Here is a 115343-nt window from a genome sequence, read left to right as displayed (position 1 = left end):
CTCACTTCCCGAATTATCATTGCTACTTGAAGAAGAACTTGCAAAATCTGCTAAAGGCAGATATGAAGTGATTTTTGTTGATGATGGTTCGACAGATGGCTCTTATGATATGATAAAGCAAATTAACCGTAGGAACAAAAGATTTAAGTGTATTAGATTTAGACGAAACTATGGGAAAAGTGCTGCTCTCTCTGTTGCTTTTCAAAAAGCAAAAGGTAAAGTTGTTATTACTATGGATGCCGACTTACAGGATGACCCTTCTGAAATTCCAAATCTTTTAAGCAAAATAAATGATGGCTATGATTTAGTTTCCGGCTGGAAAAAGAAACGATATGACCCGATTTCTAAAACTATGCCGAGTAAGCTTTTTAATTATGTTACTTCAGTTGCAAGCGGAATTAAGCTGCACGATTTTAACTGCGGGTTGAAAGCATATAAAAAATCAGTTGTTAAAACCGTAAAAATTTACGGTGAAATGCACCGTTATATTCCGGCGCTTGCTCATTGGGAAGGTTTTAAGGTTACAGAAATTCCCGTACAACATCATCCCAGAAGATATGGCAAAACAAAATTTGGTGTATCGAGATTTGTTTACGGTTTTTTAGATTTGCTTACAGTGCTTTTTACAACAAGATACTTCAAGCGTCCGCTTCATTTTTTTGGAGCCGGTGGGATGCTGCTAACTTTGCTTGGTTTGATAATCAATCTTTACCTCACTATTGAATGGTTTGCAGGAAATACATATTTAAGCAACAGACCTCTTGCTCTTTTGGGAATAGCTTTAATAATTGTTGGTGTTCAATTTATTTCGATGGGTTTAATTGGTGAAATGATGGTGAAAAATCACATGCTTTTAAATGAAAATAATTACAGTATAAAAGAAATTTTAGAGTAATTATCAAACATTTTACCAATTTATTTGTCTATAACAAAAAAAATATTACAAGTGGAATCATAATGGTAAACTATAAAAATTTCATACTCTTAATTAGCGTTGTATTTTTTGCTTTGTCAAAAAATACTTTTTCGCAATTAGGTGCTAAAGTTAATTTTGGTGCCGGAATTATTACAACAAATATTTTAGGAGAAAACAGAGCAAAAATGCCTATTGGTCCTACCGCAATTGAAGGTGATGCATTTATCGGAGGTAGTTTTAAAAATGCACAGCCGGGAATACAGGCAAAAGCAACATTTCTTTTTGATAGTAATCCTGATATAAGATTTGTTACAGCTTTAGATTATATGTTTTTCTCCGGTAAAGAGCGTTATGGTATCCCTCCAAATGTCAATATTGCTTATGAGCATAGCTTAAATATTGGAGCATTTGGATTAGGTGTGGAATACGTATGGGCAAATCTCGATTTTGCAAATGCCAAATTATATACAGGACTTGATTTAAAAGCATTTTATGTGCATAATATTTATGGCGTCGAAAAAATACGCTATTTGGATAGATTTAAAGAAGATGATATATATGAATTCCCTGTTAAAGATAATGCGTTGAGATTTGGCGGAAATGTAAAATTAGGTGTTGAAGGTAAACTTCGTGATAAATTTTTCGTTAATGCCGGTGTAAATATTGGTATTATGAATCTGATCGGAAGAGATAACGAAAGAGGCGAACTTCTCACCCCGCTGCCAATATTCGAATCTGAAGAAAATATGCTTTCTGTTCTTCAGGTATTTATTTTAATTCAATATAATTTATGATTATTTCGTAGAAAAGGAAATCTCAGTTTATAATGGATGAAACTTTGAAATTATACAAGTCCGATTGCAGACATTTTGTTGGCACTGTACCTTGTAAACCTCATAAACAGTTTGGCAAGCATTGTTACAATTGCGATGATTACACCCCAACCGACGGTATTATTTTAATAATAAAGCTCGGCGCTATTGGTGATGTAATTCGAACAACGCCTTTGATTCATAAAATAAAAAAAGAATATCCTGACAAAAAAATTTGGTGGCTTACTTATTCCCCTGATATTGTGCCTTCAGTTGTTGATTCGGTGTTCAGTTATAATGCAGAAAATATTGAAATATTGAAATCAACAGAGTTCGATATTGCAATTAATCTTGATAAGGATTTGCAGGCTGGTGCAATACTTAAGGCAGTAACAGCTCAGACAAAATACGGTTTTACTATACATAACGGTGTTCCGGCACCTGTAAACAAATTGGCTGATGATAAATTCATAACAGGACTCTTTGATGATGTCAATCAGGCGAACAAATTGTCATATTTACAAGAAATATTCAATATTTGCGGTTGGCAATTTGAAGGTGAAGAATACATTCTCGATTGCGACAATTCAATCAATTGGGAATTTTATAATAACGGGAAGAAAGTTGTTGGATTAAATACCGGTTGTGGTGCCCGCTGGATTTCAAGATTATGGTCAGATGATAATTGGATTGAGCTTATTGAAAGGCTTCAGGCTGAAGGGTATTTCCCGCTTTTATTGGGCGGTTCTCAGGAAGACGATAAGAATAAGTACTTTGCTGAAAAAACCGGAGCTTCTTATCTTGGTTATTTCTCATTAAGTGTGTTTATTTCGCTTATGAATAAATGCGATGCTGTTGTATCTGCTGTAACTATGGGTATGCATATTGCTGTTGGACTTAAAAAGCCACTCATTCTGATGAATAATATTTTTAATCCGTCAGAATTCGAACTCTACGGTCGCGGTGAAATTGTTCAGCCAGCAGTACCATGCAAATGTTTTTTCAGTCCAAAATGTAAAAATGATGATTATTTCTGCATGGATCATTTGAGCGTTGACTCCATTTTTAATGCAGTTGTTAAAAGTTTGTCTTAAGGTTATTAAAGATTAAAAAATGAGTAAATTTTATAATTCTCCTTCCGTTGAGCTGGATATTGAATCAGCAGGATTTGAAGGGGTATGCATTTCAAAATATAATGAAAAAGTAGTATTTACAAAATATACTGTCCCTGGAGATAAAGTACTTGCTGTAATACAAAAAAACAGAAGAAGATTTAACGAAGCGAAAGTTGAGAAGATTTTAGAAGAATCACCCCATAGAATTTCGCCACAATGCAAACACTTTGGTATGTGCGGTGGCTGTTCATGGCAGAATGTCAGTTACGATAAGCAGCTTGAGATTAAATCTCAAAATGTGATTGATTTATTCCAAAGAATTGGTGGTGTAGATGTCGGTGAATATTTGCCAATTGTCGGAGCTGAGAAAGACTTTTCCTACAGAAATAAGATGGAATTCTCTTTTGGTGCTTCCAGATGGCTTTCTGAAGATGAAATTAATTCAGGACTTCCAATTACCGATAAAGATTTTGCATTCGGTATGCACCTTCCGGGTAGATTTGATAAGATAATTGATATAAAATCTTGCGAAATCCAGCAACCTTACGCTAATGAAATATTAAATGCTGTCAGGTTATATTCACGTGATTACGGATTGAATGCATACAATGTCCGCACACATAATGGATTCCTTCGTGGGCTGATTATCAGACATTCTAAGCTTACTGATGAGTTTACAGTTATTTTGATGACAAAAACTGCTTATTCAGATGCCGAGAAAAAGTTTATAGATTGGTTCTCGAGTGATTTTGCCGGTCTTTTTACAAAGGTAGCAAATGTAGTACACGCTATTAATGAGTCTAAAAATCCTGTTGGTATATCATCTTTTGAAGTAATTAAAGGCGATGGTTTCTTGAGAGAAAATATTCTTGATGTTGAGTTTAAAATATCACCTTTTTCGTTCTTCCAGACGAATTCCCATCAATTGAATAAATTTATCAAAAATATTGTTGATTCTGCAAATATTAAAGAATCTGATACAGTATGGGATTTGTTCTGTGGTACCGGCTCTATTACTCTGCCTGCATCAAAATTTGCAAAAAAGGTTATCGGGATTGAATTGGTCGAATCCTCGATTAATGATGCTATTGAAAATGCTCTACTGAATAATTTAACTAATGTAGAATTTTATAGCGCAGACCTTAATAATAAAAAAATTCCGATGCTTCTGAATCAACTTGATAAACCCGATGTTGTAATATTTGACCCTCCTCGTGCAGGAATGAGCCCGAATTTAATTAATCATATTCTGGAAATTGAACCGCCAAGATTAGTTTATGTGAGTTGTAATCCTGCCACACAGGCACGTGATGTATCGCTTATGTCTGAAAAGTATTCTGTTGTTACAATTCAACCTTTTGATATGTTCCCTCAGACTTACCATATAGAATCTATTGTTGTACTTCAGTTAAAGGGGTAAATAATTTGCAGTTGCAGGAAATGAAATTCAGAGTCTCCGAAATTTTTTACTCAATTCAGGGTGAAGGCTCAAGAGCGGGTATGCCGTGTGTGTTTGTAAGGTTGCAAGGCTGCTCTCTCAGATGCTCTTGGTGCGATACTCCTTATGCACTTAGTGGCGATAAGGGTGTAATAATTATGAAAAGCGATGAAATCATCAGCCAAGTTATGTCATACAACTGCAACTTTATAGAATTTACAGGTGGTGAACCGCTCGAACAGCCTGATATTGTTCATCTTATGGAATATTTCATTAATCAGGGTAAGACTGTTGCCATTGAAACAGGGGGCTATTTAAGTGTAAAAGAAATCCCTTATGATGTTGTTAAAATAATTGATTTCAAAGCTCCCGGCTCCAAAATGGAAAACAGGAATAACCCGGATAATATTAAGTACCTCAACTATCACGATGAAGTAAAATTTGTGTTACTTGACAGAAATGATTATGACTGGGCTGTAAAATTTATTGCAGATAATAAACTCAGTAATAGAGTTGGGAATATCTTATTCTCGCCGGTATTTGGTAAGCTGGATTATTTGACACTTGCCCAATGGATACTTGAAGACCGATTAAATATAAGAATGCAGATCCAAATACACAAACATATCTGGCATCCAAATACACGAGGCGTTTAAGCTGAAACAGGTTCTTCTTTTGGTATTTTAAAAGGTATCAGAAGCTTAAACTCTGAGCCTTGACCAGGGCTGCTGACTACTTCGATTTTTCCTTCTAACAGTTTGATTAATTTAAAGCATATTGTCAATCCTATACCCATTCCGTCAAAATTTCGGTTAATTCCTTCGCTGCCTTGTCTGAATGGTTCAAATATGGATTCTATTTCAGATTCCATCATACCAATGCCGGTATCAATTACAGATAGCTGAATCCAAATACCGCCGATGGTTATAAACTCGCCTTTAAGAGTTATCTTTCCAGTGTTTGTGAATTTTACTGCATTGTCAATTAAATTAAAAAATATTTGGCTGAGAATGTTTATATCAGTATAAAATTTGAAATCATCTTTTACATCAATGTCAAAAGTAAGGTTTTTCATTTTTACAAATTTTGAATTTGAGTCATAGATCAATCTCAAAAAATCTTTGACTCCGGCTTCCTCGAAAAACAATTTTCTGTGACCAAGCTCGATTTCATTTAAAGTCAGAAGTGAATTTAAAGTAAGATTCAATCTATTTGCAGATTCTATTATCAAGCCTGTATATTCATTGATTTCATTGCCGGTTACAACATTCTTGTTGATTAAATTGGCAAATCCAAGAATACCATTAAGAGGCGTTCTTAGCTCGTGGTTAAGATTTGATAGTATTACATTCTTTACTTTCAGGCTTTGATTTATTTTTGTATGTGCCTGAACTAATTCATCCATAAGTAATTTTTTTTCTGTATAATCAGTTATGACTCCCTCTAACATTACATCATCAATGGAAGCTTGGATAGAAAATACTCTTTCCTGAAGCCATTTGATTTGTCCTCCGGAATCTTGAATTCTATAATTTATTTCATCAGGTTCAAATGTTTCAAATACTATTTTTCTGAAATTAAGATACTTTTGTTTGTCCTCCGGATAAATATGATTCAGAATAATATCGCTTGTCATATCATTTTTTGAAGGATTAAAACCAATTAGATTTTTGATTTGTGGCGAAATGTACTGAAATCCGTTCACTTGTGACATCAGATAGAAAACATCAGGTATATTTTCGACCAGTTTTTTATACTTTGCTTCACTTTCTCTAAGAGCTTTCTCAGCTTTAGATTTGATTGTTATATCATTAATAATAGTAAGTATGTTTAAATTCCCATTCAGAATAAGCGGACCGGAGAAAATTTCAACAATAATCAACTCTTCATTTTTTATTTGATGTGTTGTTTTAATATAATTTCTATTTTGAGAGGATTTGATAAATTGCTCAAGCTCTACATTGTGAGAATGTGATTTTACAAACAAATCTGAAATATGTAAATTTTTGAATTCATCAGTGGTGTATCCGTACAAATCTAAAGCGGCTTTATTAACTTCCTGTATTTTAAGAGTTTTATGATTTAGTAAAAGCGATGGTAAGTGATTATTCTCAAAAATTGAAACATAGTAGTTGTTTGTATCTTCAAGGTTTTTGTTGATAGACCTGATTTTATTCAAGTCGCTTCTGATAAGCAAGTGTATGATTATTGCAGCAGTTGTTACGTAAACTAATCCTTTGATTATAGAAATTGTTTTCTGGTTCGTTGAGTTTGTTAAATAGTCAAACAACAATGCATCGCTCAGCACAATCCAGAGAATACTCAGTATTAAAAAAATAAAAGGTGTCTTATATTCAACATCCTTCAAAAACTTCATCTTAGAACCTTTGACTGATTATGTTAATTATATTTGACTAAAATATGAAAAAAAAAGGAATTATAAAAATAAATAATCATTTCTGAGTAAAAAAATGTAACCCTATTTAACTCTCATAAGACCAACCCCAAAAAAAATAATTAATACAAAAGAGAATAATCAAGTATAATTGTGATATAATATTGCTTAACAAGGTATAATTACTTATTTTTGTAAAATTAAAATTATCTGATTAGGATTTCAACAATGCCAAGATTAAATATAAATATTGACCACATAGCCACCCTGAGACAGGCAAGATTAGGCACAGAGCCAGACCCCGTATTTGCAGCGCAGATTGCTATGCTCGCAGGTGCCGACGGAATAGTGGCACATTTGCGTGAAGACCGTCGCCACGTCAATGACCGCGATGTCAGACTTATTCGTGAAATAGTTGATACAAGATTTGATTTAGAAATGGCTGCCACTGAGGAAATTATCAAAATTGCCCTTGAGATCAAGCCTGATTTGGTAACAATTGTTCCGGAAAAGCGCACTGAACTTACAACAGAGGGTGGTCTTAATTTGGCTGAAAATATTGAAAAGTATACTGAACTCTGCGAAAGAATGCACGAGAAGAATATTATTGTCAGCTTCTTTATCGAACCTGATACAAAACAAATTGAAGCAGCTGAAGAGTGTGGCGCTGATATGGTAGAACTTCACACAGGAGTTTACGCCAATAATTACAGGAATATCGATTTAATGGTGCTTGAACTTGATAGAATTGCACATGCTGCTCAATATGCTAACGATAATATGCTTGAAGTTGCAGCAGGACACGGATTAAATTATTATAACATTAAAGATATGCTTGGGATTGGTGAGATTCAGGAGTACAGTATTGGTCACTCGATTATTTCCAGAGCTGCATATGTTGGTTTGGATAAAGCTGTACGTGAAATGATAGAAATAATAAATCGCGGTTTAGTCTGATGTGTGGCATTGCCGGCATTTTTGATTTAAGAGCAGAGAGCCGAATTGATAATTCTTTGCTTAAAAAAATGAGTGATGTGATTTATCACAGAGGTCCTGACTCTGATGGTCAGTGGATTTCTCCCGATAATGAATGTGGTCTTGCATTCAGAAGGCTTTCAATTATTGACTTGAGCGAATCTGGAAATCAGCCGATGCATACTGCTGACGGCAGATATCACATTGTGTTTAACGGCGAAATCTATAATCATAATAATTTTCGCACTGAATTTGAATACGATGGCAAAAAATACAATTCAAGAACTGATACTGAAACAATTCTTTACGGATACGAAAAATATGGCACAGGATTTCTTGAAAAGATGCTTGGAATGTGGGCTATTGCTATATGGGATAATTTTGAGAAAGAATTATTCTTGTCGAGAGACAGAATCGGAATCAAGCCGCTCTATTATTATTATAAAGATGAAATTTTAATTTTCGGCTCTGAAATAAAATCTATTCTGTGTCATCCGGATGTTCGAAAAGAGCCCGAATATCAACAAATACCAATTTACCTGAATTATACGATGAGTTCGGATACCCAAACTCTTTTCAAAAATATCAGAAAACTTCCTGCCGGCTCATTTATGAAATTTAAACGGGGATATGAACCGAGTGTTCATAAATACTGGTCACCCCTCAGGAACTTCAGTGGTTATACAGAACTTAACAAAAAAGAAATTGAAGAACATACGATTAATCTTCTGCGTGATTCGATTTCAGCCCGAATGATGAGTGATGTTCCATTTGGGGTATTCCTTAGTGGCGGAATTGATTCGAGTTTGAATGTTGCACTTATGAGTGAGCTGATGAGCAGACCTGTGGATACTTTCACAGTTGGTTTTAAGGAGCTCAGGAAATATAACGAGCTTGAATATGCAAACAAAATTGCAAAATTATTTAAAACTAATCATCATGAAATATTAATTGATGAGAAAGATGCCTTACCGATTCTTGAGAATCTGGCTTGGCATGAGGATGAACCAAATGGCGATCCCGTGTGTATTCCACTTTATTTTCTAAGTAAACTCACACGTGAGTCCGGTACTACTGTAATTCAGGTTGGCGAAGGGAGCGATGAGCAATTCATTGGCTATGACTGGATGAAGCGGGAGTATAATTTCAAAAATACATTCTGGAAAGCATTTAATTTACTGCCTGGATTTATCAAGAAATTCAAATCTTCAATCGCAATTAATACCGCAAAGTCAATCGGAAGATATGATTTGGGAGAATATTTCCGAAGGGCGGCAGCTGATGAAGAACTTTACTGGAGCGGCGTCTCAAAAATATCACCATTGATGCAGGAGGATTTGTTCGGTTCAGGTTATCAGCATTTAAAAAGCCAATCATGGCTCTTTGCTAAATATATGCATAATTTGGTTGATGTTGATTTTGCTGATGCTGATTATCTCCAAAGAATGATTTATCTTGAATTTCATCATCGCCTGGCTGAATTACTGCTGATGCGAGTGGATAAAATCACAATGGCTCACAGTCTTGAGGCACGTGTACCATTCCTTGACCATAGATTTGTGGAGTTTACTATGTCACTTCCACCACATATTCGTCTTCCTGAAAGTGGACTTACAAAGTCTGTTCTGAAAAAAGCAGTGGAAGGCATCCTTCCTGATGATATTATTTATCGCAAAAAGCAGGGTTTTGCTGCCCCTGTTAAGGAATGGTTCAGGACTAGCTGGTATGATTATGCAATAAATGAAGTGCTTGCATCTGAGCTTGTAAGGGGCGGGTTGTTAAATGCCGATTTTATCAAAAAACTATTTGAAATGCATAAATCCGGTAAACGAGACTATAAAAATGAACTTTTCCTGTTGCTTATGATTTCTGTTTGGTATCGTAAATTTTTCGGTTCTCAAAATTGAGGTTTAATATATGCTGATTGGATATTTCAAAAGTAGCATTTTCTCGAAATTTAGATTGAGCTTTTTTGTTTTAATATTATGCTCATTTGTTTTCAATTTTATAAAGATATATTCCCAATCTCAAACTCCAAATGAAATTCGACTGAAATATGCAGATAGTTTAATTGGTTCGATGGCTCCCGGAATTGAATTTCGTGAATTCTACGGAAATGTGCAGTTCGAGCACGGCGATGTAGATGTTCGTTCTGATTTCGCTAAACAATATGAAGCCTCTAACAAAGCCGACCTGATTGGCAATGTTGTGATTTTGCAAAGGACACTTACTCTAAAATCTCCCAAAATATTTTATAATGGAAATACTTCTGTTGCCCGCGCTGTTGACGGAGTTACAATCAAGGATAAAGAAACCTTTCTGAAAGCTGATTTGGGTAATTATAACACTCGCACCAGAATTGCCGAATTCCAGAAGAATGTCTTCATTGAAGATGATTCAGCTAAAATTATTTCGGATTTTATCATTCACAATCGCAATGACAGAAAAAGCGAGGCTTACGGAAATGTGTGGATTGTAGGACAATTCACAAATGCAATTTTGAAATGTGATACCTTGCTCAATGTGCCCTCAGAAAATTATTCATTTGCAATTGGAAATCCATTGCTTATGCAAATTGACTCATCTTTTTCACATATTGATACTACTTTTTACGGAGAAGATTCAATTCCCATCGAAAGAAGCGTTTATCTCTTTGATACTTTGTCAGTAAAGGCTGATACAATGCACGCTTACAGAGAACTATTCAACGAAAAGTATGTGTTCGTGGGTAATGTCGAAATCATACGTGGTGAAGTTAGGGCAACGGCTAAAGAATCAGTATTCTACAAGGATGAAGATTATATCACTTTGAGCGGAAAACCCGTGGTATGGTATGATTCGACTCAGCTTTACGGTGATTCTATTGTGATTCGTATGCCTGACAATGAATTAAAAGGTATTGAATCGTATAAAAATGCTATTGCCGTTTCGAGAAATGATACTGTTTCGCTGAAGAGATTAGACCAGATTATGGGAGATAAAATTATTATCGAGATTGATTCAGGTAAGGTTCAGGGAATTACAAGCATTGGTGATGCTAAAAGTTTGTATTTTTTCAGGGATGAAGAGGGCGAAAGCGGAGCAGACCGCAGAACAACTGATACAATTAAGGTACAGTTTGTCGAGGGTGAAGCTGAGGATATTATCTGGCTTGGTATGACTTATGCTGAATTTTTTCCTGAAACTTATGTATTCGGAAAAGAAGAATCTCACTACTTGCCTCTTTTTCAGTGGAATGATACCAAACCTCGAAGACCTGAAGTTATTTTCCCTTATCAAAGATTTGCAATTAATCCGAAAAATTTCTAATTGAATCAATATTATAAGATTATCTCTCAATACAAAATCCTGTAAATCAGACGAATATTACGACCTGCTTCCGGAATAATCTCCTTCAAGCGTGAAAGATGATTATAATATTCACTATTCAAAACATTGTCAAATGCTAAAGTAATATCATGAAATAAGCCACTATTTTGAAATTTGTACTCTGCAAATCCACCTAAAACTATGTATCCATCTGTTGTACTTTCGAATCTGTCAATTCTCGTCTGCTCAAGTGCAAAGCGTGTATTAACTCCTGCTCCAAATCCATTCAGGCGATATTTCAACCCAATATTTCCGAATGCCGGCGGAAAAAATGGTAGCGGTATATCGTCGCTTAAATTATGACCATAATTGATAGATAATCCTGAATTAAATTGAAATGTCCTAGTAATATCCAACTTAAAATTGGCTTCAATACCGGCTATCCTTGCTTTAATTTCACTACTTGAAAATATCGGAAGAAACTGAGCCCAGTTAGTATCGCCAGTGTTTCTAAAAGTTATGTAAGATGAGTATTCATTTAGATATGCTGTAATAAAGAAATTTCCACGTCTGATATTTTGGTCATAAGAGAGTTCTACTGAATATGAAGTCTCCGGTGATAAATTTGAATTACCAATTTCGTATGTATAAGAAGCAAGATGCGGACCACCTGAATAAAGCTCCTCAATTGAAGGCTGCCTGTTGTTGCGACCTAAATGCAATATTAAATGTGAATTATCGCTTGTTTTTAGAGCTCCGGAAACAGCTCCTGAAAGAAGTAGCATTTCACGGTTTCGAGGAGGCTCAGTTTTGGATTTTATTGCAAGCGGTTCATACTTTGAATAATGAATTCGCGAGCCATATTGCAGAGTAAATCTATCATAATCAAGTTTTTGAGTGTAGTAAGCTGCAAGACTTACTAATTCAGTATTTGGAGTGAATACAAAAGCACCGTAAGTGTGATTTCGCGAGTTGAAGCTAATACCAAAATCAATATTATTTGTCAAATCGTCTGATTTTTTTGAAAAGTCAACATTTCCGAAATAATCCACAAGTTTGAATTCTGCTCCTAAGATGCCGCTATACTCATATTCATAATGGTGATAATATGTTCGCGAAAAATTAATATCAATATTATCAAATAAATCACTGTGAATGTGAATTATTGAGCGTAAATTAATATTTCTGTAAACCATGTCAATATTAACACCATTTGGGTGGGCGCCAACGACACCTCCGGGAACTCCATAACTATTTGAAAGCGATGTAAAAGAACCACCACTAACGAAATTCTGCCCAATATAAGAGCTTCCAAATGCAAAACTTCCGGCTTCTCCGTTTGAATTTCCAAGTTTGCCAACTGGAGTAATCATATTGTCAAATTTACGATATGAGCCCTCACCGTGTAAACCGATATTTCCTAAAGTGTAATCACCTGAGCCGGATGCAGAAAACCCTTCATTGACGGATTCGCCAAGCAAAATAGTCTGAAAACTCGGTTTTTCGTGCTTTTCAACCGGTATCTGATTCCCTGTAATTTTGACAAGTCCGACAGCTGCATTAGTACTGCGTTTAAGTGCATCAACGCCACGAAGGATTTCGATTTTTGAAGCAGATGAAACTTCTGGAGATACTGCATGGTCAAGCGATGTTCCGGATAAATCGGCAATAATTGATTCATTCATTTGAAGTTCGACCCTATTCCCGCCGAAACCTCTTAGAATTGGTCTTGATGTAGCTACACCCATTGAGCTGATTGTAACTCCTGTAATATCAGCCATGCTCTCGCTGATTGTCTGCTTTAGATTACGCTTTAATGCGTTACCCTCAATAGCGTAATTTTCACCTGTGATTTTATCAATTTCATTCTTGTAATAATGCCCTGTAACAATAACATTTGGAGATTTTATTCCTTCAGGCTTTAAATAAATTCTTATAAAATCTTTACCTTGCTTGATTTCAATTTTCTCTTCAAGCTCTTTATAACCGGCACGCCTGAAAGTTAAATTATGACTTCCAGAGGATAAATTAAGATAAGCCAAACCGAGACTGTCAGTATATTTAATTAATTCATTATCAGAATAAATTTTGACTTTATCAACAGGAAGACCAGTTTCGATGTCTGATACTTTTAATCTTAGCTGAGTATTATCCGGGTATACTGAAGGTGAAAAAATAATCACTCCTGCAATAGCGTAAACCATCGCAGAAGTGAATGATAAAATTAATTTCAATTGAATCTCAAATGATATTTTAGTTCTCTTTTTGAGATTTCTTAATATTAATGAATCTTGCAACATAATATCCTGTAGCACCAAGACATGCTATGCTCATAGTGGAGAAGACTGCGATTCGGCGTTGACGCTTTTCGATATCTTCCACCTTGCCCGAATTAATTGCCATAGCACCGGTTGTTAACGCAAATACAAATGTAATTCCAACCAATATATGTGCAATCAAGCGGTTTCCTTTTTGCATAGCTGGAGCCATCGCTATAATAATTAATCCGACGATAGGACCTATCAATGCCGTTAGCGGTCTTTCAGGGTTGCTGAAAAACGAATAACTTCCGGCTATAAGCAAGATAATACCATTAATATATGCAACAATGTGTGGATTGTTCATCTCTTTATCCTTAAATTGATTTTAAAAAGTGTTGGTCATCTTTATCATCGGAATAACGTAATTGATAAACAAATCTTATTCTACAACTACTTTTATTTTGCCTGAGCGAACATCATTATGGTCGCCATGCATAACAAAGAACTCAATTTCTGTAATTCCAACTGCTTTACCTTCGAGGTGAAATTCCCATTCTTCACCATCATGTCTGTCAACTTCAAACAGGTTTTCATTTGTGATTGACCATGATAACTTATAGTCTGTATCGCTTGGAGGGTCAATTTCCTTTTGGTTTTTGTCAAAGAATTTAATATCGAAGTGGTCAGTCTTTTCTCCGGATTTGACTGTAAATTCCTGTTTCGAATCAGCCAAAAACTGACCACGGAAAATCTTGATAAATCTTGCAGAAGTGCCATCAATGAAGACCCAACCTTCCGGTTCAAAGTGGTCACTATGGTCGTGAGTGTGGTCTTCACAAGAAATAAATAAGAAAGCAAATATTGCAAATAAAGCTAAAATAATGTTTTTTTTCATTTTTCTAAATCCTAAATTTTGTTGATAAAAATTAAATGTCTAATGCGCAGTAATACAAATTTGTCAGTCTGAGCGAAGTCGAAGACTAAAATAGACATTTCTTCTACACCGAATGTGACAGAACTTTTTTTTACTTAACTATAAGAGATCAAATATTTTCAACAAAAAGGCGGGGATTTATTTCTGAGAGTATGTTTGGAATGATTGACATTAATTATTGAGTAAAAAATATTATCAATAATTAAATTTTCAAAATTTGGAGTTAAACTACATTCTAATAGAAAATTTCTATCGTAATTTTTTAAAACTTTACAAAGATTACATTCATCATAATTGAGCTTTTTGCCCTCTAAATCACGAAAAGTAATATCATTGTTTGATAAAAATTCAGATGCGCAACCTGAGCAACCACAAAAATGTGATTCATCCTGATTGTGATGATGAAAATATCCTGCATAATTAACAAACACAAAACTAACAGCAAGTATAACCGGAATTATCCTTGCTGATAAAATATTTGCAATATTTGAAAATTTGACTGGCATTATTGTCTTATGACAATAACTCTAAGAAATTATTTTTTATATCAATAAAATAATTATCTGCTACCATAAGGCTTTTGTAAATAAACATTAGCTTTAGTATGTGAATTATCAAAATTCTTCATATTGAGGACGGCATTGTAGTATTTTTTTGCTTCCTCCCTCATCCCTTTTAAATCATAGAGATTGCCTAAATAAATATTTACATTAACAGTAAAACCTGAATCTTCTGTATCAATTATTTTCCCCTCATTTGCTTTTAGGAAATACCGCAATGCAGATTCCCGATCACCTTTTCTCATTAGTGAAAGCCCGATATAATACATCGCTTCACGGGCTGTGAAATTATCATAACCAACATACTTGTCCATACAGCGAATCAGAACTTTTCTCCATTCGGCTTCATATTCCTCCTGACTGCCTTTTCTAACGAGTATTCGGGAATAATATCTGTGAAAATATGGATTATTGTTATAAGTTTCAAAAAGTTCTTTTGCAATTGAGCCAGCTAAATCATATTCTTTTTCAAATGTATTATAAATCTGGAGCAACACTACTCTTGCTTCGACAGCAGCGTATCTTGCTTTTCTGGAAGCGGCTCTGAGTTGATAAATTCCCAACTGTTTATCCCCTCTTGGGAAAAAGGTCATGAGTGGTTTAACCATTGGAAATTTTTCAGGTATAGCAATTGCAAAATAATTATAAATTCCGGTACCAAGCATTATATCATGATTTGCAGGTGCAAGTTTCTGGCATCTGACCATAAGATTATATGCAGCAGCACCGTCTGAAGCGGATTTTACCCAGCTTTCCCTTTGAGCAAAATGTCTGCCACGATAACCCATAGCTCCAGCCTTGAAGAATAAGGCTGTAAGGTCAAATTCATTCGTATCCAATATCTTGTCGCAAATATTAATAACCTTCTGAATTCTGTCTTCAAATGGTTGGTCAAATTTTTTTGTTTCGCGGTGAAGAGTAATCTTCCACCAGTAAACCATTGCATCTAAGAAATATCCTGCCGGATGTTCCGGATAGATATTAATGATTTTCTTGAAGCAAATCTCGGCTTTGTCAAATTCAACATTGTAAATATGATTTGTACCTTCGCGAACAAGGCTGTCAGCATCGTGACGCATAATAACCCATTGAGCATTTGACTCGAATGAAATTGAAACTAAAAATGCGACTAAAATTAATAAAACGTTTTGAATTTTCATATTTAAAATAACATTATAAACTATTTTTACTTATATATCCTTTTGACGTAAGATATGCATTTTTATAACAAATTAATATTTTTTGAAACTATAAATAATAATTAGCGTATGACATAATGAAAGGTTTAATTAATATTTATCGGAGATAATAAGATGAAATCCCAATTCAAGATTTCGTTGACTGCTTTTATTGCTATGATGCTTTTTACTGCATATAGTTCATATTCCAGTACACCTGAAACTATGTTTGTTAAAGCAAATATGACAAGTTCCAATAGTTTTGTCAAAGTCGCTGATAACCTGAATATGGAAAAAGGAGTCATTGATTCATATTTTAATGAATCAAACCAATTACTGACATTAATCTATGACGCTTCGCAAATTTCAAAAAATGACTTGATTGAAAAAATCAAAAAAGCCGGTTACAGGATTTCAATTGTTTCTACGTCAATTTCGGGCAAATCAGTTCAGGATTTGCCCGGAGATACAGCTCATAAAGTTGTTAAATAAATTTCCCGGTATTTAAGAAAAAAAATTATATTATTCGCCCTCGCATTTGCTTGATTTCCGAACGCCTCTTTTTGTGTTCAAGTCTTCTTTCTTTTGTTGCAGCACTTGGTCTGGTTCGCTTTCTTTTTTTTGGCTCGACTGAAGCAGATTTCAAATAATCAATCAGTTTTGTGATTGCCGTTTGTTTATTTGTTAGCTGACTTCTTGATTCGCGTGAATTTATTATCAGCTCACCTGCGCTATTAACTCGTTTGTCTCCGGAAAGCAATATCCTTTGTTTTATATAATCCGGTAGAGAACTATCTGTAAGATTAAATCGCAATGTAACAGCACTTTCGACTTTATTGACATTCTGACCTCCCGGTCCTGAGGAGCGGGAATATTCAAACTCGATATCAGATTCATTTATGATTATATCGTCTGTTACTCTTAGCGGCATATTGTAAAATTCTAATCAATCCATAAACAATAATTACAAAAATAAGGATTTCTTACAAAATATTATGTGTTTCAATATATTAAGTGTGTTATGAAACTCGAAATTCTTAGTTGAAAAGACAAATAAAAATTATTCTTCTGAAATTTCTTCATGACTGCTATCAATTATACTCCTCTCCCGAATCTTGCATACAGTCTGAAAGTCGCAATATTGACAAACCTGGTTATCAGCCGGCAATGCTTCAAATTCAGAGTTAGTGATTTTGATAATTATATCTTCTGCCGCACGTATTGATTCATCCAGCATTTCCTGTGGATTGATGTCAGCTTTAAGATTGGTTTTAAAAAATTCAGTACCTGCAAGTTCATTGTTTGTCATTAGTACTAACCTGGTATTTTTGTATTTCCCTTTTTCTACTTTAGGACGCAGGATATAATAAGCAGCACCTTTCATTTTGGTATTAATACCAAAATAGTTTGTGAGTATTTTGTTTATTGCCACTGAGTATAATGGCATCTGAAAGCTTCTGCCTGATTGGATTTTTTGATTAGTAAAATTACCATTATCCGTGCTTTTATAATCAACAGTAGTAAATTTCGTTTCCTGTGATTCAGGATTATAGCCTGAATCTCCGGCAAGCTCAATTCTGTCAATTTTGCCTCGAAGCCTGATGGAGTTTGGAAGTTCAATTTGTGGAATACCCGAACCCATACCAAATTCAAGCTCAAAAAGTACAGGGTAAGACAAAAACTGCTCTAATCGCTTATATTCAGACTCTATGAAAATCTCCGCCCATCCTTTAACTTTATCGGTACCTAATATTTCACGTTTAATTGATTGAATATAAGGATGATCAAGTCTGATGTCATCGAATTCTTTTTCGATAATTTCGTTGAGGAGCATCAGCAAGTCATTTGGAATATGTTTCGTTATATTCACAGGTTTCAATTCGGGTAAATTGTAATTTGGGTTTGTTTCGGGTCTAATCCAGTTTTCTGACGAAATGGATTGAAGCTTTAAATAGAACTTGTACAAAATGGAATGTAGAATATTCCCATAATCCATTGAACTAAAAATATTGTCATCATCTTCCTGAGATTTCAGACGCAATATTTTATTTGCAAAATATTTATAACTGCAGCCGGCAAATGTATCAAAATCTGTTGTCGAATAAACCCTGTCAATTGATTTTTCTAAATATTCTTTGGAAGCTTCGTTCAATGTATAGAAGCTATTGTCAGCCGTGAGGTTTTGTTTGGTTACTACTTTCTCAAAATAGTCAATTAAACCTGAAATATTTGCAAAATCGGAGTATCGAGACATATCCAACCTGACATGATTTAATCTTGCTTCCATAATAATTCTACTAATCATTGACGATGCTTCAAAGCGATTGGAGATTGATTTTAGCCAAGGATGCAAATTGATGTATCTTGAAAGATTCTCAGGACTTATTTGAAAAATATTTCTATCTTTCTCAAGTCCTGTAACTTTTATCAGTGAGTCAATAAAAGACGACCTTGCTGATTCAAATCCGGATATTTTGTTGCAATAAGTTAAATATACTTTTTTTTCTTTGCTTCCGAAATACTCTGCCCCATTAATAAGAAACTGATAAAATTGTATCTGTTCAGACTGTAAGTGCCTTTGCTCACTATCTTTAAGCTCTTTTCCAAGAAATTGTTCCGGTTTATAGGGAAGCGGAAAAACTCCGTCGTTAAGTCCGCAAAGAATAGTAACCTTGTAAGGTATGTGTCTTATTTGTTCAACTGCCGTAACACTAACTCCGTAATTTTGTCTTTCACGTGTTTGATATTTGGCTCCGGAAATTGCAGTTTTTAATTTACTTAGCAATTCACTCAAAGGATAAGTTTTGGATTTTCTGTCCTTCAAAATTGAGCAAAATTCATTTACGATTTGTAAAAGTACGCCTAAAGCTTTGGAGAATCTTTCGATACGCTCTATTGCAATATCATAATCATAGCCACGATTATCGCTGTATTTATTATTTACATCATGATATAATCCATTAATTTTTTCAATAAAGTTAAATCTTGCGATAATATCTTTTTCGATTAACAATTTAAATTCATCGGGCGAATATAAATTCTTAATTTTAGGCAGCATTCCGCTGAATAATTTGAAATCAGTAAGAGCTTTTTCATAAGATTCAATTTTTTCGGCAATTATGTTTCTATCCATTTCATAAATTTCATGTTCACCGGACTGCAATTTCGGTTTTAAAAATTCAATCATTGATGAAATTCTCTTAATCCAAAACTCAGCGTTAAGCGAGTAATTGCTTTTTGAAAGTCTTAATTCCGCAGCGATTTTAATTAAATTTGATTTGTCAATACTGCTTCCATTCTCATTCTTAATTTCAAGGAAACTGCTGTCCAGAGTCTTGAAAACGTCAATATATTTGAAACCGCCGGCGATAGTATCAAGAATAGATACAACTGAAATAACTAACGGAGATTGTGCAAGGTCATATCTGTCCGAGAAATCTGCCGGCACTCCTTCTATGCTGAAATAAGACCGCAAAAGAGTACTGTAAATGTCTGTATTGCGGCTTACAACGGCAATATCAGATGCTTTGTATTTGTGCTCTAAAATCAGATATTTGATTAACTTAGTAATATATTTGACTTCATCTTCCTGAGTATCAAATTCGAAAATGTTCAGATAATCGCTTAGACCTCTGTATTTTATATCTTTTTCTACATTAAAAAGCCATCTTTTGAGAAAATATTTAGGCTCAGAATTAAGCTCTGTTTCAGGGTTTATATGCTGATTTATGATCTCATCATCTGTATAGAAAAAGTTGTAACCCGCAGTTAATAAAGTGCTTTTCATTTCAGCAAGATTTCCAAAAAGCGGTCCGTTGATTTCAGAAAAATCAAGATGAACAGATACAGGAATTTCGCTTGTTGCAAATTTTGAAAGAAATTCAACTTCAGGCATCTTGAACTCGCTGAAACCATAAACTAAAATTTGCTTAATATTACCGTCAGCATTTATTAGGTCGTCAAAGTAAGATTTGTCAATATTAGGATTTTTTATAAAATATTCATCTGCATTTCTAAGCAAATATTTGATTATATATGGTGCATCAATGTACTTATCTGATAGCAGGTTTTCATATTCTACTAATATATGAGCTATGTCTTTGAACTTTTTGAAGTCTTTAATACCTGTCTCGTCTGTTTCGAGCTTACTCAGGTCATCAAACATTGATTTGCTGTTAATACCATCTTCGCGAAGTCCGTAAACAATGTTTGCAAGTCGCTCAATTACGTGATGATTTAGCTTACGGCTGCGGGATTTGTAAAATTCAAGTCGGCAGTTGTCAATGGCTTCTTCTGTGAGAGCTAATCTGTATGATTCAGAAATTTTTGTAAAACGGTTTGTTTTTGAGACCGCCTGAAAGCACAAACCGGAAAATTTTTCAAGATTATAGATATTGATTTTTCCACTGGGTTGATTGTTTATACGAAAATACTTTTCAATAATCTCATATTTTAAGAAACGATTAAGCCTTCCGGTTGGCAAAATTAATATGAAATCATCAGTTTTTTGATTATTTACAGCATCATTAATCAACTCTTCAGCTGACATGGGAAGTTTTTTGCCTTTAAAAGCCTTATTATGAATTATCAGTGCCATAAAATTTTTCCGGATTTTACATTTTCAGATAAGCAAAATAGTCATTTTTTTGATATTATCATTATTTTATTTTCAAACTATCAAAAAATGATAAATTCTTGTAATTTGAAATTGTTTGATTATTCAATTATAAGTAATAAAAATATCAGACATTTAATGACGTCATTTACTTTACTGTCAAAACATTTTCAAAATATCTCTAAAACAAGAAAATTTGATTTTAAATAATTACTCACAAACTAATTATAATTTTTTAAGTATTTTTGTACTTATGAATTTTCGCAAATTTAAAATTTATCCGATATGGAAATCAAAAAAGAAGAAGAATTCAATTCGATATTAGTATATGCAATGCTTTGGCGGCATAAAATTCTGATATTTTCAGTAACATTTGTAATTGCTCTAATTGCAGCAATTGTATCAGTTTTGTTTTTGGAAAATGAATACAAAGCAACAACTAATGTCGTTCCACCTCAATCCGGCTCAATGATGGACAATGCCCTTGGCTCAATTTCCGGAGCACTCAAAGACATCGGTCTAACCAAGCTTGGTGGTTCTGGCGGCGACAGCTATGATTTTATTGTCGTTCTTGAAAGCCGAACTGTCAAGGATTCCATAATTCATGAATTTAATCTTCCGAAAATTTACGATATTCCGGATACTATAATGTCACTTGTTCGCGAAAAATTTGAAGAAAATCTGGAAATCAATTACGAGCGTGAAGGCAATTACACTGTCTCAATTTGGGATACTGATAAAAATCGCGCCGCTGAGATGGCAAACCGCTACATAGAAATCGCAAACAATGTAGCAGTTAAGCTCTATCGCGAAGAAGTTGCCATGAACAAAAAAAATATGGAAGACAGAATGACAGATACTGATTCCACAATCAGAGCTATAAGTGATACTTTAGAGAAATTTTCACGCCGAACGATGATGTTTTATCCAACAGAGCAAGCTGCGGCTCTTAGTAAATCACTTGCAGAACTTAAAAGCGAAGAAATCAAATATGAAATGTTCGTTGATTATTATTCCAAACTTTATGGTGATGATGATTATGTCACTCAATCAATAAAAGGTCTCAAAGATAAAATGTCATCCAAGATTGCAGAAGTGAAAACTAAGCCCGGTTTTGCCGGAAATTTTTCGCTGGATGAGGCTGCAGGAGAAGGTATTGAGTTTATGAGATTATATACTGAGCTTGAAACTTATTCAAAAGTTAAAGCATTTATGCTACCAATGATTGAAAAAAACAAGCTCGACGAAACCAAGAAAATGAAGAATCTGATGGTGCTTGATTATGCAATACCTTCAGATAGAAAGGACAGACCTAAGCGTTCTCTAATTGTTGCCGGTTCTGCTTTCGGCGGTTTTGCACTTACTATATTCATAATACTTATTGTAAATTCTTTAAGAAATCTTAAGAGCAGAATAAGCCAAGTTGACCCAAAGAATGTATGATAAAAATAAAATAGCAACTTTTAATCAGCTCCTTGCCATAGACAGACCTATAGGCAAGATTGGAGTATTACTGATTGTAATAATTGCCGGTACTATAACCGGTTTAAGTATATATATTGAATTGTATTTATACGTTCTTCCCGCCCTGATTGCTATGCCACTTATTTACCTTTTGCTTGTGCGTCCAAGGATTTGGCTGTATGCAGTAGCTGCTTCGACTGCGATATTTTTTCACGCAGGTGATGAAGGTGTCGGAGCACTTGATGTTATGCTGGGAATGTTTTATATTGGTAGTATAGCTGTTTATTTTGTACGAAAGGGACTGATTCTGAAAGAAAAAATCATTCTCAACTGGGGCGATTGGGCTATTCTGACATTTTACACATTATTGCTTTTTAATTTTTTTATCGCATATTTCAATGATGTACCTCCAATGAATTGGGTTCGGGAATATCTTTTAGTCAGTATTTTACTTATATATTTTCCTGTGAGAGATGCACTCAAAAATGAAAACGATGTCAATGCGTTCTTGTTTTTTTTAGGTGTGATTATCATATTTGCAGGTATTTATCAAGTTATAGAATATTACAACAAAGTAAATACTGATCTTGTTTATGCATATCAACTGAAAAGTTCGATAACAATAAATCAAACGCTATACACAGCTGCATCAATTTATGGATTCATTCTGGCATTTTCACAGAGAAACAGAGTGCGTGAAATTATTGTAATTGCAATGACTTCGCTTTATGTGGTGTTTCTCGTTTCGACATTTTCAAGAACATTTTGGCTTGTTTTGGCACTTGCAATTCTGCTTATGTTTTTTCTTTTACCAGCAAAAATGAAAGTTCGTTTTTTGACATATTTGGGTGTGATAACAGTCGTGCTGCTGTTCGCCACTTTTCTTTTTATGCGTGATAAAGCTGATATAGCCCTCGAAGTAGCGTTTTCGAGGCTGGAGTCTTCATCTGCAGGAAGGAAAGACCCTTCGCTGATAGCGAGATTCAAAGAATGGGAAAAAGTCGAATATCACATCAGGCAAAATCCATTGGGAGGCAATGGACTTACAAAGACATTCTCATTCCATTTTCCAATAAATAGCCGAGCACGTCATACACATATTATTCATAATGGATACTATTGGTTGCTTTACAGGACAGGGATTCCTATGACATTGCTGTTTTTATTTTTCCTCGGATTTTATACAGTTAAATCAGGAAAATTATTAAAGTATTCAAAAGACCCGACCCACAGGGCGCTTCTTATAGCTGCATTATCCGTACTACTGTCACTGTATATAGTTAATACTACAAGTTCTCAGTATTTTTACCGGGATGGAATATTTGTCACGGCTCTTTCAATTGCATTCATTGGAGTAGCGGAAAGACTAATAAATAAGAAACAACTTGCTGACGAGGTAAAAAATGGCATATAGAAGTTCATTCGGGGATTCACCCGAATTTGCCTCAGGTGGAAGATACAAATTCTCGAAATATCTTGTATTTGCAATCATTTTAATCTTCTCGGCAAGACTTGCTCAACTTCAAATAATTGAAGGTGATAAATATAAGTCTGTTTCCGAGGCTCAGGCAATTAAGCGAGTCAGAATTGAACCATTTAGAGGAAATCTTTATGACAGAAATAACGACCTGGTTGTTCATAACGAAGCTTCATTTTCAGTAACTCTCACACCTGCAAATTTCAATCCTGCAGTAATGCCACTTCTTTCCTCAATACTTGAGATGGATTCTACAGAAATTCAAGCTGAAGTTAAGAAATATCAGACGTATTCAAAATTTAATCCAATCAAAATTTACAGGGATGCTGATTTCAGAATAATTTCTCTGATCGAAGAATACAGCGATGATTTGTTCGGAATTGATGTTGTTGTCGAGCCAAAAAGGCTCTATGAATTTTCCGGCAATATGGCGCATCTCTTGGGATATACCAGAGAAATATCACGTCAGCAGCTTGACAAACTTCCATATTATTTCCCGGGGGATTTGATTGGTCAGTCAGGCATTGAAAGAACTTATGAAAGTGATTTGCGTGGGCGTGAAGGCGTGCAGTATGTTGCTGTCAATAAATTCGGTCAGCGGGTTGCCGGATATAACGACGGCGCCAACGATATTCCCGCAAAGAATGGTTTTGATTTATATATTGGTATTGATATAAAGCTTCAGGAACTTGCTGAAAAACTACTTGACGGAAAACGCGGGAGTGTAGTGGCAATAAATCCGAAAGATGGCTCTGTCATCGCAATGGCAAGTAAGCCCGATTACGACCCGCGAAGTTTCTCAGGGAAAATCCCACCCGGGCTATTCAGGGATTTAAGCACTGACCCCGCTTCCCCACTGCTTCACAGAGCTATAATGTCTCAGTATCCACCCGGCTCAACTTGGAAAATGCTCATAGCACTTGCAGGACTTCAGGAAGGTTTAATTTCAGAAAACAGTTCTATATTCTGTGGCGGCGGACTGCAGTATGGAGGCAGATTCCGCAAGTGTCATGGTGCTCATGGTAATACTTCTGTAAGAAATGCTATTAAGACATCGTGCAATGTATTTTTCTATACTCTCGGTATGAGACTTGGATATGAAAAATTTGAAAAATATGGCAAAATGTTCGGTTTCGGAATGAAATCCGGAATTGACCTACCCCATGAGAATCAGGGCTTGCTCCCTACAAAATCATGGTTAGAATCCAGGCTCGGAAAAGGCGGAGCTTCTGAAGGAAGGCTTGTTAATTACGGAATCGGGCAGGGGGAAATTCTTACAACCCCTCTCCAAATTGCAGCCTACGTAGCAACTATTGCAAATGAAGGCACTTACAATCAACCTCATATTGTGACTCATATCCGAAATAATATCACTAATAAAAAAGAAGAAATTAATTACAGAAGTGAACAACTTCCGATTGATAATAAGTTTTTCAAAATTATCAAAAATGGTATGTTCGATGTCGTTAATGTCGCTGGTGGAACTGCATCAATTGCAAGGCTTGACGATGTGGATGTTTGCGGAAAAACAGGGACTGCCGAGAATCCACACGGTAGAGACCACTCATGGTTTGTTGCTTTTGCTCCGAAAGAAAACCCCGAAATTGCTATATGCGTATTTGTTGAAAATGCCGGATTCGGTAGTCAGGTAGCCGCTCCGATTGCTCACAAAATACTTGATACACATTTTCACCCTGATAAATATGACGAGTATATGGGATTTGTTAAGCGTCGTCCGAAAGTTGATTCTACAGCTATTATGATTGACTCTGTTTTAGCTGTTGAATAACAACAACTTCAAAATTAAAATTATTAGTATTTTGCAAAACTGAAATATTTATTTATGTTTGTATTGTTGATTTCGACAAAACAGGAAAAGTAGAATCAGAAGGTAAGTTATTTAAAATTTGACATATAAGTAAGCGTTGTAAAATACTGAATGATGGTGGAAAAGCAAAGAGTAAAATAAGTTTGCAATCATGACTTTTTAAAAGGTTTAAAATGTGGAAAGATAAAATTGTTGTAGAAGTCAGAAATACACGTGAGAAAATCTTAATTGAAGCAAATTATGACATTTCAGCTATCCTTAGGGATATTTTGAAACAACAAAATTTGAATCCGAATAAAGTTGTTTCATTTGCATCTAAATCAAAATTAGCTGAACTTGAGCTTTAATCAGCGTTCCATTGATAAGCAATATGAAAACAAGGACTGAATATATAAACAATCATAAAATTACTATAATTCAGGAGCCATCTCAGGATTTGAACGATGATATTCCTAATGAAATTGAATTTGATTTAAAAACAATTTAAAAAAATCCTTATATCAAAAGCATTTACCCGTCTATAGATCTTGAACCGGACATTGCAAAATATTTCAAAAACTCAAAGCAAGTTAATCACTTTCTTAAAAAACGCATACGAGAACTTGAGTTAGAAATGTCATGATGTTTTAATAGTTTATAGTATAACGCGCCAGATGTAAAAAAGACAGAATAATTATTATATTTGTAAATTAAGGTAAAATATGAAAGAGAATGAACAAATTTTCGCAATGATGGATAGGTTAAACAAACTTGAAAAGAAAAACAACTTTTTAAGAAGAATGAACTATATCTTAATATTTATAGTTGTACTTATTCCAATTCTTGGATTTCAGGTATCATCTCAATTTTTCAAAGTTATAGAAACAGAAAAGCTGATTCTTAAAGATAAGAAAGGTAAAGAAAGAGCCGTATTATTAATGGATGGTGATGTTGTTAAGTTCCGGCTGAAAAATTCTAAAGACAGTGTTATGTGTTTGATTGGAGCAACAGAAAGCCATGGTTATATAAATATTAAAAGTGAAAGTGGGAGAAATATAAATATTCAACCACGTGAATTAGAAATAAATGGTTCAGATGGTAATAGACTAGTTTTAGGTTATCATACTGAACATATGTGGGATTCTTTCGGAATGAGGATTGATAAAGATGCGGTTATTTGTCACTTAAATGTCGGTGAATTGTCTTTTAGGGATGGTAATTTCCCTCTTGCTAGGTTTGATTCAAAAAGAATAATTTTTTATAAAAGACATTCTACTAATTTTATAAATTATCAACCAAGGATAGAAATTGCAAATGACAAAGATGATGGAGCCTACATTAAAATTTATGATAATAAATACAATTTAAGAACTTCTATTGGAAACACAACCACAATTGACAATAAGGGACGGAAAATTAATAACCCTGAATCATCTATTATTCTTTTTGATGAAAACGGAAAAGGACTTTTTCAAGCACCACAATAAATAATATTAAGGAAAAAATGAATAATCAAGAAGAACAATTTAATATATTTTTAGAATCTCTTTTAAAAGCAACAGAGAAAATACCCGAAGGTTATTTTATGATACCAGTTGCATCTAAGGAGGAGGCTATTTATAGAGAAAGGTCATATTGTTATGAATTATATCATAACATTAAATTGGAATTACCCAATGATTTTAATTTCACTTTAAGTGGTGAATTAGATAAAAAAGGACATCCTATAATATCACAGAAATGCGGAGAAATAATACCGGACTTTTTAGTTCATAGACCAGGAAAAATGGGATTAGAAGATAATTTTGTAATCATAGAAGTTAAGTCAATTAAGAATACCGATGATAATGAAATTTCAAAAGATTTTCGTAAATTAAAATGTATGACAGAAATAGAAAATGGCTACTATAGAGGAATTCATTTGATTTATGGATATGATGATTCGGAATCAGGAATTAAAATTAAAGAAATATACAAAAAAAAATGTAATACTGAAAAGGTATTATTGATATTTCATAATAAACCTTGTACAAAAGCAGAAGTTTGTGCACCAAATATGCCAATTTAATTTATATTTATAAAACTTGATATAGACATGAAAAAAAATCATACTATTGCTCGTACTATTAGTTGTTTTCAGATATGGTTGTACATCGCAGACAACAGAAGATTCTAACTAAAGTGGGATTTCAAAATTCGATATTAAAGACTTAAAGGGTAATATCCAGTAGGGAACGGTTTTAAACCGTTCCCTACATTTTCATTTTTAATTGATATTATTTTCATCATCATTCCAATTTAAAGGATTATTCAAGATGTATTGTCGAATATTATACAATGAATTTTCATTTCGAATAATGTGGTCAAAAAAAGATTTTTGCCATTGAAATATTATTTCCCCATATTTTATATTTATGTTTTTTGATGAAAATGTTTTAAATCCACGAATTATTTCCGACAATCCATGATTTTTTTCCGTATGAAACGGTTTCAAACCGTTCCCTACATTTTCATTTTACATTTGAAACGGTTTCAAACCGTTCCATACATTATAATTTTCAATAATCACAATTCCATGAATATGATTTGGCATAATAATAAATTCATCCAATAAACAATTTTTATAATGATTAGGTAAATCAAACCAACATTTTTCAACTATGGCGCCATATTCATTTAAAATCATTTTTCCATTTTTAATTTTTCCAAAAAATTCTTCTCTGTTTTGTGTACAAATAGTGACAAAATAATACCCATCATTTGAATAGTCAAAATCCTTTAATCTATTTCGTTTACGATTAAACATTTTGTTATTATTTCCAAAAACATAAATTCTGTTGTTTTGCCTAAATTATAATTTGATTTGTTCTTGTTTTTATAGCTATTTGATTGCAAGTGTTTTCAAACTTTTCTTTTTTACTGATTCTACTTTTCTTTCAAATTTTGGGGTAGCATTTGGATTATAGGTAGTAAGAAGTTTACAGCGTTCTCAAGTTCTGCGAGCGATTTATTATTTTCGATAGTGAAATCAGCCAGTCCGATTTTTTGTTCCTGAGATATCTGCTCGCTCATCCGGCTTTCTATCTGATGACGGGTCAATCCTGAACGCTCTATTGTGCGTTCTATTCTGATTATTTCGTCTGCGGCTACACAAATTATATAATCAAATCCATCATCCAAACCGGCTTCATAGATTAAAGCGCTTTCTACAAAGACTGTATCAAATCCTGCAGAAACAGCATTTTCAATTTCTTGTACAATTCGGTCAATTACAGGTGGATGTACAATTGAGTTTAATTTTTCGATATTGGCGGATTGATGTTTATCACCTGAGAAGACAATTTCAGATAGGAATTTAACATTGGTTTTATTGTCCGAAGTGTAGGTATCACTGCCAAAAGTGTTTATGATTCTTTCTCTAACCTTCTCATCAGTTATCATTATATCTTTTGCCAGAATATCGGTAGAAATTACTTTATACCCTTTAGCAATTAGAATTTTTGCCACCTCAGACTTGCCGCTTCCAATGCCTCCGGTGATTGCAATTACTTTGGCTGTATCGAATTTGTCAGATTGGGATTTTGATTCATTCATTTGTAATCAATTTTTTCCCGGCATCATAGAATTTATCGAGTCTGGCATTATTAATTCTTGTCCGTTCAAAAAGTATGCTTCCGGCTGACTGTTTTGAGAAAAGTAAACTGATTGAATCAATATAATCGGAAATATTTCTTGCAAGGTCTGCTGATTCATATTCGTAAGAAGACAGTAGTGCAATTTTTCCATTGAGTTTGTTGTCCGGTGGAATTGCAACTTCCATAGAGTCAAGAGTAAATACCGGCTGAAATAAAGGCTCCATACGGTCAAGAAGATTTTTTAAATAGTTTGTGGAGCCATTTGAATTAATATGAGAGATAAAAACCCATGAGTCGTGATTTCTAAATTCGGGATAAAGTCTGTTCATATCATCATCACAACGGCATTTGTCGTCAAACTTAAATGAGGACTGAGTTGTGCAGCTAAAGCATGGCTTAATATCCAGGTCTTTAATATTGAGCAGACTGACCTGACCTCCTGCTGATTCAATTCCTTCGACAAATTTATCTAAAGCCGGCTTTAATTCAGGGCTGAAATCATTTTTTACACAATCAAGAATAAGTACTTTCATCGCAATATCCATTTTCAAATTTTATATCTGTAAAAACTGACTAATTATTAATTTATTGTAAAGAATATACTTAAATTGAAAAATTCAAAAGAAAATAACTTAAATAGTTTACTTAGAAAAATTTGCTTAAATATGTATAAATAATAATATCTTTGTTGAATTTCGTCATATTTTACTTATTAGATATTTTACAATTTGAATCATATTTAATCTGACTAATTCATATTTGTTAAGTTTTTTGTAAGTAATGAAAAGTAAAAAGATAATAAAAAGCAGAGATTTATACAGAAGTAAAATAAATTCTACCCAAATTAGAGAAAATTTGACAGTTGTCAGCGAGGAAATTCCATCGGCTGAGACTTATGCATTGGGATTTTTCTATGATACCGGCTCACGCGATGAGAAGCAGGAAGAGAACGGAATTGCTCATTTTATCGAACATTGTGCATTCAGGCGTACTAATCGCTATTCCTCACGCCAGATTGCTTCAAAATTTGAATCACTCGGAGCTTATGCCAATGCTTATACTACTCAGGAATCAACCAGCTTCTATGTCAGGGCGCTGAAAGATAACTTTCTTCCAACATTTAAGCTGCTGAATGATATTACTCGGAATACTGTTTTTAATGAAAAAGACATTGAAAAAGAACGACAGATTATAATCGAAGAAATTAAATCGTATGATGACGACCCTGAAGAATCCATTTTCGACTATGGAGATAAATTGATTTTCGGTGCTCATCCAATGGGTACTTCGATTTTAGGGACTGAAGAAAATCTGCTGAGTTTTGACAGTCACAAGCTTAAAGATTATCACAGGAATAATTTTAAAAACGGGCGTCTTATCATTAGTTACGCAGGACCACATTCGCATGATTATATTGTTAAAAAAACTCTTCTCTACACATCAATTTCCGAAGATTCATCATCTTTGAGAATCAGGGAATATCCTGAAATTCTACCAAAGGGTGAAATCGAAGTAGAAAAACAGGTTAGCCAGTCACATATTCTATTAGGTTCGAGAATACCCGGATATAGCTTTGAGACCAGATATACGCTGCCTATGTTCAATATTCTCTTTGGAGATGGTATGAGCTCAAGACTATATCAGAATTTAAGGGACCGCCACGGTATAGCTTATTCGATATATTCTACAATACAGGTTCATTCTGATTCTGGAGTTTTTTATATTTATGCTGCATCGGATAAAAACAAACTAAAGAAGACTGAAAAATTGATAGCCGAGCAAATTGATAAATTCCTGAATTATCCTTTGAAAGACCCTGAACTTCAAAGAACCAAGGAGCAGTTCAAAACAAGTATAATTATGGAACTTGAGAGTTTATCCGCCCGTATGCAGGGGCTTGCTAAAGCAGTATTTATGGAATCTGGATTTGAAAATATTAAAGAAACGATTTCGATTATTAATGATGTTTCAGCAGATGATATTAAAAATACTGTAGCAAAATATATCAATTCCGATAATCTCAGTAGTGTGAGATTTATTCCTGCAAAATAATTATTTTTTTCTATTATTTCGGATATTATGCTACAAATTTATTACTTTTGTTTATATTCTTGTTGAAAAATGGAAAAGGTAAATAATGAGGAAATTTCTTTTTACAATTTTAGTTTTAGTATTTTTTTCAAATTCACTTTACGGAACAAATTTTTGTAATGTCGAAATAACTGATACACTTGATTTTGAATTGCTGAGAATTCGAAATATCAAAGAAAAGAATATTGTTATATATAATGGCAGTAATTACGAACTTACTATCAATGCAATAAAAGTGAATACTTACCTCAGTGATTATATTGATATATCCGGTATTCAGCTGCCAATTTATCTTGCAGGTAATTCAGGCGTAAATATTCCAGTTAAATTTCATGCTAAACAGAATGTAAATTTTGATGGAATTATCTTTTTTAATGTTACCTGTAGTGCATCAGAATATTCATTGCCTGTATATGTTAAATCCAAAATAACATTATCAGAAAAAAATCAGCAGCATTTTACTGACAATCTTTGGGGTTCTGACCTTATTGATGTAATGATGGTTACAATGAGCAATCATAAGGTTTTTTCATATCGGGATGCGAGAATTCTGTTCTGGTCTAATTTTGACCGCGGGGATGATGGTCAGGTTGAGTGCATATATACAGGTAATAAAATCAATCCGGGTGATGAACCTGATTTTTCTGCTTTGGATAATCAGGGATTCAATACCGAGCATACCTGGCCCCGTTCTATGGGAGCTGATTCTGAACCACCCCTGAGCGATATTAATCATCTCTTTGTAGCTGATAAAACTACTAATGACCGTAGAGGCAATCATCCATTTGGGAATATTTCGGGTAATCCTTCTTATGAAAAAGGTGGCTCGAAACTTGGCAAGGATGCAAGCGGCAAGACTGTTTTTGAGGTACGTCCCGAAACAAGAGGTAATATTGCCCGAGCAATGTTTTATTTTGCTGTCAGGTACGATAATCCTAATAAATTCCTTGACCAACAGGAAGAAACTCTTCGCCAGTGGGCACTGCAGGATCCGGTTGATGCTGCTGAACTTGCAAGAAATGATTCAGTGGCTGTGTATCAGGAAAGAGCTAACATTTTTATAGGATACCCGGAAATGCTTGAAAGAATGCCAAGTATATCTAAAAGAACCGAAATACCCTTCGAACCGCTGTATTTTGTTTCTGATACGGGCATAGTATTTGATTTTAATATTACTAAGATAGATGATTTCATAAGACTTTATGTGACAAATTTCAGTAATGATTCAAGGCTTGCTCAGCCAATTGAAATTGAAAGTATCGAACTTCAGAATGATGATTTTAATTTTTTCGACATTAAATATGATGAAACAAATTTTTCACTTTCAAGAAATGAAGTATTCCCTATTGATGTTATAAGCATAAATCAGAATGGCGTTCATTCTGCAAATTTGAAAATCAATTTCAAAAGCGGACATACTGAGACGGTTAATTTGTATGGAAAAAATCCCATGATGAGTGTTGAAGATAATATAAATCATCTTATAGATGTCAGCATTTATCCTAACCCTGCGAGTGATTATGTCTCAATTTCGATTGTTGAAAAGAATGCTGCCGAAAATATTAACTCAATAAAGGTCTATGATGTTCTCTCGGGTGAAATTGCCGACTTAACAAATTCAATGATTTACATCGGTAATCAGGCATCTGTTGAATTTTCTGTAAAGGAGAAGTTGATTTCATCACAGGTATTGTATGTAAAAATCGAATTGAAATCAGGCAAATATCTTATTCATCCAATGTTATTTATGAATTAATATGGTTGGTATATCAAAACTTATCGGGCTTAAAATTCCATTGGTGCTTGCTTCAAAATCTCCAAGACGTAAGCATTTGCTAAATTCACTTGGATTTGAATTTGAGGTCATACCCTCAGATATTGATGAGTCACTTGACGGGCAACTACCTGCTGAAGCTTATGCAATTCATTTAGCATTTAGTAAGGCAGAAGATGTTGCATCAAAATTGAATTATGAAGCTCTTGTATTAGGTTCTGATACCATTGTTGTTCTAGATGAAGAGATTATAAACAAACCTGAAACCAAAGAGGATGCTTATATGTTTTTAAGAAATTTGAGCGGGAAAACTCACAAAGTGTATACGGCAATTGCATTAATTAATTCTCACACAAACAGTTGGCTTACTGATTACAAAATTACTGAAGTAACTTTCCGCGACCTTGAGGATGATGAAATATGGGCATATATCGAATCCGGCTCACCTATGGACAAAGCCGGAGCTTATGGTATTCAGGATGATTTTGGGGCAGTATTTGTAAGCCATATACAAGGATGTTATTACAATATAGTCGGACTACCCTTGGAACTACTTTATAATTCAATTAAAAAATTTATCAAGGCTGATTTGAAATGTTGAGCTTTAGAAGCAGGCTGAATACTTCTGTTATGCTTATGCCCTGGATTGCAACATTTGCAATATTCTGGCTTTATCCGCTTATTTATGCAGCATATCTGAGTCTTACAGATTATAACACTCTGACAGGTTTGGCGGATTTCAAAGGATTTGGAAATTATACAGCAATTTTTTCTGATGATGTGTTTTGGAAAGCCCTTAGCAATACAATGATTTTTACTTTTGGAACAGTTCCTGTTACAACAAGTTTGGCACTTCTATTGGCAGTATTTCTGAACAGCAAAATGACCAGATTCAAAGAGTTTTTCAGAGCTTCCTATTTTATGCCGACAGTTACCTCGCTTGTTGTGATATCGCTGATTTTTACAAATCTTTATTCAAAAGACGGCTATGTAAATGCTCTGCTTTCTATACTGAATCTTCCTTATGCAGAGCGAGGCTGGCTTTTAGAGCCGGGAACTGCACTTTTTTCTATAATGGCAATGGATGTATGGATGGCTACAGGCTACTATATGGTGCTGTTCTTAGCCGGTATGCAGTCTATACCGAATGATTTGTATGAATCTGCCCGACTTTCAGGTGCAAGCATCTCGAGAATGTTTTTCAGTATAACCCTGCCTTTGTTGAAACCGACTTTATTGTTTATATTAGTAATAAATACAATTAAGTCATTCCAAATATTTGTCGAAATATTCGTGATGACAAAAGGCGGACCGCTGAATGCCACAACAACTCTTGTTTACCAGATTTTCGTTAATGCATTCGAACGTTCGGACAAAATGGGCTATGCTTCGGCACTTGCATTTGTATTATTTTTTATTTTGATAATTTTTAGCTTATTGCAAATGAGATTTCTGAGGGAGAAAGATTAATGGAATTATTGTTATCAATTGTGGTTAGTTATCTTATTGGTACAATCCCAAGTTCATACATAATTGTAAAATTATTTGGGAAAAAAGATATTTTCGAGCATGGCTCAGGCAATCCCGGAGCGCTCAACAGCTTTGAGACAACCGGCAGCAGAGCCATCGGAATTTCAGTTCTTATATTAGATTTAGTGAAAGGAGTGGCAGCTGCAATTTTGGCATATTATTTATCCGGAGGCTTTTATATACCATTTATGGCAGGTCTTGTATGGGTAATAATCGGGAATAATTATAATATATTCTTTGGCGGTAAAGGCGGCAGAGGACTTGCTGTGGCTGCCGGAGCGTTTGGTGCTGTCAGTCCTTATTTTGTAGTAACCTGGCTTGTTATGTGGCTTGCAGGTTACTATATAGTCAGAAAAAATGTACATATTGCAAACGGTATAGCTCTCATTGGTGCGATGATACTTGTTTTTTCCACACCAGATGCAATGTACGAATTGTTCAGTTTCTTCCCTGTTACTGATTATTTGGCACTAAAAATTACATTCTCGTTAGGCTGTTTTGTGATTTTAATCAGGCATTTCAAACCATTAAGAGAACTTGCTCAATCTGATAATAAAGAGGAGAAATAAATTTGGATTTTTTTGATTTTGAAGGCAAAAAAGTATATTATGAAATAATTGGCAATGGCAGACCACTTCTTCTTTTGCACGGCAATTCGGTTTCATCTTCATTGTTTATAAGTTGTAAGAATTATTTCAGTCAATATTTTAAAGTAATACTAATGGATTATCCCGGACACGGAAAAAGCGAAAGACTTGATAAATTCCGTGATGATTTTTGGAGGTACAATGCTGAAGCGGCTTTTCAATTAATGGACTTGCTGAATATTGAAAATTTCGATGTTATCGGAACCAGCGGTGGTGCAATGGTTGGGCTGAATATGTGCATTATGCAGCCGGATAGAATCGGAAAAATAATTGCCGATAGTTTTTTTGGCGACTATTTGACTTACAAAGAAGCTGAAAAGATTGTTCTTGGAAGGAGAAAAGCCAAAAATGACTTCATGACAACTCAGTATTGGAAATTTCATAATGGAGAAGACTGGGAGCAGGTTGTAGATAATGATTGTGAAATGATGCTTAGTTTCACAAGGAAAGGATTTCCTACAATTTTTGGTGATTTATCAGTAATTAAAGCCGGAGTTCTTCTTGTTGCAACTTCTACAGATGAACTGCTTCCGAATATTTTAGAAAGACTTGATGAATTATCACAAAAAATCCCAATTTGCAAAAAGGCATTTTATGATTATGGAAGGCATACTTTTATGATAACTGAGAAAGAAGAATTTAGAAAAATTGCAATGGATTTTTTAAAAAATTAACCGTTTAAATGAGTTTTCATCTTATTTTTGGTGCTTTTTTTTCTTTCTAAGTAATTTTTGAGTATTTTTTTAGCAATTGCTAAATGTTTTCTTTTGGAAACTATTAATTTTAGTTGTATTTTCGTAATCAGAATGTTGTTTTTTTTAATTTATTTTTTTAAAATATTTAATGGAGTGTTAAAATGAAGTATTTTATTACAATTCTGGCATTAGTTACAGTGCTTACATTTACAAGTGTTGCTCAGGATGGTCCAAACCCGATGCGTATAGGTGGTGAAGTTGGACTTCAGCTTCCGGTTGGTGATTTTGGTAATGCAGCCAATGCAGGTTTCGGTATTTCCGGCATATTTCAATACTATCTTCAACCACAGCTTATTATTGGTGGTACGATCGGATATCAATCATGGGGAACAGATGCAGATGGTTTCTCTTTCTCAAATATTCCAATTATGGCATTATTAAACTATCAGTTCAATACTGAAGGTCTTATTCCATTCGTTGGTGCTGAACTTGGTTTCAATAGCTTTGGTGCTACAGTGAAATTCTTCGGTGAAACTATGTCAAATTCAAACCTTGAATTTGGTTTAAATATTCTTGGTGGTATTGAGCAGAGAATTAACGAAAAATTAAGCTGGAGGGCAAATGCCAAGTATAACATTATTTTCTCTGATGGAAGCGCTTCTTATCTTGGTGTAAATGCAGGCGTAATGTATAATTTATAAGACAACAGAATTATTATTTTAATTTAGTACGGAGATAATATCTAAATTTTATCTCCGTTTTTTAATTCATATTGAGATATATAAATCTCTGATTATCAATAAGTTCAGAAAGAACTACGGAATAGTAGTTTTGATAATTATAAAATTCCTGCCACTTCAGTCTCAGCTCTTCAGGGTCTTCCCGACTAAGATGCAGTGCAATCTGGACTTCTTCAAGTGAATTCATTATTTCTTTCTTCAGATTTCGTCCATCAAGATTACCTGTAATTATTTCAGGGAAATGAGGGTAAGCAACGACATAACCTTCTATTAGATGTAGGAGTGATAATTTCACATTTTCATCATTCAAAGCATAATCAATATAAAAATCAACCAGCTTACCGACAGTTTTGCCGGTCATATTTAAAAACTCAAGTGTTTGCTTTATTAATTCTGCTTTTGTCATAGTTTTTAATACGAATTGTAATACTGAACTATTGTATTGCAATTTGTAATTTCATTCTATAACATCAAAATATCAAACTATTTCGTCTATTTACGAATGAAAAAAGTTTTATTCATAATTTTATTTGTAACTTTATTTGGCATTAGTATATATTTTATATTTGATGTTCCAAAAAGCGAAGATAGTAAGTATTTTTCTGTTACTTCAGCGATGTCTGCTGAGGGTGATACTTTGTTTAAAAAGGCAATATTGCCGGTTGATTTTCAATTTCCCCGTGACCATGCAGCTCATAATGACTATAAATTAGAGTGGTGGTATTTCACAGGTAATCTTCAGGATGAAAAAGGCAATAGGTTCGGTTATCAATTTACGATATTCAGAAATGCATTAAGTCCGGAAGTTGGTGAAATCAATTCAAATTTAAGTTCCAATCAACTTTATTTTGCACACTTTGCTCTGACTGATGTCGGTAGTAATAAGCATTATTACTTTGAAAAATTTTCACGCGGAATAGAAGGACTTGCCGGTACTGATACTTTGCCTCTGAAAATTTTTATTGAAAATTGGACTATAAACGGTGATTATCCGAATAATAATTATGATAAACCAATTTTCAGAATCAATGCTGTTGAAGGCGATATAGCTCTGAACTTATATCTTGAGCCGGTTAAAAATATGGTACTTCATGGCGATAGAGGTCTAAGCGCCAAAAGTTATGAACCCGGTAATGCTTCATATTATTATTCATTTACAAGGATTAAGTCAAGCGGAAATATTGAAATAGAAGATAAAAATTATTCTGTCACAGGTTCATCATGGATGGACAGAGAATGGAGTACTAGCGCACTATCTGCCGGTCAGACAGGCTGGGACTGGTTTTCGGTTCAGCTTGACAACAATATTGAGCTTATGTTTTTCCGTCTGAGAGATTCTTCGGGTGCTACAAATTTCGCAAAAGGTACACTGGTATTACCTGATGGCACTTATAAAAATCTCAAGGAAGGCGATTTTCAACTTAAGATTTTGAATACTCAAAAATTAGAAAGTGGTACTGAATATCCGACTAAATGGAGAATTATTCTACCGGAATATTCATTGGAAATTATTTCAGAGGTTCAGATTTTGGAGCAGGAAATGAAACTTTCGGTCAAATACTACGAAGGTAGTATAAGAATATCCGGCAGATTTGAAGAAAATCCGATTGCCGGATATGGTTATGTGGAATTAACGGGATATTGAGAAGAAATGAAAATATTAATCATCTTAGGGCTTATTTTTACGGCATTCCTTGTTGGAACTGCTGTAGCGGTAAGATATGTGAAAAATTTGCTTGGTATCAAATCAAGATCTAATATCAACATGGGTTTTCAGCAGAAATCAAATAATGATGATGTGCTTTATCAAAAAGACGACATTGTTGTGATGAAAGGCTCAGCAAACAGAGAAACAAAATAATAATTAAAATCATTAATCGTAAACTTAATATTAGTTAATAATACAAAAATTTATTAGATTGAAATGAGAAAATTTAATTATTCAGCAGCATTTAGAATATTTTTTATTTTTATAATATTTTCATTGTCTTCTCAAGTGAGTTATGGTAATAATTTGCAATTTTTTAATCAGTATATTCAAAATATTAAGCTGTATTCAGGTGATAAAATATTTGATTCTGAGCATAATATAGTAAAATTTAATAACCAAAACAGTCTTACTTTCGAATATTCATCAAATGAGCAAATCGTCCGCGGTGAGCTTAGACTTAGGAATCAGAAGCATAGCATTAGTTTGAATTCATCATCAGATTTTGATATTCTTGATTCATTGGAGCTTATTAATAATGACTTCCACAGATTTAGAATACGATTCAAAAACTTATCTGAATCAGATTTTCTAAATCTGACATTTACACTTTTCGAAGAAACAGGCAATTATAAAAATCTGGAGCTACCACTGTTTCCTTATACTCAAACTGAAGTGAATTTCTATCCTAAATCTGAGGAATTATATTTAGGCGAATCAAGGCAATTCGAAATTATATCAAATAATATTGAAAATCTTGTGCTTGATGGGATGTGGAAATCTGCCGATAAATTCAATTACCGGTTAGTTCGAACCGGACGTACGGGTCAAATTTTTATAGAGCCGAAAGCTATTGGAAATCAGACATTTGAAATTGTTTTTGAAACAAAGCGCCCATTTTTAGATTATGGCAATAATTCTGTTTACAGTCTCGAACCAATCAGTAAGCATTTCAAAGTCCAGAATAGCCGTCATATATTTTTGAGAATTGATGAGCGACAAATAATCCGGGAACCTGAAAATATCAAAGGCGAAAGAATACATCTCGAAAATAACGGCAGACTATTAATAGGCAAAACTTACAGAATTGAAGCTTCCGAAGAAGTGGGGAGCCCGCTAATAGCAGAGCTTTTCACTATCAGACGCCTGACAAATGACAAGATCCTTTGTGATTTCAGAGCATATAATAATCACAAAGTTTCAGATGGATATTTATTTATTAAAGATGGCGACCAATCAATGTTTGTTACAAATATTGATATAATTCCAATGCCTGCAATAGAGCGGGTTTCAATCCTGAGAAACGGAACTGAATGGTCGGGAAATTTGAATATTAAACCGGGTGAAACCATAGATTTAAAAATTGAAGGTCGCAGCCTTAAACATTCGAAATTCTATTTCGAGGAAATGGTTAATCTCACAACAGATTCTGCATTGCAAACCGATATTGTTCATAATTATAAATTGCGGTTGCCGATTAATGCAAATAAGCGAACACTTAATATTGTCGAAGGCGGCAAAAATACAGGGATAGTGCTTACAGTTGCCGAGCATCAAAAACCAAGGAAATTCGATTTTATAAATATTGATTATGGAGAAGGGAAAGTCCCTTTGAGTTTGATAAATCAGCCGGTACTGTATTCAGGAACTGTTAAGGATATCGTAATCTCATTCGACCGCGACCTGATAGATAGAGGTGAAGTGCTTTACGGTAAGCAGATTGTTCAGATTAGAGCACGCCTCGAAGACAAAAATGGTAATTTGATTGAAACCGGCAATATCGGAACATTTACTATTTGTCCGGGAGAAGAATCGCCGCGTCATAACTATTACTCTCAGTCAGGCTGCAGACTGGCGGATATTTTAGTTAATAATTTTCTGTCCAAAAAAACATACAGTCTCGGTGAATGGGGCAAAATCGAATTGATTGTTGAGCATACTGCCTCATCTTATACAAGCGAAGGTTTTCTTCAGAGAATTGTAATTTATCACAAGAAAAGAACTAGCTTCGATGTGGATTTATCAATTCCTGCCGGACTTTTCATACAAAAAATTGGTGATAATCAGAAGCTGGCGCCATTCCTTACAGGTATAAGTTTTGCGATGGTGGCACAGTTCAGCTTCTATCGTGATAATGAAATTCAGCAGCTATTGCCGATTAAAGCCGGTGTAGGATTCCTTGCACAGAATGCATTTAACTTCAGTCCAAATGCCGAAAGAGACTTAGGTCTGATTCTCATAACTTCTTTATACCCTATAAAAGGTACAAACCGGATAAGTTTTCCTTTGTACGGAGGTTTTGGTTATTACCTTCAGGAAGGAAGTTTTTTCTTTTTGATAGGTCCTGGAATTCGTGTTAGTTTCTAGCTATTAAGAGATTAACAAATTTTCTTTAAAGCCCTTGATTTTATCTGGGGCTTTTTTTATTTTAAAATTGTTGAAATTAACTATGTTATATAATATTATGATAGTTACTGATGTAGTATTCCGATACTACGTAGAAACACGTAAAATGCAAAATACGTATTGTTAGGTATTGTGAGAAATTACAGATATGTTTACTTTTACATTTCAAAGTTTGAATTATTCTTTTTTATTAATTTATATAGGAGTTACTGTTATGAAAAACCTTACAATAACAAGGTTAGTATTAATGGCTCTGATTCTGGTACTTAGTACCATAACAGCCTTAGCAGGCGACCTGACAGTCAATATTTATGATAGTCAAGGAAATGCATTAAGCGGTGCTAAATACAAAGTATTCAAAGGACCAAACTATGTCGGTGAGTACAATGCAGGTGCAACAATAAGTTTGGAAACCGGTAAATCACATACACTATTTGCACACTACAATGGGACTAGTACAAGACGCGAAATATTTACATCTTTAGAAGATGGAAATACATTTGAATTTAAAACAACAAGCGTAAAATTTCATTTTTCTGGTGGTTATTTAAACTTCAGGACTTCGGGTAGTTGGACAAGCTTCGGTAAAACTGATGGTGAATGGAATGATAGAGAATTATTCCCATTTGACTTTTATGGTAATCTGATGCAGATACAAACCGGATATGCTTGGAATGATGTCAGGAATTATGTTTTTGATATAAACTATGAAGGCAAAACAAGCATAGAGAAAACTATTGCTATTTTGAAAGTTGATGCAAATGATGGTTCCGCACTTTCGGGTGTATCCTTCAGAGGTGGAACTACCAATCCGACACAATGGCACGTAGCAGGAAGTACAAACTCTAACGGTTTATTGATGGATTTGAGAGATGGCAAGCCAAGCTCTCTTGCTTATGAAGCAAATATCAACAATTCTTCAGCTATTCAAGGACCAAAAAATCCGGCAAGTGATTCTTATTACCTATTTAAAACTAATTTAGTAACTCTCAAACTTGAAACTTGCGACGGACAAGCATTAAGTGGTGGAAATCCAAGATACGGTAAAGGTTCTAACTATTCTACTTCATGGTTCCCGGGTGGTGTTACAAATAATGATGGAGTAACACAAGCAGAAATGTTCCCAGGTGTATTTTCATTTGAAATGCATTATCAAGCAACTGCACAAACTAAATTGAACGTGGGAATTCCTAATTCTAACACAACATTGACTTGGAAAACTACAAAAGTGACTTTAAATTGGGCTAACTCAATTTCTTACGGTGGAAATGGCGATAGTAAGTTTTTTAACAAACCAAGTATGGAGCTATTGCCCGGAACATATAATTTTAACTTTAGAACTCCCGGTAATAATTATATGCCTATCACTATTGAAGAAGTTTGTAGCCAAACAACGTCAGCATTCGCAGTAAAATTAGTTGATAGCGATGGACAAGGCTTAGAAGGCGGTATTGCTCAGTATTATGATAATTCATGGAAAAATGCCGGAACTACTAACACAAATGGTTTGGTGTTCCTAAATGTGGATGGCGATAAAGGTAACCTGAAGTTTAGAATGAGATGGGAAGGTGCTACTCAGGAATTCTGGCAGAATATTAAAACTAATCCTGTTGCTCAATTCCAAACAACTAATACCACTTTCAAATTGTTATCTTCCACAAATACTGAACTCGAAGGTGGAGCTAAATTCTATTCTAATGCATGGTACAATTTTGGTTCAGGTTCTACAACAAGTTCTATGCAATTACTTCCTGTAAATCATAAGTTCAGAGTTACTTACAATGGTGCAACTCTTGAAAAATGGCAGAATGTTGGTACTGATAATCAAGTAATTTTCAACACTGTACTCGTGTCTTTCAACGCAAAAACTTCCACAGATGAATCTTTAAGCGGAGCTGCAAAATATTATTCAAATGCGTGGTACGACTTCGGTGGCGGTACAACACCTGAAACGCTTGAATTGTTACCTGTTAATCACAAATTCAGATTTACATTAAATGGTGCAACTCTTGAAAAATGGCAAAATGTTGGTAATGACCCTAATGTTTTGTTCACAACAGTTCCCGTTACTTTCAAATTGTTATCTTCCACAAATACTGAACTCATAGGTGGAGCTAAGTTCTATTCAAACGCTTGGTATGATTTCGGAAGTGGCTCAACCACAACATCAATGGAATTACTTCCTGTTAATCACAAATTCCGAATTACTTATGATGGTGCTACTCAAGAAAAATGGCAAGATGTTGGTAATGATAATGAAGTTGTTTTCAATACAGAATTAGTTACAATTAGACTTGCAACAAAGTCAACCGATAATGGAATTAATGGTGGAGTAGTTAAGTATTATACTAATAGCTGGAAGGATTTAGGAACTACTGGTGATGGAGATTGGGAATCAGGCAATACAAAAGTAGAAATGCTTCCTGTCAATCACAAATTCCGTATGACTTATGATGGGCAGAATAATGAAAAATGGCATAATATTGCTTCTGCTGGTAATTTAGTGAAGTTTGAAGCTGTTAATCCTATAGTAACAGTTAAATTGCTTGACAGTGAAGGAAATGGTCTTGAAGGCGGTGATGTTAAATACTATGCAGGAAGTTGGAAAGACTTTGGCACAACTGATAATGATGGTGTTGCTCAAAAAAATTACTTTTTAGAAGGTAATTACAAGTGGAGAATGACTTACAAAGGTGGAGTTCAGGAGTTTTGGCATAAAATAGTTGATGCTGATGAAAATACACACATTGTGACTTTCCAAACTCAGGAAGTTACTGTAGAGCTCAAAAATAGCTCAAATGCTGCTATTACTGATCAGCTGGGTACTGTTATGTATTATGCAGGTAGCTGGAAAACATTTGGCACCGGTACTCTTGATGCAAATGGTAAAGCAACGGAAGAATTGCTACCACTGAACTATAAATTCCGTATGTCTTACTCGGGTGGTGTTGAAGAAAAATGGCAAAATACTGCATCAGCAAACACTTTAGTAACATTCGCAACTCAACTTGTTAATGTTAATTTGGTTAATAGTAGTAATAATGCTATTACTGATGAGTTGGGTGCAGTCATGTATTATGCCGGCTCATGGAGAACATTTGGTTCAGGCACTCTTGATGCATCAGGTAATGCAAATATGGAATTATTGCCATTAAACTACAAATTCCGAATGAATTACAAAGGTGGAGTTGAAGAGAAATGGCAAAATACTGCAGGTGGAAATTCTGATGTGTTATTCCAAACTGCAAATGTCATTGTGAAATTAGAGAATTGTAAAGATGGCGGAATTTCTGATGGTGATGTTAAGTATTATGCAGGTTCTTGGAGAACTTTCGGAAGTGGTACTACAGATGCATCAGGACTTACTTCGATGGAACTTTTGCCACTTAACTACAAATTCCGTATGACTTATAATGGAAGATCTGTTGAAAAATGGCACAACGTTGCATCAGCCGGTAGCAATGTTGATTTTGAAATAACAAAGGTAAAATTTGCTTCAGGTCTCGCTGTTAAATATTATACAAATACTTGGCGTGACTATTCTGACCCATTCGTATATTTACTACCCGGTAATTACAATGTAAGATTTGGTTCAACTCAGAAAACTCTTACTATTGAAGGATGTGAAATGGGTACCGGATATATAACTTTACTAGACCATACTGGTGCAGGACTTGCTGGTGCTACTGTTAACATAAAACCAGCCAAGGGTGGTTCATGGTTGACAGCTTTCAATGCAACTACCGATGCAAACGGACAAATATTATTCAATATTGACCCCGGATTTACTAAAATATCCCTATCTTACAATCAAGGTGGAATCGAACAGAACTTATCTCAACTTGCTGCATCCAATTACACTTGGCAAACAGCATTGCTTAGAATTAAACTGACTGATTGTAATGGCAATTATATTCTCGAATCTCCTGGTGGAAAAGTTGACCAAGGTGGCGGAACTTGGGTTCATCATGGTTATACTGGTACAAATGGTTATTATGATGTTCAGTTATTCCCACGCGACAATGCATACAAATTCAGAATGACATTAAATGACAGATCAATGGAAAAATTCCCTGTTGTTAGTGCTGGAACAAACGAACTTTTATATGAAGCCGTAAATGTCACACTCAACTATCCTGGTTCTATTGTATTTGTTCCGGCAGGTGGCTGGAAAACATTCGATAAACCATCTATGTGGTTACTTCCGGGTAATTACCAATTCAAATTTGATGGAATCGTAACATTCTTAGATATAGAGGGCTGCGAATTCAACAAGAAAGCTGCTTTTGTGAAATTGGTAAACAGCAACAATCAACCAATCGAAGGTGCTGAAGTATCTTACAGATACGGCTGGGGTGCTTACTCTTCAATGTTAAACACTAATTCTTCCGGAATTTCAGCTTATTTGGTTGATAATTCTGCTAACTCAGTTAAATTTAAAGTAACCTATAAAGGGGCTTCTGTTGAAAAAGAACAGAATATTTCAACAAATCCTTTAGTTATGTTTAATACTGTAAATGTAACTGCAGTACTTAAAGATTCTGATAATGGTAACTTAACAGCAGACAACTGGCAATACAGATATGGTTGGGGTTCATATTCATCATTGAATAATAGTGGCGAAGAAATACTTCCTGTAGCTGTAAAAGTTAAAGTATCTTATAAAGGTGCTGATGTAGAAAAAGAACAAAATGTAGGAAACAATAGTCAGTTCGACTTTGCTACTGTAAATGTAACTGCAGTACTTAAAGATTCTGATAATGGTAACTTAACAGCAGACAACTGGCAATACAGATATGGTTGGGGTTCATATTCATCATTGAATAATAGTGGCGAAGAAATACTTCCTGTAGCTGTAAAAGTGAAAGTATCTTATAAAGGTGCTGATGTAGAAAAAGAACAAAATGTAGGAAACAATAGTCAGTTCGACTTTGCTACTGTAAATGTAACTGCTAACTTAAATGATTCAGAAGGTGATGCTCTAACAGCAGACAACTGGCAATACAGATATGGTTGGGGTTCATATTCATCATTAAATAATAGTGGCGAAGAAATACTTCCTGTAGCTGTAAAAGTTAAAGTATCTTACAAAGGTGCTGATGTAGAAAAAGAACAAAATGTAGGAAACAATTGTCAGTTCGACTTTGCTACTGTAAATGTAACTGCTGAACTTCAAGATTCACAAAGTGGTAACCTTACTGCAGACAGTTGGCAATATCGTTATGGTTGGGGTTCATACTCCGCATTAAATAACAGCGGTGAAGAGTTATTGCCTGTAAACGTTAAAGTTAAAGTTAATTACAATTCCATGTCTAAGGAAAAAGAACAGAATGTTGGTTCAACACCTAACTATACTTTCACTTGGGATGGTAATAACCTTAATAAGCAAATTGTTGGTACTGACAATGTTTGGTCTGGTTCAAACCACTATCCAAATCCTGTTACTGATAATGCGACTATTAACTATTCAATTAGCGAAGCTACAAATGTGAGAATTTATATCACTGATATGTTCGGTAATATGATTTCAGAACTTACTAATGAATTTAAAGCCGCCGGCGAATACCAAATTCAATGGAATGTCAATAATTCAAGTGGTTCTCCAGTCTCTTCCGGAACTTACATATACGTAATTGAAACCGGCAGCGACATTCTTCATGGTAAGATGCAAGTTGTAAAATAACCTGTGTCCTTTTACTGACTTTTTTCAAGCCCCTGAATTTTTCGGGGGCTTTTTTATGCTACAATACTTATTCTATAAACAATCCGTTTTTTTTACTTTTGAAAAATAGTTATTCTGCTTTACAGCATTTACTAATGTAAATGAAATGATTTAATTGAATCATTTAAGGATGTAATATAAACGGTTTGTAATCTATCAAGTCATTTCAAAAATAATTTTAAAATTTTCGTAGGTTCCTATTAATAAATAAGAAGTAATTCAATAATATCAATACAAAAAGAGTTCATTCTTGAATTTTTTATTTGTATTTTTTTTACAGAAATGTGACAAAGTAAATGTATGGCATATCATTTGCAATTATATAATTATGAGATAGTTGTATCTATTGTATTGTATTGATAATAAAGGAGTTCCTGAATATGTTGCAGATTGTCCAAAATAAGAATGGCTACTTTGCTAATAATTTATGGCTGATATTATTCATAGTATCAATTTTAATTATAAGCTCCTGCTCCGGGGTCAGAAGTATAAGGAGCGGGAATAATTTATATCATCCAAAACAAGATATTACAAAAGATAACAATGAAAGTGGCTCAATAGAATCGCCTGAACCAAAAGAAATGATTTCTAATGAAAAGATTGATGATTCTGAATTTATCGAACCTCAAGCAATTCAGAATGAGGCTAAGGACTATTCCAAACTTGCCGGTATTGTTGGTGACAGACTCCCGACTATAAGAGAACAAATGCAGGACCTTGGCAAAAGTCAGGAATTGATTAAGAATGACATAGCTCAAATGCAGGATGATATTCGCGAAATAAGAAATTTAATATATGACCTTAAAGGAACAGTTGATGATTACATCCCTGCAGGCACGAGATTGCCTGTTACAGGTAATATCAAGGTGAATGAAGATAAAAAGCAAAGCTCCTTCGAACTTTTGCCGGATGAAAAGGTAGCTGATAAAAAGATTGAGACCAAACCTAAAAATACAATGATTACGAAAAAAGCAATTTCAGAAACTTTCCTTAAAAGCGATGAGTCTTCAGTAAAGAAAAGTTCGCCCAAAGCGCAAATCAAGAATGAAGTGGCAACAAAAACTGATGATGTAAATATTGGAATAAATCCTTTATTCAATGAAGGTAAAGAATTGTACAGCACAAAAAAATACAGCGAAGCAATAGAATCACTTAAAAAAGCACTCTCTCAGGAAACCAGCAAAAAGCAGGAATCAGAAATTAACTTCTATCTCGGGGAAAGTTATTATTTTATCAATAAATATGACTTGTCTATTGATTATTTAAACAAAGTACTAAGCTTTAATGACAGCCCTTTTTTGGATGCAGCCCGCATTAGAAAGGCAGAGGCAAATCTCAAATCAGGAAATATCAGCGAAGCAAAAGCCGACTATCAGGCATTAATCAAAAATCATCCGGGTTCAAATCATATTCCTAAAGCCCGTAAAATGCTTCAGCAGCTTTAGTCATTAGCCCTACGAAGCGAATTGATGATTACTTTCATAGCTTCCGAGAATTTTTCGGCTTCCTTGATTGTTGTAAAATATGAAGGGCTTGCCCGAAGCGTGCCACCGTTTTCAGAACCGATAAATTTATGTATAAGCGGGGCACAGTGAAGCCCTGAGCGTACAGAAATGTCGTAGGAATTAGTAAGTACATAATTGACTTCATCAATATTTACGTCCCTGATTGTCATACTGATGATTGAACCGCTAAAGTGATTTTCATTAAAAATCAAATTCAACCCATCAATTGATTTCAAATTTTCAATAATTATTTTAGAAACAATTTGTTTATGCTTCCGAATATTATCAATACCAATGTTCATTATCCACTTTATTCCGGCTTCCAAAGCAGCAATCCCGTATAAATTCATTGTTCCTGATTCGTACTTGTATGGAAGTGAATCCGGCTGCTCAAGCAAGTGACTTTGTGTACCTGTACCACCTTGCTTAAGAGGTTTAAGTTCAATACTTTTTCTGAAAATTAATCCTCCCGTACCCTGAATTCCTGCTAATGATTTATGAGCCGTAAAACAGAAAAAGTCAGGATTAATATCCTGTAAATCAATTGTAAATAATCCTGCCGATTGAGATCCATCAACAAGTAGCAATGCTGAATGACTATGTGCAATATGGGCTATGCTTTTCACATCTTGAATTGTGCCCGTAACATTTGAGCAATGATTTATGCAAATTAATGCAGTATTTTCAGTAATTAATTTTTCAATATTTTGTGGTGTGACATATCCAAAATCATCACACTCCGCTATGCTGATTTCAAGTATTCCTTCTTTCTGCAATTGCATAAGTGGTCTGATTACTGAATTATGTTCGGTTGCTGAAATAATTACATGCTTCCCTTTCAAATCTAATCCTTTGATAACAAGATTAAGTGCTTCTGTGCTTCCGGAAGTGAAGATTGTAAAATATTCATCCGAAGCATTAAAAAATTCAGATACTAAACCTCGCGTGTCATTAACCAGATTTTTATCACCACGACTTAAACCTGTTCTACCATAATTATAAGGAGGTGAAGCAAGCAAGTCATTCACAGCTCTAAGAACACTTTCCGGTTTAGGATAACCTGTAGATGAATTATTTAGATATATCATTAATCAGCCTGATTATTGTTTCGTAATTAATATTATTAATACGATAAGACTACAAATTTATTAAATATTTGTAAAGTATGCATGAAATACAACTCGAAGGAAACAATTACGAATAAAGTCATAAATTTTTTCAATATTGAAAATAGTTAAGTAACTCAATTAATTCGTAGAATTATTCTCAATCTGAGTTGCAATTTACAGCTTTTTAAATAAATCCGAATTCCTATTTGATAGAAAAAAAATTATCCGTATTTATTTTTTAAAATTAGTATTGTTACAGCGAAAGACAAAGTAAGTGTATTTGCAATAATGATGGGATATTCATTGAGTAAAATGCCATAGACCAGCCACATCATCACTCCAAAAGTGAATATTAGATACATACCGATTGAAATATCTTTTGCTTCTTTTTCTTTAAGTATTTTAATAATTTGTGGTATAAAGCTCACAGTTGTACAGGTAGCCCCAAGATAGCCATAAATTGAAACAACATCCATTTTTAACACCCAATTATAATCTTTTTGTAAAAATATATCTACAAAAATACATATTAAGTTTAATATATGTTTTGTCAAATGCAAAAAAAATCTTACTTTTAGAAATTCTTTAATGTTAATTTAAACAATTTGCAAAAGGTAAAAATATGTCATTTAGAATTGAAAAAGATTCAATGGGCGAAATTCAGGTTCCTTCAAATGTATATTGGGGAGCTCAGTCCGCAAGGTCATTAATTCATTTTGATATTGGCACAGAGAAAATGCCTCGTGAAGTTATACGCGGAATGGGCATACTCAAAAAAGCCGCAGCACTAACAAATGCTGAATTAGGAGTACTTCCTCAGGAAAAAGCTGATTTGATTGTTCTTGCAGCCGATGAAGTTATCGAAGGCAAACTTGATTCACATTTTCCTCTTTCGATATGGCAAACAGGCTCAGGCACACAATCAAATATGAATACTAACGAAGTCATTTCAAATCGCGCTATTGAGATGGCTGGTGGAGAAATGGGCAGCAAAAAGCCTGTGCATCCAAATGATGATGTAAACAAATCCCAAAGCTCTAATGACACATTCCCGACTGCGATGCACATAGCTGCCGCAGAGATTCTAAATCTAAGATTGATTCCTGCTGTTGAAGAGTTGAAATATACTTTCCAAAAAAAAACCGAAGAATTTAATGAAATAATCAAAGTAGGCAGAACTCATCTGATGGATGCTGTGCCCCTAAGTCTCGGACAGGAATTTTCAGCCTACGTTCGCCAGCTTGAGGATGCGGTTGAGAGAATTTATATCGTACTTCCGGGTATTTACAAGCTTGCATTAGGTGGTACGGCAGTTGGTACAGGACTTAATGCACATCCTGATTTTGCGGTGAAATCAGCTGAGAAAATTGCTGAGCTTACAGGTTTGCCATTTGTAAGTGCCCCGAACAAATTTGAAGCACTTGCGACGCATGATGCGCTGGTATTTGCTCACGGCGCTCTCAAAACTCTTGCAGCATCTCTGATGAAAATAGCTAATGATATACGCTGGATGGCATCCGGTCCGCGCTGCGGATTTGGTGAACTGACAATTCCGGAGAATGAACCGGGGTCATCAATTATGCCGGGCAAGGTTAATCCTACTCAGTCTGAAGCAATGACGATGGTCGCTGTACAGGTTATGGGCAATGATGCTGCAATTAATTTTGGTGGCTCGCAAGGCAATTTCGAACTGAATGTATTTAAGCCCGTAATTATTTATAATTTCCTTCAGTCTGCACGCCTCCTTGCAGATAGTTGCAAAATGTTCAATGAGCATTGTGCTGTTGGTATTGAACCGAATAAAGTTAAAATCAAGTACTTCGTTGAAAATACTTTGATGCTTGTTACTGCTCTGAATCCCCATATTGGTTATGATAACGCTGCTAAAATAGCAAAGAATGCTCATCAAACAGGTGGCACATTAAAAGAAGCTGCTGTCGAATTAGGGCTTCTTACATCTGAAAAATTTGATGAACTTGTTCGTCCGGAAGATATGTTAGGACCCAATATTAAGAATTAATAGTTTTTGAAATAAGAATAAATTAGTGAAACTTTGTGACTCTTTAAGTTTAATAGCTTTCAGAGCCACAAAGTTTCGATTTTAGTTCGGAATTATCTGATTTATGAATGAATTTTTTTATTATCCAGAAAACCATGATTCTGTTATATTGCATCGTAATACATAATTTATCACTTCCATTTCAACTTTAACTTTCCATATTGAGATGTATTACATTTTTATAAGTTTCTCTACATTATTTCCAATTCTTACGAAATACACTCCTGTTTGAAGATGAGAAATGTCTATTCGGATGTTGCCACCAATCAGAGATGATTGAACTACTTCTAAGCCAAGTACATCGTATATCTGAATTTTATCATTTTCATTAAACTGGCGTAGCCCACTGTTGCTGATGGATATTGTGATGAAATCACTTGCAGGACTTGGATATAATTTGAAATCATTACTGCTGAATAATTCTTCTACACTTGATACCGAATTTGTCACCGAAAAGCTGAAATAACCTTCAGGTGCGGTAATTGGTTTGTGAGCGGTTTTTCCGTTATTAGTTTCAAATTCGAAATAATAATCGATTTCATTATTGAAACCACATTCAATTTCTTCAAACCCGATTGAAGCAAAAAAATCAAATTCCATATCCGAGCCACTTTCTGATGGAGTCAATTCCAATTCAATCTCAGACCACTCGCCATTTGTGCATCTATAGTGCAATATACCTGTCTTGAATCCTGATTTATTCCTTGCCGAGCCGGCAAATAATATTTTGTTATCATCTTGAAGGATATCGTTAATATAATACTCACCATAATATTTTGCATGTTTGATAAGTACAGGATTTTCTGCGGGTACTTGCATTGTTATACAATGTACTGCACCTCCCAATGGTGTCAGTAGTCTGGAATCAATCGGAACAACATTATAGCCCGGCATTAGTGATTTAATGATATCTGTAGCTTCTGCATCACCTTCAGAATTTCCGGATTCATCATCTGAATAGGATGGAAATATAAATGTTTTATTTACAAGCAATCCATTAATATAGCCGCGGGCATCACGATTGAATGTATTGCATGTTGTTCTGTTATATCTGCCGTCATCATCAGTAGGTAATGGAACTTCAAGAAATCTGAATTTTCGGTCGTAATAATTGTTATGATTTTCGATTTCCTTTCGGTTGTTCAATACTGTTTGATAATCAGGAAATTGCACTTTATTAAATGCTGAAGGATACTTAGTTATGAGAATATCTTCGTCATTTACATATTTGGAATATATATCTATATGGCCGGTACCGCCATCACATCTAAGTGATTGCAAAACTATACTTTGATTAGTATTAAAAATTTTTGCAAATTCGGCATTTACTTCAACTGCATTCATAGGTTTTTTTTCCGTCATAGCATGGCCGTAAGTGTCGTTATTGGCAAAATATAATACGTTGCCAACTACTGAGTTACCATGACCGTCAGTCATAAAATTGCCGGCTTCTATCTCAAGTGATGATTGATAATAAGGTATTCCTTTCCGGAAGGCAAGATTAATTGGGAAATCATCATCAATAGGTCTTTGCGGATAATATCGGGTAACAACAAAAAACAAACTGTCATTATCCTCACGATAAGCACCAAACGGACCGAAATCACGCATCCAAAATTCATTCTGTCCGTCTGTGTCTTCGATAAATTCATAATTATAAAGTGGAGTTCCTTTTGCAGCCATATAATTTATAATTTCAGTAGTATCTGCTATTGGTGTAACACGAATCCATACTTTAGTTTCCTTTTGGATTACATCAGCTAACTTCGACCAAATTTTCGGTAACGGGTATTCGCTGTCATCATCTAAATCTAATACATAGCCGGCAATATCCCTAAGTTCGCTTTTCCATTGGTCAAATTCATCCTGCCACCAATAAAATCCAACTCCTGGTGTAAATGCTTCCAAATTATTGCCAAGAGAATCAAACGCAAATGAGGGCCAGGATATCAGTACAGCTTGTAATTCTTCAAACTCGGCAGCAATTCGGAAATTGTTCGGCAGAGAATCCATTTCAATACCTGAAGAAAGCCACTTAGGTTCTGATATATTATTTTTATTAATTAAATTTAGATTCCGGTTATATTCTATTTCTTTTTCAATCGGTATTTTTTTGGGAGAAATCAGCTTGATTTTCTCTTCTGCTGACATCCTTTTCAGATTTTCTTTTGCACGCATCTTAGCGTCCTGACTATAAATATGACCGAATGAAAATAAAATTATTAATATCCCAATAAGATTTTTCAAAATAGTTTCTCCAAATTGCAAATTTAAAATATCTATAACGCATTTTTTGTTTGAAAAGTTACAAGGACAAATAATAATATATTCATATATTTAATTATATTTAACCCCGGGAATGATTAGTTCGGCAATTCTAATAAATAGTGCTGAATTATCATTTGGTGAATTTGTTGTTATCAGAATCGTTATTCCTTTTGAAGGCAAATGATATAAGTGTGTATAAAATCCGTTTATCGAACCTGTGTATCCGATGAAAGGTCCAATTTGCATCATTCCGGAACCCATAAAAAGCTTGTATTGAGAATCGTTTTGCATTACTTCAAATTTTTTCATAATAGCAAGCGACTCTTGGGATATTAAACGTCCGGAGGTGAATGCCTCAGCCCATTTCATCAAATCCCGAGTATCTGAAATTATATTTGCACTTCCCCAAGCCCACGAATAATTATATTTATCTGTAACATCCTCAAGATTATTGAACTCGTCGAATTCATAACCTCTTGCGTGAGTTCTTCCCAAGAAATCAGATTCAGAGTTGAAAAATGTATCACTAAGTCCTAAAGGCTCGATAATGTTTTTTTTGAGTTCATCCTCCAAACTGTTGCCTGTAGCTTTTTCGATAATCACACCCAAAACAAAATAATTTGAAAGTGCAAAATGTAATTTTTGCCCGGGGTATGATAGAGGCATAGCGTTGAATGTAAAATTTAGTAACTGCTCCTGAGAAAATTTTCTTTTGGGATTTTCAGTTAAATAGTAATTGATAGAGTCTGTGTAATCGGGCAAACCTGATTTCATTGACAGAAGGTGTCTGATTGTCAAAATACTTCCGCTGTGAGGCACCTGAAGGTACTTATTTATCGGGTCATCAAGTCCAAGAGTACCTTGCTCAACTAATTTAAAAACTAATGTTGAGATGAAGGTATGCGTCAGACCTCCAATGCGGAATAAATCACCTCTGAATAATGGCTGATTGCTTGCAATATCAGATTTTCCAAATGCTTTCAGGTAGCTGAAATTATTGTCAGGATTTGTAGCACCTATTAATACGCCAGGAACAGATTTGTTGACATTATTGATGACAATTCGGCTTATAAGCGAGTCACCAATATTATCAAGGATTGCTGAGGTTTTTTCATTTGCGACATGATCGGTAGGTTTTGTGCCGTTATCGCATGATACTAAAATTATGGTGATCAGATATACTGATAAAAATATAGGTTTCAAAGTCAGAAATTTCATAAATTTGCTTAATTGGTTTAATCTAAAGATTCAAAAGTAATACAAAATGAATAACAGAAAAAATTTCTATATATAAAAACGTTTGATTACTTTTGCTATTTGAATTATTACAAAATGAATTTTAGGTGTAAATCGTGGATAAAATTATTACCGGTTCAGAGAATGAGACAATTTTAGCAGGAATAAACTTTGCAAGGGGACTAAATCAGGGTAACATTATTGCCCTAACAGGCGAGCTTGGAGCAGGAAAAACGGAATTTGTAAAAGGTATTTGTGAGTTTTACGGGGTTGAGGAAATAGTTACAAGTCCTACTTTTACAATTATTAACAGTTACGAAGGTTTTAAATCTTCCGGTTCTTTTATGATTTACCATATTGACCTTTACAGAATTAATGACCAACAAGAATTGAAGGAGATTGGCTTTGAGGAATGTTTGTCTGATGATACAAGTATCAAATTGATAGAGTGGGCAGAAAAAGCTGAGGATAGATTGCGCGAAATTGATTACCTTATTGAGATAAAAACAGATGAGTATGATGAAAATAAAAGAGAAATCTTGATAAAAAAATGCTAAAATGAAAAAAATATTTTGTCAACAAAAATTTTAGTATTATTTTTGTAGTTCTATTTGTGTAATGATTATATTTTTGGATAAAAATGGCGCATCATAAGTCAGCATTAAAAAGAATGAGACAGTCACGTAAACGCCGTCTCTACAACAGACTGAACAAAAAAACTGCTAAATTTGCAATTAGAGCAGTACGCGAAGCTACTACTTTTGAAGAGGCTATGGAAAAATTCAGATTAGCTACGAAGGTTCTTGATAGAATCAGCGCTAAGAATGTTATCCATAAAAACACAGCCGCTAACAAAAAGTCGTCATTAGCTAAACATGTAAATAAATTAAAGTTTGCGGGTCAGACAGCGTAAATATCTGCGCCCTTAGCTCAATTGGATAGAGTATCTGACTACGGATCAGAAGGTTAGAGGTTCGACTCCTCTAGGGCGTACAAACTTTTAAAGCATAAATTTGAGTTATGATGTGATCATCATAACTCATTTTTTTTTGAAATTATCTAATTTCCCAAGTTTCTGCAGTATTTCGGCTTTCCTGATAAGTGCATGTTGGTATTTATCAATATATTTAAGTGCCTCGTGCGCCCAGTCAAATGCTGATTTCATATCTCCCAAAAATTCTTCAACACGTGAAAGCAGTAACGCTGTATTTGCAGATAAGTATTTTGTAAGATTACCACATTTCAGAGCGTTTTCAAGAATTTCCTTGCATTCGGAGTATCTTTTCATTTGGTATAAAGTATTGCCAAGCTGATACCATGTGTAGCCGTTGTATGGTTCATTTTGAATGTCATCGGTTAAAGTTTTGATGTGTTTGTTCAGTTTGACCTTAAGATCGCTACTTGATATTGCATAACCTTCATGAACAATAACAATCGGGGAATCACTTAGTTCATAGCCTCTTTCGATAAATGAAGGAGAGATTTGTTCGTGAACTTTTCCGAAAAAGTGTAAAACCGGATACCCGATGTTTCTGAAAAGACGTGGATAATTTCCATTGTAAATTCCTTCAGTTCCGTCATCCATGATATAATTACTGTTAATTTCACAGATTAGACCACCTGTTTCTTCTGATGCCTCGAGAATTGTTTTTCTGATAAGATTTTTACTTTCTTCAGTTATTCTTTCATCTGCATCAAGATATAGTATCCATTTAGATGTTGCATGCTTAATAGAGATGTTTCTTGCTGCCGAATAGTCATTTATCCAGTCAAAATAATAAACTTTTGCTCCCAGTTGTTTTGCGGTTTCGATTGTATTATCAGTTGAACCTGTATCAACTACAATAATTTCATCAGCGACATTTTTTATACTTGCTATAGATTTTGGAAGAGAATTCTCTTCATTTTTTACAATATAAGCAACAGTCAATAATTTTTCGGAAATACTTGAATTATTGATTATTTCAAAAATTTCATTTTTAATTATTTCAATTTTCGGAGATTTGATAATTTTCGCTGCTTCGTTGGCAAGATATAATGCTTTATGCTGGTTACCCATTTTTATTTCGCACTCAGCAATAGAAATTATAGCGTCAGGGTTATTGTTATCCGCTCTGAAGCATTCAATCAGAATGTCTTTAGCATCGTTGTAATTACCATTTAATATAAGTTCTCTGCCTTTTTCTATATAGGTATTAATATTCATAATATTCAACTTTTTTTATTAAAAACTTGTCCTTTCCAAACGATTTTGCTGTCAATCAGAAGAGGTGGTACAATCAGTTCCATAAGCATAAAGAAACCGATTGCCGGCAAAATCCACGAATTAACATGATTTTGTCTTAGAATATTCATTGCCGGTTTAATTACAATATAATCGCCAATTACTCGGGCAAAAAGTACAGCTAATATCCAAAGTGGATTGAACGCAACTATTCCGACAATAAGCCCTGCCCATACTGCAAGAGATGTCAAAGGAAATATGACCGCATTAATTCCAAGGTCAAGCCCGCCGACAGCCCATCGTTTGTGTTGAGATATATACTCTTTAATATTTAAACAAGGAAGAGTCGTCACTGAAGCATTGTAATCACAGACATAATTTACTTTGTGTCCTGCTTTGAAAACAGCTTTCAGCAAAGCTAAATCCTCTGTTACTGAGAATTTTATTTTTGGATAACCACCTAATTCATCATAAACTGTTTTTCGTATCGAAAGATTATTGCCATAACATCCTAAAGGATTATTGAGTCCGATTCCTGCACTTGCCATGGTGTGCATATAGAGCCATTCGACAGCTTGAATTTTGTCAAAGTACCGCTCACCATCAATTAATGTATAAGAAGGAACAAGTCCGATTTTTTCATCATTAAACTTATCGGAAATAGTCCTAATCCAATTTGGATTTACTGTACAATCAGCATCTGTCATCATAATTATTTCACCTTTGGATTGCTTAATCCCGAAGTGTAATGCGCCCGGTTTACCTTTCAAATTACCTTTGTCAATATCGCTTTTTATATGAAGTACTTTTAGATTAGTTATTTCGGAGGCAAGTATATCGAGTATTTCGCCTGTTTTATCTTCAGACCTGTCATTAATTGCAATAATTTCAAATTTATCAAGAGGGTAATTGCATTTGGACAGGTTCCGGATGCAGGATTCAATTTTATCTTCTTCATTTCTTGCAGGCACAATAACGGAAACAGTTTTGATATTATCGGCTACAGATTTTTTTAAGACTTTCGAGCGCTCTAAAGAGCTGCCTATAAACATCACAAGTGCTCTGAGAGTAAAAATGACAACTGAAACGACGATTATCCAGACCATAAAAATCACATCCTAAAAAGAAAGACATTCGAAATCCGTGATACTAATCTTTACTAAGTCGAATTTAGAAAATTTTAATTTGAAAGTAAGTGAAACAAATTGATTTATTGAATGGACCTATAGATTCTACTCTTATAAAGTTTGCGACTCCATTGGCAATCAGCTTTATAGTTAATTTGTTGTATGCCTGGATTGATTTGTATTTTGTGAGCCGCTTAGGTGCTTCAGCAGTAGCTGCATTGGGTATCAGCGAAAGAATATGGTTCTTTACATTTGCTGTTGGCAGTGGCTTTGCTGTTGGCAGCGGTATAATAATAGCCAGAAGAATTGGTGAGAATAAATCATCCACTGCTGCAGGAACTGCAATTCAATCTGTTTTAATTATGTTTTTTCTTGGAATTATTTTAGCTGGCGTACTTCATTTATTTTTGAATGAAATTCAAACTCTTCTTGGTATCAAAGGCAAGGTAAAAGAACTTTCGGCTTATTATTTCAGTTCATTAATATGGGGTGTTCCTTTTAATTTTTTAATTTTCCAGATAAATGCTATCATTCGTTCATCGGGAAATTCTAAGTATCCAATGTTCATTTTACTATTGTCAAATGCTGTAAATATTATACTGACGCCGATTTTCATTTTTGGTTACGGACCAATTGAGGCAATGGGTATTTTTGGGGCTGGTTTGGGAACTTCTATGTCCTATGGATTTGCTTCAATTTTTGGATTGTATATAATGTTTTTCAAAAGCAAGACATTTAGATTCAATTTAAAATACTTTAAGTTCGAGAAAGAAGTGTTGATAAAAATTGCAAAACTTGGAATCCCTGCATCGCTTCAGCTGATTGCCGTAAGTATAACAAGTATGGGACTTGCTGCTAATGCAAATATTTTCGGAACAGAGATATTGAGTACTTATATTATTGGTTTAAGAGTTGATTTATTAGTATCAATGTCAATATTTGCTTATGGTGCATCAATTGAGATTATAGCCGGTCAGAATATGGGAGCAGGCAAAATAGACAGGATTTTTCTATATCAAAAGGCTGCAATAAAACAACTTACAATACTTCTAAGTATATTTGGAATTGTAGTATTTGTTTACGGAAAATATTTAGGAAAATTTTTTACTGATGATGTTGTAATAATCAGGGAAGTTTCAATATATCTGAGATTTGCTGTTTTTGGATATATCCCGTTTGCAATCGGAATAATTGCTATCAGAATAATAAGCGGTGCCGGAGACTATATAAGAAGTTTAAAAATCGTATTTGTTAGCTTAATATTAATACAATTGCCGGGTGCATATTTATTTTCCAAGTTTTTTTCTACTCATATCGCAATTTGGGGCATGATTTTTGTATCAATGTCATTTTTTTCTATATACGGCTATCTACAAGTAAAACAAAGAGCTTGGATAAAAATTCGTCTATGATTTTGAAAAAAAATAAAAAAAAATGCATTTTTTTTTGATTTTCATGCGATTTTTTTTAATTTCATGTGTTACTGTAATTGAGAAAGGTGCAATTTTAAAAAAATATGATGAAGTTTGAGTTAAAATTGCTATATTGCATAGATGAAAGTGTCAAATTTGAAAAATATTATAAAGAAATGTTTTATTAACGATTTTGTTTAATTAATTTATTTAGGGGTTTTAAATGAAAAAGCTTTTACTCCTTATAGCTCTGATGATAGGTCTCGTACTTAGCGTCGCTTATACTAAAGATAAGAATGACGACGATGATGAGCTTTTAAGAAGAAGCCAGTTGCAGGAGCCGCCAACATTTAACGCAGGAAGTACAAGTTTCCCAAGAAACTTTGCACCGACAGCTCAATGGCAGGATCCTTTTAATGCTGCAGTATCAACCGGTTACTACTGGATTGACAACACTGAAGTATTAAGCGAGCAATTGTTTCCAAATATGCGTCCGGCAATCGGAAGGGCAGATACTTTCTATCAGCCTGAATTGTGGCGTAAGATTACACCCGGTCCTCGTATGCTTCCAAAAACATACTGGGAACAAAACAAAGAAGAAGGACTTGCATTTTTCCGCCAACCAGCTGATCCAGACTTCTGGACAAGTCCCACAGACTCAACTGATGATGCTATTGCCGGTCCGATTCCACTTGGTATCCGTGGTGGCTTTTACTTTAACGGATTACGTTATGACTCTTTTTATGTGTCAACCAATGGCGTAATAGCACTTACAAACAGAAGATATTTTTACGATGCAAATGGCAACAGAGTAATTCCTCCGGGAGCAACAAACTGCTACGACCCAATGTCTATGGACTGGTTTGCAGGTGGCGTTCGCGGGCGTGATACTCTTTGGATAAGAACCTGGAACGGACTTCAGGATTCTATTAACCCTAATACAAGTCAGAGAATAGCTGACAGAGACGGTAACGGAAATATTCAATACAAAAATGGTCTTAATGACCCCGTTCCTGATAACTTCGGTTATCAATTCTCAGTTTTAGGCGGTAATCCTCTTAATATTACTCAACAACCAGGCGCCTTAAGCGGTATTCGTGCACGTGGAGGTGATATTATGACTGCAATCCCTCTTACCAGCAAGTCTGCTGTAATTGCTCCATTCTGGGGTGATATGATTCTTTCTCAGTATGACCCTGAAACAAAACAAAGAGACGAGCATGGTATGGTTCATTACAAGAGAACTTATACTAATGACTCTTTAATCGTCGCTTTTTTCAGAATTCAGCCTAAAGGTGCTTTGGCTACAACTCAAGGTACTATCAATATTGATCCTGATTCAAGACCTGCCAGAACAAATTATGTAACTGCTGATGCTCACGTGGTTCTTTCCGGTGTAGACTCAAGTATTACAATTCATTATACCAGAATAGCTGACAGGTTTACACATAATGGCAATAATCCTCTTGGAAGACCTGTAGTTGGGCACGTTGTATTCAGATACAACTCTGTAGCAGGTGTTCGCGGTTTTGCCCGTCACGTAAATTACGGCAAGGGCGGACTTATTGCGGGACAGCCTTGGGCAGGTGAATATCCACAAGCTACTACATGGTTCCAGTCTTATAGAGTAAACAATCCTAATGTGGAATATCCTCAGTCCGGTTCTGTTGTTAAATTCAAACAGTGGCAGAATACACTTCGCGTTCATGAAATTGCATACCGCGTAAGAAGTAAAGATCCAGCTGCTTCAAATCCAACAGCATTTGTTACAACCATTCCTGCTGCTGAAGTAGCTGATTACGAACTTTTGGCAGGTCACGAAAGACTTGGTGCAATTCAGCCTGTTGTTCTAATTCAGAACTTAACAAATGAAATCCAAGGTACTTCAGGTATCAACTTTGTTAAACAAGACCTTACTTTCCGTGGACGTTTCCAGATTAGAAATACAATTTCTAACAGAATCATTTACAACCGTCTTGTACCTGTTGATGCACTATGTATGGGCTTATCTGACGATCCTGAAGATGCTCAGAAATGTAATGGTGACCCTTCTGTTAAAGTCAGACTTGCTAACTTCAATGGTACTACTTTAAATATTTTCAATAATTTCCAGCAAACAGGTTTCAATGGTGTACCTCCGTACTATTTTGTACAGATTCAATTCCCACCATTTGAGCCAAATGAATTTATTGATAACCACATCGGAAGAATGCGTTCATTCGTAATCGCTGAGCCTGTAAATCCTGCTTCAGGTGAAAGACTCCGCGATAACTGGCCCTTCGATGATACTTCAAAGATTACTCTATTTGTAATGAGAAGATATTATGACGAACATCCAATCCCTGCTTTCAGACAGTTTGAAGATGATGGCTCAGAATGGCATGTTGATACTGAATCAGGTGATAATATTCCTTCAGCTTGGAAATGGGTTAGTATTAATACTGAAATGGTTTCCGGTGATGACGTTTCTAAATATCCACTTTCACCACGTGGTCCTGTCAGAAACCAAAATAACGTAATTGATAACGGTATTGGTACTCAGCAGGCAAGAGTCCTTATGTCACCGGTAATTAAGATGAACCGTGTTACAATCGATGGCGGCGAACCACTGCCGAGATATCAGGATAACCGTACTCCAAAACGTGGCGGTGACGAAATTCGTTCATTCCCGATTGACTTACGTGGCAAGCAAAATCCAATTCTTACTCTCTCTATCCAGAGAACAACTCACAGAGATGACTGGGAAAGAGGTTGGAGTGACCAGCTTATGATCGGTCCTGAACCAAGAGTAATGGTTGCAAGTAATCCATTCAATTTGTATGCTCCCGGACAGTCTGTTAGTAATGTTCCTGATGAAATAGTAGTTGAATTTGCTAAACCATCGGATGATGAAATTGACAGAATTACAAACATTAAACTTGAAGACTGGAGACACTTGCCTTACAGAAGAGGTACTAAAGAAGCAGCTCTTTCTAATCAAGCTCCATTAACATTATTTGGTGCCGGTGGTTATATGATTGGTTTCTTAGAAACTGATAAAGACTCTACTCTTGCTCTTCCTGATGCAAATACCGGTAGATTAAACTCACTCAGAGCCAACAGATTTGATGATGGTATTGACTGGGAATATCAGAAATTTGCTATTCCAATTCCTGATACATTTATTTTATGGAAAAATCAAGGTGCTAAGCACTTTAGATTCAGAGTTAAAGTATTAGCTACTAACGATGGTCCAAAATGTATTGGATGTATAGAAGATGATACTGATGATTTCTATGTAGATAATATCAAGATTCTTTACAGAGCTGAAATCACTGACGTTGAAGTAACTTCAGTTAAGGTTTCATGGCCTTATACGATTGTACCTGCATCACAGGCAACTTCAATTCCGATTACAGTGCGTGTTTCTAACAATACTGATATTGAAGCTTCAAATCTTTCTATAAAAGTAAATATCTGGAGAACTAACTCATTCGGTGAAATAATTGACGACGCTCCAATTTACTGCCGTACTCAAACTATTTCAAACCTTGTTAGAAGAGGAACGCTCGATCAGCTAATGCCTTCATGGAATGCAAGAAAGAGCTTACGTGATAGTATTGGATATTTCAGACTAATTGCTAATGTATTTATGAACGAACCAGACCTTGTACCAAGAAACGATACTACATATTCTGACTTTATTTTAAGAGTAGGACGTGTATTTGCTTACGACCCACCTGATGCTGAGCCATCAAACTCAGGTATGCTTGGTGCAAATGGTCTTAACTTCTTACTTCCACAGCTTCCTTCCGGTCAACCACGTTCAGGTCCTGCATGGGACGGCGTACTTGATACAAGAGGTGCTGTAGGCGGTTCCGGTTCCGGTGCTGTAGCTGTTAAGTTTAACCTTCTTAATTCTGACACACTTCGCGGCTTCTCTGTTCTTTGGGCTCCGATGAATCAGGCTGCAGATCAGATTACTATGTCACTTTACACTGATGGTGACAGACTACCTTTGACTAATAACCTCAGACTCAGAACTATCACAACACGTGGCGGTGCTAATTTCCAGAATATCTATGGAAGATATGTTGATTATATATTTAACACTCCACAGGTTCTTGAGAGAGGTACATACTGGATTTCAATTTCTCAGGATGGTGAAACAGGTATGGAACTCGGCGCTGCATCGTCAAGAGGCGGTATGAGAACTCTGAATACTTACGTTTCTCCTGCAGGTGTTTGGGGTGAAGCGGGTACTACATTATCACTTGATAAAAACTTCCGTAAAGTACAGGGTGGTAACTTTATTAATGACAACTTCTTCGCATTCCAGAACGTATCAGGTGCATTAGGCTGGGTAGAGTTTACTCCTTCTTCAGGTAATATTGGATTTGGTCACCTTAACCATTATGGTGCTCCCGTTGACCCTGCTACTCAAACTATGTCACGCGGTTTCTGGGTTCCTATGATTCGTCCTTACTTCGGTCCTAAAGGATTTGGCGAAGCAGCTGATGAATTCCAATGGTGTCCGGATGATATTCCTGTTGAGCTTTATACTTTTACAGGAAGTGTACGCACAAGCGGTATTGACCTATACTGGGAAACTGCATCAGAAATCAACAATTACGGATTCTTTGTTGAAAGAAGAATTGCTGAGAGCGATGAAGAGTTTAAACAAATCGGTTTCGTAGCCGGTGTTGGAAACTCAAATACTATCAGCCGTTATAATTTCATGGACAAAGACGTTCAGGTTAAAACTACTTATGAATATCGTCTCCGTCAAATGGACAGAGATGGTACTCAGGATTGCTTTACTTCTAACATCGTTACATTGACTTACGATAGGATCGGCGACCTTGTTTTAGAACAAAATCAACCGAATCCTTTCGTAAATCAAACACTAATCAAATTCAATGTTCCTCAGCCTCAGAATGTGAAACTTGATATTGTAGATATGTTTGGTAACGTGGTTAGAGTACTTGCTAATGAATCTATGTCTGCAAAAGAACATTCAGTTATCTTTGATGGTAATGACAGCTATGGCAACGCACTTCCAAGTGGAAGCTATATCTACAGACTTACTTCAGAGGGTGACATTCTGACAGGCAAGATGAGTATTGTTCGCTAAATTTATGTTTAGCATAATAATACATATTTCATAATGAATATTCAGCCCTTTACCAAAGGTAAGGGGCTGACTTATTCAAAAAATAGTTTTAAATCTTTATGTAAAATAATATATTAGTAAAAAATATTATATAAATTAAATAAAAGAATTTTTATTTGTTGTTATGAAATTGTATTTTTGAATTCTGTAATTAATTCAAAAGTATTTTTTTACATTAAGATTTAATTTAAATGTTGTAAATGAAGATAAATATTTATAGACTATGACAAAAATTATGTTAAATACGATATATTAAAAGTAACTTTATGTTGTATAAAAATAAATTTAAAAAGTTATAAATGCAAATTTTGACAAAGTATAATACGGGTTATTAGAATGGAAATTAAAGGATCAAAAATTCTTGTATTAGGCGGTTGGGGCTTGGTTGGCTCAGCTATTTGCCGTAAATTGATGGAACACAACCCATCACAATTGATTATTTCATCACTTAAAGAATCTGAAGCTTTAGATGCGGTTGAGCAGATGAAATCTGAGTATCCGGATGCAAATCCGGAAATGTTTGTTCCAAAATGGGGCAATATTTTTACAAGAACTGACTGGAAAGATCTTGATTTCCGCGATGTACTTACGACTCAGGATAAAAGAAAAATACATATCAAAGATATTTTTTACGAATTATCAGATGATGTCGTAAAAAATTCAGCATTATATAAATTAATCGTTGACACAAAACCGGATTTGGTAATTGATTGTATCAATACAGCTACTGCGATTGCTTATCTGAATATTTACAGTACTGTTATAAATGCAATCAAAAGAATTGAAGACAGCAATTTAGATGAAGCACTTGTTGAGCAAATTATTGCAAGCTCATATATACCTCAGCTAATTCGCCATATACAATTACTATATACAGGATTGCAGGAAGCCGGTACCAGAATGTACTTCAAAATCGGTACAAGTGGAACAGGTGGTATGGGATTCAATATACCTTATACACACAGTGAGGAAAGGCCTTCAAGAGTTCTTCTCTCAAAGAATGCTGTAGCCGGTGCCCAAACATTACTTCTTTACATTTTAGCACGTACTCCGGGCGGACCTGTTGTTAAAGAAATTAAACCAACTGCTGCTATAGCCTGGAAGAAAATTGCTTACGGCGATGTTAAGAGAAGAGGTCAGGCTATTGAGCTTGTTGATATGCCTTTTGAATCTGCTAAACCGATAGATGGATATTTACATTTTGATGATAAAAGCGGTGTGTCTGAAACCGGCGATACTTTCAAATCTGTGTATATTGACACAGGTGAAAATGGTATTTTTTCACGTGGTGAGTTTCAAGCTATAAGCTCTCTTGGGCAAATGGAAATTATTACTCCTGAAGAAATTGCTGATTATTTAGTATTTGAAGTACTTGGTGGTAACACCGGTAAAGATGTAATTCAGGGATTGGATGCATTTACTATGGGACCAACATATCGCGGTGGTATGCTAAGAAATGTTGCTATGAATAAATTAGATGAACTCGAACATGAGCATGGAGTAAATAGTGTTGCTTTCGAGCTACTGGGACCTCCGCGTCTATCTAAATTGCTTTATGAAGCATATCTGCTCAAACGAATTTGCGGTGCTATGAATAAAGTGTCAGATTTATCGGCTGAAGAATTATCAGAAAAAGCAGAAGAAATTCTAAAATCTGATAATCAGTTAAGACAACAGATTTTATCTATCGGTATTGCTGTTATGATGAAAGATGGAAAGAATTATCTAAGAGGCAAGGATATTAAAATACCTGTCAGACGCGGTGACGATAAACTTGAAATGACTGAAGAAAATGTAAATCAATGGTGCTATGACGGCTGGATTGATTTGCGTAAACAAAATTTTGTAGTTTGGAAAAAGCGAATTGAAGACATTATGAATCATTCAAATTCACTTCCAAATGATGATACAAGTTCCAGATTTACATATACAAATGATTTCTGGGATAAGTTTGAAAATATTGATGAAGGAAAAGTAGTTAGCTGGATATTTGAGTTTGAAGATAAAGGCTGGCGTTTCAAACGATAAAATTAGAATAAAATGATTAAAAGTAATATATGTTTTACAAATTTATTGGGGTTTTTTAAATGAAGAATCTCTTACTGCTTATAGCTTTGAGTTTCGGCTTGGTTGTCAGCACCTCATTTGGTAAAGACAAAGAACCAACCGAGGACGAGCTATTAAGAAAAAGTCAGTTGTCAGAGCCGGCAATATTCAATTCCGGTTCTACAAGCTTCCCGAGAAACTTCACTCCAACTTCAGCTTGGGCTTCTCCGCAAAATGCGGCAGTATCAACAGGCTATTATTGGATTGATGACAGGGAAACGTTAGACCCAATTCTTTTTCCTGATATGAGACCTTCTCCATCAAAGATTGATACCGGATATCAACCTGAATTGTGGAGAAAAATCGTTGCAGGACCTAGAGTTTTAACTAAAACTTATTGGGAAAATAACCGTCAGGAAGGATGGGCGTTCTTCCGTCAGCCCGCTGATGGCGATTCAGAAGGTTCATTTTGGGACAATCCTATTGACTCAACTGACGAGGCTATTGCCGGTCCTATTCCCCTGGGTATTCAGGGAGGATTTTATTTCAATGGTATCAGGTATGACTCGTTCTATGTTTCAACCAACGGTCTTATAGCATTGACTAACAGAAGATATTTTTATGATGCTAATGGACAAAGAGTAATTCCAACCGGTGCTGAAAGTGCTTATGATCCAATGTCAATGGATTGGTTTGCAGGTGGTTTCCGTGGAAGAGATACTCTATGGTTACGTAACTGGCTTAATACTCAAGACTCAATTAATCCAAATACTCAACAAAGAATTGTTGTTCGCGATGAAAATGGTAACGTGCTTTTCAAAAATGGTTTGACTGACCCAATTCCTGATAATTTTGGATATCAGTTTTCAGTTTTAGGTGCAAGTCCTGTTTCAATAGGTTTTGACCGTACAGTCCCTACTAATGGTATACGTGCTCGTGGTGGTGATATGATAACAGGTATTGACCAAAATAGCAAAACAGCAATGATTGCTCCATTTTGGGGCGATATGATGCTTTCCCAATATAACCCTACTACTAAAAATCGTCAGGAACACGGTAAAGTATGGTATAAGAGAACTGCATCACGCGACTCATTAATAGTTGCTATATATAATATTCAACCAAAAGGTAATCTTGTAGCAGCTTTAAATGCAGGTGCACCTATTATGGCGACTGTTCCTGCTGATGCAAGACCGGGTGACCCAACTTATGCAACTGCGGATGCTCACGTTGTTCTTTCTGCTGTTGACTCAAGTATAACAATTCATTATACTAGGATAACTGACAGCGTTGAATATCTTGATCCATCAACTGCTATTTATGTTAAAGGTGCAGCTCGTGAATTATTCCGTTATAACACTACTGCCGGTGTGAGAGGTTTTGCTCGTCACGTGAATTTTGGCAAAGGTGGAATTACAAATAATGACCCATGGGCTGGTGAATATATTCAGGCTACTACTTACTGGGACAGATACCGCTCGGATACTTTGAATCCTGAAGTTATGTATCCTACTACTATGTCAGCCGTTAAATTCAAACAATGGAAGAATACTCTTCGTGTACAATCTTTGAATTACCGTGTAAGAAGCAGAGTTCCAAGTTATCCGCAGCCATCTGCTTACGTGTTAGATGTACCTGTGGCTGAAATGGATGACTATGAGCTTCTCGCTGGCCATGACAGACTTGGTCAAATTCAACCATTTGCTATTGTTCAAAATTTATCAAATGAAATTCAAGGACCTGATGGTGTTAATTTTATGCCTCAGGATCATTCATTCAGAGTAAGATTTTTAGTGAGAAACACAGTAACAAACAGAGCGATTTATAATCGTGTTGTTCCTGTGAATGCTAATTGCTTAAGTCTGCCTGAAGCTCAGTCAGCTGATTGTAATGGTGACCAGACTATTAGAGTAAGACTTGTAAGAGGTACACAGATTCTTACTGATAATGATTTCCGCAACTTAGGTTTCCAAGGTGTTCCTGCTTATTATGGAGCACAAGTGCAATTCCCACCATTCGAACCAAACCAGTTTGTTGATGAACATATTGGCAAGATGAGAGCTATGGCAATTGCTGAGCCTGTTTATCCTGCAAACAATGCTTCTTATGAAGACCACTGGCCATTTGATGATACTGTCAAAACAACTATGTTCGTTATGAGAAGATTTTATGACCAAAATCCTGATGCTCGTTTCAGAGTATTTGATGATGATGCGTCGGAATGGTTCATTGATATGGAAACTGGCAAATATATGCCTTCAGTTTGGAAATGGGTGAATATCAACGCTGAAGTAGTTGCCGGAGATCAGGTTTCTAAATATCCTACTCCTCCAAGAGGACCTGCTGTAGCTAAGAATTATGATTTAGGTGTTATTCAGAATCCAGTAGCTTTGGAATCACCAACAATTAGAATGAATCGTCTTCAACTTGATGGTACTGAACCACTTCTGAGATATCAGGATAACAGATCGCCAAGAAGAGGTGGAGATGAAATTCGTTCATTCCCTATTGACCTTCGCGGCAAACAGGGTGCTGTACTTACATTATCTATTCAGAGAACAGCTCACAGAGATAATTGGGTAAGAGGTTACAATGACAGATTGCTCGTTGGACCCGAACCAAGAGTTGTTCAGCAAGGCAATGTTCTTAATCCTTATATCTTTGGTAATAGTGTGAGCCAAACTCCAGACGAATTAGTCGTCGAGTTTGCACGTCCTTCTGATGATGAAATCAATGGAATTACTAATATTCCTCTTGCAAACTGGAGACATCATCCACAAAGGCGTGGAGTTACAGCAGGTGCTATTACAAATATGGCTGCTTTGACGCTTTATGGTGCAGGCGGTTATTTAATTGGATTCCTCGAAAAAAATGATAAAGACTCTGCTTTAGCACTTCCGGGTACGGTTTCTAGCGGTCAGATTAACTCTTTAAGAGCTAATTTGTATGATGATGGTATTGATGTTGAATACAAGAAATTTGCTATTCCTATTCCTGATACTTTCATTGTCTGGAGAAATAATGGTGCTAAACATTTTAGATTCAGAGTAAAAGTTTATGCAATTGACAGTAGAAAATGCGCTACTTGTATCAGAGATGATGCCGATGATTTCTTTGTTGATAATGTAAGACTTCTTTACCGTTCTGAAATTACTGACCTCGAAATTACATCAGTTAAAGTGAACTGGCCCTATACTTTAGCTCCGGCTTCACAGACAACATTTATGCCGCTTACAGTTACAATTTCTAACAATACAGATCTTAATGCAGCCAATTTTGCAGTTAAACTGAAGATATTCAGAGTTGATGAAAATGGTAACTTCCTTGATGATGCTCCTATATATTGTCGTACTCAGACTGTATCAAATCTTACTCCAAGCGGAACTTTAGATCTTACTATGCCTGCTTGGAATGCTCGTAAGAGCCAGACAGATACAATCGCTCATTACAGACTTGTAGCAAACCTTATTGGTTCAGAGCCTGATTTGATTCCTAAGAATGACACTACATGGTCTGATTTCACTTTAAGATTTAGTGATCAGTTTGCTTATGACCCACCGGTAGAAAAAGTAACTAATGATGTTGATGATTTTATCACGCCCGCCGGTAAAGGTCTTAATTTCCTTGTTCCGGTCATTACTGTACCTAATCCAATCCCCGGTTTACCTCCAATTCCGAGAGACTCACCGAGAGCAGGTAGTGGCAATTTAAATTCTACAACCATTTCTAATTTTGACTTTATAAGTGATGCAGTTGGTGCGGTTGGTGGTTCGGGTTCAGGTTCTATTGCTGTTAGATTTAAGCTCCTTAATTCAGATACTTTGAAAGGTTTCAGAATTTACTGGGCTGGTTTGAACAAAGCAGCTAATCAGGTTACTATCAAAGTTCACGAAGGAAATGAATTATTACCAAGTCAAAACCGCATAATTGAATCACTTACAACACGTCGTGGTGGTCCAAACTTTGCAAATATTTACGACCAATATGTAGATTATCCTTTCAATGAACCATTAATACTTGCAAGAGGCGTTTACTGGATATCAGTAGCTCAGGATGGTGAATCAGGATATGAAGTTGGCGTGTCAAAAGCAAGATCAGCTATGCGTACTACGAATGTTTACCAAGATCCTGTAGCTCCTAACTGGTGGGGTGAACAAGGTATTGCTCTTAATCTTGATAAAAACTTCAGAACTATGGTTGATGGCAATTTAGTTAATGATAATGTGTTTGCATTCCAAAATGTAATTAATATCGGCAACTGGATTCCATTCACTCCTGCGATGGGTAATCCTGCATTTGCGCACATGACTCATCATGGTTTCCGTGGATTTGACAATACTACATTTACTTTGACACGTGGTACCTGGATTCCTCACGTAAGACCGATTTTTGGCTATAAGTCATTCGGCGAAAGTGCTGACGAATTCCAGTGGTGTGACCCTTCAGATATAATACCTGTTGAATTATATGTCTTTACTGGTGGTGTTCGCACATCCGGTATTGATTTATACTGGGAAACCGCATCTGAGATTAATAACTACGGCTTCTTTGTTGAAAGAAGGATTGCAGGCAAAAATGAAGAATTCAAGCAAATTGGATTTGTTTCAGGTGTTGGCAATGCTACAACTATTAGCCGTTATAACTTCCTCGATAAAGATGTTACCCCGAAAACAACTTATGAATACCGCCTCCGTCAAATGGACAGAGATGGCAGTCAGGAGTGTTTCACATCTAACATAGTTACTTTAACTTTCGACAGAATTGGTGAAATGACTTTAGAGCCTAATTCACCTAATCCGTTTACTAATCTTACAATGATTAATTTCAACTTACCGGAAGGTCAGAATGTAAAATTAGAAGTGATTGATATGTTCGGTAACGTTGTAAGAATACTCGAAAATGGTTTCTTGGGTGCTAAGAATTATTCATATTCATTCGATGGTCAGGATGCTATGGGTAATCAGCTTCCTACAGGAACTTACATTTACAGACTTTCTGCAGAAAAAGAAATTCTTTCCGGCAAGATGTCTATCGTAAGATAATTCTAAATTATCAAAACATAAAACAAGCCCTTTTCCGTCTAAGAAGAGGGCTTGTTTGTTTTTATACAAAATGATTGGATAATTAAATGGCTGATTCAATATTTACAAAAATAATAAATCGTGAAATTCCGGCTGAAATAGTTTATGAAGATGATGATGTTATCGCCTTCAATGACATATCCCCTAAAGCACCTGTTCATGTGCTTGTAGTACCAAAAAAGCATATCATAACTTTAAATGATGCTGATGAAACCGATGCTGCATTGCTTGGTAAAGTTATTCTTACAGCTTCAAAAATTGCTAAAGAAAAAGGTATTGCCGACCGTGGCTACAGAATTGTTGTGAACTGCAATCAGGAAGGCGGACAGTCAGTTTATCATATACACTTTCATTTGATTGGCGGCAAACAACTTGGTTGGTCTCCTGATTAATTGAAATAATGAATTTTAATAAAAATGAATATTTCTGAAATTATAGATTACGGAAGAAATGCCCTTCAAGATGAGATTGTAGCAATTCAAAATGCTTCAAACAGACTTGATGACGGTTTTGCTAATGCTGCAGTAATGCTTGCAAATGCAAATAAAATTGTAATAAGTGGCGTTGGAAAATCCGGTTTGATTGCACGAAAGATTGCAGCTACTTTTTCAAGTATTGGTATTTCTGCTATATTTTTGCACCCGGTAGAAGCTCTTCACGGTGATATTGGAGTCGTTCAGGATAGAGATGTTTCTATTCTCATTTCCAAAAGCGGAACAACCGATGAGCTCGTTAAATTGTTGCCATATTTGAAAATGAGAAATTCTCGTATTATTTCTATAACCGGAAACTTAAATTCAGCATTGGCAAGGTATTCTGATATTGCTCTTGACGGTTCGGTGGAAAAGGAGGCATGCCCTTTTAATCTTGCACCTACTGCTAGTACGACTCTTGCTTTAGCTATTGGTGATGCCTTAGCTGTTGCTGTAATGAAAATTAATGGAGTTAGTCTTAACGACTTTTCAAGATTGCATCCTTTGGGACAAATAGGCAGAAATGTTAGCGTTAAAGTATGCGATATAATGCACATAGATAAAGCATTACCTGTATGTTCTCAGGGAGCATCTTTCAGAGATGCTGTTATTGAAATTTCAAGAAAAGATTTAGGTTGCGTTTGTGTAACAAACGATAATTTGTTATTGCTCGGAATTATTACTGATGGAGATGTCAGGCGTATTTTACAAAATTCGGAAGATATGAGAGGCATTATGGTAAATGATGTTATGACAAAATCTCCTGTTACTATTAATTCGGATGCATATCTACATGAGGCGCTTGCAATTATGGAGAATCGCGAAAGTGAAATAAGTGTTTTGCCTGTGGTAAATGAAGATAATATTTTGATTGGTGTAATTCGATTACACGATATTGTGCAGTCAGGTTCTTAAAATTTCAAGGTATCTCTTTTGGGGAGCGGAAATTGTGGTGTTGTTTGAATGGTAGATTGCTCAATCATCCTGGGTTCAGATTTTTGGTCATTTTCGATTTTCCTTCTTGCTGCTCTGGCACTATCATTTTTTGGTGCATAAATATTCAAGACCTCAGTTGCTGTGATTTTTATATTTTTCACTACTGTTCCTGACCTTCCAAAAAGTGGCAGCTTTTCATCATTTCTAAATATTGTAGCACCGCCTACATTTCCTAAATCAACTATGAAAAATTCAAGGGCTGACCATGATTCTTCCATACCCGGTTTAAGCAGTGATTCATTGATTGATTTGCCATCTGAAAGAACTCTTATCCAGATTGTATCGTGAGCTTTGGCGGTTAATTTCAATGAATCAGGTTTTTCGAAAAATGAAAACAGACTGTTAGATTCACTTTCTATTGATACAGTGTCTGTTCCACCCAGAACATCAGAGTTCTCAATTCTTGAAGATGATTTATTGATTGAACTGAAACCGAAATAAATTGCTGTTACAATTGCTAAGAAAAGTACAACATAAATCATGCTGTTTAAGATCATGTATCTTCGCTCTTTATTCAGGTTTTTCTTTTTGAATAAATCATTGAAGTTGGTTGAAAAAGTCTGCGTAATATTTGTTTTCAAATTCAGCTTATCATCAACTATAGGAATAACTGCCTTCGGTTTTGGAATTTCAGATTCAATTTTTTCATCGTCAAATTTTTTCTTTTTTGGTTTGCTTGATTTGGGTGTAACCATGACATTATCATATTCAACTTTTAAATAATTACAAAGCGTTTTTATAAATGATTTGATATAAACATCAGGCATAACGGAATGGTCACCACTTTCGATGGATTCAATTACATATTGACGCACTTTCGTTTTGTCGCTTAATTCTTTAACCGACAACTTAGCATTAATGCGTGCACTCTTGATTTTTTCGCCTATATCATTCATTTTTCAGCAATTTGAAAATTATTTTTTTTGTTTTGCATCAAGCAAGTTTACCAAATTAATAAAAATATTTGAATTATTAACTCTTTTAATAATTATACACCATAAATTTTTATTATATTTGTAAACAAATTTAAAGCTAAATTAAATTATCAATTATTGTACCAAAAAATGAAAATTCAGTTAATGTTATTAATATTGATTATTATAATCAATTATAATACTTATTCTATAATAGATGAAATCAATTCATCTGAAATCTCAGAGATAGTTTACAGCTTGCAAAATTCGAGTTCTGAATTCACTCAGGAGCTTAATATAGATAATCAGGAAATTAGTAATACAGAACAAAATGATTCTGTACTTTATAAAAAACCACTTCGTGTTGATCCAATTGATTTTATGTATGCCGATAATCAAAGATATACAATTGATGGCAATATGCCGCTACTGGAAACTGATATTGATTACCTCAGGTTCGGAATTTTTGCAGGTGCATTTACAGGATTTATGGTATATCAACATATCTATCAGGTAAACACCATTTGGTCGGAAAGAGGAACTTTCAGAATTATGGAAGATGGTGATTATGCCTTGTATTCTGATAAAATTGGACATTTCTACGGTGCATACTTCTCAGGATACACATATTCTGAATTATTGATGTGGTCTGGATTTAGTAAAGAAACTGCAACATTAACCGGTGCATTGATGGGGCTTGCGTACTCAACCTATGTAGAAGTGATGGATGGCTTTGCTGAGCAATGGGGATTTAGTCCTTCTGACTTTTATAGTGATGCAGCCGGTTTTGGCTTTTTGTTGCTTCAAAATTATGTACCTTGGTTTCAAAATATAACACCGAAGTTTCAATATATACCTTCTGAATGGCATGGTGATAAAAGGCGAAGTCCCAGTGAATTTTTTATTGATGATTACAGCAGTCAAAGTCTGTACTTCTCATTCAATGTATATAATATGTTGCCAGAAAATCTTCAGCAATACTGGCTGCCTTGGCTTCAGATTACTGTTGGTTATGCAGCTAGAAATTTATGCAATCCTACTGACCCCAACTCAAACTGCGACTATAGTTATTCAACAAGATACAGTGATCTTGTTGCAGGAAGCCCAAGATTTATAATTGGTTTGGATTATGATTTGGTAAAGTTGCTTCCTGATGGAATACCTCTTTGGAACTGGATTCGCCAGTCACTGAATTATATTAAATTCCCCGCACCTGCAATTGAAATCAGTGAGCGGGGAACAAGATTTATGCTGATGTATCCATTTTTAGCATTATAGAAATCTATAAAGATATTATTTTACTGATTCGACTAATCTGCGAATAATTTCATTTGCTGTAACATTATCTGCTTCAGCATTGAAATTTGGAACTATTCTGTGTCTTAATACAGGCAAAGCAGATGCTTTTACATCATCAATATCGGGTGTGAATTTTCCATGCAGAGCAGCGTTTGATTTGGCACCAAGAATAATATACTGCGAAGCACGAGGACCTGCTCCATAACTAAGAAAATCTTTCACAAACTTTTGGTCTGTTGTTTCAGGACGAGAATTACGGACTAATTTAACTGCAAAGTCAATTACGTTATCGCTTACCGGTACTTTTCTCACTAATTCCTGGAAATCCATAATCTCAGTAGCAGTCAGAACTTGTTCAACTTTTGGTTTATTAATTGAAGTAGTAGATTTCACTATATTGATTTCTTCTTCCAAACTCGGGTAATCGAGCCAAATATTATACATAAACCTGTCAAGCTGGGCTTCCGGAAGAGGATATGTGCCTTCCTGTTCGATAGGGTTTTGTGTTGCAAGCACAAAGAATGGTTCATCTAAAGTATATGTTATTCCGGCAGCTGTTACAGCGTGCTCCTCCATTGCTTCAAGAAGTGCTGCTTGTGTTTTTGGGGGAGTACGATTGATTTCATCTGCAAGAACAATATTTGCAAAAATTGGTCCTTTAACAAACCTGAAAGTTTTCTGCCCGCTGGAAAGATTATCCTCGATGATTTCAGTACCGCTGATGTCACCCGGCATAAGATCCGGTGTAAACTGTATCCTTGAAAATTTCAGGTCTAAGGCTTTGGAGAGAGTGCGGATTAAAAGAGTTTTTGCCAATCCGGGCACACCAATGAGAAGAACGTGTCCTTTAGCAAAAAGTGCTGTAAGGAGCTGGTCTATGATGTCATTCTGTCCGATAATCACTTTGCCGATTTCGGATTTAACTTTTTTTATCGAGTTTGCTAATAATTGGATTTTCTCTGTATCTTGCATGTTATAATATTGATTAGATAAAATATTGTCTAAAAATAATAAGACGTATATTTACTTACTTAATTGAAATATTATTTTTATTGACTTCTGAACATTATATTTACAATTCAATTTTTTGAATATCGTTTTATAAATTGTTTAAAATTTTACAAATAAATTAAAAATAAAAAAAATATTTGGCAAAAATAAATGATAAATTCTGAATTTATCTTATACTTTGATTAATATATGAATAAATTTTGTTATATTAAATTTTGAAAAAAAATCGAAAATGAGAATTTTATATGGAATTGCTATTTGAATTTGATTTAGAATATGATGAAGACAGTAGTTTTGGTCTGGATCCTCAAAAGGATTTAGAATATTTATTATCTGAAATTGATAGAATTGATAATTCCATTGATAAAGAACTTGTTGCTCGTGCATTTGCATTTTGTGTTGAAAAACACAGCGATACAGCAAGAAAATCCGGCTACCCATATTATACTCATCCACTAAATGTAGCACTTATATTGCTGAAAGAGTTTTCTATTCATGATACTGCCTCAATCGTAGCTTCGCTTCTTCATGATACAATTGAAGATGTTGCTGATGTTGGCGAAAGTCAAATTGCTCTTGAGTTTGGTACTGACGTAGCCGAGATTGTTCAAGCAGTTACTAAAATTTCAAATGACGTTATATCCCTTGAAAACAGCAGTATAAATTGGGACGAGCTTGATGGAAAACAGAAAGCCGAGCTAAAGCATAAGCTGAAAGCAGGAACTCATCGCAAGCTTTTCCTTGCACTTGTCAGAGATATCAGAGTAATCCTGATCAAACTTGCTGACAGACTGCATAATCTCAGAACTCTGCACTACTTAAGTCCTAAGAAACAAAAAGAAATATCGCTAGAAACGCTGAATTTTTATATTCCAATAACTCATCGTCTTGGACTTATGAAAATTAAAATGGAGCTCGAAAACCGCTCGTTTTATTACTCCGATAAGTCTGCTTATGAGGCAATCAGGCTTGCACTCAACGAGAAAAGACGCGATTTTATTGATTACATTAAAGTATTTTCTGATACTATTCAGAATAGCTTGAATCAGCATAATCTTACTCATACTTTGTCAATTGTGCACAAGCATGAATATGAAATTTTTAAAATGATAAATGATGGCAAGTCTATCAGTGATATTGATAATTTTTATTCTATGGTTCTGATACTTGATACTAATGATATTCATGAATGTTACAGGGCTCACGGTGTACTTGCCACTGCATTCAATACAATAAGTTTCATAGATTATATAGCCAAGCCAAAAATGGACTGGTTCAAATCGCTTGTAACTGAGCTTTTTGGTCCTGACGGCAAGAGAATAGAAATTATCATCAGAACTGAAGAAATGGAAAAAATTGCAGAAGAAGGTTTTGCCTCAAAGTTTTCACTGAGAAGCGGAAGAATAAGGGCTCTCAATTTTACCGATAAAGAAATTGATGATTGGGGAGATTGGATGCAGGGTATTATTGAGGAAAAAGGGGAGAGAGCCACTCAAATAATATGGGATGCGATTAAAGTAAACCTCTTCGACAGTGAGCTTACGGTTTATACAAAAGATGGAAAAGCGATAACACTTCCCGAGGGAGCAAATTTAATTGATTTTGCTTTTTCAGTATCAGACGACTCAGGTTATCACTGCATTTCAGGGAAAGTAAATGGCGTAATAACTGATCTGAATCACAAGCTGAAGACCGGTGATCAAGTAGAGATTATATATTCAAACAAGTTTCAGCCAAGACCAGAATGGCAGGAGTCTGTTGTTTCACATAAGGCTGTTTCAATGCTTCATGATTATTTTAAGAATCATGTTGCCTCTAAAGTAAATGAAGTAGCTGTAGAAGTGATAGATTTTGATGCGAAAATTCGCATACGTGGAGAGGACAGAGAGAGAATGCTTTTTGAAATAACCGAGGCAATAGGTAAATCTATAATTAAACGCATTAGCCTTGATACAAGCGAAAGTTTTTTCGAAGGTATAGTTGCAGTCAAAGTAAAGGATAAGTCTGAGCTTAACGCAATTATAACCCGTTTAATGGGCATAAAGGGTATTAAATCTGTAATCAAAGTTTATGATTAGCAATATCTGTTGTTAATCCATAAAACAGATGACTGCAAATATTGCCGTCAAGATTTACAATATCAGGCAGATATGCCCATTGTTCAAATCCATATTTTTCGAGCAATTTGATGCTACCTGTATTTATATCAAGTAATATACAGATTATATGTTTGATGCCGTAGCTCGAGATGTTTTCTATGCAATATTCAAGAAGTTTACTTCCAATTCCCAGTTTTTGAAAATTATTATGAATATAATAACTTACTTCAGCTGCTTCATCGAGTGCCCTTCTACCTTTTCTATACGGGCTGATTGATAGCCAACCTACCACATTGCCTGAAACTTCATAAACAAATACCGGATACTTGTCGGAATTATGCTCTGAGAACCATTTGTCACGTTCATCGAATGAGATGTAGTCTAAATCGGCTGTTGCACTGCGGGAGTCAACAGCCTGATTATAGATTTCGTTTATAGCCGGTAAATCTTCATATTTTGCAGGACGAATCATTATTCTGTTTCTTCTAGAATGATGTAGGCAAGTGAATTATTGTCAGTATGCGAAAGTGATACGTGTGATTTTAGATGCCCGTATTTTTCTAACAAATCACCATCAAGGACTATAACAGGCTTGCCATTTCTTTCATTTCTGATACTGATTTCCTTGAATTTAAAGCCTTGTGTAAGTCCTGTACCAATGGCTTTGCTGAAAGATTCTTTGGCTGCAAATCTAGCTGCGTAATGAACATATTTTGTTTCATTGAATGAATCGCAATACTGCTGCTCGAGTTCTGTATAAAGGCGGTCTAAAAATCTTTTGCCATATTTTTCGATTGCAGTTTGTATTCTTGATGTTTCGACAATATCAGTACCTATACCGTATATCAATGAATTCCTCTTTGTTTATTAAATTCTTCTAAAATTTTTGGAAATGCTTCGCCTGACGGGTATCTCAGGCAATAGTTTGCAAAGCGAGATATAGCAGTTTCATTTGGATTGATCTCAACAACTACGCTTCCAGACTGGCTTGCAATAATAGGTAGATTTGCAGCAGGATATACTTCGCCGGAAGTACCGGCTGTGAAAAAAACATCAGCTTTTCGAGAGACTTCTTCTGCTCTCATGAGCGCATCATAAGGCAGAGTTTCACCAAACCAAACAACTGCAGGACGAACTAAGCCACCACAGGATTTGCATTTGGGAGCTTCTGTATCTTCTGCTGTTACTGATTCATCATACGGGGTTTTACAACTAAGACAATAATTTTCGAGGATATTTCCGTGTAATTCGATTACATCCTTAGCTCCTGCTCTTTGATGCAAGCGGTCAACATTCTGTGTAACAAGTGAAAATTTTGGGAACAATTTTTGCATCTCAGCTATTGCATAATGTCCCGGATTAGGTTCGCAGCTAAAAATTATATCTCTGCGGTGCTGATACCAATCCCAAACAAGATTAGGATTGGACATAAAACCATCAACGCTTGCAAGCTCGGAAGGATTGAATTTTGCCCATAATCCATCAGGGTCCCGAAATGTTTTAATACCGCTTTCAGCAGATATTCCCGCACCGGTGAAAACAACTACTTTTTTTGCATTCAAAAGTGATTCAATTATTCCATGTGGTATTTGCATCGAAGAATATTCCATTAGTGTAAGAATAATAATTCTCTGTATTTAGGTAATTGCCAGAATTTATCATCAACAATCATTTCAAGTTTATCGGCATGATGTCTTATTAGGTCAAAAAGTGGTTTTATTTTACTGCTATAGTGTTCGGCTTTCTCTTGCAGATTGCTGATAGAGCTGGCTTCACGTCTGTTATCATCAAGTTGTTCAAGATTGGAAATCATTCCTTCTAGATGTGTTGAAATTTTCAGTAACTGATTTTTATAAGCTTCGCTTTCATTCAGAAGACCAAGTTCTTTCAGCCCCTGTACATTTTTGATTAAATCATTCTGATAGTTCACCACAGCCGGAATAATCATAGTATAAGCAATCTCATCAACCAGAACGGCTTCTATTTCAATCTTATGCAAATACTCTTCAATGAAGACATTATACCTGGCAACAAGTTCTCTTTGAGAATAAATACCGAATTTTTCAAATAATTCAATATTTTCTTTTTTTAGATATACAGACAATGCCTGAGGAGTAGATTTAAGGTTTGGCAAGCCACGTAGTTCAGCTTCTTCAACCCACTCATGAGAATAATTATCCCCATTGAAAAGGATTGGCTGGCAACTCAGATAAACTTCTTTCAGTAATTTAGAAATTATGGATTTCTTCAAATCGTTAATAATTTTAGCCCCGTCCTTAAGCTTTTCAACTTCAGCATCTACTTGATTCAAGAATGAATTTAGCTGAGCAGCTACAATAACATTAAGGGTAGTCATCGGAAGCGAAACGTTGACGCTTGACCCCGGTGCTCTGAATTCAAATTTATTACCTGTAAATGGAAATGGCGAAGTCCTGTTTCTATCGGTTGTGTGCATTTTTTTGAAAGGGACCATTAAGTAATCAAGGTTCAGCCCTTCGATTGGTTTTTCACTTTCAGGTTCTGAATCATTCAAAAATGCTTCCAAAGCATTCTCCATCTGAGAGCCAATAGATGCTGATATGATTGCAGGAGGAGCTTCATTTGCACCTAATCTGTGGTCATTTCCGGCACTTGCAATACTTGCTCGCAACAAATCGGAATGATTATATACAGCAACAAGTGTATTTATGAAAAATGTCAGAAACATTAGATTGTTATGTGGTTCATCGCCCGGCTCTAAAAGATTTTTACCTGTGTCAGTAGCAAGTGACCAGTTGTTATGCTTACCTGAGCCATTAATACCCTGAAATGGTTTTTCATTTATGAGAACTCTCAAGCCGTGGCGTTTTGCAACTTTGTCAATTTTATCCATCAACAGTAAATTATGGTCAGCTGCAATATTGGCAAATTCAAAATGAGGAGCACATTCAAACTGATTTGGTGCAACTTCGTTGTGGCGGGTTTTGATAGGAATGCCAAGTCGTAATGCTTCCTGTTCAAATTCAATTATGAAATTATATACCCGCTCGGGAATAGCACCAAAATAATGGTCTGCAAGTTGCTGACCGCGGGCTGAAGCATTTCCGTAGAGAGTTCGTCCGCAAAGAACCAAGTCAGGTCTGGCGTTGAATAAAGCTTCATCTACAACGAAATATTCTTGTTCCCAGCCTAAAGTAGGAGTGACTTTACTGATTTTTTCATCAAAAATTTTACATATTTTCAGAGCCTCCTGATTAATTAGCCGCATTGATTTGAGAAGCGGTGCTTTCATATCAAGTGACTCGCCTGTATATGAAATCAGGAAAGCTGGAATACAAAGTGTACGCCCGAATTTTGTACGTCTGATAAAAATTGGTGTTGTAGGATCCCAAACAGTATATGATCTGGCTTCATGTGTCGAACGCATACCACCTGTTGGAAAGCTCGAACCATCCGGCTCCTGCATTATCAGCTCATTTCCGGACATTTTTTCAATCGCACGCCAATTCTTGTCAAACTGGAAAAAAGTGTCATGCTTTTCGGATGTTTTGCCGGTCAGTGGTTGGAACCAATGAGTATAATGTGTAACCTGATGGTCAATAGCCCAGTTCTTTAGACCGATAGCTATAAAATCTGCGGTTTCTCTGTCTATCGGCAGAGAATTATCTATAAAATAAGTTAACTTTTCAAGAATTTCTATAGGAAGATATTTTTTCTTAGCTTCAGGTCCAAAAACAAATTCGTTAAAATATTCTGAAACGGGCTTATCCATTAATGGCATACTCAATAAATCGCCTGTTTTTTTGCTTGTAAAGGATTCCAAACTTCTAAGTCTGACGGACATTTAAGTCTCTCCAAAAAATGTGTTTATGAATGTGGAAAATTTTATATTACAAAAATAACAATATTTACAGTCATTTTATAAATATTTATTGATATTGAACAGTTATTTTTTCGTATTTCTGATTTGACTGTCTCATACAATTATCAAATTAATAATTACAAAAATGTAGCGATTTTCAAATTAAATCGTTCTGTAAATTTAGAAAAACTATTTAAATTAACTGTTCAATTATAAGTTATTGAAAAAAAAGAAAAAAAACGCATCAAAAAGTACAAAATAATCAAAATATTTAGTTCATTTGAAACATTTTTTGTATTTTTACGATGCAGCATAGAGTATCTATTCAAAAAAATCCTGCCCAAGGGGGTTTTTGATGATACTTGATATACATATTTTTTTTCGATAAATACAGAATGTATATGAAAGATATCAAAAAAATTGTGATTATTTTGATTTTATCGGTTTTACCGATATATTCTCAAGTAGTAGAATTACCAATTGATTACGGCACGCGGGCAATATCCCTTAGCGAAAGTCTGTATGACATTGAGTTGCTGCATCTTGCCGAGCAGAAACTTGTAAATGACATAAAAAAATTTCCGATGAATGTATCTTATGACAAATCGGTTTTATTGCAGTCTGATATTGATTTGCAATCCGGGAATTTTAATATTGCAGACGGCAAATTATATGAATTTATTAAATCCCGCTCAAACTCCCCTTATGTTCCATTTGCTGCGTTAAAACGCGGTTATATGAAATATGAACTGGGAGATTATAAACAAGCAGAAATTTTATTTGAGGAAGCCGAACTATTAGCTTCAAGAGACTATGAATATCGTGGTCAGAAATCTTATGATGATATTGTACACCGTGCTATGTTTTGGAGATCTATGTCACTTTCGCATCAGGGAAGACATCTCGATGCGCTGCCACTTTTTAAGGAAACTGTAAGCAAATATCCTGAAAGTGAGTATAGTGATGACTCATATTATTACATTGGAAGAATTCACGAAATCAATCGCAATCATGACTCTGCTTTGTTTTACTACAGATATGTGACAAAAAATTATCAATATGGCAGTGTATATTTAGTCTCACTCATACGAGAAGCTAACAATAACCTGATGCTGCGTCAACCATCTTCAGCTTTGATTGCTCTTGAAAGAGCAGAGACATTATCTTCACATTTTCAAAATCAGGACTCTGTTTCAAAGTTATATGAAAAGCAGATGTTTGCTGAAAATGCCATCGAAAAAATAAAATATATGAAGGGTGAAGCCTATAATATCGGTGGCAATCACAAAGAAGCAGTCAAAGTATTCGAAAGTTACATTGATGAGTTTCCAAATTCACAATGGATAAATTATGCAAGGCTCAGTTATGGTTGGGCGTTGTTGAATTTGGGTGATCATGAGAGAGCTTTGGAGCAATACAGTATAATAATTGATAATACAAACGACGAAAATCTTCATGCCCGGTCAATAGCACAATTATACAGAGTCGTGGCATTAAAGCGAAAGGGTGATGAAGATACAGCCCGACGCGAACTTGCCGGTCTTGCTTTGCAGGCATCTTATCCTTATCAGGGGCTGGTGCTGATGGAGTTGGGACAAATTCATTATGAAGCAGGTGAGTATGAACAGGCTGTTAAGACATTAGAGCGTGCCGAAAGAGAATCTCAGGACGGCAGGACTGCTACCAGAGTACACTTGCTGCTTGGTGCAAGTTATATTGAATTGAAATTATGGGAAAAAGCTGTCATTCAATACAGAAAAGCTGAAAATCTTGCTACTGCAAGCAACGAAATATTGATGCCAAACCGAAAATGGTATATTTCAGAGTCAAAACTCAAAGAAGGTATTGCGCTGGTGCAAAGTCACAGAGCCGGAGAAGCAATCGGTGCCCTGCAAAATTTTATAGGAAATAATAAAGGTGATGCAAGAAATGAAGAAGCTTTGTTCTGGCTTGCTGAAAGTTATTACAGAGTTGAACTTTTAAAAAATGCATCAGACACTTATAATAGACTTCTCGAGACATATCCAAGAACAAGCAGACGTGAAGAAGCACTTTACGGATTAGGATGGTCTTATTTCAGGGTTAAAGATTTTAGTAACTCATCAAAAATTTTTGATAAGTTGATTGCGGATTTTCCTAAAACGAAATATGCTGTTGAGGTGCTCACTCGTCAAGCGGATGGTTATTACATGGAAAAACGTTTCCATAATGCCTCTAATTCATACAAAAGAGCAGCGGCGCTTTCTCCCGGAACTGAAGAAGGGCAATATGCCTCTTATCAGCTTTCACATGCTCTTTATAGAAACGGCAATTACGAGCAAGCAATTACATCACTTTTGGATTTTGTGAGAGTCTATAATAAATCTCCTTATGCACCAAATGCTTTATATCTTATCGGTTGGATTCGCTTTCAGCAGAGAAAATATGCAGAATCAATAGATAATTTCGAATTTCTGATAAACGCTTATCCCCAGAGCTCGCTAACTCCAAGAGCCTACTATGCAATTGGTGATGCCTATTATAATTTGGGCAGATACGAAGAAGCAATTAGCAGTTATAAAATTGTGATTGAGTCATATCCAGGAAATGAAATGGCACCTGAAGCCATCAAAAGCATACAATTCTGTCTTATTGCTCTTGGTCGTGAGTCTGAAGCTATTGATATAGCTTCCCAATATGTCGAAACAAATCCTGAGTCACCATTTGCTCCTGTATTCCAGAAAAAAATAGGTGAAATGTTCTATCAGGGCAGGAAATATCGTGATGCAATTGCAGAATATGAGAAATTTATTCAGAAAAATCCTAATGATGAAAACATTCCGGAAGTGCTTTACTGGATGGCAAAAAGTTATGTCAGTCTTAATGAAACCGATCAGGCATCAATAGTATTCGAGAGGATTACAAGAGATTATCCGACAAGCGATTATGCTCCACTTTCAATGTTGGATAATGGATTATTGCAAATTGAAGTAGCAAATATTGCCGCTGCTGACAGAATACTAAAATCACTTCAAGAAAAATATCCAGAAGATAATAATGCAGCTCAAGCAGGCTTCGAGCGTGGTGTTCTGAAATATAAACTTGGCGATACATTATCAGCACTTGATATTTTCCTGAACGTGACTAATCGCTACCCCTCAACTGACTGGGGCGACCAAAGCCGCTACAGAATTGCAATGCATTACCGTGCATCAGGTGCAAACGATTCTGCAAGAGTGCATTTTTCATTTATATCAGCCATTGCTGATAACCCAAGCATTTCATCAGAGTCTCAGTACAGAATAGGTGAATTATGGATGCGGGATAAGAATTATGAACAAGCTACCACCGCCTTCATCGTTGTAAAAGAAAATTATGAAGGATATGAAGATTGGTATTCGCTTTCACTTCTAAGTCTAGGCGAAGCTTATGAAAATTTGGATAAGTTCGATGAAGCACGCGAAATATACTCTGCACTTGAAGCACTAAGACCTGACGATGATTTTGGAAATACAGCCAAGTCAAGAATCAAACGCATTAAGAATAAGTGAGAATAAAACAATGAGAATATTTTTAATTATAATTTTATTTTTTTCAGCTTTAATGCCTGTCATAGCGCAGGAATCTCAGCAAAAGCCTACTTCCGCTGAACCGCTTGATTTGCCGAATTTTATTATTCAGGGTACTTTACAATTAAATGTTAATTCAGGTGTAAAACAAAATCCTGAAAGACCCAGACCACTAAGTAAGTCTGAACTGGACTCGCTTAATTCACTTGAGAAACAAAGTTCGCAATCTCTGCCTGTCGAACCTTTGAGAATTACAACAGTCGAAAGAAGTTTAAAAGATGGGTTTGTAAAGGCTCAGTTTGGCAGATTTGCTACAGGACAGATTGATGTAGGGTTTGGAGGTGAATTAGGAGGGTATGATTTGTATGGTCAGGCTGGTTATGAATTTAGCGACGGACATTTGACCAATGCTGATTTCTCGAAATTTGGTGCAAAGTTAACTTCTGATTATATTGCCCCTGCAAAATTTTTCATTTTTGGTGGTAGCCGTACGCGAACTGAAGTCGAATTCAAGCATCATGATTATAATTTATTTGCCAATCCGATTGGATTGAATCGTAATATAAATAATTTCTCTGCTATAGTTGATGTTGATGGTAATTACAGAGGAATCAAATTTGAGACAGGTATGGGATTTAATGGATTTCAGGTCGTTACTGATAATTTTAGAAATGCTGATAATAATATATTTGGCTTTTTGAAAATTCATAGCTTTTGGAATAATTTTCAGGTAGCAGGTAATGTACTTTTAGATTTGCACACACTTCGCGGTCAGTCAACCAATTTTATGCAGGCAGATGGCTCAATTTCCATTTTTAATGACGTTTTTTCGCTAACAGGTAATGGCGGACTTCAGTGGGCAACAAATTCAAATGGAGTTGATAGAGGCGGACTTCTTATTGAGGGTAAAGCTGAGTACAGAATGAATAAATTGTTTACTGTCAGAGCTGATATTAGGTCAGGGCTTGAAAATAAAAGTTTCAGAGATATGGCTTACGAAAATCCGTATATCTCAAATATGGCTGATTTGGATTTCGCTTATGACATTATGAATTTGGGTGCATATTTGATATTCCACCCAAATGAAAAAATTGGATTCTCGGCTGGAATGAGAGTTCGAAGCACAGATAGATACCCTGTTTTTTCTCCTGATGAAGTTTATTTCCCGGGAAGTTTTAATATAAGTTATGAAGGTATTTCCTTCGTCAGATCAATGTTTGAAACATATTGGTACTTTACTTCACAAGACAAACTTACGGCAAATCTTACAGCAACTCAGAGCAGTCTGAATGATTTCACTGACAGTAGTATTCCTTATATCCCGGATTTTCAAATATCTTTGGATTATAATCGAAATTGGTTTAAAGGATTTGGCACAAATTTTGGAATTGATTATATTGGAGAAAGATTTGCTGATTTACAAAACACAGTTAAACTTGATTCGTATATAAATGTAAGAATTGAAGGAAATTATTTGATATATGATGGATTAAGGTTATTTTTGCGTTTAGATAATTTACTAAACTCAGATATTTACGTCTGGGAAGGTTACAGAGAAAGAAACGTATTTATTTCATTTGGAGTTATGTGGCAGTTCTGATGGCAGAATTAAGAGATGACATATTAAGAGAAGAAGAGCAGTTTGGCGGATTTAACCCCGGTGAACCTGATGACGATGCATTTTCATTAGGCGATAAACCCTATCCGGGAAATATTGACTTCTATCTCAAACCTTTGAAAAATTTGCCGACAACAGAAGATTCTGCATATTCTGAAATAAATGATTCTATGTCAAACGAAGATGAAATTTCGCAATCCGGTGAAGATTTCGAAAATGTTAACTCTTCCGAAGATATCAATGAAGACGACCTTTTTGAGTTCGAGAAGAAGAAATTGCAAAGCAAAAAGTTGCAAGGTGGAGAGGACTTAAATGATGATTCTGATTTAGCCGGATATGTTCAGGGTATCATGGCTGCCACAAAAAGAAAGCATAAACCTGTTGATGAAACAAGCCCAGCTGATTCAAGTGATTCTCCTTTTGATGACAGTGAGTTTGTACCCGTTGAAAATGATGCTGAAACGCAAGTTGTAATTAGCGACATGGATTTGGATAAACCAAGTACAGCTGCTATAGGGGATATGAATTTCTCGCCAGCACAACCTCCACTTCCTAAAATTGATGATAAGAGTGATAATTATAAGGACTCAGAAGGAAAAACTGATAAAGATAAGGAAGAAAAAGAGAAAAGAAAATTGGGTATATTGCCTATTGTCGGAATTGCTGCTGCACTACTTTTAATAGTTGCAGCCGGACTTTTGTATTTCTTGCCTGAGAAGCCTTTTGGAATTTTTTCATCTGATAAAACACATACAGATTCATTGATGATTCTGACATCTGCTGATAGTGTGAATATTGCCGGAACCGGAACAGAAAATGATAAAGAAAATGAAAAGCAAGATACTGATAATTCCGGTATTGTAAAATCAGATACATTGGATTTATCAAAAGAGAAAGATATTGCTTCAGAAACTTCGAAGGATTTAAAAAAATCTGAAAATAATGAAAAGATTGAGTTTGCTGAATCAAAACTGGAATCAAAAGCTGAAATTACAAAACCGGTTGTAAATAAAGAGTTTGCAAAGGATGCAGTTAAGCCTGATGCAAATAAAGAGTTTAATAAGAATGCAGTAAAGCCTGTGGTGCAGAAAAATATTCAAAAAGATTTGGCTACAAATCAGGAGAAGAAAATTGTAGAAAGTGCTAAAAAACCGGAAGTGAAAAAATCAACTGGGCAAATTGAAAAGCCTAAAACGCCTAAGCAGATTGCAAAAGAGAATGACCTTATTGCTGATGCTAAACCAAAAGAAGCACAACAAATAATTAAAGAAACAGCAATAAACGAGACTTTTGTCCCAAAAGATGAACCCGGAGTTTACACAGTTCAGATTTATTCGTCTCCATCTAAAGAGGATGCTGAGACTTGGCTGAACAAATTAAGAAGCAAAAATGTTCAGGGAGCCTTCATTAGTGAGCAAAATGTCAGAGACAAAGTATGGTACAGAGTACGATTCGGCAATTTCCGTACCCGTGAAGAAGCTCGCAATGCAGCACTTCGTCTTGGATTTGCGCAGACCTGGATTGATAGAGTAAAATAATTTATTTGAGGTAAAAAAATGTATAGAAAACCAAATTTTGAAGAGGATACCTCATTACAGGTCAAATTGCCATGGGATACTAATACCGCAAGAGGTTTTGGAATTTCTATGGTATTTGTCATTTTATTTTTATTGTTAGCACCATATTGGAATTTAAAAGAAGCACATGTTCGTTCAATTCAGTTTAATTCAGTACCTTTAGTACTTCTTAACTTTGGTGATGGTGACGGTACTGGAATAAGCAAAGGTAATCTCACAAAAGAAGGCGCCTCCCGAAAAGGTCAGGAAGCACAGTCAATTCTTGAAGATGCCGCTAATCCTGCTTTAACAAAACAAGTAAAAAATGCAACTCAGCAAGATGACAATCAGATTTCAAATCCAATTCCTGTAAAAGAACTATCAAGTGCCGATAAAGTTTCCGGCACTGATAAAGGCTCAGGAAGCAGAGATATTGGCACGCGTGATGGAGTTACAGACGGTTCCGGGTTGGGCTCACGTGGCTCCGGAAAAGGTATGGGCTATGGATTTGGCGATATCGAATGGGGTGGTGGAGGAAATAGAATCGTACTTCATAAACCGCTTCCTAAGTTTCCTGTAGGTGTGAATACAAATGCTGAATTGAAATTTAGATTTACAGTTATGCCGGATGGTACAGTAGGCAGGATAATTCCCCTGCAAAAAGCTGACCCAAGGCTCGAGACTGCTGCTCTTGCTGCTTTGAGACAGTGGAGATTCAATGTGCTGAAAGAGGATGTGGTCATGGAAGGTGTAATTCCGCTAACTTTTGTGTTGAAGTAATGGAAGAATTATTTAATTTAGCACGTGAAGTTCCGACTATTGTAAAGATAATTCTTGCCATTTTACTTGGCGGAATTATCTTTTCTATTTTAAAAAAAGTAGTCAAGACAATAATTCTACTTTTGATTATTATCACAGTCTATATACTTTTAGAAAAGTATATCTTCATATAATTTTATCTCAGAATATCCGCTTTAATACCCAATAGTACTCTTTTGGTTGAGCCTGTTGCATTCGGTATATTTCCCGGTAATCCCAAGTCGTGTAAATATGCAAGAAAAGCAAAACAAACTGCTTCTTTTGAGTCTGTACCAATGCCAAATTTTTCTGAAGTAAGAACTCTGACATCCGGCAAATAACAACCCAGCAACTCCAATAAAAAGGTGTTTCTGGCGCCACCACCGGAAACAATTACTTCATCAACCGGTGCTGAAAGACTTCGAATATTCTCTGCTATACTTTTAGCGGTAAAATGTGTCAGTGTATTAAGAGTATCATAAGCATTTTGTTCACTTTCAAAATATTTATTGAACAAAAGAATATTGAAAAATTCCCTTCCGGTTGATTTTGGTACAGGTTTCTTGATATATTCCAATTCCATAAGTTTATTTAATTTACCAATATCGGTCGTTCCCTGTCGGGCGAAACTGCCACCGGGGTCATAATCCATTCCGAAATATTTTTTAGAGGCAATATCAAGGAGAACATTGCCGGGACCTGTATCGAAAGCAATTATATCATCCACTGAACATTCCTTTTCCAGATATGTGATATTAGAAATGCCGCCAATATTTAAAGCAACTACATGTTGAGTTGTACTTTTTAAAAAATGATAGTCAAATATTGGTACAAGGGGAGCTCCCTGTCCTCCTAATGCAATATCGGCTGACCTGAAATCCCCGATTACAGGAATTGATGTTATTGCACTTAATGCAGGAATGCTGCCTGCCTGAAATGTAGAGGCAATATGCATACCTGCATAAGGCTTGGCTATTGGCTGATGCCAGATTGTTTGACCGTGCAATCCAATTGCCTTTACAGAATCTTTACTAATTCCTGAATCGTTTAAAGCGTCACTAACACATGATGCATAAATTTTTGCCAATGCAAAATTTAACTGTGATACATCTTTCAGTAATTTTGAATCAGAAATAATACCGCCAATCATGTCTTTGATTTTATCAGAATATGGATAAGTTCTGAAGAATAATTCTTCAACCATGAAATTTGTTCCATCAAAATCAAATTTACAAATAGCAGTATCCACACCATCAAGTGAAGTACCTGTCATCAAGCCGATGTAAATGTTGTTCATAATATAATTAGTGATAATCTAAATAAATGCAAATTTAATAAATAGTATTGAGATAAAAAAAAAAGCCCCGAATTTCTTCGAGGCTTTTTATGAAAACCATTTTCTACGAAACGAATTACATACCTTCAATCAAGGTCATGACAAAAGTATTAATTCCATTTACAGTTTTTGCTTTTCCGAGCAAACCAACTTTGTCATTATTGGCAAAATTTGCGAGGCGTTTTCCGGCAAAAGAACCGTCTTCGTTATAAACAAAATATACTGTTCCATTTGTAGCACGGAATAAAATCAAATTACCGCTGCTTTGCAAATTCTGTGCTTCAGCTTTGCTAACTTTACCATTACCACCCATTACAAGGGCGTTAAGACTTACAACAGTGCCTTCTAAAGGTTTAGTGCTGTAATCACCTGCTTTAGGTTGAGGAGTGCTTTCGGCAGCCGGTTTTTTAGTATCATCTGCATCAACTTTTACTTCAGCAGGTGTTTCTATTACTGCTTCAACTGTATCTTCAATTGTTTCGGCAGGCGCTTCCATCTCTTCGATTAATTCATCTACTGAATCAATTTTATCGAGTTCGGGTTGCTTTTCTTCGCTTCCGCAGGAGCTTACAAAAATCATCCCTGCTATCAAAAGCAAACTTAATAATAATCTTAAATTCATAACTTTCCTTTTAATTTTTCCTGATAATTACATTGATTCAATCATTGAAGCAATAATTACATTCAGTCCGCTGACTTTTTTTGTTTTGCCTATTATGCCAACTTTTTCATTGTTAGCATATTTAGCAAGTTTTTTTCCGGCAAATGAGCCATCTTCGTTGTAAACAAAATAGATGGTATTACCTGATTTAAAAACAATCGGATTGCCATTTTCAGCAAGTTTTTCAGCTTGTTCTTTAGTAATTTTACCTTTGCCGCCCATAACTAAATCGTTGAAGCTTACAACCTGACCCTCTATAGGCTTTTGCGAATATGCTTCATATACAAATACAGTTGTAATTGCAATTAATACTGCCAATACGGCTACAGTCATTCTGTTCATCATAACTTTTTTTCTCCTGTTTGGAATTAGTTTGAAGCGTTATCACTTGGTGTTTTAGCATAAGGTACATCAGGAGTTTTCTGATATGAAATCTCAAACTCGATGTATCTGTTTGTTCCTGAACCCTGAAGGAATGAACCGCCACCAGCCGGACGTTTAGCCATTACTTTTGCATAATTGTAGCGTGTCTGTCCGGGCTGATATTTTCTTACATAGAAGATAATATTGGTTGGGTTTGTGAAGTTTGTGATATCGAATGAAAGTTCTGAATATTCATTATTTCTTGCACCATCATCCATAGCACGGCTGTCAAAGATGTCATCCAGACTATTGGCAGTAAAGTAATCTTTGTAAATGAATGTTGGGTCAGGAGTCTGACCTGATGCAAAAATATAACCTGATTTTGTAGCTGATGAAAATACGATTTTATTATCAACTGTACGAAGAGCGAGGTCCCAATCTTTACTGTTATCAATTGTACGAGCACGCGGAGCACCTTCTGCTTCATAAAATATCTGAAGACCACTACCAAAGTTCGATGCAGTTTCATAAACTTTGATTGACTCATCATTCACATTTTTTACAAATCTTGTAGCCGGCGACCATCTCACAGTAATAGGTGAGCTGATTGAATCATTTGTATATCTTGCAACAAGTGTGAAGATATAAACTTTTCCTTCAGTTAAACCTGTAACTTCGATTGGGTTTGTTCCTTTAAGAACTACTTTTGAATCGCCTGCTGTAGGTCCGCCGTCTTCTCTCCAGCTGATTTCATAGTCTTTCCAAAGAGTATTACTTTCTGATGGGGAAATTTGGTACATAAGGTGTACTGTGCTTTCGTTAATCGAAGTAGCTTGAAGGTTAGAAGCAGGACTTGGTTTTGGTTGTGGTGTAGGATCAGGATCAACACCTGATTCTTCACAAGCCGAAAATACGAATATTGACATAGCTAATGCTGTCAATAAGATAAAGAGTTTGTTCTTTAACATAAAAATATTCCTAAAATAATTTAAAAAAAATTAATAGCTTTATATACTTGTTTAATACGCTTGACTAATAACAATATTTTGTTTTATTAATTTGCGTTACCATACATGTTATGACGAAACAGTTTAAATAATGTTAAAGTTTGGTTAATAAAAAAATAAACCACGACTTCATGATGAAGTCGTGGTTTAAATTGAAAGAATAGTTTAAATTATTAATTAACCTTGAACCATTTTGGCATATTTTGCAGTAGGTAGTGATTTAGGTCTTGTAATAGGAAGACCGTAGGCTCTTGAAATAACAGCCTGAGCACCTATACCAAGTGCACGCGAAACACTGAACAGTACAGTATAGTAACTGAATTCAGTAAGACCATAGTGGTAAAGTAATGCACCTGAACCTGCATCAACATTAGGCCATGGGTCGCTGATTTTTTTTACTTGTTTAAGCACGTTTGGAACAACTTCGAATACTTTAGCAACTGTTTGGAATACAGGGTCTTCCGGCATATATTTTTTGCCGAAAGCAAGGAAAGCGTCAAATCTTGGGTCAGTAATTCTAAGAACAGCGTGACCGTAGCCCGGAATAACTCTGCCAGAGTTTAAGGTATCCCATGCAAATTTTTCGAGTTGTTCATCAGTTGGTGCACCACCAAACTGCTCCATTGTATCAATTACCCATTTCAAACATTCCTGATTTGCAAGACCATGAAGAGGTCCGGCAAGAGCATTCAAGCCTGCAGATAATGAGTAATATAAATCAGCAAGGGTTGAATTCACAGTTGCGGCAGTATAGGCACTTGCATTTCCGCCTTCGTGGTCACTATGAAGTGTGAGATAAAGTCTCATCAGCTTTGAGAAATCACCGTTAGGGTCAGGAAGACCAAGCATGTGCACATAATTGCCTGACCAATCTTTTGATAAATCAGGGGAGATGCGGGCGCCTTTTCCAAATCTTCTGCGATAAACGTATGCTGCAATTGCAGGAAGTTTTGCTACGAGATTGAGTAAATCTTCTAAAGTAGCTGACCAATATTCGGGTTTAGCCATACCGGCTTCATACTTTGCAGCAAATACTGATTCATTTTGAAGTACAAGAATTGCAGTATTAAACATAGTCATCGGATGCGAATCTGCAGGCATTTTGTCAATAACATCCCAAACGTAGCTTGGAACATTTGATCTGCTGCTCAAATCATCCTGTAAATCTTTAAGCTCTTCCTGTGATGGAAGTTGACCAACAAGTAATAACCAAAGAATTTCCTCAGGTAGTTTTTCCCAAAGATTATTCAGTTCTATACCTCTGATTATAAGACCTTTATCCGGTGGTACTTCTGAAGTATCGCAAACAAGACCTTTAACACCGCGCATACCGCCATAAACCTGCTTTAGAGTAACTTCTGATACAACCTTATCTCCGTTCTCTTTCAGCATCTCTTTGATGGAATCAATTTGTGCAGGCAGTATTTCTGCCAATTTTTGATGTAACTTTGACATTTCTCGAACCCTTATTATGTACAGTAAAAAAATAAATGTATTTTGAAAATATTCATATTATCTGCATTTTCTAACGTAGAATTTATAAATATGTTTTACAATTTTATCCAAATATATGAAATAATTGAAATAAATCAAAGTATTTTTTTATTGCGTCTAAATTAACTTGAAATAAGGGTTTATGTTAAAAAAGTAACAAAATAATTTGCTAAAAATATAGGTCTCTTTTTCCTTCTTTAATAAGTTCCAGTTTCGATTTCAACGAAATTATATTTTGTTCGGTTTCGAGTTCAGCAAGTTTTCGGTCAATTAAATTATATCCCAAAGTTTTGGTTTCGTGTGGAGCATAATCTTCCAAATATTCAGCAAGTGTAAGAATTGCATTTGGAGAGCATAATTTTTTAACAAAACCCGGTACCGCAAATTCCATAAAATGTTCACCGGTTCTTCCCATTCTATAACACGCTGTACAAAAGGATGGTATTAATCCACCCTCAAGAAGCTCATGAATTATTTCGTTAAGCGAGCGATTATCATTAATTGTAAATTGTTCTTTATTTATATTTTGCAGGTGACGATTTTCTTCACTGTAACCGCCTAACTCAATATTTGTGCCGCCATCAATTTGAGAAACCCCGAACTGCATAATTTCATCGCGAAGTTCGGCTGATTCACGTGCTGTTAGTATCATTCCGGTATATGGAACTGCAAGTCTGAGTATTGCAACTAATTTTGTGAAATCCCTGTCGCTGACTTCATTAGACATATCAAGATTCATTTCAGATGCATACTGTATTCTTGGAAATGAAATTGTATGCGGTCCAACATTGTAAACTGATTCAAAATGATTAACATGACGGACTAATCCCAATACTTCAAATCTCCAGTCGTAAAGTCCGAATAATGCTCCGATACCGACATCATCAATACCTGCTTCCATAGCTCTGTCCAGAGCTGTCAGACGCCAGTCATAATTGCTTTTTCTACCTGAAATATGAACCTTTTTATATGTTTCGGCATGGTAAGTTTCCTGAAAAATCTGATAAGTACCAATTCCTGATTCATGTATAGTTCTGAAGCCATCAATATCCTGTGGAGCGGCATTGATGTTTACTCTGCGAATTTCACCATGATTTTCCTTAACGGAATAAACTGTTTTAACCGATTCAGCTATGAACTCGGGTGAATAAATCTGATGCTCCCCGAATACAAGGATAAGTCTTTTGTGCCCGTGATTTTCCAAAGTTCGCACTTCTTTAATCAACTCCTGATTTGCGAGAGTCTTTCTGACAATCTCTTTATTACTATGCTTAAAGCCACAGTATGCGCAATTATTAGAACAGTAGTTACCTACGTATAGTGGTGCAAACAGAACAATTCTGTCTCCATAGACCTTTCTTTTTAGCTCACGTGCTCCATCCTTGATTTCTTCGATTAAATCATCTCCTTCAGCATTTGTTAGAATTGCTGTTTCCTGCATCGTAAGACGATTTTTAGCAAGTGATTTTGCGATAATATCGCGAACTGCAAATTTGTCTGGTTTTGTATTAATTAATATATCAGATATTTCTTTTGAATCAATAAATGGCTTCATTGGCTCGTCAGGTATAGAATAAATTTCCGGGTTGTATTTCATAATATTCCCTCATAGTTTGTGTTGTTTTTTAGTAGGACAGATTTTACCTGAATAAATTCTAATCTGCCGATTTTTCCGGTTAACGAACCGATTTCATCAGTTGAGCCTTCGAGGATTACAGATATCAGGTTTGCTTGTCTATCTTTTAAGGGTAAGCCTTGACGGCTTAAAATTATACTTGAATGTGAACTCAATATCTTGTTGAGGCTGTCTATATCAGCCTTACTTTCGACAAGAATCAGGGCGCTTCCAATTCTCTTTTCCATCAGATTGCCTCCGGAGCAGATATTTGTTTAAAATTTATCCTTGAAACAAAAATATTTTATTTCTCAGATTAATGTTACAAAAATAACAAGAAAAGAGGTCCTGTGCAAATAAAATTATAATGATTTCACAATAAAGTGTGAAAATTTAGAAAAAAGTTTATTAAAAAGAATTCTTGCATAAAATTAGGCTATTCGTTATCACCCTGAAAGTAAGAAATAATACGCTTCTCTTCAAAAAACTTCTTCATACCCGATTTCATTTTAATTCGCTCATTCAGCTTTTCTGAAAAAACCTGTGAAGCATCATAGCCATAGGTTCTAAGTAGATAATTGATTGCAATTACTTCAGAAATTACAGTAATATTTTTTCCGGGAAATATTGGCAGTTTGACTTTAGATATTTCCACACCCATAACATCAAGTGGCAGCTCATCAAGTCCTGTACGTGTGTATGACGCTTCGTTATCCCAATCTTCAAGTTCGACAACAATTTCCAACCTTTTTTGAAATCTTATTGAACGAATACCGAACATCTGTCTAATATCAATTATTCCAAGTCCGCGAATTTCCATAAAATGCTGAACAAGACTTGTGCCGGTTCCCATAAGCACAGCTTCACGTTTTTTGGTAAGCATCACCACATCATCAGCAACAAGACGGTGACCACGTTCAATTAAATCAAGTGCAACTTCGCTTTTGCCAATTCCACTGCGACCGACAAAAAGCATTCCAACCCCGTAAACATCAACAAATGAGCCGTGTACAACCACTTGGGGTGAAAATTGATCATCAAGAAATTCACTCAATAGATATGAAGCTTTGGTTGTGTCGTATTCAGTTTGGAATACAGGAATCTCTGCCTCCTCAAATATTTCAATCAAACTTTTATCTAAATCGTTGTTATTTGTTATAATTACACATGGAAGATTGAACTGTGTGAGTTTTTCGATAGCCGCAATCCGCTCAAAATTTTTGAGACTTTGTAAATAATTAATCTCAGTATTTCCAAAAATTTGAATGCGTTGCCAGGTAAAAAGTCCGACATAACCGGCTAATGCAAGCTGCGGGCGGTGAAGATTCTTTTCGATAATCTCTTTATCATGAATTTGTTCGTTGGTAAGCAATTTCAGTTTAATAGGGGACTGCAATAAAATACCAACAGGAATTTTATCTTGTTTCATTGGCTTGAGATTACTAAGCAGAGACATAATTTTTACCTGATAATATGACTAATTTGATATACTATTAAGTTAAAATTGACGAAAATATTTTAAAAAAGTGTATTCATATAAAATTGAAATGAACTCTGTAAGGAAAAATTTTATTATTTTTGCTGATTACACAATCAAATATTTATAAAATGTATAAAATTAAACTTCCGAATTTCGAGGGACCGTTCGATCTCCTTCTCTATTTTATTAAGAGGGACGAGCTTAATATATATGATATCCCGATTTCGGAGATTACTGAAGAATTTTTAAAATATATAAAAATAATGCAATATTTTGATTTGGAGCTTGCCGGAGAGTTTATTCTCATGGCATCAACTCTTATGTATATTAAAGCGCAGATGCTACTTCCAAGACCAAAAGGTGATGATGATACCGAAATCGAAGATCCAAGAACCGGACTTGTCAGAAAGCTTCTTGAATACAAATTATACAAGGATGCAGCTTCAGATTTAGCTGAACGTTATGAGGAAAACAAGTATGTTTTTTATCGCAATTTATTTGATTCAGACAAAGCAACGTTAGAAAATTCTGCTTCATACAAAAATGCAAATTTATTCGATTTGCTCTCTGCATTTAGTAATGTGATGCAGAGAGCTGAAACAAAAGAGCCGGAACATCATGTGACTCTTGAGAATATAACAGTTGAAGATAAAATTAATGCTATCTTCTTGTTGCTATCGAGTAAAAAACGTATCAGTTTTTATGAATTTACACGAAATACATCTCGAATGCATCTGATAGTTACACTACTTGCTATTTTGGAGCTTATGAAATACAGGAAAATTTGGATACATCAGGATGATAATTTTGATGACATAATTATTATGGACTACAAGAACTATAATCATACAGGTGAAGAAATTGCAGACAATTAATCAACCTGCTTTTATGAAACTTAGCAAGGATGAAAGAAAATCAGTAATTGAGGCTCTGATATTTTCTTCTGAAGAGCCATTGAGTTCAAAGCAAATTTTGAATTTACTTATCAATATCGAATTCAATGTACCGAATATTAATACTGAATCGGATGATTATGAAGGTGAACTCAAAGATATTTACTTATCTGATGAACCTGAATTTACTGAAAATTACTTTGATAACTTGATTGGTGAAATAAACACTGACTTAATCGAAAGTAACCGACCTTATATCATAGTTCAGTCGGGTGGAGGCTGGCAGTTTGGTTTGATGTCGCAATACGGTGAAATGCTGCATAAGTATTTCAAAACAAAAGTTAAAAAGAAATTTTCACAAGCAGCACTCGAAACTTTGGCTGTAATTGCTTATAAACAGCCGGTATCAAAGCCTGAAATCGAACAGATTAGAGGAGTAAACTCAAACGAAGTAGTCAATTCGCTCATTGAAAAAAAATTGATAAAAATTGCCGGAAGAAGTGAGTCTCTCGGCAAACCGCTTTTGTATGCTACAACGGTTGAGTTTTTGAGAACTTTTAGTATCAATTCAATTGATGACCTACCGAAACTCAAAGAACTTGAAGAAATTATGCCCAATAATCAGGAAAATCAAGAGCCGGATATGATTATCAATATTGAAAAAGAGCAAATGATGAATCCGGAAAGTAATAATGTAGATGAAAATGATAACATCGAAATTGATAATTATGTCCAATATTTTGAAAATTATGAAAAAAAATCCGAATTTATCGAATAAGATATTGCTATTAAGCAATATAGTTTTCATTACTTCGTTTATAAGATAGATTTTGAAACAAATTTGGAGAAAGAAATGAATTTTCTATCAAAACAAGAGTTTATTGAAAAAGTTTTTGACTTTGAAAACAAAACCGAATGGGAATATGTCGGTGAACGTCCCGTAATTATTGATTTTTATGCTGATTGGTGCGGTCCTTGTAAAATGCTTTCGCCAATTATGGAAGAATTATCTAATGAATACTCAGGAAAAGTTGATATTTTTAAAGTTGATACAGAACAAGAACAGGAATTGGCAGGCGCATTTGGAATTCGTAGTATTCCATCAGTACTCTTTATTCCAAAAAACAGTGAACGTCCTCAGATGTCAGTTGGTGCTATGAGAAAAGAAGACTATAAGAAAGCAATTAATGATATTTTTGGTGTTGCCGAACCAATAGCGGTGAATTAGTATGAATATATATGTCAAGATGTCGCTTGGAGTATTAGCAGGTGCCTTATTGGGTTATGCTTATTATTATTTTGTTGGTTGTAATACCGGCACTTGTCCGATTACATCTAATTGGCATATTTCAACATTGTATGGCGCTGCAATGGGTTTCATTGCTGTATTCCCATCAAAAAAGAAATCTGAAAGTGAAAAATAAGAAAATTTAAAGTGTTCATAAACTCCCTATATCCCGTTTGAAGTATTTAGGCGGGATTTTTTTTATATATCAGGAGATTTTTGTTAATATAATTTTTTTATTTCGTTAATATTGTGTTAGTTTGCAATTAAACAGAAACAAATAAAAATAAATATAGCTTTTTAAAATGATTAAAACAGATGTATTGGTTCTCGGTAGTGGTCTTTCCGGATGTATTGCAGCCTTGTCTGCAGCAGACCGCGGAGTGCAGGTAACGTTGATAAGTAAGTCTAAAAGTATAGTGTCAGGGAATACCCCATGGGCACAAGGCGGAATAATTTATAAAGGTATCAACGATTCTCCGGAAAAACTTAAAGATGATATCATCAATGCGGGAGATCATACCAGTTGGGATGTTGCCGTTGAACAGCTATGCAACTATGGACCCGGTTTAATTGAAAAATTTCTTTTTGAAAGATGCAAAGTTGATTTTGATAGAAATGATTCAGGCGAAGTGCATCTAACAGCTGAAGGAGCTCACTCTGAGCCAAGGATAATACATTCTAAGGATAAAACAGGCTTATCAATTCATGAAGCTGTCGCCAGAGAGGTTGATAAGCACCCAAATATTAAAGTTATAACCAATCATACAGCAGTTGATTTGCTTACACTTTCTCACCATTCAGCCAATCCGCTTGATATATATGAAAAGCCGGCTTGCTTCGGAGCTTATGTTATTGATAATGACGAGTGTAAAGTTTTTCCTGTTTTAGCAAATGAAACCATTTTGGCTTTAGGTGGACTTGGGCAAATTTATCTCCACACTACAAATCCGGCTGAATCAACCGGTGATGGGATAGCACTTGCATGGAGAGCAGGTGCGAGATGCTTTAATTTGCAGTATATACAATTTCATCCAACTACTTTTTATGGAGAAAAGGATAGGTTTTTGATTTCCGAAGCAGTGCGAGGAGAGGGCGGAATACTTATTGACAATAGCGGCAAACCATTTATGGATTCCATCCACGAGCTTGGTTCACTTGCCCCGAGAGACATAGTTGCAAGGGCTATACATCAGACTATGCTCGAAACTGAACACCCATGCGTTTATTTGGATATTTCTTTTAAAAATTCAGATTGGATAAAAAACCGCTTTCCCACAATTTATAAGCATTGTCTGCAAAATGGTACTGATATTAGTATTGAACCAATTCCTGTTGTACCATCGGCTCATTATTCCTGCGGTGGTGTAGGGGTAAGCCTGAAAGGCAGAACATCACTTCAGAGACTATATGCAGTGGGTGAAGTGTCCTGTACTGGTGTTCACGGAGCAAACAGACTTGCTTCGACATCACTTCTCGAGTGCATTGTTTGGGGGCAAAAAGCCGGTGAGGAAGCAGCTGAGCACGTCAAAGTTGATGATTACTTCCCGGAGCTTTACCCATGGGATGGCTATGATGAATATATGGACCCTGCATTGATTCGTCAGGACTGGCTGACAATCAGAAATACTATGTGGAATTATGTTGGATTGGTGCGTACAAGACAGAGATTGCTTCGTGCTACGACAATATTAAGACATCTGCAATCAGAAGTGGAGAATTTCTATCAAAAAGCCCGGATGACCAAGGAAATGATTCAACTCCGTAACGGTGTGCAGACTGCTATAGCTGTAACATCAGCTACTTTGGAATCTCGTACAAGCAGAGGAACACATTATATTGTATCCTAAATTATATTAAATTCCGGATGCTTTTTTGATTTTTATTCCAAATGATGTTGCTACTAATAACTGCCGGTGTTTCGATAGAAAAAATGTTTTTTTTCATTTTATAATTCCTTGAATATATTAATTAGTTTTTGACTTAAATCAATTGTATCATTCTTGAATAATTCTTTATGCTCAATAAAACTATTATGACCGTTCTTCCTTATTATTATTGCCGGTGAATGCTCAATTAAGTTACCATCAATTGTAATGTTATGTACTAAATTCCTTCTGCTTTGTTCTATAAATATTATATCATCAAACTTAAATAATTTTCTGAATGATTTAATTCTTGAAATTATTGATTTTTTATCTTTTTCTGATGGTGTAATAAGTATAGATATAAAATTTTTCTCCCAAATTTTCTTATTCTTAGAAAGTTCACCTAAGCATTCGCTACAATACAAATTACCTACTATAATAAAAACGGCATTATCATAGTCTGATATTCTGACTTCATCATACTTTTCGTTGAACAATGAAGAGTAAAAAAGTAGAATTGATATTATGATATTAATTATCATAAACAAACCTGAAAATTTTATAACTACCGTCATCTTCATCAATATCAATATGAAAAAGATTATTTGTAATTATTGTATACTGCTGATAAACAAATTTTCCATTATTTTTAACTATATCCTCTTTGTGGATATCAGATTTTACTAAATTCCATGAGCCTTCTTCCTGTTTCCAAAAGTCATAAAAAATGTTAAGATTTTCAATTGATTTTTTACTTGAATCAGCTTTTGAATAACAAACCATTATTAAATTAGGATTTATAAAATTTACTTTATGAACTAAACTAATCTCAGAAATAATTCTGTGTTTTTCTGAGATAAAATAATTGAAATTAGTTATGCCATCGAACTCAAAGTCTGTAGAATCTCCAACCCAATCCACTATTTCTCTGCTTAAAGTAGTCAACAAATTGTTATTAAAATCAAAAATATCAATTTTATAGTTAGATAATTCAGATCTAAGCTGGACATCTTGAGCAAAATCAATAATTGATTTTGGTTGAAATAGCGTCCAGTAAAAATTTGAGGGGTAGGCTATGTCTTTAAAACTATTGTCTTTGTAATCACTTAGATTAACTTTAAAGTAATAGTAATTATGGTCTGGGAATCTTGGATTGAATTCGCATTTAGCACCGATTAAGTATGGATATTGCAAATATAATTTATTGGCGTAATATTGAATACCTTTCTGAAAGTAAAAATCCAAATCTGTAAACTCCTGAAACAAGAACAAATCAGATTGTTTATTATAAACGTATTTTAGAAGCTTCCGGGCTAAAACAAAGTAAATTGAATCCTGAACGGATACTATATTAGATATTATTACTTTTGAACAAGAATTTGTGTTGGTCAATGATTTATCCATATGCAAGTAATACTCCTTTTCAGAGTTATTCAAATTATGCATTGAAATCATACAATTATCATTGATTTCCTTATCATAATAAAAATAATCATTATTAAATTTCAAATAATCAATATTATACTGCTTATTAAAATGTTCGTCCGGTAATTGAATGACTTCATATTTAGAGAATAACGAAGTTAAGAAAAAATATATATAAAACATTTATGCTCCAAAATTTAAATTTTTTGAATCTCTCATTTAACTATACAGTAAAATATGAACCCATATTTCAGCAAGGTTCAGAACAAATCTTACAACACTTTTTCTGCTTTTTTATGTCAGCTATTTGATTGAGATTGTTACCTCATTAATAATAGTACAAATTACACTCTACAAAAATAAATACACTTTTTGATTTGTGCAAGCAAAATTTTAATTATGAACAATTTTTTTTTCATATTCAGTTCATAATTTAGTGAAGTAAAAATGATAAATACTAATTATTTATTTTATGATAATTTGTTAGCTTATAAATAAAAACTAACGTTTTAAATTATTCTAAAATATATTCAACAAGATACGAGTTACCATCTATAGTTCTGAGGACTTTAATAATTCTATTTTTGATACCAATTATTATGCAATCATTTGGTATTTGGATATCAGGCTGTGATGGCTTAATTCCAAACCTATCGAATTTGTTCATAAATATTTTTTGAATATCAGAATCCTGAACATTATGTCCATAAAATATATATACATCATCATTTATGGTGTCATAAATCATAGCATTGTTATACTTTAAAGAAGACACCTTATATCTAAGTGTTTTCACAATTTCAATATCGGTATCATTATTAATTTTATCAAATTCAGATTTCCAATCATATTTATAAAAGGTTGAGTCAAAACTAATAGGATAACTATCTTTCTTATTATTAATTAAATCATAATAAAAAATTGAATCAGTGAAATTTTGATATTCATAAATATTGTTATGAATATCTAAACAAAATTCAGTACCGAAATAATTGATTAGATAATACTTCACATAGGTTGAATCCAATTTTCCAATACTTTTTGAAAAATATCCACTACCCGTTTTATATACTCTTATAGTTGGTTCCTGACATGTTACTTTATTATAACTGTATGGCATTTGATTAATTAAAAACATCGAGTCATTAAGTTTTTTTACAGAAAAGTATGGTAGAGTATTTTCTTCTTGTAAATGGTTACATTTTAGGATTGAATCACATGTATTGTTTATTAAATCTATTTTATAGATTGTTCCAGAGCATTCAGGGCTTATAGTATAAACATAAACATCATCATTTTTTAGATTTCCCTGCACTAATGTATGTCTATTTATACCAAATTTGTCTAATTGCAACTCATTAATTAAAATTGAATTTGAATCTACAAGATGAAGTTTATTATTATCAATACTTGAAATTACGATATTCTTTGAATCAGAATACTGGTGAGCTGCAAATGGTTCATGTATTTCGATAGTGTTATATGTTTGGTTTCTTATAACTTGTTTATTTAATAATTTCAATCCATTTATAATAAATTTATCTTCTTGTAAGTTAATAATTTTATTAGCAATAACGGAAATTGTATCTAAATCAAAATAATTACCACTACCGGGGATACCCATATATTCTATTCTCCCATCATTATTAGTAAGATACATAAATGGAAATTGTTTAATATTGTACAATTTTTTAAATGCACCCATAAAATCTAGAACTAAGCTATATTCCCAATTATTTCTTTTCCTGAATTGTAGAGTATCAAAACTTTCGCTTGCATTTAAGAACAGTACATTTTTTGAGTTATACTTTTTAGATAAATAATTTGATATGTTTCTAATTGTTTCATTACAAGTAAAGCAACTATTTTGGTCAACAAAGAAATAAGCGTGGATTATATTATCTGTTTTACCAAAAATAGGTATTGTATCTTTTATCTTGTTGTCAGAATATAAATTCATTACATTTTCAGTTGAAAAAATGCTGGATGATTCTATAAAAATCATAATTATGAATAATGCTATTTTTCTCATAAATTGCCTTAAATATCGGCAGATAATTTGTTTGCTATACCAATTCATTTAATCCTATAACACACAATTTCAAGATGTTTTTTTTCATTGATTTCAGTGCCGTAAATCAGGCTATCCCCAAAATGAAATGGTATGAATGATCCATTTGTTTTGTAAGGTGAATTATATTTCCAATTTCCATTCTCGTCTAAAATTAATACATTTTTATCAATGATGACGTTATCTGAGAATGGATCTGTTTCACCTTCTGGAAATGTTTCATTATAATAACAGACTAATATTTCATTCGTATTTTCATCAATCATAAGCGAACTTGTTCTAGTAACATTTCCAACATTTTTTGTATGATTTTCTTTTCCAATTAAATCAGGCAAATGGTCATTAATTATTCTGTAGGTATCACCAAAATTAAAATCAATGGCACCTACTAAATTTAAATTTTTATCCCAGAATTTTATCTTATTTGAAAACTGTTGCAAACTTATGAAATTATTCGATTTGTGATTGAAATCAAATTTCTCATAAAACCAAGTTGAAACTCTATATCTTCGGTATATTTCATCAGGGGCATCAAAAGAATTAATATGTTTTCCATTCCTATCAAATACAAATATACAATTGTATGAAGAATCTAATATTATATTATTTGCATTTTTTATTTTAACATAACTCATAAATGAATTTAATATGTTATTAAATTTAATAATCGGACCCGTTTTTGTTTTTTCTTCAAATTCAGGATTCTCAAATTTGACTGAATATATTATAGTATCATTAACTACATCGTAAAAATATGCAATTTTATTGAAGTCAAAAACAACATTTACAAAAGAAAGAATAGAGTCTTTTACAACCCATGATAATGATTCATTAGAATAGTATATTTTCTCTGATTTTAGCCTTTCTTCATTGATCTTTTTTATTACTTGACCATCAGAATTTACAATTAAAAGTGAAGGTTTCCTCAAGTTTCTTAAATAATATTCTTTTTTTGCTGTATTGAATATCACATCAACATGAATGCCATTAGAAGTAATATTTTTGTTGTCATCTTTTATTGCCATTCTAAAAACTTCTACGAATCTATTTGAAGAATCGTTCTTATTTATAGCCTCATCTACTTCTTTGAAACCTAATAAAATTCTTTTGAAAACTGTATTATTCAAATTACCGCATTCTATCACTAAGCCATCTTTGCTAAGCCCAAGAATAGATGGTTTAAGACTGATTTTATAATAAGAGTGATACAAACCTGTTTCATCTCCTATCACATCAATATCCCAGCCATTTTCTTTTTTTAAATTCTCTGCTTCTGATTTATTTAATCCATCAAGAACCACAATTGCCGTAAAGTCATTTTTGATAGAAACAATTTCAATATATTTTATGCTTTCATAACAACTAAAACAAGAATTTATATCTGTAAAAATATAAACTACATTTCTATTATTTGAATTATTTAATAATTTGACCTTATCACCTTTCTTTAAAGTGCAAAAATCAGTTGGTTCACTATTTATTTTAACGAAACAGATTATTATAATAATTAAATAGAAAGTAATTATTTTTAATATATTTGATAAAGCCATTTTACATCCTAATTTATCAGGTATCCATACCATTACAATATGGATACCTATTAAATGATTAATATGAACCAGAAGGTATGAAAATTGTATAATAACCCTGGCTGTCAGTACATAATCCATCCAAATCGAATGATAAATTATTCAAATTAGGATAAGCAGGGCAATTATCAATGATAATATAATGCTTATTATTGAATAGATAATTAGATCCAGAACGATTAAATATTGACCAAATGCCGTAACTATCTTTTACATTAATTTGAACATTGTCTAATTTTAGCTTAAGGGAGAAACCGCCCGTAATTTGCAATAATTCTCCTTTACAATAATCATCACATTTGATCATTTCACAATTAAGCCCAACGTCATCACAAGCAGATAAATTAGCATTCCATTCCATTACGCCTGGAGCATTCTTTTCCGGATCTATTTTTACATGAACCCAGCACTCCTCTGGTTCGGCGGTTTCTGAGAGAATCGAATTATGTGCAAACATAACCACTAATAAGAGCAAAAGTAAAACACTTGTTTTTTTCATAGGATACACCTAATAAATTAATTATACAAAAAATTATTTTTTTTTCGTATCTCAACAATTTTTCGTATTTTTGCTTTGTTGTGGTTTGGCAGAAGTGAAAATTTCTACCATACGAAAAATGCTGAAATTTCGGGTATATGATTTTCGGATTGTATATCCGAAATTAAGCGTTATTGGTAATAATGTTTATACCCACTAAAATATTATTCCCTCATCGCAAGTAAACACCTAAAACACATAAAAGCTACGGTCAATCTTACAACACTTTTTCTGCTTTTTTATGACAGCTATTTGATTGAGATTGTTACCTCATTAATAATAGTACAAATTACACTCTACAAAAATAAATACACTTTTTGACTTGTGCAAGCAAAATTTTAATTATGAACAAAATTTGTTTTTTTTTCATATTCAGTTCATATTTAGTGGATTGAAAATGATAAATACATTGCCAATACCTTTGATTTATTATTAATAACATCAAATTATTTTAATCTAATAAATTATCATTATTAAATAAAATAATAATATTGAATATCAGTTTACTAATAGTTAAACTTAAATTATAAACAAAAACTATCATTTTTTAAAATATGAAAATCTATACAAAAACGGGTGATGACGGCACTACAGGATTATTCAATGGTGTTCGGGTATCAAAATATGATATAAGAGTTGAGTCTTATGGCACAGTTGACGAGCTAAATTCGATTATAGGTCTTGCCCGGACATTTACAGCTCACATTGAAATTTCAGACGCTTTGAAAATTATATCCAATACGCTGTTTACTTTGGGAAGTGACCTTGCCACACCACTGAATCCACCCCCAAAATTTGAGGTTACAAGACTTTCGCCGGAAAGCATCGCTTATCTTGAAAACTTGATTGATGAATATACTGATAAGCTCCCGCCGCTTAAGAGTTTTATTCTTCCGGGAGGCAGTCAGTCAGCATCTTTTCTACATCAGGCGCGAACAGTATGCCGCCGTGCAGAAAGACTGATTGTCAGACTTTCGGAGCTTGAAAATATAGGTCCTTTTGTAATAATTTTCATCAACCGACTTTCTGATTATCTGTTCACAGCTGCCAGATATGAGAATCACCTCTCCGGAATAAGTGATAATGTGTGGGAAAAATAGATTTATTAATTATTGTTTAGCAAAATTGAATCAAATTGAAAAATTAAAGTGAAAAATTCTAATTTAAAAGATAGTAAAAAGTATATCAGCATCAGGGGTGCAAAGCTTCATAATTTGAAAAATATTGATGTTGACATTCCAAGAAATAAGTTGACTGTAGTTTCAGGAGTATCAGGTTCGGGAAAATCAACTTTGGCATTTGATACCATATACGCAGAAGGTCAGAGGCGTTTTGTTGAGTCATTATCTTCTTATGCCCGACAATTTCTCGAAAGAATGCACAAACCTGATGCAGAGTCAATTTCGGGGATACCGCCGGCAATAGCTATTCAGCAAAATGTCCAAACCCGCAACCCACGCTCAACAGTCGGAACAACGACAGAAATATATGATTATTTAAGATTATTGTTCGGTAGGATCGGCAGGACAGTTTGTTATAATTGCGGTGCTGAAGTAAGGCGAGACACCCCGCAGTTCGTAGTTGAACAAATTATGAAAAATGAGGAAAACGACAGAATTTACCTTGCTTTTCCATTTCCCGAGAATGCCCGTGATTTAAAATCCTATATCGAATTATACAAGGAAGCAGGTTATTTCAGGTATATAAATTTGAAATCGAAAATAGTTTTCTCATACGAAGAAGTCGAATTACTTAAAGAAATAGATGCATCATCAGGTGCTGTTGTTGTTGATAGATTAGTCCTTAAAACTGATGACGAAATATTGACAAGATTAACTGATTCAGTCGAATCTGCATTTAAAATGTCGTCAGGCAAGTGTATTGTAATCAATCTTACAAGCAACAAACAGCGGCTTTTTAGTACTGCTTATGAATGTACGGATTGCGGAATAGTATATGAGGAGCCAGACCCCAAACTTTTCTCATTTAACAATCCTCATGGCGCCTGCCCTAAGTGTCAGGGATTTGGTCGCACAGTCGGCATTGATGAAAGCCTTGTGATACCCGATATGGGCAAAAGTCTTAGTCAGGCAGCAATCCATCCGTTCAAAGGTGAGGCTATGTCCAAATTTATGAGGGATTTACTCAGAACCGCAATAAAGTGCAACATTGACATTAATAAGCCCGTTTATAATTTTACTGATGATGAATTGAATTTTATCTGGAATGGGCATGGTGATTATATCGGATTGCATGAATTTTTTAAAATGCTCGAAGAGAATAGTCACAAAATGCAATACAGAATTTTAATGAGCAGATACAGAGGTTATACAAAATGCAAAGCGTGCAACGGCTCAAGGATAAGAACCTCTGCCAGGCAGGTATTTGTTGGAAATCAGAATATACCTCAGCTCATAAATTTACCTTTTGAGAAATTACTTGAATATTTTGAAAAATTGGAATTGAATGAATACGAAACTACAGTTGCAGGTCAGGTTCTCAATGAGTTGAAATGGCGTTGCAAACTTCTTGTTGAAATTGGTCTCGATTATATTAACTTAGCGAGACTTTCGCATACTCTTTCCGGTGGTGAATCTCAGAGGATATCGCTTTCCACAGCTCTTGGTTCTTCTCTTGTCGGCACTCTTTATGTGCTTGATGAGCCAAGTATAGGAATGCACCCACGTGATACAGGAAGACTTTTGAATATATTATTTAAAATTCGTAATTTAGGAAATACTGTCCTTGTTGTAGAGCACGACCCTGACATAATCAGGTTTGCAGATTATTTGATTGATATGGGTCCTGATGCAGGGAGTGACGGTGGTGAAATAGTTTTCGAAGGTGTTTTTAAAGATGTCCTGAAATCCGAAAGGTCGCTAACAGGTCAGTATCTTTCTAATCGCAAGAAAGTTCCATTGCCGGAAAAAAGGAGAAAACTCACAGATAAAAAGCTGGTAATTCCTAAAGCTCGTGATAATAATCTCAAAATTGAGGATTTGGAAATTCCATTAGAGTGTATTGTTTGTGTTACAGGAGTTTCGGGTTCCGGAAAAAGCACATTAGTCCATGATGTAATTTATAACAACATCAAACGAAATATCGGCTCCTATAATCTCAAAAATGCTAAATTTGAAGGCATTCTTGGATATGAACAAATTGAGAATATCGAAATAGTTGACCAGTCTTCAATAGGAAAATCTTCTCGCTCAACACCGGCAACATATTCAAAATCTTTTGATTTCATACGTGAATTATTCTCTTCTACTCAGGCATCTAAACAATTAGGCTGGCGTCCCGGACATTTCTCGTTTAATGTAGCAGGCGGCAGATGTGAAGCATGTGAAGGTGAAGGTATTGTTACTGTCGAGATGCAATTTTTACCTGATGTTGCTTTGGAATGTGAATCATGCCGTGGTACAAGATACAAAAAGGAAGTACAAAATATACTTTATAATGGTAAAAGTATAGTAGATGTACTGGATATGACTGTTGATGAAGCAATTAAGTTTTTTGAAGATAAACCAAAAATTGCCCGTAAACTTCTTACTCTTCAGGATGTCGGGCTTGGGTATCTCAAGCTCGGACAACCTTCGACAATGCTTTCAGGCGGCGAATCTCAAAGGATTAAGCTTGCAGGTAGCCTTGATTCATCTTATGAAGGACATACATTGTTCATTTTTGATGAGCCGACAACAGGCTTGCATCTTGATGATATATCAAAGTTGATAAATTGTTTCGATAGACTTGCTGCTAAAGGAAACTCAATCATTATTATTGAACATAATCTGAGTATAGTTGCCTCAGCTGATTATATAATAGACTTAGGTCCTGAAGCAGGCGAAAACGGAGGTACTGTTGTTGCAACAGGAACACCCGAACAAATCTGCAAGGTCAAAAACTCTTATACCGGTATTGCACTTGCAGATTATTTCAAAATGATTAAACATAAATATTAGTCATTGGCAGGATAGGTAAACTCTGCAGATGCATTAAGATAAATCTGGTAAGCTTTGCCCGGTTGTAAATTTCCGATTGTATTTATTTGGAACATAGGCAAGTAGTTGCCGCCTTCGTTTGATTTGACAATCACAAGTTTGCCGGATTCAGCCAATGATTGAAAAGCAGTAGCTGCATTCATTGGTGTTTTTCGTAAATATGAAATAATTGTCCAGCCTGCATTCAGATTATAAGCATTGTCTTCAGGCTCAATGAAGTCACCTTCAACAATCAATTCGGTATTTTGATTTGCAAATACCTGATAACCTTCTTTGATATTCCAGTTGCCGATTGTATTTATATTAAAAAGCGGAAGATATGTACTGCCACTTGAAGATTTGGCAATTGTTATACTGTTTTTAATATTTACAAAAATGCTGTCAAGTAACTTTTCTCTTGGATAGCAGAATGATGATATCATATTCCAGCCCTGGTTCAGACTTATTTTCAAAGTGTCATAGACAATAGGGAGCTGCAAAATAACAGTGGTACTATCTTTATTGAACTTATCAGGTCCAGATTCAAGACGTACTTTTGTCAAAATTTCTTCGGCTTTTAAAGCATCCCAAACTAATAGATTCAATGTTTCATTATCATCAAAACCATCTTTTATCGGAGTATCAGTGTCATTACCCCAGATGGTTATGTTAAGGTCTTCACCTTTCCAATATTCCATACCGGCACAATAAAAATTATTATTTCTCATATAAAACAATCCAACGGCATCTCCGGCTGCAAGATTTCTTCCGTTAACTTTTGGATTTATAATCTTAGGAATTGATACTACAGCACTTTTACCGGTGCTGTCTCTGAAAGTCCACTCCGGCTTTGGAAGTGAAAAGCCGTTGGTTGTAAAGAGTGCATTTTTATCAACGCTATTTGACTCAGAAACTGAAAAATTTCCAATTTGAGCACTTGTCATATAATTCCCAATCAAATGTGCTGAATTATTATTATCAACTACTAATTTGCGAAACTCAGAATAGCCTAATCCCTCGTCTGAACGTGCCCAAAGTATTTCACCTTCACTATCGAATGAAGCAAGGAAACCGTTTCTGGTGCCATAAGCTTTAAATTGCTGACTACCAATCATAAATGTGGAAGAAACTGCACCTGACATTGTTAATCTGCCATTGAAATAATTCAAATTATAGGCAATATCCACCCCCTGATCACCATAACCTTTACTCCAAATCCAGTTACCATTTGAATCAAGCTTGGATAAAGCAAAATCACTTTGACCTTTGTGTAAAATATATTCTGAGCCAAAAAGGCAAAGCGCCCGGAATGATGATACGAAATACACATTTCCAAATTCATCTGAGGTTATACCCCAGCCGGATTCCTGAAAGTTTGTTGTTCCGGCTCTCACAGCCCATTTCCAAATACCTTCAGAGTCAGCTTTTGCGGCAAAAATATCATCACCGCCATTACTTGATACTGTGATATTATCAAAATAGCAAGTAGTTTCAAAGCCCCCTGTAAGTAATACATTATCAAATTTATCAACAAATATATCCCTTGGATAGTCAAACTGACCACCTCCGGCTGAAATCGCCCATAAGTAAGTTCCTGAAGTATCCATTTTAGTAATAAATATCTCTTCATTGCCTCTTGCATTAAGTCTTGTAGCACCAAAATAAGGCCGTCTTGAGTAAGTTCCGGTCAGATAGATTTTATCACCTTTATTTATTATAGCCACCCCTTCATCAAATTCGTTATCTCCTGTAGTTTGAGACCAAATTACATTTCCGGTTTCGGATAATTTTACTATATATATATCATTAAAACCATTTGAATTGTGGTTATTGCTACCGAAACTTATGGAATTTAAAAAATTTCCGGTTATGTAAATATTATTTGCAGCATCTGTACATACTGAGTTTGCAACATCATCAGAAGTACCTCCAAAAGATTTTGCCCAATTCCATCCGGTTTGAGGAGTATATTTTGCAACATAGATATCCTTGCCGCCATTTGAAGATAGAGTAGTATTTCCAAATTTGACATCTCCATAGAATGAGCCAACATAAATTATACTGCCTGAGGAGTCCACAGCGACTCCATCACCTGTAACTATTCCAGTCAGACCGGCATTTGAGTGTGCCCAATTCCAGTTACCCGTAGCGGAAATTGAGGCAATAAGTATATCAGAATCGCCTTTTGAAGTAAGAGTTGTTGAGCCGAAAGTAGCATTTTCAAAATATGCTCCCGCTATGTATGATACACCGTTTGACATTACTGATATTCCGTTGCCATCAACCGTAGAGCTTCCGGTAGCTGCTCTTCCCCAAACCCATGAGCCTGAGGAGCTTATTCTGGCAACGAATAAATTTCTGTCAGAACTTGCATTCAAAGTGTTATTATTAATAGTTAAATCTGAATAAAATGAACCGGTTATATATGCATTCCCACTATTATCAACACCTATTGCATTAGCTTCGTCAGTATCTGCCCCAGTGGCATATCTTGCCCAAAGCCAGTCACCGCTTTTATTCAATTTAGCCACAAAAATATCTCTACCCTGTCCGGCTGGAAGATTGTCAAGCCCAATTGTCAGAGCTGATGAATAATATCCGGTAATGAGTATATTTCCTGAATTGTCTACTGTAAGAGCCTTTGCTTCTTCTGCTCCTGAGGATGCGGCTGATTTTGCCCAAACCCAGTTGCCGCTTGTATCTATTCTGGAGACAAATATATCTCTGCCGCCTGATGCTGCAAGATTAATCTGTCCAAAAGCTGAATTTGACGAGTAAAATCCTGTGACTGCAACAAAATTATCATTAGAACTGTATTTGATGCTCACTCCATCTTCAGAACCTGTCCCACCGGCTTTTTTTGCCCAAATCCAATTACCCGATGAGTTGATTTTTGCTGCAAAAATATCTCGTGAGCCGAATGAACTTATTGAGATGCTTCCGAAAGAAACTGAAGATTCAAAGCTGCCTGTTATATATGCATTTCCGACATTATCACAGGTGATAGAATTTCCACGGTTAAAGCCGCCGCCGGAAGCTGTCCTTGCCCAAAGCCATACACCTGCAGGGCTTAATTTTGCTACAAAAATATCAGAATTGTTTTGCGCTGTAAGGCTATGACTACCAAATATGCAAGTTCCGAAGTAATATCCGGTTATAAATAAATTCCCGTTATTATCAGCAGCAATACTTCGGCTGAAATCAGTTGAAGCTCCTCCTGCAGATACTGCCCAGTCCCACCCGCCGGACTTGTTTATTTTGGCTATATACAAATCTCGGTTACCAACGGAAGATAAATTACTGTTGCCAAATTGGATTTCTCCCTCAAAATAACCTGTGTGATATAAATTGCCACTCCCATCTTCGATAATTCCAAAAGTCTGGTCATGGGTTGAATAACCTTTACCATTTTTTAAAATTTCAGGTTTTTCAAGAAATTCCCATGTCTGAGAATATAAATTGAGTCCGACACATAAAAATAAAGTAATAAATATATATTTCATAATGATTTATTTCAAAATTGACAAAATTACAATTACGAATTTAACTAAATATATTTTTTTCAAAAAATTTAAATCATAAATATTAAAAATAAATATCTAAATATTTAATTAGAAAATTAATCAAATATTGAAAAATTAACACAAGATGAAAAAAATAAAATTATGTAAGATAAGTCTAAAACATTTTTATATAACTTAAAACGATAATATTATCAATATCAGAGAAAACAGATTTTGAAACAAAATGATAACCTCATATCATATATACTGATACCATATTTGCTTTTGGTTATTTTGCATATTTTGCTTACTTTGCCGATGGATGTGCCAATAATCTGGCCCGATGAATTTGCATATTTATTTTTTGGTAAATATATTGCGGGATACGAGAACATTCAGCAGATACCGAGAATCGAACTTACAGGTAGTTTTGGATATTCGGTTCTTCTTGCTCCGGTATTTATGTTAATATCTGAACCAAATAAAGCTTACAGTACGATACTGATATTGAACTCAATTTTGGGTAGTACACTATATATTGGACTGTTTTTACTTTTGAAACAGTTGTTTGAAGCCGAGAATAAAAGAGCAATGCTGATATCATTTATAGTATGCTTATATCCGGCATACCTTTTACAAACTGATGTGGCGCTAACTGATGC

General features: G+C 34.9%; 90 protein-coding genes and 1 tRNA gene (2 of these 91 running past the window's edge). 52 read left to right on the top strand and 39 right to left on the bottom strand.

Annotated features, from left to right (window positions below; genetic code table 11):
• The 5 genes from KF896_07210 to KF896_07190 all read left to right on the top strand — a co-directional run.
• Positions 1 to 895: the 3' portion of a glycosyltransferase gene (locus KF896_07210; GenBank protein MBX3043488.1), read on the top strand. Its footprint begins 179 nt before the window's first position; 895 of the gene's 1074 nt are visible here — the last part of the coding sequence; its start codon lies beyond the left edge, outside the window; the stop codon is at positions 893 to 895.
• A gap of 62 nt (positions 896 to 957) precedes the next feature.
• On the top strand, positions 958 to 1710 hold the full coding sequence (locus tag KF896_07205) for a hypothetical protein (protein ID MBX3043487.1): 753 nt from the start codon (positions 958 to 960) through the stop codon (positions 1708 to 1710).
• A 44-nt stretch (positions 1711 to 1754) separates the two neighbouring features.
• A complete protein-coding gene (locus tag KF896_07200) occupies positions 1755 to 2822 on the top strand; it encodes a glycosyltransferase family 9 protein (protein ID MBX3043486.1) in 1068 nt (355 codons plus the stop codon).
• 19 nt (positions 2823 to 2841) lie between these two features.
• The gene (gene rlmD / locus KF896_07195; GenBank protein ID MBX3043485.1) at positions 2842 to 4263 is read left to right on the top strand and encodes a 23S rRNA (uracil(1939)-C(5))-methyltransferase RlmD; all 1422 of its coding nucleotides are present in this window, start codon (positions 2842 to 2844) and stop codon (positions 4261 to 4263) included.
• 20 nt (positions 4264 to 4283) lie between these two features.
• On the top strand, positions 4284 to 4937 hold the full coding sequence (locus KF896_07190; protein MBX3043484.1) for a radical SAM protein: 654 nt from the start codon (positions 4284 to 4286) through the stop codon (positions 4935 to 4937).
• Here KF896_07190 and KF896_07185 read toward each other — a convergent pair.
• On the bottom strand, positions 4934 to 6658 hold the full coding sequence (locus tag KF896_07185) for a PAS domain-containing sensor histidine kinase (protein ID MBX3043483.1): 1725 nt from the start codon (positions 6656 to 6658) through the stop codon (positions 4934 to 4936). The two genes, KF896_07190 and KF896_07185, sit on opposite strands and share 4 nt — an antisense overlap.
• Positions 6659 to 6904: 246 nt before the next feature.
• Here KF896_07185 and KF896_07180 point away from each other — a divergent pair, with 246 nt between their 5' ends.
• Genes KF896_07180 through lptC form a run of 3 tightly spaced genes read left to right on the top strand, consistent with a single transcriptional unit; the run spans position 6905 to position 10960 of the window.
• Positions 6905 to 7633, top strand: a complete 729-nt coding sequence (locus tag KF896_07180) for a pyridoxine 5'-phosphate synthase (GenBank protein MBX3043482.1) — start codon at positions 6905 to 6907, stop codon at positions 7631 to 7633.
• Positions 7633 to 9558 (top strand): asparagine synthase (glutamine-hydrolyzing), encoded by a 1926-nt coding sequence (asnB, locus tag KF896_07175; GenBank protein ID MBX3043481.1) that lies wholly within the window; start codon positions 7633 to 7635, stop codon positions 9556 to 9558. The genes KF896_07180 and asnB overlap by 1 nt, the downstream gene beginning before the upstream one ends.
• 10 nt (positions 9559 to 9568) lie before the next feature.
• On the top strand, positions 9569 to 10960 hold the full coding sequence (gene lptC, locus KF896_07170) for an LPS export ABC transporter periplasmic protein LptC (GenBank protein MBX3043480.1): 1392 nt from the start codon (positions 9569 to 9571) through the stop codon (positions 10958 to 10960).
• Positions 10961 to 10986: 26 nt separating this feature from the next.
• Here the strand turns inward: lptC and KF896_07165 are convergent, their stop codons facing one another.
• From KF896_07165 to KF896_07145, 5 genes are all read right to left on the bottom strand, one after another.
• A complete protein-coding gene (locus KF896_07165) occupies positions 10987 to 13194 on the bottom strand; it encodes a TonB-dependent receptor (protein MBX3043479.1) in 2208 nt (735 codons plus the stop codon).
• Positions 13195 to 13213: 19 nt separating this feature from the next.
• Complete coding sequence (locus tag KF896_07160; protein ID MBX3043478.1) at positions 13214 to 13585, bottom strand: hypothetical protein; 372 nt, start codon at positions 13583 to 13585, stop codon at positions 13214 to 13216.
• A 75-nt stretch (positions 13586 to 13660) separates the two neighbouring features.
• Complete coding sequence (locus KF896_07155; GenBank protein ID MBX3043477.1) at positions 13661 to 14116, bottom strand: hypothetical protein; 456 nt, start codon at positions 14114 to 14116, stop codon at positions 13661 to 13663.
• Between the two features lie 158 nt (positions 14117 to 14274).
• Complete coding sequence (locus tag KF896_07150) at positions 14275 to 14661, bottom strand: hypothetical protein (GenBank protein MBX3043476.1); 387 nt, start codon at positions 14659 to 14661, stop codon at positions 14275 to 14277.
• Between the two features lie 53 nt (positions 14662 to 14714).
• Positions 14715 to 15875 carry a tetratricopeptide repeat protein gene (locus KF896_07145; protein MBX3043475.1) on the bottom strand — a complete coding sequence of 387 codons (1161 nt, stop codon included), beginning with the start codon at positions 15873 to 15875 and terminating at the stop codon, positions 14715 to 14717.
• A gap of 153 nt (positions 15876 to 16028) precedes the next feature.
• Here KF896_07145 and KF896_07140 point away from each other — a divergent pair, with 153 nt between their 5' ends.
• Complete coding sequence (locus tag KF896_07140; GenBank protein MBX3043474.1) at positions 16029 to 16385, top strand: cation transporter; 357 nt, start codon at positions 16029 to 16031, stop codon at positions 16383 to 16385.
• A gap of 25 nt (positions 16386 to 16410) precedes the next feature.
• On the opposite strand, the gene arfB is transcribed toward KF896_07140, so the two are convergent.
• Both arfB and KF896_07130 read right to left on the bottom strand, forming a co-directional pair.
• A complete protein-coding gene (gene arfB, locus KF896_07135) occupies positions 16411 to 16824 on the bottom strand; it encodes an aminoacyl-tRNA hydrolase (protein MBX3043473.1) in 414 nt (137 codons plus the stop codon).
• 129 nt (positions 16825 to 16953) lie between these two features.
• Positions 16954 to 20490 carry a PD-(D/E)XK nuclease family protein gene (locus KF896_07130; GenBank protein ID MBX3043472.1) on the bottom strand — a complete coding sequence of 1179 codons (3537 nt, stop codon included), beginning with the start codon at positions 20488 to 20490 and terminating at the stop codon, positions 16954 to 16956.
• A 303-nt stretch (positions 20491 to 20793) separates the two neighbouring features.
• On the opposite strand from KF896_07130, the gene KF896_07125 reads away from it, so the two are divergent.
• The 6 genes from KF896_07125 to KF896_07100 all read left to right on the top strand — a co-directional run bounded on the left by KF896_07125 (position 20794) and on the right by KF896_07100 (position 27324).
• A complete protein-coding gene (locus KF896_07125) occupies positions 20794 to 21951 on the top strand; it encodes a hypothetical protein (GenBank protein MBX3043471.1) in 1158 nt (385 codons plus the stop codon).
• Positions 21944 to 23386, top strand: a complete 1443-nt coding sequence (locus tag KF896_07120; protein MBX3043470.1) for an O-antigen ligase family protein — start codon at positions 21944 to 21946, stop codon at positions 23384 to 23386. The genes KF896_07125 and KF896_07120 overlap by 8 nt, the downstream gene beginning before the upstream one ends.
• Entirely contained in the window at positions 23376 to 25238 is a 1863-nt protein-coding gene (gene mrdA / locus KF896_07115; GenBank protein ID MBX3043469.1) for a penicillin-binding protein 2, read from the top strand. Before KF896_07120 ends, mrdA begins: the two co-directional genes overlap by 11 nt.
• A gap of 212 nt (positions 25239 to 25450) precedes the next feature.
• Complete coding sequence (locus KF896_07110) at positions 25451 to 25624, top strand: hypothetical protein (GenBank protein ID MBX3043468.1); 174 nt, start codon at positions 25451 to 25453, stop codon at positions 25622 to 25624.
• Positions 25625 to 26008: 384 nt separating this feature from the next.
• Positions 26009 to 26743: a hypothetical protein gene (locus KF896_07105; GenBank protein ID MBX3043467.1), complete on the top strand. Its 735-nt coding sequence runs from the start codon at positions 26009 to 26011 to the stop codon at positions 26741 to 26743.
• A 17-nt stretch (positions 26744 to 26760) separates the two neighbouring features.
• Positions 26761 to 27324 carry a hypothetical protein gene (locus KF896_07100; protein ID MBX3043466.1) on the top strand — a complete coding sequence of 188 codons (564 nt, stop codon included), beginning with the start codon at positions 26761 to 26763 and terminating at the stop codon, positions 27322 to 27324.
• A gap of 198 nt (positions 27325 to 27522) precedes the next feature.
• Here KF896_07100 and KF896_07095 read toward each other — a convergent pair whose 3' ends face one another.
• The 4 genes from KF896_07095 to KF896_07080 all read right to left on the bottom strand — a co-directional run bounded on the left by KF896_07095 (position 27523) and on the right by KF896_07080 (position 29424).
• A complete protein-coding gene (locus tag KF896_07095; GenBank protein ID MBX3043465.1) occupies positions 27523 to 27717 on the bottom strand; it encodes a transposase in 195 nt (64 codons plus the stop codon).
• A gap of 54 nt (positions 27718 to 27771) precedes the next feature.
• On the bottom strand, positions 27772 to 28062 hold the full coding sequence (locus KF896_07090; GenBank protein ID MBX3043464.1) for a hypothetical protein: 291 nt from the start codon (positions 28060 to 28062) through the stop codon (positions 27772 to 27774).
• A 119-nt stretch (positions 28063 to 28181) separates the two neighbouring features.
• Positions 28182 to 28850 carry a dephospho-CoA kinase gene (gene coaE / locus KF896_07085; protein ID MBX3043463.1) on the bottom strand — a complete coding sequence of 223 codons (669 nt, stop codon included), beginning with the start codon at positions 28848 to 28850 and terminating at the stop codon, positions 28182 to 28184.
• On the bottom strand, positions 28843 to 29424 hold the full coding sequence (locus KF896_07080) for a flavodoxin family protein (protein MBX3043462.1): 582 nt from the start codon (positions 29422 to 29424) through the stop codon (positions 28843 to 28845). Before KF896_07080 ends, coaE begins: the two co-directional genes overlap by 8 nt.
• Positions 29425 to 29671: 247 nt before the next feature.
• Here KF896_07080 and KF896_07075 point away from each other — a divergent pair, with 247 nt between their 5' ends.
• The 7 genes from KF896_07075 to KF896_07045 all read left to right on the top strand — a co-directional run bounded on the left by KF896_07075 (position 29672) and on the right by KF896_07045 (position 36329).
• Entirely contained in the window at positions 29672 to 30943 is a 1272-nt protein-coding gene (locus tag KF896_07075) for an insulinase family protein (GenBank protein ID MBX3043461.1), read from the top strand.
• 85 nt (positions 30944 to 31028) lie between these two features.
• Positions 31029 to 32738: an endonuclease gene (locus tag KF896_07070; protein MBX3043460.1), complete on the top strand. Its 1710-nt coding sequence runs from the start codon at positions 31029 to 31031 to the stop codon at positions 32736 to 32738.
• A 1-nt stretch (position 32739) separates the two neighbouring features.
• On the top strand, positions 32740 to 33357 hold the full coding sequence (gene maf, locus KF896_07065; GenBank protein ID MBX3043459.1) for a septum formation protein Maf: 618 nt from the start codon (positions 32740 to 32742) through the stop codon (positions 33355 to 33357).
• Positions 33351 to 34226, top strand: coding sequence for a sugar ABC transporter permease (locus KF896_07060; GenBank protein ID MBX3043458.1), 876 nt, complete (start codon positions 33351 to 33353; stop codon positions 34224 to 34226). Before maf ends, KF896_07060 begins: the two co-directional genes overlap by 7 nt.
• Positions 34226 to 34855, top strand: coding sequence for a glycerol-3-phosphate acyltransferase (locus tag KF896_07055; protein MBX3043457.1), 630 nt, complete (start codon positions 34226 to 34228; stop codon positions 34853 to 34855). The genes KF896_07060 and KF896_07055 overlap by 1 nt, the downstream gene beginning before the upstream one ends.
• A gap of 2 nt (positions 34856 to 34857) precedes the next feature.
• A complete protein-coding gene (locus tag KF896_07050) occupies positions 34858 to 35607 on the top strand; it encodes an alpha/beta hydrolase (protein MBX3043456.1) in 750 nt (249 codons plus the stop codon).
• 182 nt (positions 35608 to 35789) lie between these two features.
• Positions 35790 to 36329, top strand: a complete 540-nt coding sequence (locus KF896_07045) for an outer membrane beta-barrel protein (GenBank protein ID MBX3043455.1) — start codon at positions 35790 to 35792, stop codon at positions 36327 to 36329.
• 61 nt (positions 36330 to 36390) lie between these two features.
• Here KF896_07045 and KF896_07040 read toward each other — a convergent pair whose 3' ends face one another.
• Entirely contained in the window at positions 36391 to 36774 is a 384-nt protein-coding gene (locus KF896_07040; protein MBX3043454.1) for a hypothetical protein, read from the bottom strand.
• Positions 36775 to 36870: 96 nt separating this feature from the next.
• Between KF896_07040 and KF896_07035 the strand changes: the two genes are divergently transcribed.
• The 5 genes from KF896_07035 (at position 36871) to KF896_07015 (ending at position 47649) form a co-directional block, all read left to right on the top strand.
• Positions 36871 to 38013, top strand: coding sequence for a carotenoid 1,2-hydratase (locus tag KF896_07035; protein ID MBX3043453.1), 1143 nt, complete (start codon positions 36871 to 36873; stop codon positions 38011 to 38013).
• Positions 38014 to 38019: 6 nt separating this feature from the next.
• Complete coding sequence (locus KF896_07030; GenBank protein ID MBX3043452.1) at positions 38020 to 38229, top strand: hypothetical protein; 210 nt, start codon at positions 38020 to 38022, stop codon at positions 38227 to 38229.
• 63 nt (positions 38230 to 38292) lie between these two features.
• A complete protein-coding gene (locus KF896_07025; GenBank protein MBX3043451.1) occupies positions 38293 to 40443 on the top strand; it encodes a hypothetical protein in 2151 nt (716 codons plus the stop codon).
• Between the two features lie 253 nt (positions 40444 to 40696).
• The gene (locus KF896_07020; GenBank protein MBX3043450.1) at positions 40697 to 46165 is read left to right on the top strand and encodes a T9SS type A sorting domain-containing protein; all 5469 of its coding nucleotides are present in this window, start codon (positions 40697 to 40699) and stop codon (positions 46163 to 46165) included.
• Between the two features lie 419 nt (positions 46166 to 46584).
• Complete coding sequence (locus KF896_07015; protein ID MBX3043449.1) at positions 46585 to 47649, top strand: tetratricopeptide repeat protein; 1065 nt, start codon at positions 46585 to 46587, stop codon at positions 47647 to 47649.
• Here KF896_07015 and KF896_07010 read toward each other — a convergent pair.
• Positions 47646 to 48797 carry an aminotransferase class V-fold PLP-dependent enzyme gene (locus tag KF896_07010; protein MBX3043448.1) on the bottom strand — a complete coding sequence of 384 codons (1152 nt, stop codon included), beginning with the start codon at positions 48795 to 48797 and terminating at the stop codon, positions 47646 to 47648. The two genes, KF896_07015 and KF896_07010, sit on opposite strands and share 4 nt — an antisense overlap.
• A gap of 242 nt (positions 48798 to 49039) precedes the next feature.
• Positions 49040 to 49294 carry a SemiSWEET transporter gene (locus KF896_07005; GenBank protein MBX3043447.1) on the bottom strand — a complete coding sequence of 85 codons (255 nt, stop codon included), beginning with the start codon at positions 49292 to 49294 and terminating at the stop codon, positions 49040 to 49042.
• A gap of 146 nt (positions 49295 to 49440) precedes the next feature.
• On the opposite strand from KF896_07005, the gene fumC reads away from it, so the two are divergent.
• Positions 49441 to 50838, top strand: coding sequence for a class II fumarate hydratase (gene fumC / locus KF896_07000; protein MBX3043446.1), 1398 nt, complete (start codon positions 49441 to 49443; stop codon positions 50836 to 50838).
• Positions 50839 to 51048: 210 nt separating this feature from the next.
• Here the strand turns inward: fumC and KF896_06995 are convergent, their stop codons facing one another.
• A complete protein-coding gene (locus KF896_06995) occupies positions 51049 to 53124 on the bottom strand; it encodes an agmatine deiminase family protein (protein ID MBX3043445.1) in 2076 nt (691 codons plus the stop codon).
• A gap of 90 nt (positions 53125 to 53214) precedes the next feature.
• Positions 53215 to 54363: a beta-lactamase family protein gene (locus KF896_06990; protein ID MBX3043444.1), complete on the bottom strand. Its 1149-nt coding sequence runs from the start codon at positions 54361 to 54363 to the stop codon at positions 53215 to 53217.
• Positions 54364 to 54497: 134 nt separating this feature from the next.
• On the opposite strand from KF896_06990, the gene tsaE reads away from it, so the two are divergent.
• From tsaE to KF896_06975, 3 genes are all read left to right on the top strand, one after another.
• Complete coding sequence (tsaE, locus tag KF896_06985; GenBank protein MBX3043443.1) at positions 54498 to 54938, top strand: tRNA (adenosine(37)-N6)-threonylcarbamoyltransferase complex ATPase subunit type 1 TsaE; 441 nt, start codon at positions 54498 to 54500, stop codon at positions 54936 to 54938.
• Between the two features lie 83 nt (positions 54939 to 55021).
• On the top strand, positions 55022 to 55294 hold the full coding sequence (rpsT, locus tag KF896_06980; protein MBX3043442.1) for a 30S ribosomal protein S20: 273 nt from the start codon (positions 55022 to 55024) through the stop codon (positions 55292 to 55294).
• A 6-nt stretch (positions 55295 to 55300) separates the two neighbouring features.
• A tRNA-Arg gene (locus KF896_06975) sits at positions 55301 to 55374 on the top strand.
• A gap of 46 nt (positions 55375 to 55420) precedes the next feature.
• Here the strand turns inward: KF896_06975 and KF896_06970 are convergent.
• Positions 55421 to 56587: a glycosyltransferase gene (locus KF896_06970; protein MBX3043441.1), complete on the bottom strand. Its 1167-nt coding sequence runs from the start codon at positions 56585 to 56587 to the stop codon at positions 55421 to 55423.
• 5 nt (positions 56588 to 56592) lie between these two features.
• Positions 56593 to 57711 (bottom strand): glycosyltransferase, encoded by a 1119-nt coding sequence (locus KF896_06965; protein MBX3043440.1) that lies wholly within the window; start codon positions 57709 to 57711, stop codon positions 56593 to 56595.
• Positions 57712 to 57800: 89 nt separating this feature from the next.
• Here KF896_06965 and KF896_06960 point away from each other — a divergent pair, with 89 nt between their 5' ends.
• From KF896_06960 to KF896_06935, 6 genes are all read left to right on the top strand, one after another.
• The gene (locus tag KF896_06960; protein ID MBX3043439.1) at positions 57801 to 59144 is read left to right on the top strand and encodes an MATE family efflux transporter; all 1344 of its coding nucleotides are present in this window, start codon (positions 57801 to 57803) and stop codon (positions 59142 to 59144) included.
• Positions 59145 to 59367: 223 nt separating this feature from the next.
• A complete protein-coding gene (locus KF896_06955) occupies positions 59368 to 64257 on the top strand; it encodes a T9SS type A sorting domain-containing protein (GenBank protein ID MBX3043438.1) in 4890 nt (1629 codons plus the stop codon).
• Between the two features lie 375 nt (positions 64258 to 64632).
• On the top strand, positions 64633 to 66324 hold the full coding sequence (locus tag KF896_06950) for a short-chain dehydrogenase (GenBank protein MBX3043437.1): 1692 nt from the start codon (positions 64633 to 64635) through the stop codon (positions 66322 to 66324).
• A 59-nt stretch (positions 66325 to 66383) separates the two neighbouring features.
• A complete protein-coding gene (locus KF896_06945; GenBank protein ID MBX3043436.1) occupies positions 66384 to 71384 on the top strand; it encodes a T9SS type A sorting domain-containing protein in 5001 nt (1666 codons plus the stop codon).
• An 86-nt stretch (positions 71385 to 71470) separates the two neighbouring features.
• A complete protein-coding gene (locus tag KF896_06940; GenBank protein ID MBX3043435.1) occupies positions 71471 to 71815 on the top strand; it encodes a histidine triad nucleotide-binding protein in 345 nt (114 codons plus the stop codon).
• A 24-nt stretch (positions 71816 to 71839) separates the two neighbouring features.
• Positions 71840 to 72811 (top strand): KpsF/GutQ family sugar-phosphate isomerase, encoded by a 972-nt coding sequence (locus KF896_06935; GenBank protein MBX3043434.1) that lies wholly within the window; start codon positions 71840 to 71842, stop codon positions 72809 to 72811.
• Here the strand turns inward: KF896_06935 and KF896_06930 are convergent.
• Positions 72808 to 73788, bottom strand: coding sequence for a DUF4115 domain-containing protein (locus tag KF896_06930; protein ID MBX3043433.1), 981 nt, complete (start codon positions 73786 to 73788; stop codon positions 72808 to 72810). The genes KF896_06935 and KF896_06930 overlap by 4 nt on opposite strands.
• A gap of 168 nt (positions 73789 to 73956) precedes the next feature.
• Between KF896_06930 and KF896_06925 the strand changes: the two genes are divergently transcribed.
• Entirely contained in the window at positions 73957 to 75084 is a 1128-nt protein-coding gene (locus KF896_06925) for a DUF2279 domain-containing protein (GenBank protein MBX3043432.1), read from the top strand.
• Between the two features lie 15 nt (positions 75085 to 75099).
• On the opposite strand, the gene KF896_06920 is transcribed toward KF896_06925, so the two are convergent.
• Entirely contained in the window at positions 75100 to 76077 is a 978-nt protein-coding gene (locus KF896_06920; GenBank protein MBX3043431.1) for a MoxR family ATPase, read from the bottom strand.
• Between the two features lie 284 nt (positions 76078 to 76361).
• Here KF896_06920 and KF896_06915 point away from each other — a divergent pair, with 284 nt between their 5' ends.
• Complete coding sequence (locus KF896_06915) at positions 76362 to 78194, top strand: HD domain-containing protein (protein ID MBX3043430.1); 1833 nt, start codon at positions 76362 to 76364, stop codon at positions 78192 to 78194.
• Here the strand turns inward: KF896_06915 and KF896_06910 are convergent.
• From KF896_06910 to KF896_06895, 4 genes are read right to left on the bottom strand one after another with little or no spacing between them, the layout of a single operon-like run.
• Positions 78178 to 78687, bottom strand: a complete 510-nt coding sequence (locus KF896_06910; GenBank protein MBX3043429.1) for an N-acetyltransferase — start codon at positions 78685 to 78687, stop codon at positions 78178 to 78180. The two genes, KF896_06915 and KF896_06910, sit on opposite strands and share 17 nt — an antisense overlap.
• Positions 78687 to 79064, bottom strand: a complete 378-nt coding sequence (gene acpS, locus KF896_06905; GenBank protein MBX3043428.1) for a holo-ACP synthase — start codon at positions 79062 to 79064, stop codon at positions 78687 to 78689. Before acpS ends, KF896_06910 begins: the two co-directional genes overlap by 1 nt.
• Complete coding sequence (locus tag KF896_06900; protein MBX3043427.1) at positions 79061 to 79810, bottom strand: NAD-dependent deacylase; 750 nt, start codon at positions 79808 to 79810, stop codon at positions 79061 to 79063. The genes acpS and KF896_06900 overlap by 4 nt, the downstream gene beginning before the upstream one ends.
• 14 nt (positions 79811 to 79824) lie before the next feature.
• Complete coding sequence (locus KF896_06895) at positions 79825 to 82038, bottom strand: glutamine synthetase III (protein MBX3043426.1); 2214 nt, start codon at positions 82036 to 82038, stop codon at positions 79825 to 79827.
• A gap of 419 nt (positions 82039 to 82457) precedes the next feature.
• Here KF896_06895 and KF896_06890 point away from each other — a divergent pair, with 419 nt between their 5' ends.
• The 5 genes from KF896_06890 to KF896_06870 are packed head-to-tail and all read left to right on the top strand — an operon-like array spanning position 82458 to position 89731.
• Complete coding sequence (locus KF896_06890; GenBank protein MBX3043425.1) at positions 82458 to 85586, top strand: tetratricopeptide repeat protein; 3129 nt, start codon at positions 82458 to 82460, stop codon at positions 85584 to 85586.
• A gap of 10 nt (positions 85587 to 85596) precedes the next feature.
• Positions 85597 to 87204 carry a hypothetical protein gene (locus KF896_06885; protein MBX3043424.1) on the top strand — a complete coding sequence of 536 codons (1608 nt, stop codon included), beginning with the start codon at positions 85597 to 85599 and terminating at the stop codon, positions 87202 to 87204.
• Positions 87204 to 88760 (top strand): SPOR domain-containing protein, encoded by a 1557-nt coding sequence (locus KF896_06880; protein MBX3043423.1) that lies wholly within the window; start codon positions 87204 to 87206, stop codon positions 88758 to 88760. Before KF896_06885 ends, KF896_06880 begins: the two co-directional genes overlap by 1 nt.
• Before the next feature lie 18 nt (positions 88761 to 88778).
• Positions 88779 to 89558 carry an energy transducer TonB gene (locus KF896_06875; GenBank protein ID MBX3043422.1) on the top strand — a complete coding sequence of 260 codons (780 nt, stop codon included), beginning with the start codon at positions 88779 to 88781 and terminating at the stop codon, positions 89556 to 89558.
• Positions 89558 to 89731 (top strand): hypothetical protein, encoded by a 174-nt coding sequence (locus KF896_06870; protein MBX3043421.1) that lies wholly within the window; start codon positions 89558 to 89560, stop codon positions 89729 to 89731. The genes KF896_06875 and KF896_06870 overlap by 1 nt, the downstream gene beginning before the upstream one ends.
• A 2-nt stretch (positions 89732 to 89733) precedes the next feature.
• Here the strand turns inward: KF896_06870 and KF896_06865 are convergent, their stop codons facing one another.
• The 8 genes from KF896_06865 to KF896_06830 all read right to left on the bottom strand — a co-directional run bounded on the left by KF896_06865 (position 89734) and on the right by KF896_06830 (position 97508).
• Positions 89734 to 90873, bottom strand: a complete 1140-nt coding sequence (locus KF896_06865; protein ID MBX3043420.1) for an anhydro-N-acetylmuramic acid kinase — start codon at positions 90871 to 90873, stop codon at positions 89734 to 89736.
• A 115-nt stretch (positions 90874 to 90988) separates the two neighbouring features.
• The gene (locus KF896_06860; GenBank protein MBX3043419.1) at positions 90989 to 91534 is read right to left on the bottom strand and encodes a hypothetical protein; all 546 of its coding nucleotides are present in this window, start codon (positions 91532 to 91534) and stop codon (positions 90989 to 90991) included.
• 27 nt (positions 91535 to 91561) lie between these two features.
• Positions 91562 to 91918 carry a hypothetical protein gene (locus KF896_06855; GenBank protein MBX3043418.1) on the bottom strand — a complete coding sequence of 119 codons (357 nt, stop codon included), beginning with the start codon at positions 91916 to 91918 and terminating at the stop codon, positions 91562 to 91564.
• 23 nt (positions 91919 to 91941) lie between these two features.
• A complete protein-coding gene (locus KF896_06850) occupies positions 91942 to 92904 on the bottom strand; it encodes a fibronectin type III domain-containing protein (protein ID MBX3043417.1) in 963 nt (320 codons plus the stop codon).
• Positions 92905 to 93120: 216 nt separating this feature from the next.
• Positions 93121 to 94398: a citrate (Si)-synthase gene (locus KF896_06845; protein MBX3043416.1), complete on the bottom strand. Its 1278-nt coding sequence runs from the start codon at positions 94396 to 94398 to the stop codon at positions 93121 to 93123.
• A gap of 208 nt (positions 94399 to 94606) precedes the next feature.
• Positions 94607 to 96034 (bottom strand): [FeFe] hydrogenase H-cluster radical SAM maturase HydG, encoded by a 1428-nt coding sequence (gene hydG, locus KF896_06840; protein MBX3043415.1) that lies wholly within the window; start codon positions 96032 to 96034, stop codon positions 94607 to 94609.
• Positions 96031 to 96300: a CopG family transcriptional regulator gene (locus KF896_06835; protein MBX3043414.1), complete on the bottom strand. Its 270-nt coding sequence runs from the start codon at positions 96298 to 96300 to the stop codon at positions 96031 to 96033. Before KF896_06835 ends, hydG begins: the two co-directional genes overlap by 4 nt.
• Positions 96301 to 96488: 188 nt before the next feature.
• Complete coding sequence (locus KF896_06830) at positions 96489 to 97508, bottom strand: HPr kinase/phosphorylase (protein MBX3043413.1); 1020 nt, start codon at positions 97506 to 97508, stop codon at positions 96489 to 96491.
• A 152-nt stretch (positions 97509 to 97660) separates the two neighbouring features.
• Here KF896_06830 and KF896_06825 point away from each other — a divergent pair, with 152 nt between their 5' ends.
• The 5 genes from KF896_06825 to nadB all read left to right on the top strand — a co-directional run bounded on the left by KF896_06825 (position 97661) and on the right by nadB (position 101560).
• Positions 97661 to 98407 (top strand): segregation/condensation protein A, encoded by a 747-nt coding sequence (locus tag KF896_06825; GenBank protein ID MBX3043412.1) that lies wholly within the window; start codon positions 97661 to 97663, stop codon positions 98405 to 98407.
• A complete protein-coding gene (gene scpB, locus KF896_06820; protein MBX3043411.1) occupies positions 98394 to 99203 on the top strand; it encodes an SMC-Scp complex subunit ScpB in 810 nt (269 codons plus the stop codon). The genes KF896_06825 and scpB overlap by 14 nt, the downstream gene beginning before the upstream one ends.
• A 75-nt stretch (positions 99204 to 99278) precedes the next feature.
• Complete coding sequence (gene trxA, locus KF896_06815; protein MBX3043410.1) at positions 99279 to 99653, top strand: thioredoxin; 375 nt, start codon at positions 99279 to 99281, stop codon at positions 99651 to 99653.
• 1 nt (position 99654) lies between these two features.
• Positions 99655 to 99849, top strand: coding sequence for a hypothetical protein (locus tag KF896_06810; protein ID MBX3043409.1), 195 nt, complete (start codon positions 99655 to 99657; stop codon positions 99847 to 99849).
• 166 nt (positions 99850 to 100015) lie between these two features.
• Complete coding sequence (gene nadB, locus KF896_06805) at positions 100016 to 101560, top strand: L-aspartate oxidase (protein MBX3043408.1); 1545 nt, start codon at positions 100016 to 100018, stop codon at positions 101558 to 101560.
• A gap of 98 nt (positions 101561 to 101658) precedes the next feature.
• On the opposite strand, the gene KF896_06800 is transcribed toward nadB, so the two are convergent.
• The 5 genes from KF896_06800 to KF896_06780 form a co-directional block, all read right to left on the bottom strand.
• Positions 101659 to 102120 carry a hypothetical protein gene (locus tag KF896_06800; GenBank protein MBX3043407.1) on the bottom strand — a complete coding sequence of 154 codons (462 nt, stop codon included), beginning with the start codon at positions 102118 to 102120 and terminating at the stop codon, positions 101659 to 101661.
• A complete protein-coding gene (locus tag KF896_06795) occupies positions 102110 to 103186 on the bottom strand; it encodes a hypothetical protein (protein ID MBX3043406.1) in 1077 nt (358 codons plus the stop codon). The genes KF896_06800 and KF896_06795 overlap by 11 nt, the downstream gene beginning before the upstream one ends.
• 331 nt (positions 103187 to 103517) lie before the next feature.
• Entirely contained in the window at positions 103518 to 105035 is a 1518-nt protein-coding gene (locus KF896_06790) for a hypothetical protein (GenBank protein ID MBX3043405.1), read from the bottom strand.
• A gap of 44 nt (positions 105036 to 105079) precedes the next feature.
• Positions 105080 to 106624, bottom strand: a complete 1545-nt coding sequence (locus KF896_06785) for a hypothetical protein (GenBank protein MBX3043404.1) — start codon at positions 106622 to 106624, stop codon at positions 105080 to 105082.
• Positions 106625 to 106682: 58 nt separating this feature from the next.
• Positions 106683 to 107162 carry a hypothetical protein gene (locus KF896_06780; GenBank protein MBX3043403.1) on the bottom strand — a complete coding sequence of 160 codons (480 nt, stop codon included), beginning with the start codon at positions 107160 to 107162 and terminating at the stop codon, positions 106683 to 106685.
• A 593-nt stretch (positions 107163 to 107755) separates the two neighbouring features.
• Here KF896_06780 and KF896_06775 point away from each other — a divergent pair.
• Both KF896_06775 and uvrA read left to right on the top strand, forming a co-directional pair.
• Positions 107756 to 108301, top strand: coding sequence for a cob(I)yrinic acid a,c-diamide adenosyltransferase (locus KF896_06775; GenBank protein MBX3043402.1), 546 nt, complete (start codon positions 107756 to 107758; stop codon positions 108299 to 108301).
• A 48-nt stretch (positions 108302 to 108349) separates the two neighbouring features.
• Positions 108350 to 111160: an excinuclease ABC subunit UvrA gene (gene uvrA, locus KF896_06770; protein ID MBX3043401.1), complete on the top strand. Its 2811-nt coding sequence runs from the start codon at positions 108350 to 108352 to the stop codon at positions 111158 to 111160.
• Here uvrA and KF896_06765 read toward each other — a convergent pair.
• A complete protein-coding gene (locus tag KF896_06765; GenBank protein ID MBX3043400.1) occupies positions 111157 to 114681 on the bottom strand; it encodes an SBBP repeat-containing protein in 3525 nt (1174 codons plus the stop codon). The two genes, uvrA and KF896_06765, sit on opposite strands and share 4 nt — an antisense overlap.
• A gap of 234 nt (positions 114682 to 114915) precedes the next feature.
• Here KF896_06765 and KF896_06760 point away from each other — a divergent pair, with 234 nt between their 5' ends.
• Positions 114916 to 115343, top strand: partial view of a hypothetical protein gene (locus KF896_06760; protein ID MBX3043399.1) — the 5' portion only. The gene runs 2464 nt beyond the window's last position; the window shows 428 of its 2892 coding nt (coding positions 1-428); the start codon lies at positions 114916 to 114918; its stop codon lies beyond the right edge, outside the window.

This window comes from Ignavibacteriota bacterium (assembly GCA_019637995.1).
Lineage (GTDB): Bacteria > Bacteroidota > Ignavibacteria > Kapaibacteriales > UBA2268 > JANJTB01.
Note: the sequence above shows the minus strand (reverse complement) of the source record. Positions and strands in the feature narration are given on the sequence as shown.

Coding starts and splice junctions, on each gene's coding strand:
- KF896_07125 (MBX3043471.1), top strand. CDS start 20,794: ATGGAAATCAAAAAAGAAGAAGAATTCAATTCGATATTAGTATATGCA.
- KF896_06955 (MBX3043438.1), top strand. CDS start 59,368: ATGAAAAAGCTTTTACTCCTTATAGCTCTGATGATAGGTCTCGTACTT.
- KF896_07205 (MBX3043487.1), top strand. CDS start 958: ATGGTAAACTATAAAAATTTCATACTCTTAATTAGCGTTGTATTTTTT.
- KF896_07040 (MBX3043454.1), bottom strand. CDS start 36,774: ATGACAAAAGCAGAATTAATAAAGCAAACACTTGAGTTTTTAAATATG.
- KF896_06790 (MBX3043405.1), bottom strand. CDS start 105,035: ATGAGAAAAATAGCATTATTCATAATTATGATTTTTATAGAATCATCC.
- mrdA (MBX3043469.1), top strand. CDS start 23,376: ATGGCATATAGAAGTTCATTCGGGGATTCACCCGAATTTGCCTCAGGT.
- KF896_06845 (MBX3043416.1), bottom strand. CDS start 94,398: ATGTCAAAGTTACATCAAAAATTGGCAGAAATACTGCCTGCACAAATT.
- KF896_07045 (MBX3043455.1), top strand. CDS start 35,790: ATGAAGTATTTTATTACAATTCTGGCATTAGTTACAGTGCTTACATTT.
- KF896_06880 (MBX3043423.1), top strand. CDS start 87,204: ATGGCAGAATTAAGAGATGACATATTAAGAGAAGAAGAGCAGTTTGGC.
- KF896_07110 (MBX3043468.1), top strand. CDS start 25,451: ATGTGGAAAGATAAAATTGTTGTAGAAGTCAGAAATACACGTGAGAAA.
- KF896_07155 (MBX3043477.1), bottom strand. CDS start 14,116: ATGAAAAAAAACATTATTTTAGCTTTATTTGCAATATTTGCTTTCTTA.
- KF896_07150 (MBX3043476.1), bottom strand. CDS start 14,661: ATGCCAGTCAAATTTTCAAATATTGCAAATATTTTATCAGCAAGGATA.
- KF896_07130 (MBX3043472.1), bottom strand. CDS start 20,490: ATGGCACTGATAATTCATAATAAGGCTTTTAAAGGCAAAAAACTTCCC.
- KF896_06800 (MBX3043407.1), bottom strand. CDS start 102,120: ATGATAATTAATATCATAATATCAATTCTACTTTTTTACTCTTCATTG.
- KF896_07025 (MBX3043451.1), top strand. CDS start 38,293: ATGAGAAAATTTAATTATTCAGCAGCATTTAGAATATTTTTTATTTTT.
- KF896_07015 (MBX3043449.1), top strand. CDS start 46,585: ATGTTGCAGATTGTCCAAAATAAGAATGGCTACTTTGCTAATAATTTA.
- KF896_07185 (MBX3043483.1), bottom strand. CDS start 6,658: ATGAAGTTTTTGAAGGATGTTGAATATAAGACACCTTTTATTTTTTTA.
- KF896_06765 (MBX3043400.1), bottom strand. CDS start 114,681: ATGAAATATATATTTATTACTTTATTTTTATGTGTCGGACTCAATTTA.
- KF896_06915 (MBX3043430.1), top strand. CDS start 76,362: ATGGAATTGCTATTTGAATTTGATTTAGAATATGATGAAGACAGTAGT.
- KF896_06930 (MBX3043433.1), bottom strand. CDS start 73,788: ATGAATGATATAGGCGAAAAAATCAAGAGTGCACGCATTAATGCTAAG.
- KF896_06885 (MBX3043424.1), top strand. CDS start 85,597: ATGAGAATATTTTTAATTATAATTTTATTTTTTTCAGCTTTAATGCCT.
- KF896_06920 (MBX3043431.1), bottom strand. CDS start 76,077: ATGCAAGATACAGAGAAAATCCAATTATTAGCAAACTCGATAAAAAAA.
- KF896_06900 (MBX3043427.1), bottom strand. CDS start 79,810: ATGCAAATACCACATGGAATAATTGAATCACTTTTGAATGCAAAAAAA.
- KF896_06945 (MBX3043436.1), top strand. CDS start 66,384: ATGAAGAATCTCTTACTGCTTATAGCTTTGAGTTTCGGCTTGGTTGTC.
- KF896_07160 (MBX3043478.1), bottom strand. CDS start 13,585: ATGAACAATCCACACATTGTTGCATATATTAATGGTATTATCTTGCTT.
- KF896_06865 (MBX3043420.1), bottom strand. CDS start 90,873: ATGAACAACATTTACATCGGCTTGATGACAGGTACTTCACTTGATGGT.
- rpsT (MBX3043442.1), top strand. CDS start 55,022: ATGGCGCATCATAAGTCAGCATTAAAAAGAATGAGACAGTCACGTAAA.
- trxA (MBX3043410.1), top strand. CDS start 99,279: ATGAATTTTCTATCAAAACAAGAGTTTATTGAAAAAGTTTTTGACTTT.
- KF896_07090 (MBX3043464.1), bottom strand. CDS start 28,062: ATGTTTAATCGTAAACGAAATAGATTAAAGGATTTTGACTATTCAAAT.
- hydG (MBX3043415.1), bottom strand. CDS start 96,034: ATGAAATACAACCCGGAAATTTATTCTATACCTGACGAGCCAATGAAG.
- KF896_06780 (MBX3043403.1), bottom strand. CDS start 107,162: ATGAAAAAAACAAGTGTTTTACTTTTGCTCTTATTAGTGGTTATGTTT.
- KF896_06860 (MBX3043419.1), bottom strand. CDS start 91,534: ATGAATTTAAGATTATTATTAAGTTTGCTTTTGATAGCAGGGATGATT.
- KF896_06970 (MBX3043441.1), bottom strand. CDS start 56,587: ATGAATATTAATACCTATATAGAAAAAGGCAGAGAACTTATATTAAAT.
- KF896_07080 (MBX3043462.1), bottom strand. CDS start 29,424: ATGAAAGTACTTATTCTTGATTGTGTAAAAAATGATTTCAGCCCTGAA.
- KF896_06785 (MBX3043404.1), bottom strand. CDS start 106,624: ATGGCTTTATCAAATATATTAAAAATAATTACTTTCTATTTAATTATT.
- KF896_07010 (MBX3043448.1), bottom strand. CDS start 48,797: ATGATATATCTAAATAATTCATCTACAGGTTATCCTAAACCGGAAAGT.
- asnB (MBX3043481.1), top strand. CDS start 7,633: ATGTGTGGCATTGCCGGCATTTTTGATTTAAGAGCAGAGAGCCGAATT.
- KF896_06850 (MBX3043417.1), bottom strand. CDS start 92,904: ATGTTAAAGAACAAACTCTTTATCTTATTGACAGCATTAGCTATGTCA.
- KF896_07145 (MBX3043475.1), bottom strand. CDS start 15,875: ATGAAAATTCAAAACGTTTTATTAATTTTAGTCGCATTTTTAGTTTCA.
- coaE (MBX3043463.1), bottom strand. CDS start 28,850: ATGAATGAATCAAAATCCCAATCTGACAAATTCGATACAGCCAAAGTA.
- KF896_07075 (MBX3043461.1), top strand. CDS start 29,672: ATGAAAAGTAAAAAGATAATAAAAAGCAGAGATTTATACAGAAGTAAA.
- KF896_06875 (MBX3043422.1), top strand. CDS start 88,779: ATGTATAGAAAACCAAATTTTGAAGAGGATACCTCATTACAGGTCAAA.
- KF896_07005 (MBX3043447.1), bottom strand. CDS start 49,294: ATGGATGTTGTTTCAATTTATGGCTATCTTGGGGCTACCTGTACAACT.
- arfB (MBX3043473.1), bottom strand. CDS start 16,824: ATGCCGCTAAGAGTAACAGACGATATAATCATAAATGAATCTGATATC.
- lptC (MBX3043480.1), top strand. CDS start 9,569: ATGCTGATTGGATATTTCAAAAGTAGCATTTTCTCGAAATTTAGATTG.
- KF896_06965 (MBX3043440.1), bottom strand. CDS start 57,711: ATGGTCTGGATAATCGTCGTTTCAGTTGTCATTTTTACTCTCAGAGCA.
- KF896_07070 (MBX3043460.1), top strand. CDS start 31,029: ATGAGGAAATTTCTTTTTACAATTTTAGTTTTAGTATTTTTTTCAAAT.
- KF896_06950 (MBX3043437.1), top strand. CDS start 64,633: ATGGAAATTAAAGGATCAAAAATTCTTGTATTAGGCGGTTGGGGCTTG.
- KF896_06775 (MBX3043402.1), top strand. CDS start 107,756: ATGAAAATCTATACAAAAACGGGTGATGACGGCACTACAGGATTATTC.
- KF896_07105 (MBX3043467.1), top strand. CDS start 26,009: ATGGATAGGTTAAACAAACTTGAAAAGAAAAACAACTTTTTAAGAAGA.
- nadB (MBX3043408.1), top strand. CDS start 100,016: ATGATTAAAACAGATGTATTGGTTCTCGGTAGTGGTCTTTCCGGATGT.
- KF896_06890 (MBX3043425.1), top strand. CDS start 82,458: ATGAAAGATATCAAAAAAATTGTGATTATTTTGATTTTATCGGTTTTA.
- fumC (MBX3043446.1), top strand. CDS start 49,441: ATGTCATTTAGAATTGAAAAAGATTCAATGGGCGAAATTCAGGTTCCT.
- KF896_06895 (MBX3043426.1), bottom strand. CDS start 82,038: ATGTCCGTCAGACTTAGAAGTTTGGAATCCTTTACAAGCAAAAAAACA.
- KF896_06870 (MBX3043421.1), top strand. CDS start 89,558: ATGGAAGAATTATTTAATTTAGCACGTGAAGTTCCGACTATTGTAAAG.
- KF896_07190 (MBX3043484.1), top strand. CDS start 4,284: ATGAAATTCAGAGTCTCCGAAATTTTTTACTCAATTCAGGGTGAAGGC.
- KF896_06835 (MBX3043414.1), bottom strand. CDS start 96,300: ATGGAAAAGAGAATTGGAAGCGCCCTGATTCTTGTCGAAAGTAAGGCT.
- KF896_06795 (MBX3043406.1), bottom strand. CDS start 103,186: ATGTTTTATATATATTTTTTCTTAACTTCGTTATTCTCTAAATATGAA.
- KF896_07120 (MBX3043470.1), top strand. CDS start 21,944: ATGTATGATAAAAATAAAATAGCAACTTTTAATCAGCTCCTTGCCATA.
- KF896_06825 (MBX3043412.1), top strand. CDS start 97,661: ATGTATAAAATTAAACTTCCGAATTTCGAGGGACCGTTCGATCTCCTT.
- KF896_07180 (MBX3043482.1), top strand. CDS start 6,905: ATGCCAAGATTAAATATAAATATTGACCACATAGCCACCCTGAGACAG.
- KF896_07100 (MBX3043466.1), top strand. CDS start 26,761: ATGAATAATCAAGAAGAACAATTTAATATATTTTTAGAATCTCTTTTA.
- KF896_07020 (MBX3043450.1), top strand. CDS start 40,697: ATGAAAAACCTTACAATAACAAGGTTAGTATTAATGGCTCTGATTCTG.
- KF896_07140 (MBX3043474.1), top strand. CDS start 16,029: ATGAAATCCCAATTCAAGATTTCGTTGACTGCTTTTATTGCTATGATG.
- KF896_06925 (MBX3043432.1), top strand. CDS start 73,957: ATGAAAATTCAGTTAATGTTATTAATATTGATTATTATAATCAATTAT.
- KF896_07060 (MBX3043458.1), top strand. CDS start 33,351: ATGTTGAGCTTTAGAAGCAGGCTGAATACTTCTGTTATGCTTATGCCC.
- rlmD (MBX3043485.1), top strand. CDS start 2,842: ATGAGTAAATTTTATAATTCTCCTTCCGTTGAGCTGGATATTGAATCA.
- KF896_06910 (MBX3043429.1), bottom strand. CDS start 78,687: ATGATTCGTCCTGCAAAATATGAAGATTTACCGGCTATAAACGAAATC.
- KF896_07035 (MBX3043453.1), top strand. CDS start 36,871: ATGAAAAAAGTTTTATTCATAATTTTATTTGTAACTTTATTTGGCATT.
- KF896_07055 (MBX3043457.1), top strand. CDS start 34,226: ATGGAATTATTGTTATCAATTGTGGTTAGTTATCTTATTGGTACAATC.
- KF896_06990 (MBX3043444.1), bottom strand. CDS start 54,363: ATGAAATTTCTGACTTTGAAACCTATATTTTTATCAGTATATCTGATC.
- KF896_06940 (MBX3043435.1), top strand. CDS start 71,471: ATGGCTGATTCAATATTTACAAAAATAATAAATCGTGAAATTCCGGCT.
- KF896_06830 (MBX3043413.1), bottom strand. CDS start 97,508: ATGTCTCTGCTTAGTAATCTCAAGCCAATGAAACAAGATAAAATTCCT.
- KF896_06935 (MBX3043434.1), top strand. CDS start 71,840: ATGAATATTTCTGAAATTATAGATTACGGAAGAAATGCCCTTCAAGAT.
- KF896_06810 (MBX3043409.1), top strand. CDS start 99,655: ATGAATATATATGTCAAGATGTCGCTTGGAGTATTAGCAGGTGCCTTA.
- KF896_06855 (MBX3043418.1), bottom strand. CDS start 91,918: ATGATGAACAGAATGACTGTAGCCGTATTGGCAGTATTAATTGCAATT.
- KF896_07030 (MBX3043452.1), top strand. CDS start 38,020: ATGAAAATATTAATCATCTTAGGGCTTATTTTTACGGCATTCCTTGTT.
- maf (MBX3043459.1), top strand. CDS start 32,740: ATGGTTGGTATATCAAAACTTATCGGGCTTAAAATTCCATTGGTGCTT.